Genomic DNA, 115,343 nt, shown 5'->3' with positions numbered 1-115,343 from the left:
CGCGATCGGGAAACAGCCGGGCATAGGTGGTGGCCACCACGCCACCGTAGGAGGTGGCGACGAAGCTCAGCTCGTCCTCGCCGAGGGCCACCCGAATCGCCTCGATGTCCCTGGCGACCGAGCCCGAGTCGAGATTGTCGAAGTATTCGGGGTCGCTTTTGCGGCATTGCTCGGCGGACGCCCTGTTTCGTGCGGCCAGCCGGTCGTATGCGGCGCGGCTGCCGGGCACGGTGATCCAGGGGCCGGTGGACAGGCACTCGAACGGGATGACACCGAGATCGGTGGTGTTGCGCGGGGCGTCGCTGACCACGTCGAACCGCTGGCGGAGCTTGCCGAAGCTGCCGCCCTTCTCCTTCAGATCCTCGATGCCCGAGCCGCCCGGTCCGCCGGGAATGGCGAACACTGTGCCGATCCTGCGGTGGGTTCCCGTGGCCGGCAGCCGGGCGACCTGGAGGGAGACCTTCCGTCCGGACGGTTTCGACCAGTCGACGGGCACCTCGACCGAGGCGCACTCCAGATCTCCGCCACACGACTTCCACGACAGCGTGGACGCCGCCGCGCCTGACGGAACCAGCAGCACCGAGGCCAGCAGTGCGGCCAGCAGCCCTCCCACGACCAACGGCCAGGCCCCGCGGCCTCGCACGGCGATCGCCACCGCTCCCCCGGTGAGCGCCACCACCGGGTAGGCGAGCAACACGGCGCAGGCCGCGAGCGGGGAGAGGAGGCCTGGGGCGGCTCCGGCGACGATCTGGTCCGGCAGGTTCTCCACCATGAAGGAGCCGATCCGCGACCGCCACGGTGACGGCAGCGTCTGCGCCACCACCGGCAGGACGAACAGCATCATGATCAGCGCGACGAGGGAGCCCGCGGTGGACCGGATGACCGCACCCAGGCCGAGCCCGACCAGGGCGACCAGGGGCATGGCCGCACCGGCGACGAGCAGCCCGGGCAGCACGCCCGGATCGGACAGCGACGTGCCGAGGGTCTGCCCGTCGAGCAGGACCTGCGCGGCGCGATCTCCCAGCACGGCCTGCGCGGCGACGTGCATGGCGAACACGAGCACCTGCCCCGCGACCAGAGTGACGACCACCAGCGCCGGGATCTTGGCGAACAGGAAGCGCTGCCGCCTCGGCACCACCACCAGGCTCGTGTGGATATGACCAGTGGTGTATTCGGAAGTGATGGACAGGGCGCCCAGCGCGGCCATCGCGAAGTAGGCGACCGGCAGGCCCATGCCCAACCCCGCGCCCACGCTCTCGAAGCTCAGCAGGTCATCGCCCGTCTGATTGTCGAAGCCCCTGGTGACCATGAACATCACCCCGGCGCAGAGCACCACGGACAGCACCGAGAACGCCAGAAGGTAGAGATTGGATCTCAGCGAACGCAGCTTCAGCCACTCGGAGGCGATCACATCGGTCATCAGGCGGCCCTCCCCGCGCCGAACTCGACGCTTTCCCCGGTCAACTGCATGAACGCCTCCTCGAGAGAGGCACTGCGCGGCGTCAGCTCACGCAGCGCGATCCCGCCCACGAGGGCCAACTCGCCGATCCGTGCGGGGGTGAGACCGCTCACCGACAGCCCGCCCTCCTCCTCGACCACGCTCGCGCCATCCGCCCGCAGCACTCCGGCCAGCGTCCGCTGATCGGCCGCGCGGACCAGCACGCCTCGCGCAAAGCGCTCGACCAGCTCCGGCATGGTGGTGTCGGCGATCAGCCGGCCGCGCCCGATGACCACGACGTGGTCGGCGGTGAGCGCCATCTCACTCATCAGATGGCTGGAGACCAGCACGGTGCGCCCCTCCCCCGCCAGCAGCCGCATCAGCTCGCGGATCCACCGGATGCCCTCGGGATCCAGCCCGTTGACCGGCTCGTCGAACATCAGCACGCCGGGGTCGCCGAGCAGCGCCGCGGCGATGCCGAGCCGCTGGCGCATGCCCAGCGAGAACCCGGCGATCCGCCGGCCGGCGACCTCGGCCAGCCCCACCTGCTCCAGCACCTCGCCGACCCGGCCGCGGCCGATGCCGTTACTACGGGCCAGACACCACAGGTGCGCTGCGGCGGTCCGGCCGCCGTGCACCGCGGCCGCGTCGAGCAAAGCGCCCACCTGGCGCATCGGCTCCTTCAATGAAAGGTAAGGTCGGCCGTTCACGAGGGCGATCCCCCGGTCGGGCGCCTCCAGGCCGAGGATCACGCGCATCGTGGTGGACTTGCCCGCACCGTTGGGGCCGAGGAAGCCGGTCACCAGGCCCGGTTTCACCGCGAAGGTCAGGTCGTCGACCGCCAATGCGTCGCCGTACCGCATCGTCAGGCCGGTCACTTCAATCACAGACATCCCCTCGTTTCGGTATCGGCCTCCAGTTTTGAGGTGCCGCCCCGCTTCCTCCATCGCCCTGCGCCCACCGCGAAGGTAGGATTTCTCCCTCGTCGTGGTGGGGCTGGCTCCCTCGCCCGCGCACCGCCGAACGGGCAGACTGCTGGTGTGCGCAGGATCCGTCTCATCGTCGAACCTCCCGCTGGGCTGCTGCTGAACGCCGCCACCGGCGCGGCGGCATGGATGCTGCTCGCCCTGCTGGGGGTGGCCGCGGCGTTGATCCCGGTCGGCGGGCCGGGGCGGCGCCCGCTGTCCCGTGTGCTCGTCGCGGTCCGCGCCTTGACCGGCGCCCATCGGGCGCGGGCGGCTCAGGTGCTCGGGCGCCGGATTCCGGAGCCGCACCGGCATGATCGCACCGCGCGCGAGGTCGCCTGGCTGGCCGTGCATGCCGTCGTCGGACCGGCCTGTCTGATCGCCGTCGGCGCGACGTTGTCCGCCGCACTCGCGATTCTCAGCCTCCGTACGGCGGAGAACAGCCTGTCGGTGACGCTCAACCTGTCGCTGGCCATCGTGGCCCTCACGGCGATCGGGTTGGCGGCCGTCCCGCTGCTGCACACGCTCCAGGCGCGCTTGGCCGAGCGGCTCCTGGGGCCCGCGTCCTCCCTGGCAGGACGGGTCAGAGAGCTGACCGAGTCAAGGGCGGCGGCGGTCGACGCGCAGGCGGCCGAGGTGCGCCGCATCGAGCGCGATCTGCATGACGGTGCGCAGGCCAGGCTCATCTCCATGCGGATGAACCTCGGGCTGGCCAAGAGTGCGAGCGACCCCGATCAGGTTCGCGAGCTGGTGCGGGAGGCGTGGGAGTCGGCCGGGCAAGCCCTCATCGACCTGCGCGACCTGGTGCGCGGCATCCACCCGCCGGTGCTCGCCGACCGCGGGCTCGCCGGCGCCATCCAGGCCGCCGCGCTGCTCTGCCCGGTGCCGGTACGGATCGACATCGACCTGCCCGCCCGTCCTGAGCCGCCCGTCGAGTCCGCCGTGTACTTCGCGGCCGCCGAAGCCCTCACCAACGTGGCCAAGCACAGCGCCGCCACCCGGGCATGGGTGCGCCTGCACCACTCCGAAGGCGTTTTACGATTGGCGGTGGGCGATGATGGACGCGGCGGCGCCCACCCGCCAGCCAGCACCACGACCGGCACCGAGCCCGGCACCGGCCTCGGCGGAATACGGCGGCGCCTGTCAGCCTTCGACGGGACGCTCATCGTGCGCAGTCCCCCAGGCGGCCCCACCGAACTCACCATGGAGCTCCCGTGCGCGTTGTCATCGCCGAAGATCTCGCACTCCTGAGAGACGGCCTCGTCCGCCTGCTGACGGCGCACGGTTTCGAGGTGGTCGAGGCTGTCGACAACGGGCCGATGCTGCTCGACGCGCTGATCCGGCACCGGCCCGACGTGGCCGTGATCGACGTCCGGCTGCCGCCGACCCTGACGGACGAGGGGCTGCGGATCGCCCTGGAGGCACGGAGAAGGCAGCCGGGGCTGCCCGTGCTGATCCTCTCGCAGTATGTCGAGCAGCTCTACGCCCGCGAGCTGCTGTCCGACCGGTCGGGCGCGGTCGGCTACCTGCTGAAGGACAGGATCGGCGACGTCGAGCAGTTCGTCGAGTCGGTGCGCCGGGTGGCTGAGGGCGGCACCGCGATGGACTCAGAGGTGATCTCCCAGCTCCTCACCCGCAGGGGCAGGGACGAGCCCCTCGGCGAGCTGACGCCGAAAGAGCGTGAGGTGCTCGCGATGATGGCCGAAGGGTTGTCCAATGCCGCGATCGCCACCCGCCTGTTCGTCACCGACAAGGCGATCAGCAAGCACACCAACAACATCTTCACCAAGCTGGGGCTGCCGCCCTCCGATGATCACAACCGCCGGGTGATGGCGGTCCTGGCCTACCTGGAGGCAGACCCGAGCCCCAGCCGATGACCCGAGCTTCAGGAGGGAGATAAGGGGTGACCCGGTTCAGCCTGCCCTTCGTGGGTCCCCGCTTCGGTGGGTCCCCGCTTTGGCGAGTTTCCCGCTTGGCGGGGTCGCGAGTACTGCGGGTGGAGGATAGGACGCTGGCCTGTCGGTCCCCATACCGGGATGGCCCCCGTAGCTGGGCGCCGCTCACAGCAACTGTGCGGCGAGCTGCTCCCATTGGCGCAGTGGCGGCTCGTCTGGTGTGGCCGTAAGCACGTGCAGGCTGACATGGTCCGCGCCGGCGTCGAGATGCTCCTCGACGCGCCGGGCGACGTCCTCAGGCCCGCCGATGGCCACCAGGGCATCGACCAGCCGGTCGTGGAGGGAGTCGGCATCGTCGAATCCCAGATCGCGCAGCAGGGTGAGCCGGTTGGGCAGGGCGGCGGCCGCGTGGGCGCGGGCCAGCTCGGCCGCGACACGGCGGGACGGGTCCAGGACGACGAGCTGGGTGACCGCCAGCATTGCGTGCGGCCCGAGCAGGCTTCTGGCGTGGCGGGTGTGTTCGATCGGCATGCCCAGCGGGTGGGCGCCCCAGGCGTGTTCGGCGGCGAGCTGGAGCATCTTCGGACCCAGCGCGGCCAGGACCCGGGGCGCTGTGGGGATCGCCGGGCCGAAGGGGGCGGTGCCCATCGCCTTCAGGACCTCCGGGCCGAAGGGGGCGTTGTCCATCGCGGTCAGGTAGGCACGCATGGTCGCCACCGGCGGGCCGAACCGATGGCCGCGCACGTCGGTGACCAGGGCGGGGTGGCTGACGCCGAGACCGAGCAGGAACCGCCCGGGGAATGCCTCGGCAAGGGTGCTCTGTGCGGCCGCGGCGGTGATCGCGTCGCGGGCGTAGATGCTCGCGGTACCGGTGGCGATGACCGTCTGCCGGGTGGCCGACAACAGCAGAGCGGCCTGGGCCATGGCTTCGCGGCCGGTCGTCTCGGGAAACCACAGGGCTGGGTAGCCGAGGTCCTCGATGGCGGCGACTGCTCGGCGTACGGCGGGGGCAGGATAGCGATCCATCTCGCCCGCCCAGATGCCGACCCGTCCGAGGTCGAACGCGCTCATCGGTCCTGCTGGGTGGTGCTCTGGGCGGTCAGGAAGCCGGCGATCTGGGCGGCTCCGGTCCGCTGCAGCCAGGTGCGCAGGTCCAGCAGGCCGGGGTGCAGCGAGCGGGTGAAGGCTATGTCGGCGCGATACCCGCGTTCGTTGAGCCAGGTGTAGGCGAAGGCGAAGACCTCGCCGAGTTGCGCGATCGCTTCGATCGGGATCTGGACGTAGGGCAGCGGCCGGCCGATGGCCTCGGAGATGGCCGCGGCGATCTGCACGGGGGTCAGTTCGTCCCCGGCCAGGTCGACCGCGCGCCCGATCCAGTCGCCCGGCTGGGCGAAGGCCAGCGCGGCGAAGACGCCGACGTCGTCGACGGCCATGATCTGCTGCGGCACGTCGGCGGCGAACGCGGTGGCGACGGTGCCGTCGTGCAGGTGGTAGCCGCCGGTGTAGTTCTCCATGAAGGAGACCGGGCGCAGGAACGTCGCGGGCAGGCCCAGCCGGGCGATGTGCTGTTCGATCCGCCACTTGTTGATCGTGTTCTGCGGGAGCTTCTCGGTGTCGTGGCGACCGGCGCCGGCGAGCGAGGCGTAGACCAGGTGCCGCACACCGGCGGCGTGCGCCGCGTCGGCGACGTTGCAGCCCCAGCGGACCTCGTCCTCGGCGGAAAAGCTCGCCGGGGTTCCCGGCGAGCCGACGGTGGGCTGCACGCTGAACAGGCCGTCAGCGTCTTCGGCTGCGGCGATGAGCGAGTCGACGTCGTCCATCTCGGCGCTGACGACTTCGGCGCCGGCCCGAGCCAGCTCCCGGGCCGCCGGGGCGTCCGGATCGCGCGTCACCGCTCGTACCCGCCGGCCGTCGGCGAGCAGATGCGCCGTCACGGCCCGGCCCTGCTGGCCGGTCGCCCCCACCACCACGATGGTCTTCACGATGTGTCTCCAGACGTAGGCATGCGGCGGCCACCCGTATAAATGGGGTGGCCCTCCGGTTCTGGATGAGTACGATATGGAGGGCCGCCCCACTTTGCAAGCCCGCCGGAGATCACATGCCACCAAACAGCCGTACGACCTCACCCACGAGGCCGATGCGCGCGGACGCGCGCCGCAACTACGACCGCATCCTGGCCGCGGCCGCCGAGGCCATCGCCGAGCATGGAGCCGAGGCCTCACTGGAGGAGATCGCCCGGCGCGCAGGTGTCGGCTCGGCCACGCTGCACCGGCACTTCCCTTCCCGACAGCTGCTCCTGGAGGCCGTCTTCCGCGACAAGGTCGAGGCACTGTGCGCCATCGCCGCCGACCTGGCCGCCGACCCCGATCCCGGACGCGCGCTGGCGACCTGGCTGGGAGCCGTCGCCAGGCACGCCGTGTCCAACCGGGGCCTGGCCGCCTCACTGATGCGGGGGGCCCACGACGGCGACCCTGCCTTCGGCGGCACCTGCCACACGATGATCACCAACGCCGGAGCAGACTTGCTGGCCCGCGCCCGCCACGCGAACGCCGTCCGCACCGACGTCTCCATCACGGACCTGCTCAAGCTCGTCAACGCCATCTGCCTGGCTGTCGAGCACGAACCTGACAGCGCAGACCAGGCCGACCGGCTGCTCACCCTCGCCCTGACCGGAGTGCACGCCACAGAAGCAACAACGAGGCGAGAGATGTGACACGAAATGTGCATGTGAGGGCACGCTGGCTGAGGACGGGTCGCTCCCACCAAGCTCGACCCACACCGTCAGGACCCACACCGTCAGTGGTGGACCCTGCACCAGCTGCGGCGCTCGGCGCGGCAGAAACCGGCCCGATCCGGACGGACCCCCCGGAGCTTCAGGCCAAGAGCCGCCACGCCCCTCTGGCGGGCTCGGCCGCCGCCTACGGCTGAGCGACGAGACCTCCGCGCGCAGCATCACCATCGAAAGCGGACGCCGGCCGAATGGCGTCGCGCCGGGTGACTCGGAAGCACGGCATCTCGCCGGGACGGTAGCTCTTCATCGCGGGCAGTCTCAGCGCCAAGCCCGCCCGCCTTTACACTGTAGATCACTAAAGCGGGCGGATTCCGTCCGAGGTCGCGCGCTCGTCGACGGCCTCGGTGGTGTCGTAGGCGGCCCAGCCAGGCGATCCCCCGGCGATGAAGTCGACCCAGACCCTGTACACGTGGTCGGTGAGGCTCACGTTGTCGAAGAATCTCCCCCGCGTGGCAGGCGGTTGGACTCAGTTCGGGGTGATCGGAACTGTACGTCCAGATGACGGCGGTTCCGTGGCCAGGCTCGCGCCTCGGCGACCCAAATGGCGGGGATGCCGAAGAGCAGTTGATCGTCGAGATCCTCTGGTCGCTGATCTCCCAGACCGCCCAGAGTCGGCGATCGACCAGGGAGGGACGGTGGCCGGCCCTCTCTGGTCGTCGCTGAGACGGTGCCCTGCGTCATCATCAACACCGCCATGCAGCGCTTCCTCGAACGCCCACGCGAAGGCGAAGGCGAACGGCCACACCACGCCCACGCGACATCGCGCTGTGCCGGCCCAACCGGGCCGTCGACGAAGGCCACCGGCTTCGAGACCCGTCTGGTCGTGCTCGTCGGCCCGGCTCCTCACCGAGCATCGTGGCGGGGCGGCTGGAGCCCGCCACCCCGCGTGCGATCTGCCTGACGTCCTCGTCCGGGGCATGGAGTCGTACATCCATCTGGGGCTGATCACCGGTGCCTCCCCGAGCCCGGTGGCGCCGCCCGGGTGATCGGCGTGCTCAGGCGGCGGCGTTCTTGTAGGGGGCGAGGAAGCGCGTCAGTGCGTCGAGCAGGATTTCGGGGGCCTCTTCGGGGACGTAGTGGCCGCAGTCGGGGATGACCAGGCCGGTGACGTCCTCCGCGACGCTGCGCATCTCGGCCTCCACGCCGTCGCCACAGGCGGTCGCGCCGCCGATGGCCAGCACCGGGATGGTGATCTTGTGTTGTCTGCGCCGGCGGCTCTGCTCGATCGTCTCGTCGATGGCCCGGTAGTAGTCGAAGCTGGCCCGTAGCGCCTGCGGGTCGCGCAGGGTGTCGACGTAGACCTGCACGGCGTAGTCCGGGATGGAGGTGGGGGTGGCCGCCTTGGTGGCGAACTGGTGGCCGAAGTAGATCTCCTCGCGGCCTTGGACCAGGCGTTCGTTGACCTCGTGGGCGCGGTTGAAGGTGAAGTGCCACAGCAGGTCGCTGAGCCGGCGGCTGCCGAGGAGCGGCGGTGAGGGCGAGATGCCGGGGATGATGGCCTCGGCGACGGCGAGCCGTTCGATCCGGCCGGGATGGTCGGCGGCCATGGCATAGCCGGTCCACATGCCGATGTCGTGGCCGGCCATGGCGAAGCGCGGGTGGCCGAGTTCCTCCATCAGGGCGACGAGGTCGGTGGCGAGGGTCGCGGAGTCGTAGCCGCTGTCGGGCTTGTCGGACAGGCCGACGCCGCGCGGGTCGACGGCGACGACGGAGAAGTCCCTGGCCAGGGCAGGCATGACGAAGCGCCAGGCGTACCAGGTCTGCGGCCAGCCGCCGAGCAGCAGCAACGCGGGCCCCTGCCCGCCGGTGACGGCGTGCAGCCGCAGGCCGTTCGCGGTGACGAACCGGCTCCGGAAGGTGCCGGTGAACCCTTCGGGCAGGTTCGGCACGCCGGTCACCGAGCCGAAACCGATCGGGGTCGCGACGGAGGACGGGGTGGTGTGCGCGGTCATGGCGGGCTCCCAAGCGTCGGTCCATTTCATGTTGTCCATTACAAAACACCTCGGAGGCGGCCATGGGCCACGCGATTACCTTTTTTGTGTCGTACAGCACAAAAGCGGTCGTACGATGGGGAAAGGTGTTCACCGGAGGTGGTCATGGCGGATGGCGGCGGCGCGCGGCGGGGACGGCCGCGGGTCTTCGACGAGGACGAGGTGCTGGACCGGGCCATGCATCTGTTCTGGGAGAAGGGCTACGACGGCACGTCGATGGTCGACCTGGTCCGCGCCATGGGGATCAACTCGCCGAGCATCTACGGCGCCTTCGGCAGCAAGGAACGGCTCTACCTGCGGGCGATGGCCCGCTACACGAAGATCGGGGAGGGCATCACCGGCCGGGCCCTGGCCGAGCAGCCCACCGCCAGGCAGGCGATCGAGGTCATGCTCAAGCAGCATGTGGAGCTGTTCACCGGGTTCGCCTCTCCTCGGGGGTGCCTGGTCGTGCTGGGGGCGGCGAACACCTCCCAGGCCGGCCCCGAGGTGCGTGAGGCGCTGCGCCGCCAGCGCGGCCGGATCCGGGACGCGATCCGCGACCGCCTGGCCCAGGCCGTCGAGGACGGCGAACTGCCGGCGGACAGCGATGTCGACGCGCTGGCCACCGAATATCACACCTTCCTCAACGGCCTCTCCCTCCAGACCTCCGACGGGGTCCCCGCCCAGGTCCTGCTCAACGCCATCGACAACGTGATGACCGGCTGGGGTCGCACCCCGCCACGGTAGATGTCTTTTCAGGCATATAACCATCCTGGTATGTTCAGGGTATGCGCTTCGACGTGCTGGCGGAACCCGCCCGGCGGCAGATCCTCGACCTGCTGCTCGAACGCCCTCACCTGGTCGGCGAGCTCACCGAGCGGCTCGGCCTGACCCAGCCTGGCACCTCGAAACACCTGCGCGTCCTGCGCGAGGCGGGGCTGGTGGCCGTGCGCAAGGACGCCCAACGCCGCTGGTACGAGATCCGCCCGCAACCGCTCGCCGAGATCGACGCCTGGCTCGCCCCCTACCGGCGGCTGTGGACAGGCAGCCTCGACCGGCTCGAACGACACCTCGACACGATGGAGGACCAGTGAACGAGCACCTCACCATCCACCCGGACGGCCGCACCATCCTGCACCTGGAGCGCAGGCTGCCGCACCCGCCGGACAAGGTGTGGCGGGCCATCACCCAGCCGGAGCACCTCAAACACTGGTTCCCCGCCGAGATGACGATCTCCGGCGACCGCGTCTCCTACGAGTTCGGCCCCGACGGGAGAGTGACCGAGCTGGACCCGCCGCGGGTGTTCGCCCACACGTGGGGCGACGACGAGCTGCGCTGGGAGGTACGGCCTGACGGGGACGGCAGCGTGCTGGTGCTCACGCACACGTTCGGGGACCGCTTCGGCGCGGCCAGTTTCGCCGCCGGCTGGCACACCTGCGTCGCCGCCCTGCTGGCCCTGCTCGACGGCCGCCGGCCCACCACCCCCGACACCGCCCAGCTGCACGAGGACTACGTGGCGATCCTCGGCCTCACCTCCGGCGAGACCGCCGACGGCACCGTACACGTGGAGCGCCAGCTCACCCGCCCGGCCGAGGCGGTGTGGCGGGCGCTGGACGGCGACCAGGCTCGCACCGGCGCGGCGCCGCCCGCCCCGTTCACCGTCCCCGGCGTGCCGGCGGGCGCGGTCACCCGCGCCGAGCCCGGCAAGCTCCTCGAGTACGCCGCGGCGAGCGGCACGGCGGGCGGCACGGTCCGTTGGGAACTGGCCGAAGGCACCGGCCACGGCGCGCGCCTCATCCTCACCCACACCGGCGACACCACCGCGCTGCCGGCCTGGCGAGCGCGCGTCGAGAGCCTCGCCGCGTCCCTCCTGTCCGCCTGACCGCACCAGCGGCCGCGTGGTTCAGGCGGTGAGGCCCAGGGCCGCGGCGGTCACGGTCCTGGCGCGGCCCGGTCTCATCAGCAGGTCGACGGAGTCGGAGAGCTGGTCGACGCATCCCACCGGCGGCAACCGCTTGATCAACGGGTCCGACACCCCGGCCATCAGCGCGTCGGCGAACCGGTCGCCGCCGATCACCTGGAACGGCCGGTCGTGGAAGCCGCGCACCCGCTCGTCGAGCCGTCCGGCCAGCCCGATCCGGTTCTGCAGCGCGGCCAGCCGTGAGTACGCCGCCGACAGGCCGTCCTGCCGATCCCACCATGACCGGGCCGCCAGCGCCGCCCCGAGCGACTCCCCCAGCTCGGTGGAGCCGGGCATCCGGGCCAGCGCGCTGCCGAGCCATTTGGCGTACGGCGGGTAGCGCCGGCGCAGCAGCAGCGCCAGGCGCATCACGTCCCGGGCCAGCCGTGCCCCCTCGACGGCCGAGCCGAGCTCGTCCCCCACCTCGCCGCAACGGCCGGGGAACGGCTCCTCCTGGGCGATGCGCCGCCACTGACACGCGAGCACATAACGCCACACGTCCTCCGGATACCAGCGCAACGCCCGCCGGACCGCCTCCAGCCCGCCCGTCGCGGACACCTCGTCCGCCAGCCCGTCGTGGAACACGTCGCCCTGGGTCACCTCGGCCAGCCGCTGCCACGGCACCGACAGCCAGTCCAGCAGCGACATGCCCCGCCGGGGGTCGAATCCGAGCTGCCCCTCCAGCCACTCCCCCAGCTCGGCGACCACGACACCGGGCCGCACCTCCCCGTGATAGTCGAACACGGTCGCGAAGCCGCGGAAACGCGCGGGCAGCCCGGCGGCGACCTCGGCCTCGGCAGCGGTAACCAGTCCACCGGGGACGAAGACGAGCACCCGCGGCCCCCAGTCATGATCGGCGGACCGGCTCGTGTCGAAGGACAGCACTTCGGAGCCCGGCCCGATCAACGCGGCGCTGTGCGGCACTCCGGCCAGCAGCGGCGCCACCGCCTCGGCGTAAAAGGCGCGGGACAGTTCGATACCAGGTACAAAATCGGTCATCACCCGTCCACTGTGCCTGACCACCCTGCCAAGCTCATCCGAATTAAGCGCGGCCAGGTCAGCGGCGAGATGCCACGGGGCTGGACGGTGACACGTCAGGGGGGTCGGCCGGGCCCACTGGCTTCTGGAAGCTGCTCGGTACAGGGGTTGCCCCCGGGGCGTACCCGCGATCAGTTCATCACCGAAGACAGCACGAGGCGGCGGCGGTAGCCGAGGCGTTCGTAAAGGGCGATGGCCGTGGCGTTGTCGTCGTCGACCATCAGGGCCGCCCGCCCGTGCTCGGCCACCAGTTCCCGCGACATCCACCGGCACACCCGCTCGGCCAGTCCCCGTCCCCGCCACCGCGCAGCCGTGGCCACGCCCGCCAGCAGCCCCACCGACGGCGCCGACCAGGCATCGGCCGCGACCGCGGCCGGCCTCCCGCCGATGCGCACCCCGGCCCACCGCCGCACTCCCGCGTCACCCGGGACCGCGTACGACCCGGGTGCGTGCCGGGCGATCAACGCCGCGACCTCGTCCTCTTCGGCCGCGTCCAGCCAGCCGGCCTCCCCGGCGCTGACCTCCTCAGCACCGACCTCCCCGGCACCGGGGTCCGCAGGTGGCGGGGGGACGGTGAGACTCATCCAGGAGAACTCACCCGAGACCTTCAGCCCGGTCAGCTCCGCCATGACCCGCGTCATCAGCTCCCGCTCCCCGAACGGGCGGTAAGTGGGCCCCAGCTCTGCGAACGCGTGACGTACCAGCTCCACCGCGCAGGCCGGACCGCCCCAGACGGCGATCCGGTCGTGGCGGGAGATGTCCGGGGCGGCGGCCACCACGGCGTCGCCGAGCGCCCACGCCCGCGACCGGCGGCCGGTCAGGTCCTGCGCCGCCCACACCAGCAGGTCGTCATCGCAGGCGGCCCGCAGCTCCGCCAGGCTGGTGAACTCGCGTATCAACGCCCCTCCCGGGCCTCCGCACCCGACGCGAACCCGCCGCCGGTCACAGGATCGCGCCCGGCCGATAGGCCGCCGCGCCGGGGTGGGCGGCCACGACCTGGGCCACCTGCTCGGCCACCGCCGCCACCTGGCCGCCAGCCGCGCCGGTGAACGACACCCGGTCGGCCAGCAGCGCGTCCAGCGCCGGCCGGTCCAGGGGGAACCGGTCGTCGGCGGCCAGCCGGTCGAGCAGCTCGTTGGCGGCGCCGCGCGAGCGCATCGCCAGCGCCGAGCCCACCGCGTGCTCCTTGATCAGCTCGTGGGCCTGCTCGCGGCCCATCCCGGAGCGGACGGCCGCCATCAGCATCTTCGTCGTGGCCAGGAAGGGCAGGTAGCGGTCGAGCTCGGCGGAGATGACCGCCGGGAACGCGCCGAACTCGTCCAGGACCGTCAGCATCGTCTCCACCAGCCCGTCGAAGGCGAAGAACGCGTCCGGCAGCGCCACCCGGCGCACCACCGAGCACGACACGTCGCCCTCGTTCCACTGGTCGCCGGCCAGCTCCCCGACCATGGAGGCGTAGCCGCGCAGCACCACGGTCAGGCCGTTGACGCGTTCGCAGGAGCGGGTGTTCATCTTGTGGGGCATCGCCGAGGAGCCGACCTGCCCCTCCTTGAACCCTTCGGTGACCAGCTCGTGCCCGGCCATCAGGCGGATCGTCCGGGCCAGCGAGGAGGGCGCGGCGGCGAGCTGGACCAGGGCGGTCACCACCTCGAAGTCCAGCGAGCGGGGGTAGACCTGGCCGACGCTGGTGAATCGGTGGGTGAAGCCGAGGTGGCCGGCCACCCGGTCCTCCAGCTCGGCGAGCTTGGCCGGGTCGCCGCCCAGCAGGTCGAGCATGTCCTGCGCGGTGCCGACGGGGCCCTTGACGCCGCGCAGCGGGTAGCGGGCGATGAGCTCGTCCAGCCTGCGGTAGGCGACGAGCAGCTCGTCGGCGGCGGAGGCGAAGCGCTTGCCGAGGGTGGTGGCCTGCGCCGCCACGTTGTGCGAGCGGCCGGCCATCACGGTGGCCTCGTGCGAGGTGGCCAGCGCGGCGAGGCGGGCCAGCAGGGCGACCACGCGGTCGCGGGCCAGCAGCAGGCTGTCACGCACCTGCAGCTGCTCGACGTTCTCCGTCAGGTCGCGGGAGGTCATGCCCTTGTGCACCTGCTCGTGCCCGGCCAGCGCGTTGAACTCCTCGATGCGCGCCTTCACGTCGTGGCGCGTCACCCGCTCCCGCGCGGCGATCGAGGCCAGGTCGACCTGGTCGACGACCTTGTCGTAGTCGCCGATCGCCTGCTCGGGGACCGCCACGCCGAGCTCGGCCTGGGCTCGCAGGACCGCCAGCCACAGCCGCCGCTCCGCGACCACCTTGTACTCGGGCGACCACAGGCGGGCCAGGTCCGGTGAGGCGTAGCGGGCGGCCAGAACATCGGGGATAAGCGGCTTCGAAGTCACGTCGGACAAGTGTATTCACACGCGTCCGCCCGTACGACACGCAGGTCGTACGGGCGGGCAACCCTCCTTCAGGGGCTCACGACGTCGGCGTCAGCACCTTGCTCTCGGTCTTGGCCGGGGCGGGGGTGCGGCGCAGCCGCTCCTTGCCCCGCTCGACCATCGTGTAGAGCGTCGGCACCAGAACGAGCGTCAGCAGCGTCGAGGTGACCAGGCCGCCGATCACCACGATCGCCAGCGGCTGGGAGATGAACCCGCCCGAGCCGGTCACTCCGAGCGCCATCGGCGTCAGGGCGAAGATGGTCGCGATGGCGGTCATCAGGATCGGCCGCAGCCTGCGGCGGCCGCCTTCGATCACCGCCTCCACGATCCCCATCCCCTGGTCCCGATACTGGTTGATCAGGTCGATCAGCACGATCGCGTTCGTCACCACGATGCCGATCAGCATGAGCATGCCGATCAGCGCGGGGACGCCCATCGCCGTGTCCGTCGCCACCAGCAGGCCCACCGCGCCGGTCGCCGCGAACGGGATCGACACCAGCAGGATGAGCGGCTGCACGAAGCTCCGGAACGTCGCCACCATGATCATGAACACGATCGCGATGGCGGCCAGCATCGCCATGCCGAGGTCCGCGAAGGCGTCCTCCTGGTCGGCGGACGCGCCACCGATCTCGTACGACGAGCCCGCGGCCAGGCCCAGCCCGTCCAGCTTGGTGGTCAGGGCCTGGGTCACGCTGCCCAGGTCGGCGGCGGACGCCTTGGCCGACACCGTCGCGGAGCGTTCGCCGTCGATCCTGGTGATCTGGGTGGGACCGGCGACCTCCTCGACGTCGGCGACCGTGGACAGCTTCACCATGCCCGCGGCGGTCGCCAGCTCCAGGTCCTCGACCGCCTTGACGTTCTCCGGCGCGTCGTCGCCGCGCAGCACCAGGTCACTGGCCCGGCCGTCCAGGGTGAGCTCGCCCAGCGGCGCGCCGCGGAACGCCTGCGCCACCGCCTGGCCGATCTGCGCCTCCGACAGCCCGCGCTCGGCGGCTTCCTCCCGGTCGACGCGGACCTCGATGCGCGGGGCGCTGTTCTCCAGGTTGGACGCCACGTCACGCAGCCCGGTCACCTGGCCCATCGCCCCGGTGACCGCGTCGGCGGCAGCGCGCAGCGCGTCGGCGTCGGGCGCCCGCACGATCACGTCCACCGTGTCGCTGGAGAACCCGCCGCCGCCGGCGGCTCCGACGGTGACCTCGCCGATCCCGGACAGGGTGGCGAGCTTGTCGCGGAGCTCCTGCTCCACCTGGGGCGTCTCGGCGCCCTCCTTGATCGTCACCGAGTAGGAGGCCCGGTCGGCGCCGCCGCCGCTGCCGCCCATCATGGCGTCGCCGCCGCCCACGTTCACCTGGTAGGACTCCACCGCGTCCAGCTCCGCCAGGGCGTCCTCGACCTTGGCGGCGGCCTTGTCGGTGGTCTCCAGGTCGCTGCCGACGGGCATCCGCTGGCTGAGCGAGATCGTGTTCTGCCCGGAGGAGTCCAGGAAGTTGGTCCGCAGGCCGCCCGCCAGCCCGAGCGTGCCGACCATCACCGCCACGCCGATCAGCACCGTCACCAGCTTGAACCGGGTGGCGAAGCGCAGCACCGGCAGGTAGGCGCGCTGCAGGGGGCTGCGCAGTTCCTTGGCCTCGGCGGCCTCACGCTGGGCGCGGGCCTGCTCCGGCGTCAGGTCGGGCGCCTTGAGGAACCAGTACGCCATCACCGGCACCACGGTCAGCGACACCACCAGCGAGGCGATCAGCGCGACCGCGACGGTGATCGCGAACGGGCTGAACAGCTCGCCCACCATGCCGCCCACGATGGCGATCGGCGCGAACACCGCGACCGTGGTCAGCGTGGACGCCGTCACCGCGCCCGACACCTCGCGCACACCGGCCAGGATGGCGGACTGCTTGGCCTCGCCGTAGCTGAGATGGCGTTTGATGTTCTCCAGCACCACGATGGAGTCGTCCACCACCCGCCCGACCGCGATCGTGAGCGCGCCGAGCGTCAGCATGTTGAGCGAGTGGTCGCCCATCCACAGCACGATCAGCGCGATCACCACCGACAGCGGGATGGACACCGCGGTCACCAGCGTGGAGCGCACTGACAGCAGGAACACCAGGATGACCAGCACCGCGAAGGCCAGGCCGAGCAGTCCTTCGGTGGTGAGGCTCTCGATCGACTCCTCCACGTACGGGGCCTGGTCGAAGACGACCTCCACCGCCTTGTCGGAGCTGTCGCCGAGCGCCCGGCCGAGCTCCGGCAGCTTCTCGGTGACCTCGTGCGAGATCGCCACCGCGTTGCCGTCGGGCGCCATCGTCACCGACACGCCGAGACTCGTCTTGCCGTCGGTGCGGGTGATCGTGCTGGCCTCGGCCAGGCCCCGCTCCACCGTGGCCACGTCGCCCAGTTTGACCGGCTTGAGCGGCTTGGGCTTGACCACCGGCTGCGCCTGCGCCTGCGGCTGGCCGGGGCGGGCCTGCTGCGGCTGCTGTTGAGGCTGGGCCTGCGGCTGGGGCTGAGCGGGTGTCAGGTAGAGGTCGCGCAGGTCGGTGAGCGAGTCGACCCGGGCGCCCACCTGCACCGTCAGGGACTTGCCGTCGTCGACCAGCGCGCCGGCCGGGATGGGCGTGCCGTTGGCCTTCAGCACCTCGGGGATCTGTGCCGGCGACACCCCGGCCCGCGCCATCTTCTTCACGTCGGGGGTGATCGTCACGACCTCGTCGCGGGTGCCGGTGACCTGGACCTCCCGCACCCCCTCGATGGCCTGCAGCTCAGGCACCATGATCGTGCGCAACTCGTCGGCCATGGCGCGCGGATCGCCGCCGTCGCCCACGGCCAGCACCAGCACCGGGATGTCGTCGGTGTTACCCGCGACCACCTGCGGCTCGACGTTGGCCGGCAACTGACCCTGGATCCGGGACACCGCCTGCTGCATCTTGTTCAGCGACGCCTCGATGTCGGTGCCGAAAGCGAAGGCGACCTGGATCTGTGCCAGGCCCTCCTTCGAGGTCGACGTCATCGTCTCCATGCCGTCCAGGCCCTGGAAAGAGTCCTCGATCGGCTTGGTGACCTGCTCTTCCACGATGTCCGGCGAGGCGCCGGGGAACGACGCCACCACAAATGCGCCCGGGAAGGACAGGGAAGGCAGCAACTGCTGCTTGAGCTGCGGAATCGTGAACGCGCCGAAGGCGGTGAGCACGAGCGAGAGCAAGATCACAAGGCTGCGATTAGCGAGGCTTAACCGGGCGAGTGCGGTCATCGGCGTCCCTTCAATATGAGTGCCCCAGAGACTAACACTTAGCCTTGAACGAATTATTAGATAGAAGTGACTTTCCTGATAACCTTCTCAGGAAAGCGAAGAGGTGCAAGTGAACGACGAACGTGAAGAGCTGATCCGGCGGATCATCGACAACCAGCGTGGCCTCGTCCGGGCCTTCGCCCAGCACCAGTCCCCCCTGTTCGCCTCCAACCTGACGATGCGCCAGCTCAAGGTCGTCTTGCTGGTGTCGGTCAACGGCTCGGCCACCGGCCAGGACCTGGCCCACCATCTCGGCGTCGCGCTCGGCACCGTGACCGGCATCGTGGACCGGCTGGTCGCCCACGGCCTCGTCAGCCGGCACGAGGACCCGCAGGACCGCCGGGTGCGCCGGGTCGAGCTCACCGAGGCCGGCACCAAGCTCATCGACCAGATCAACGACGCCGGCCTGCAGCAGTATCAGGCGGTCATGGCCTATCTCGACACCGAGATGCTCCGCTGCCTGAACAAGGTCACCGACCGGCTGCGCGAGGTCGCCATGGATCTGTACGCGGAGTGACCGCCTTTACAAAGTAGATTCAAGGCGGACGAGCGGCGCGGGCAGATCGCCCTCGTGGACCACCGTCAGCCGCCGGGTCGCCCGGGTGATCGCCACGTACAGATCCCGCGTCCCCATCGGCGACTGCGCCACGATCCCCGCCGGATCCACCACCACGACCCCGTCGAACTCCAGCCCCTTGGCCTGCGTCACCGTCAGCACCACCACCCGCGCGTCCAGGTCGCCGTCCGGGAACAGCGCCGCGACCTGCCCGTGCCGGACGTCGGAGGTCACCACGCCGACCCGGCCCTCGCCGATCGCCGCCAGCTCCCCCGCCACGATGCCGGGCAGGCCCGCCACGTCCGAACGGACCGCGCGCGGCGCGGCCTCGCCCTCCCGCACCGACTCCGGCGGCCGCAGCCCCGGATCGATCGCCCGCAGGACGTCCGCCGCCACGCGCATGATCTCGGCCGGGGTCCGGTAGTTCACCTCCAGCCGCTCCTGGCGCCAGCGGCCCTCCAGGTAGGGATCGAGCACCTCGCCCCACGATCGGGCGCCCGCCGCCGAGCCCGTCTGCGCGATGTCGCCCACCACCGTCAGCGACTTGGCCGGCACCCGGCGCATGACCAGCCGCCAGGCCATCGCCGACAGCTCCTGCGCCTCGTCGACGATCACGTGCCCGTACGCCCACGTCCGGTCGCGCGCGGCCCGGTCCGCGGTGCTCAGGTCGTCACCGTCGCCGGCGTGCCGCTCGGCCAGCACGTCCGGCCGCTGGAAGATGCCCTCCTCCGCCAGACCCGTCGAGCGCAGCACCTCCGCGGCGTACAGCTCCTGCTCCTGCCAGTCCTCCTGCCGCCGCCTGCCCGCCTCCCGCTCGGCCGAGTCGTCCTCCCCCAGCAGCTCGGCGGCCTCGTCCAGCAGCGGCACGTCGTCCACGGTCCACGCGGCGCCCGCCGGTCGCACCAGGGCCCGCCAGTCCAGCCCCGGCGGGGACACCGCGCGCAGCGTCTCCGGCGAGGCCAGCAGCCACGAGACCAGCCCCTGCGGCGTCAGCTCCGGCCACAGCTCGTCGAGCGCCCGGCGCACCTCCGGCTCCGCCCACAACCGCCGGCCGTTCAGCCGCAGGTCGACCTCGTCCAGCTCACCCTCCAGATCCAGCGGCCCGGCCAGCTCCGGGTCCTCCAGCTCCATCTCGTCCAGCCGCAGCGAGGCCTCCAGCGCCCGCGCCTCGGCCAGGGCCAGCTCCTTGAGCATCTCCAGGACGTACAGCTTGCGCGCCATGTTGTGCGGCAGGCGCACCGCCTGCGCGCGCGCCCGCAACCTCGCGCACACCTCGTACGGCACCCGCAGCGTGAGCCCGTCGGTCACCACCTCCAGGTCGCCCTCGGGCACCCGCTGCCGCTCCCGCACCGCCGCGGCCACCACGCCGGCCATCCGGGCGTCACCCTTGACCACCGCGACGCGCGGCTCGTCGGCGGCGGTGGCGCGCACCCCCGGGAACAACTCGCCGAGCGTCGCCATCACCACCTGCGTCTCCCCGAGCGCGGGCAGCACCTGGCTGATGTAGCGCAGGAACATCGCGTTCGGGCCCACCACCAGCACGCCGCGGCGTTCCAGGGTGGCGCGGTGGGTGTAGAGCAGGTAGGCGGCGCGGTGCAGGGCCGCCACCGTCTTGCCGGTGCCGGGGCCGCCCTGGACCACCAGGGCTCCCTGCATCGAGGCGCGGATCACCCGGTCCTGCTCGGTCTGGATGGTGGCCACCACGTCGCCCATCCGGCCCGTCCTGCCCCGGCGCAGCGCCGCCAGCAGCGCCGCCTCGCCCACCAGGGTGCGGCGGTCGCCGTCGCTCATCCCCGTCAGGTCGAACACCTCGTCGTCCAGCCCCACCACCCGGCGGTCCCTGGTGTGCAGGTGACGGCGGCGCAGCACCGCGCCGGGGTCGGTGGCCGTGGCGACGTAGAAGGCGCGGGCGGCCGGCGCGCGCCAGTCGATCAGCACCGACTCGTGCTCGTCGTCACGCAGCCCGATCCGGCCGACGTAGATCGTCCGGCCCGAGCTGTCGTCGATCCTGCCGAAGCACAGGCCGCGTTCGACGGCGTGCAGCTGCGCCAGCCTCCTGGCCTGCTCCGACGCCATCACTTCGCGCTCCACCATCGCCTGGCGGGTGCCGATCGCATCGCCCTGACCGTGGACCTGGCGCAGCGTCGCCTGCGCGCGCGTCCTGGCCTGGTCGAGCCGGTCGTACAGCGCTGAGACGACACGCTGCTCGGTGTCAAGGGCTTCAGCAAGAGCATCTTGACGATTAGCCATTCGCTGGTATACTCCTAACAGGAGGACTGTCGAAACTGTCGCCTGGCGACAAGTTGTTCAGTCTACTCGTCCGCGCGCTCCCCGAGCAAGGGTCGAGCGCGAGCCCGTGCTACCTTGACCGGTCGTGGCTGACTATCTTCGCGAGCTGTTCTCCCTCGCCGGCCGCCGCGCCCTCGTGACGGGCGGCAGCTCCGGCATCGGTCACCGCATCGCCGAGGCCCTCGGGCGGGCCGGCGCCGAAGTGGTGATCGTGGCACGCAGGAAGGCCGAGCTCGACCAGGCCGTCGACGGGCTCGGCCGGCACGGCGTGCGAGCCTCCAGCATCAGCGCCGACCTGGGCGACCGGCAGGCGGTCCAGCGGGTCTGCGAGGCGGCCGGCCGGATCGACATCCTGGTCAACGACGCCGCCAACAACATCCGCAAGCCCATGGCGGAGCTCACCACCGACGACTACGAGCAGACCATCGCGGTCAACCTCACCGCCCCCTACCTGCTCGGCCAGCACTTCGGCCCGCGCATGGCCGAGCGCGGCTGGGGCCGCATCATCAACATCGGCTCGCAGCAGACCGTGAGCGCCTTCGGCGACAGCGGTGTGTACGGCGCCGCCAAGGCCGCCCTCGGCGGGCTGACCCGCTCACAGGCCGAGGCCTGGTCGCCGCGCGGCGTGTGCGTCAACACGATCATCCCCGGCTTCGTGCTCACCCCGCTCACCGAGCCCGCCCAGGCCGTGCCCGGCCGCGTCGAGCAGCTCGCCGCCCGCCACATGGTCGGCCGCAACGGGGTGCCGGAGGACTTCGCCGGAGCCGCCGTCTTCCTGGCGAGCCAGGCCAGCGCGTTCGTCACCGGGCAGATGCTGTTCGTGGACGGCGGCTTCTTCGTGCACTGAGAAGGGCACGCCTTTACAAAGTAGATCACCTTGGGTGATTGATAAATGTACGGTCATTTACAAATGGGGCGGCCTCCGGGTAGGTTAGCGAACGTCCGTTCACGAATGGGGGTTCCAGCGTGGCCAGACCGCGCACCACCAGCGACGAGGCGATCCTGGGGGCCGCCGCGCGGGCGATCGGGCGGCACGGCCCGCAGGGTCTCACGCTGGCCGCGGTCGCCCAGGAGGCGGGGCTGGCGCCCGCCACGCTGGTGCAGCGGTTCGGCTCCAAACGGGGGCTGCTGCTCGCGCTCGCCGCGCACGCCGAGCAGACCGCGCACGTCCCGTTCGCACGGGCCCGGCAGGAGCATCCCTCGCCCCTCGCGGCACTGCACGCCGCGCTCGCCGGTCTGTCGGCCGGCGCGTCCACGCCCGAACAGCTCGCCGGCAGCCTCGGCTTCCTGCAGCTGGACGTGACCGATCCGGAGTTCCGGGCACACGCGGCCGGCCACGCCCTGCGCACCCGCGAGGAGATCGCCGCCCTGCTCGCCGACGCGGTCGCGGCGGGCGAGCTGACCCCGGCCACCGGCGTCGCCGCGCTGGCCCGCGCCGTTCAGACCACCTACAACGGCGTGCTCATCCTGTGGGCGCTGACCGGTGAGGACACCCTCGCCGCCACCCTGCGCCACGACCTCGACCAGACGCTGCGCCCCTACCGGGCGGGCGCCGGGAAGTGAGACGACCATGACGGTTACAGCACCGTTCACCGCCTCGGTGTTCATCGGCACCAGCCTCGACGGCTTCATCGCCCGGCTCGACGGCGACCTCGAATGGCTCACCAGCCGGGGCGAGGCCGCCGGCGACGACCTCGGCTACCAGGAGTTCATCAGCGGCATCGACGCCATCGTGATGGGCCGGGGCACCTACGAGGCCGGCCTGACCTTCGACACCTGGCCGTACGAAGGCATGCGGGTGGCCGTGCTCAGCACCCGCCTGGAGCCCGGCGCGGACCCGCGCGTCACCGTCTACCGCGACCTCGACCGGCTCGTCGAAGGGCTGGCCGGGCATGGCGTCAAGCGCGTCTACGCCGACGGCGGCCAGGTGATCCGGTCGTTCCTGCGGGCGGGGCTGATCCACGACCTCACCATCACCACGGTCCCCGTCCTGCTGGGCACCGGCCTGCCGCTGTTCGGCCCGCTCGACGGCGACATCTCGCTCACCCACCGGTTCACCCAGGTGTTCGGCGCCGGCGTCGTCCAGTCCACCTACACCGTCGGCTCCTGACGCGCGAACCCCTGGATTTGGCGGACATTCTGCGGGAAAGTGGCAAGATCCCGGCGTTGAGGAGGCGGCTGTGCGGCTCGGATTCAGCATTGGCACCCTGGGGCCGGTGGCGGCCACCCATGAGGCCCAGTTGAAGCTCGTGCGTGAGGCCGAACGGCTGGGCTACGACTCGGTGTGGGCCTCGGAGGGCTACGGGGTGGATCCGGTCACGACGATGGCGTGGCTGGCGGCCGGCACCGAGCGCATCGGCCTGGGCACGGGGGTGCTGCAGGTGACGGGCCGGACCGCGATCTCCGCGGCGATGGCCGCCGCCACCGTCGACCGGGTGTCGGGCGGCCGGTTCCTGCTCGGGCTCGGCACGTCCGGGCCGCAGGTGGCCGAGGGCTGGCACGGGCACCGCTACGAGCGGCCGCTGGCCCATCTGCGCGACTACGTGAGCGTGGTGCGGACCGCGCTGGACGGGCGGCCGGTCGAGCACGACGGGCCCGAGATCGTGCTGCCGCTGCCCGGCAGCCGCGGCAAGGCGCTGAGCATGACGGTCTCACCGGTGCGCAAGCCCCTGCCCGTCCACCTGGCGGCCATGGGGCCGAAGGCGATCGAGCTGGCCGGGGAGATCGCCGACGGATGGCTGCCCATCCACTTCCCGCCCGAGCACCTGGCCGACACGATGGAGCACCTGCGCGCCGGAGCCGCCCGAGCCGGGCGGGACGTGGCGCGGGTGGAGGTGTCGCCCATGGTGATGGCCATGGTGGACGACGACGCCGACTACGCCCGCGACCTCATCCGGCCGATGCTGGCCCTCTACCTGGGCGGCATGGGCAGCCGGGGGGTGAACTTCTACAACCGGCTGGCCCACCGGCTCGGCTTCGGCCCGGCCGCGACCCGCGTACAGGACGCCTATTTCGACGGCGACCTGGGAGAGGCCGTGGAGGAGCTGCCCGACGACCTGGTCGACGCCCTGTCCCTGTGCGGCACCCCCGAGCGGGTCCGCGAGCGGCTCGCCGCCTACCGCAAGGCGGGCGCGACCAGGCTGATCGTCGGGCTCAACGCGCCCACCGTGGACGACCGCGCCGAGCAGTTGGGCTGGCTGGCCGAGCTCAGCTCGTGACCGGCGCCTGAGGCATCTCGCGCAGCTTCGGGATCGGCGACATCGCGAGCACGATCATCGGCACCACCGCGCCGATCACCGCCGCGACCAGGACCACCGGCCACATCCCCACCGCCTGGCCGAGCAGCCCGGCGACCAGGGCGCCCAGCGGCGCGGGCACCAGCCCCATCGCCCAGATGGTGGCGATCACCCGGCCGACGAGCTCACGCGGCGTCGCCGACTGCAGCACGGTGATGTTGTTGACCACGAAGATCTGCGTGCACAGGCCGACGAGCAGCTGGGACACGGCCAGGACGCCGATCGCCAGCCACAGCGGGCCACCCGCGAGCGGCACCAGGATGAGCGCGCTGTTGCCGATGACCGTCGACCAGAACATGGTGGGGCCCGGCCCCGCCCGCTTCATCAGCCGCACCGACAGCCACGCGCCCGCGATCGCGCCGACGCCGCCGACGGCCAGCACCGCCCCGACCCAGCCGGCCGGCACGCCGGCGCCGTCGATCACGTACGGGATGTAGAGGGTCTGCAGGATGCCGATGTCGAAGAAGGAGTAGACGGCGCTGGCGATGGCCAGCGGGCGGATGATCGGCTGCGACATGACGAAGCCGAACCCCTGCCGGATGGCCGCGATCATGGTGCCGCCGTCGTCGGGCGGCGGCGGGTCCTCCCGCTTGCGGATGGAGATCAGGCACAGCGCCGACAGCACGTAGCTGACCGCGTCCACCAGGATGACCAGCGGCGCCGAGCGGGTGGCGATGAGCACGCCGGCCAGGCTGGGGCCGACCGCCTTGGAGACCGAGTCGCTGAGCTGCAGCTTGCTGTTGCCGTCGCCGAGCTGCTCCGGCGGCACCAGGATCGGCAGGTAGGAGCGGTAGGCGATCTCGAACAGCACCCCGGCCACGCCCATCGCGAACACGACCACGTACAGCCACCACAGCGTCAGCATGTCCATCACGAACAGCACCGGCACGGTGGCGAGCATGAACGCGCGGAAGACGTCGCTCCAGATGAGGACCGGGCGGCGGCGCATCCGGTCCACCCAGACACCCACGACGAAGAACAGCACCATGGGCAGCCTGGCCAGCGCGCCGAGCACGCCCATCTCGGCGACGGAGGCGTTCAGCCACAGGTAGGCCACGATCGGCATGGCCAGCACGGTGACCTGGGAGCCGACCAGGGACAGGCTCTCGCCGGACCACAGTTTGAGGAAGTCGCGGTTCCTCCAGAGGCCGGCGGGTTCAGTCGTGGGGGGTGAGGCCATGGTCGACGCTGCTCCTCAACTCGGCGGCCGCCAGGGCGACCCTCGGTTCGTACATGACGGTGAAACGTTCGCCGTGGATGGGCGAGATGCGCAGCCGTCCGGTGACGACGTCGCGCCAGCCCATGTCGTCGGGTTCGACGCCTTCGGCGGTGGGGGAGAACAGCAGGACGTCGCCGTCGTACGGCGCGTGCCGGTAGTGGCCGACGGCGTGCGCGTTGGCGCGGAAGACCTCGACGAAGCGGCGGGCCTGGCGCAGGTCGGCGGTGTCGGGCTGCAGCTTGTCGGCGCGGGCGGCGGCGTCGATCACGGCGAGCAGCCGCTCGTCGGGGTCCATCTGGTGCAGGTCGTCCAGGTTCACCTGCACCTGGCCGCCGGCCAGCGCGTGCATGAGCAGGACCGCGTCGTCCTCCAGCGAGGCCCGCAGCACCGGCTCGGCGGCGTCGGAGTAGAACAGGACGACGAGCGGCACCTGCTCGCCCATCGCGCGCAGCCGCCGGGCGGTCTCCAGGGCGATGTTGCCGCCGATGCAGTAGCCGCCGAGCACGTACGGGCCGTGCGGGCGGACGCGCAGCAGGTGGGCGGTGTAGTCGTCGACCATCTCGGCCAGGGTCGCGTGCGGCCGCTCGCCGGGGGCCAGGCCGGCCGCCTGGACGGCGTAGACCGGCTGGTCGGGGCCGAGGTGGCGGGTCAGCGGCAGGTAGCGGAAGACCTGGCCGCCGAGCGCGTGGAACAGGAAGATCGGGGTGCGCTCACCGGCGGGACGCAGGGGCACGATGCGCTGGGGGGCGCCGTCGTTGTCCTGCGGGCGGCGCAGCTCGACGGCGAGCCGGGCGACGGTCGGCGCGGTGAGCACGGTGGACAGCGGCACGTCGCGGCCCAGCTCCTTGCGCAGCCGCATGGTCAGGCGCAGCGCGAGCAGGGAGTGGCCGCCGAGGGCGAAGAAGTCGTCGTGGACGCTGACGGCGTCGACGCCGAGCGTCTCCTCCCACAGGGTGGCCAGCTTGGCCTCGAACGGGTCGCGGGGCGGCAGGTAGGGGGCGCGGCCGGCGTCGCCCGGATCGGGGAGCGCGGCGCGGTCGAGCTTGCCGTTGGCGGTCACGGGCAGCGCGTCGAGCCGTACCCAGGTGGCCGGGACCATGGGGTCGGGCAGCTGCCTGCGCAGCGCCGGAGCCAGATCGGGCAGGTCCTCGCCGTCGGGGACGACGTAGCCGACCAGGCGGTCGCCGCGCAGGACGACGACGGCCGCGCGGACGGCGGGGTGGGCGGCGAGCAGCGCCTCGATCTCGCCGAGCTCCACCCGCTGGCCGCGGATCTTCACCTGGAAGTCGGTCCGGCCCAGGTACTGTACCTCGCCGCCGGGCAGCCAGCGGGCCACGTCGCCGGTGCGGTAGAGGCGGGCGCCGGGCGGGCCGTACGGGTCGGGGACGAACCGGTCGGCGGTGAGCGCGGGCCGGTTGACGTAGCCGCGGGCGAGCTGGACGCCGCCGAGGCACAGCTCGCCGGGTGTGCCGACGGGGACCCGGCGGCCGTCGGCGTCGAGAATCTCCAGGCGGGTGTTGGCGACCGGCGCGCCGATCGGCACGAGGCTCTCGCCGGCCGCGCACGCGTGCCAGGTGACGTCGACCGCCGCCTCGGTCGGCCCGTACAGGTTGTGCAGCTCGGTGCCGGGGAGCCGCTCGTGGAAGCGGGCGGCGAGTTCGGCGCTGAGCGCCTCGCCGGAGCACAGGACGCGGGTCGTCGCCGGCAGGGCGGGCTCGTCGAGGAAGAGCTCCAGCATGGACGGCACGAAGTGCATGGTGCTGACGCGCTGCGCGGTGGCCAGGGCGGCCAGGCGGGCGCCGTCGCGGTGCGCTCCAGGCTCGGCGACGACCAGCCCGGCCCCGGTCATCAGCGGCCAGAACAGCTCCCACACCGACACGTCGAACGACAGCGGCGTCTTGTGCATGACGCGTTCGCCGCTGGTCAGCCGGAAGGTGTCCTGCATCCACCGCAGCCGGTTGACGATCGCCCGGTGGGAGACGCCGACGCCCTTGGGTCGCCCGGTGGAGCCCGACGTGAAGATCACGTACGCGAGCGAGTCCGGATGCACGCGCGGCGCCGCGGCGGCCTGCGGCGCGGGGCCCCCAGCAGGCAGCACGACGGGGAGCACGACGGTCAGCGCGACGCCGTCCGGCAGCACCGCCGCCCCGGCCGCGCCGGTGAGGACGACGCGCGCCCGCGCCTCCTCGATCATGTACGCGAGCCGCTCCGGCGGCAGTTCGGGCTCCAGCGGCAGGTAGGCGGCGCCGGCGCCGAGCACGCCGAGCAGGGCGGGCAGCAGGTCGGGGCCGCGTTCCAGGCAGACGCCGACGACGTCGCCGGGGGCGGTGCCCGCGGCCAGCAGCCGGGCGGTGACCGCCCGGGCGCGTGCCGCCAGCTCCCGGTAGCTGAGCCAGGTGCCGTCGTAGCAGACGGCGGGCGCGGTCGGGGTGCGCCCGGCCTGCTCGGCGATCAGCTCGTGCAGGGTGGCGGCCGGATACGGGCGGGCGGTGGCGTTCCAGCCCTCGATCGCCGCGGTGTCACCGGTCAGGTAGGGGGCGGTGTCCCGGGGGTCGGCGCCGGTGTCGGCGGCCAGCCGCAGCGCCGTCGCGTACAGCTCACCGGCGCGGGCGATCTGCTCGGCGCCGAACTGGCCGCGGTCGTAGGTGATGGTCAGGTCGAAGCCGCCGTGCTCGCGCGAGCGGGTGAACCCGGCCGCGAACGGCAGGTCCGTCTGCTCGAAGAAGTCCTGCTCCACGATGTCGATGCCGGGCATGCCCCGGTAGACGTGGAAGTCGCGGAAGTCGAACAGCACGTCGAGCAGCGGCGAGCGGCCGGCGGCCCGCTGGATCTCGAACAGCGGATACTGCCGGTGCGGCAGCAGCGCCACCTCGGCGTCGAACACCCGCCGCACCAGGTCCGCCCAGGTCGGGGCCGCCACGTCGACGCGCAGCGGGACGGTGTTCAGGAACAGGCCGAGCACCTCCTCGCCCGCCTCGCTCTCCGGGCGGCTGTGGGTGACCAGGCCGGTCATCACCTCGCTCTCGCCGGTGAGCAGGGCCAGGACGCGCAGGTGGGCGGCGAGCAGCACGGTGCGCAGCGGCACCTTCAGCTGCCTGGCCGCCTCCTCCACCGGTTCCAGCTCCATCGGCAGGCGCAGCACCTCGACGCCCTCGCCGCCGGCGTGGCCGGGCAGGCGTGGCAGGCGGGTGTCGGGGGCGTCGGCCACCTGGGCGTGCCAGAAGTCACGGGCCTCGGCGGAGGCGACGGCGGCCCGCTCGGTGGCGACCAGTTCCCTGAAGGCGGCGCCGGGCGGCTCGACCGGGAGCGGCTCCCCGGCCAGGTGCCCGTGGTAGCGGCGGAAGAGCTCGGTGACCAGCGCGGCCACGCTCCACCCGTCCAGGATGGCGTGGTGGAAGCTCAGGCTGAAGGCGAACAGGTCTCCCGGCAGCAGGTGCACGTGCGCGCGGGCCAGCGGCGGCGTCCCCCAGTCGAACGGCCGCCGCTTCTCCCCCTCCGCCCACTGCGCCACCTGGTCGCGGGCCGCCGGGTCGGCCGAGAGGTCCGTCACCTCCAGCGGCAGCACCGCCGAACGGTGCACGAACTGCAGCGGCTCGCTGTACCCCGTCAGGTCCATCGACGTGCGCAGCACCGGATGCCGGGCGGTCACCTCCGCCAGCGCCGCCGCGAAGGCCTCCCGCTCGAACCGGCCGCGCAGCGTCATCGTGGTCAGGTCGTGGTAGGTGGTCGCGTCCGGCTCGTAGGCGCTGTGGTAGAGCATGCCTGCCTGCAGCGCGGCCAGAGGATAGGCGTCCTCCAGGTCGCGTGCGGCTCCCGTCGTCACTGTCATCGCTTCTCGCCTTCCAGCATTCGTGCCAGATCCTCGGGGTTGAGCAGGCCGAACGCCGCGGGCGCCGCCTCGGGGCGTTCGGCTGCTTGGGCGGGCAGGAGCTGTCCGGCGAGCTCCCTGACGGTCTGGTGGAGGAAGAGCTGCTCGAGCCGCACGGCGTAACCGGCCTCGCGCAGGCGGGCGACCACCTTGAGGCTGCGGATGGAGTCGCCGCCGACGGCGAAGAAGTTGTCGTGTGCCGAGACCCGGTCCAGCCCGAGGACGCCGCGCCAGGCGGCGGCGACGGCCAGCTCGGCGGCGCCCTCCGGCTCGGCGTGCGCGGCCGCCTTCGGCGCCTGGGGGTCCGGCAGGGCGTTGCGGTCCAGCTTGCCGCTGCGGTTGAGCGGCAGCGCGTCCAGGAGGGTCCACGCTCTGGGGATCATGTGGTCCGGCAGCCTGTCGCGCAGCGGCCCGGCCCAGTCGGGTCCGGCCGAAACTCCCTCAGCCGGCCCCACCTCGGTCAGCGCGCCTTCTTCAGGGACCACGTAACCGGCCAGGCGGAGCCCCGCGCCGTCGTGGACCGCGCGTACGGCGGCGGCGCGCACGCCCGGCAGGGAGGCCAGGGCCGCCTCGATCTCGCCGAGCTCGACCCGCATGCCGCGGATCTTGACCTGGTGGTCGGACCGGCCGAGATACTCGATCTCGCCGTCGGGCCGCCACCGGGCCAGGTCACCGGTGTCGTACAACCGTCCGCCGGGCGGGCCGTGCGGGTCGGGGACGAACCGTTCGGCGGTCAGCCCCGGCCGGCCCGCGTACCCCCGGGCGAGCTGCACACCGCCGATCCACAGATCGCCCGGCACCCCGATCGGCACGCGGTTCAGCCGCTCGTCGAGGACCTCCAGCCGGGTGTTGGCGACCGGCCGCCCGATCGGGACCACGCCTTCGCCGGGCCGGCACGCGTGCCAGGAGACGTCGACCGCCGCCTCCGTCGGACCGTACAGGTTGTGCAGCCCCGCGCGGGGCAGCGCGGCCGCGAACCGTTCCGCCAGGTCGGCGCCGAGCGCCTCACCCGAGCAGATCACGGTACGGAGCCCGCCGGGCCGCTCGCCCAGGCCGGGCTCGGCGAGGAAGGCGTCCAGCATGGACGGCACGAAGTGCGCCGTGGTGACCGCCTCGGCGTCGATGAGGCGGGTCAGATAGGCGGGGTCGGCCTGGCCGCCGGGCCGTGCCACGACCAGGCCGGCGCCCGTCATGAACGGCCAGAACAGCTCCCACACCGACACGTCGAAGGAGAAGGGCGTCTTGTGCAGCACCCGGTCGTCCGTGGTCAGCCGGAAGGCGTCCTGCATCCAGCGCAGCCTGTTGACGATCGCGCGATGGGAGACTCCCACGCCCTTGGGCCTGCCGGTGGAGCCCGAGGTGAAGATCACGTACGCGAGCGAGTCCGGATGGATCGGGACGCCGAGCGGTGCGGGCTCCTCGGCGCTGACGGCCTCGGCGTCGCGGTCGAGCAGCACGGCGGTGACCCCGTCCGGGAGCCGTGCCGCGTGCCGGCCGGTCGAGACGGCCAGCCGGGCGCCCGCGTCGGCCAGCATGCCCGCGAGCCGGTCGGCCGGGTGGTCCGGCTCCAGCGGCAGGTAGGCCGCGCCGGCGGCGACCACGGCGTGCACCGCGACGACCAGCTCCGGTCCCCGCTCCAGGCACACCCCCACCACCTGGTCCGGCCCCGCGCCGAGCGCCCGCAGCCGCCTGGCCAGGCGGTTCACCCTGGCGGTGAACTCCCCGTAGGTGAGCCACTCGCAGGCCCCCCGCGAGGTCTCGAACCCCAGCGCGGGCGCGGACGGGCTCCGCAACGCCTGCTCGGCCACCAGCGCGGGCAGCGTCGCGAGCTCTTGACCGTCGGGGGCCGTCTCGCTCGTCGGGGCGATGCCTTCTGGGCCGGTGACCGGGTGCGCGGAGGCGGTGGTCGTGTCGTTCGCGTGCAGGATGGTGGCCAGCTCGGCGGGGGTGAGGAGGGGGACGTCGGTCACCGGCCGCTCGGGGTCCGCCACCGCCGCGGACAGGAACGCGCGGAAGTGATCGGCGAACCGCTCCATCCGATCGTGCTCGAACAGGTCGGTCGCGTAGTGCAGCACTCCCGCGAGCCGCTCCCCGGCCTCCTCGATCACCAGGTGCAGGTCCGCCTGGGTGACGCCCGGGTCGATGTCCAGCGTGCGCAGCCCGATCCCCGCCACGTCCGGCGGTGACGGCGGCACGTTCTGGTAGGCGAGCATCACCTGGAACAGCGGGTTCCTGGTCAGGTCGCGCTCTTCGGCGAGCTCCTGCACCAGGACCTCGAACGGCAGCTCGGCATGGTCCTGCGCGTCCAGCACCCGGTCACGGGTTCGGCGCAGCAACTCGGCGAAGCTCGGCTCTCCGGACAGGTCGCCGCGAAGGACGAGCGTGTTGAGGAAGAGACCCGCCATCTCCTCCACCTCCGGATGCGCCCGCCCGGACACCGGCGTGCCGACCGGGATGTCATGCCGCCCGGTGTAGCGGGCGAGCACCGCCTGGAACGCCGCCAGCAGCACCATGAACGGCGTCACCTGCAGCTCCAGCGCGCGGGCCCGCACGGCGGCCACGGTCTCCGCATCGATCGTGAACGTCAGCCGCCGCCCCGCCAGGCTCGCCCGCCCCTGCCGGTGCCGGTCGGCGGGCAGGTCCAGCGTCGCTGGCGCGTCGGCGAGCGTGTCCTTCCAGTACGCCAGATCGGCCGCCCGGCCGGACACCCGCTCCCGGTGCCAGACGGCGAAGTCCCGGTACCCGGCCGCCAGCGCGGGCAGCGTGGCCGGGGTGCCGGTGAGCCGGGCCCGGTAGAGCTCCATCAGGTCGCGCAGCAGGATCGACAGGCTCCACCGGTCGGCGATCACATGGTGCAGGGTGAGGAACAGGTCATGCTCGTCCGGCCCCGTGCGCACGAGCAGCGCCCGCACGAGCGGCCCCGCCCCCAGCTCGAACCGGCGGCGCGCCTCCTCCCGCCCGATCGCCGCAGCCGCGGCCGGGCCCCCGGCCGGCGGTGAGCTGGACAGATCGCGTACGGACAGCCGGGCCCGGTGCGGGCTCTCCCGCAGCCGTGGCTCGCCGTCGTGACCCACGATGACCAGGCGCAGGGCTTCGTGCCGGGCCACCAGCGCGTCGAACGCGGCGGCCATCGCGTCCGGGTCCAGGGGCCCGGTCAGGTGCTCGGCCCAGGCCACGTTGTAGGCGGGGTTGCCCGGGTCGAGCTGGTCCAGGAACCACAGGCGGGCCTGCGCGTGTGAGGGCGGCACCTCTCCATCCGTCCCGGCGGCCCCGGCGGGTCCGGCGGACCGGTGGGTCTCGGTCCCGGCGGTCATGCGCTGGGCCAGTCCCGCGATCGTCGGGGTTTCGAAGCACTGGCGCAGTGACACCTCGGCGCCGGCCGTCTCCCTGAGCCTGACCACGAGCCGCATGGCGAGCAGGGAGTGGCCTCCCAGGGTGAAGAAGTCGTCCTCGATGCCGATGTCGTCGCGTTGGAGGAGTTCAGTCCAGATGGCGTGCAGGGCGCGTTCCGCCGGGGTCCGGGGCGGGTGCAGGCGGGGTCCTCCGGTGCCCGGCTTCGGGGGTGGCGGGAGGGCGGCGCGGTTCAGCTTGCCGCTCGGCAGCACCGGGAAGTCGTCCACCAGCACGAACGCGGCCGGGACCATCGCCTCCGGCAACCTCGCCCGTAAGTGAGCGCGCAACACACCGGCCGCATGCTCGTGAGCAGGACCGGCCACCGCGTCGGGGGCGTCGCCCCCCGCCGGCACCACGTAGGCGACCAGACCACGCCCGCCCGGCGCGTCCTCCCGCACCGCCACCACCGCACGCCCCACCAGCGGATGCTCCCCCAGCACCGCCGCCACCTCGTCCAACTCGATCCGCACCCCGCGAACCTTCACCTGATCGTCCAGCCGCCCCAGATACTCCAACGACCCGCCCGCACACCACCGGACCAGATCCCCCGTCCGATACAACCGACCGCCTTCACCACCGAACGGATCCGGCACGAACCGCTCAGCCGTCAACCCCGCCCGACCGTGGTAACCACGCGTCACCCCCGCACCGCCCAGGAGCAACTCCCCCGGCACCCCGACCGGCACCGGACGAAGCTCCCTGTCCACCACGTACGCCGTCGTGTTGGCCACCGGGGTGCCGATGGAGCCGCCGGCGCCGCCGGTGACCTGGAGCCGGGTGGACCAGACGGTGGTCTCCGTCGGGCCGTACAGGTCCCAGAGCTCGCCCGTCACCTTCAGCAGGCGGGCGGCGAGCGGGCCGGGCAGTGCCTCGCCCGTGCTGACCACGCGGGGGACGCTGCCGTGGGCGAGGGCGGGCAGCAGGCTCTCCAGCACCGAGGGGGTGGCCTGGAGGGTGTGCAGGTCGCCGTGCCGGATGAGGTGGTGGAGACGGTCGACGTCGGCCGTGGAGGCGATGACGACGGTCCCGCCGGTGACCAGGGGGCCGTAGATCTCGATCATGGCGATGTCGAAGGACACGGAGGTCAGGAACAGGTAGCGGGCGCCAGGAGCGAGACCCGGGCGGATCCGTACGTCCCAGAGCAGGCTGACCAGACCGCGGTGCGGCACCACCACTCCCTTGGGGCGGCCGGTGGAGCCGGAGGTGTAGATGAGGTACGCCGCCTGGTCGGGGTGGAAGGCCGCCGCTGAGCCGTCTTCCAGCAGGTCAGGGTGCTTGGGGTCGAGGGCGTCGAGGAGGAGTACCGGAGGGTTGCTCGGGAGCCGGTCGGTGAAGGAGGTGACGGTGATCACCAGGCGAGCGGCGGAGTCGGTGAGGATATGGGCCAGGCGCTCGGGCGGGTAGCCGGGGTCCAGGGGGACGTAGCAGCCTCCGGCCTTGAGGACGGCGAGCAGCGCCACCGGCAGGCCGAGGTCGCGGGGCAGGCAGACCCCGACGCGGGTCTCCCTGCCGACGCCGAGCCGCCGGAGCCGGTCCGCCAGGGCGATGGCGCGGGATTCGAGCTCGGCGTAGGTCAGGGTGGAGCCGTCCGGGCCTTCGACCGCCACCGCGGACGGGGTGCGAGCGGCCTGGTCGGCGACGAGTTCGTGGACGCCTCTGCCGGGATGAGCGGCCTTGGTGTCGTTCCAGGTGCGCAGTGTGCGGTGGAGTTCGCCGGCGTCCATGAGCGGCAGGCGGGACAGGGGCAGGGCCGGTTCGGCGACGGCGCCGGCGAGCAGGGTGCGCAGGTGGGCGGCCAGGCGTTCCATGCGGTCGTCGTCGAACAGGTCGGTGGCGTAGTCGAGGACGCACAGCAGTCCGCCGTCGGGGCGTTCTTCGACGATGAGGTCCAGGTCGAACATGGCGGTGCCGGGGCGGACGTCCAGGCGTTCGAGGCGGAGGCCGCGGGAATCGCCCGGCAGGGCCGGGGTGCTCTGGTAGGCGATCATGACCTGGAAGAGCGGGTTGCGGGACAGGTCCCGGCCGGTGGCCAGGTCGTCGACGAGGGTCTCGAACGGCACGCCGGCGTGGTCGAAGGCGGCCAGCACCCGCTCCCTGGTGCGCCGTACCAGCTCGGTGAAGGGAGGGTCGCCCGACAGGTCGCCGCGCAGGACGACGGTGTTGAGGAAGAGGCCGACCGTCCGGTCGAGGGAGGGGTGCGGCCGGGCGGACATCGGGGTGCCGAGGGGGATGTCGGGCTGGCCGGTGTAGCGGGCGAGCAGCGCCTGGAGGCCGGCGACGAGCACCATGAACATGGTGGCGCGCTGGCCGGCGGCGAGCTCGCGCAGGCCGTCGGCGAGCCGCTTGTCCAGGTCGAACAGCAGCCGCCTGCCCTCGTTGGCCCGTGCGGGTGGCCGTGGCCGGTCGGCGGGCAGGTCGAGCACGTCCGGCAGGCCGTGGAGGGCCTGCCGCCAGTGGTCGAGGTCCTCCTGCGAGCTCTGCGGCCGTCCGGCCCGCCAGGCCACGTAGTCGGCGTAGGCGACGGGCACCGCGGCGAGCGGTTCGCCGGCGTGCAGCCGCAGCAGGTCCTCGAACAGGATCGTCACCGACCAGCGGTCGGCCAGGATGTGGTGGACCGTGAGGACCAGCAGGTGCTCCCCCGGGGCCACATGGATCAGGCGGGCTCTGGTCAGGGGGCCCGCGCCCAGGTCGAAGCGGAAGCGCGCCTCGTCCCGGGCCACGGCGTCGGCTTCGGCGGCGGTCAGCGTCTCCACCCGCAGCGTGGGCCTGACGGGGCCGGGGAGCTGGCGTGGCTCACCGTCGCGGGCGTCGATCACGTACCCGAGGATCGGATGCCGCTCCACGAGCCTGTCGAAGGCCGCCGCGAGCGCGGCGCCGTCCAGGTCGCCTTCGATCTTGTACGCCCACGACAGCGTGTAGGCGGGGTTGCCCGGGTCGAGCTGGTCGACGAGCCAGAGGCGTCGCTGGGCGTCGGAGAGCGGCGCGGCGGTCTCCGACCGGCGGGGGACGGCCGGTGGGCCGTCGTCCCGGGGGCGAGGCGGGCGGCCGTTACCCGAGCGGGCGAGGCGGGCCTCCAGTGCGGCGCGCTGTTGCGGGCTGAGCCGGGCCAGCCGCTCGCGTACCCCGTCCACGTCGCTCACTGCTCATCCTCCAGGAATTCCAGCAGGTCGGCCTCAGTGAGGCTCTGTTCGAGCACGGCCAGGGCCTGCTCTTCGACGGTGGTGGCGTCGAAGCAGCGGCGCAGCGGCAGTTCCACGCCGAACTCGTCGGAGATGCGGCCGACGAGGCGGACGACGAGCAGGGAGTGGCCGCCGAGTGCGAAGAAGTCGTCGCTCGCCCCGACGCGTTCCCTGCCGAGGAGGTCGGCCCAGATGGCGGCCAGGGTCTCCTCCATCGGGGTGCGCGGCGGGACGTGTTCGGCCGCGGGGCCCGGCTCGGGTGGCGGGAGGGCGGCGCGGTTCAGCTTGCCGCTCGGCAACACGGGGAAGTCGTCCACCAGCACGAACGCGGCCGGGACCATCGCCTCCGGCAACCTCGCCCGTAAGTGAGCGCGCAACACACCGGCCGCATGCTCATGAGCAGGACCGGCCACCACGTCGGAGGCGTCGCCCCCCGCCGGCACCACGTAGGCGACCAGGCCACGCCCGCCCGGCGCGTCCTCCCGCACCGCCACCACCGCACGCCCCACCAGCGGATGCTCCCCCAGCACCGCCGCCACCTCGTCCAACTCGATCCGCACCCCACGAACCTTCACCTGATCGTCCAGCCGCCCCAGATACTCCAACGACCCGCCCGCACACCACCGGACCAGATCCCCCGTCCGATACAACCGGCCCCCACCACCACCGAACGGATCCGGCACGAACCGCTCAGCCGTCAACCCCGCCCGGCCGTGGTAACCACGCGTCACCCCCGCACCGCCCAGGAGCAACTCCCCCGGCACCCCGACCGGCACCGGACGAAGCTCCCTGTCCACCACGTACGCCGTCGTGTTGGCCACCGGGGTGCCGATGAGCATCGTGGTCACGTCGTCCGGCACCCGGTGCGCGGTGGACCAGATGGTGGTTTCCGTCGGGCCGTAGAAGTTCCAGAGCTCCTTGGTGACCCGCAGCATCCGACGGGCCACGTCGAGAGGCAGGGGTTCGCCGCCGAGGATGGCCCGGGGCAGTCCGGCGGGCAGGTGCTCGGCCGCCAGGCCGGCCACCGAGGGGGTGAGCTGGACGAGGTCGGCGTGCTCGGCGGCACTGCGGATCTCCTTGGGCGTCCGGGCGGCGTCCTCCGGGGCGAGCAGGAGGGTGCCGCCGGACAGCAACGGCGTGAAGATCTCCAAGGCGGCGATGTCGAAGGACAGCGACGTCATCAGCAGCGTGTCACCGCCGCCCAGGCGGCGGATCACGTCGGTGACCAGGTTGACGACGCCCCGATGCGGCACCTGCACGCCTTTCGGGCGGCCGGTGGAGCCGGAGGTGTAGATGAGGTAGGCCAGGTGATCCTGGCCGACGGAGGGCAGCAAGGGCTCCGGCGCAGGCGCGGGCGACGGCCGGTCGGCCAGAGGCTCGGACGACGGCCGACCGGGCGGGCGCTCGAACGGGGGCTGGTCGAGGAGCAGCTCGGGTGGCCGCCGGGCCGGCAGGCGGTCGCGATAGCTGGAGTCGGTGATCAGCAGGGCCGCGCGGGAGTCGTCCAGGATGTACGCCAGCCGCTCCTGCGGGTAGGCCGGATCGAGCGGCAGGTAGCAGGCGCCCGTACGTAGCACGGCGAGCAGCGCCACGATGAGGCCGGTGTCGCGCGGCAGGCACACCGCCACGCAGGACTCCGGGCCCACACCCAGCACCGCCAGCCGCGCGGCCAGGGTCCGCGCCCTGGCGTCGAGTTCGGCGTAGGTCAGCGCCGCGCCCCCCGCGCCGTCCGCGCCCCCCGCGCCGCCCGCGCCGCCCATGCCGTCCGCGCCGTCCGCCGCGCGTACCGCCACCGCGTCCGGGGTGCGTGCCGCCTGCTCGCCGACCAGCTCGTGCAGCGGCAGGTCAGGGTACGGCGCGGCGGTGTCGTTCCAGCCGGCCAGCACCTCCCGCAGCCGCTCCGGGCTCATCAACGGCAGCTCCGACAGCCGTGTCCGGGGCTCGGCGACTGCGGCGCCGAGGACGAGCTCGTAGGCTCCGGCCAGGCGGGCGATGGTGTCCTCGTCGAACAGGTCGGTGCTGTATTCGAGGTAGACGCCGGCTCCCTCGGCGGTCCTGACGACGTCCACGCTCAGGTCGAGCTGGGCGGTGCCGTTGGCGAACTGCCCGCGCGACTCCATCGGCAGCAGGTTGAAGCCCACCTGGTGCAGCGGCGTGCGGCTCGGGTCCCGTTCCGGCTGGAGCGCCTGCACGAGCTGGTCGAAGGGCACCTCCGCGTGGTCCAGGGCGTCGAGCACGGTGCCGCGCACGCGGCCGAGCAGTTCCTCGAACGGCGGGTCGCCGGTCAGGTCGGTGCGCAGCACCAGGGTGTTGACGAACATGCCGATCAGCGGCTCGAACTCGGGCAGGTCGCGCCCGGCCACCGGCGTGCCCACCGCGACGTCGTACTGGCCCGAGTACCGGGCGAGCAGCGCTTTCAGCCCGGCCAGCAGCACCATGAACAGGGTGGCGCCGCGCTGCCTGCCCATGACTTCGAGGCCGTCGACCAGGTCGGCGGGCAGCGCCAGGTGGAATTCGGCGCCGTCGTGGCCGCGCGTGGCGGGCCTGGGGCGGTCGGTGGGCAGCCCGGCGTCGCGGGGCAGTCCGGCGAGCCGTTCGCGCCAGTGGACGAGCTGGTCGGCGAGCACCCCTTGGGCGAGGTGCGCACGCTGCCAGGCGGCGTAGTCGGCGTACTGGACGGGCAGGTCCGGCAGCCGGGGCGGGCGGCCCTCGCCGAGGGCCGTGTGGAGCTCGCGCAGCTCGGTCGCGAAGTTGGTGCCGGAGCGGGCGTCGAACACGGCGTGGTGGACGACGAACACGAGCCGCTGCCCGCCGCCGGGCATCCGCACCAGGTGCGCCCGCCACAGCGGCGGCCGGTCGAGCACGAACGGCCGCCTGGCCTCGGCGAGGGCCAGCGCCCGGTACTCCCGCTCGGCGTCCTCGGGCGGCAGGTGCCGCAGGTCGGTGCTGGGGAGGGTGACCGGCAGGTCGACGTGCACGACCTGGACGAGGGCTCCGTCCTCGATCGTCAGGGCGGTACGCAGCGTCTCGTGCCGCCTGACCAGCTCCCGCAACGCCTGCGCGCACCGGTCGGGATCATCCTGCCCGGGCAGCTCGATCATGGCGTTGACGTGGTGCGCGGGCGCGTCGGGGTCGAGCCGGGCGAGGAACCACAGGCGTTCCTGCGCGAACGACGCCGGTAAGACGTACGTGCCGGTCACGGGCCGCTCCCCCTACTGCCCCATGGCCTCGCGCAGGCTGCGCGGGCGCATATCTGTCCAGACCTGCTCGATGTGGTCGAGGCAGCTCTGCTTGGCCCCTTCGAAACCGGTCTCCCGCCAGCCCTGGGGCAGGGGCCGTTCGGCGAACCAGATGGAGTACTGCTCCTCGTCGTTGACCACGACCTTGTACTGGCCGTCTCGCATGTCAGCGCCTTTCCGTGCGGGGGAGCCGGGTGATCGTCGTTGCCTGCTGGGGTGCGTTCTGCCCGCGCAGCTCTTCCACGAGCGCCGCCATGCCGGCGACCGTCGGCACCTGGAAGAGGCTGCGCATCGGCAGCCGGACGCCGACCTTCTTCCTGATGAGGGCGATGAGCTGGACCGCGACGAGCGAGTTGCCGCCCAGCTCGAAGAAGTCCTGCTCGACGCTGACCTGCCGGGCGCCGAGCACCTCGCCCCACAGCCCGGCGAGGGTGGTCTCCAGGTCGTTGCGCGGTGCGACGTGGTCGGACGGCAGCGCGTCCTGGCCGCCGGCGGCGGAGGCGGCGTCCAGTTCGTCGGCCACGGTGTCCTGGGTCAGCTCGCGGACGCCCGCCACGAACTCCGGGAGCGCGGTGGCGTTGACGACCACCTGCGGGCCCAGGGGGACGGCGAGCAGGCGGCGGAAGGCCTCCGCGCCGTCCGCCGGGGGGATGCCGCGCTTGGCGCCGTCGAGGTCGAGGGCGACCCCGGCGGTGGCGGACTCCTCGTTGACCGCCGCGTCCTCGGCGCCGTGCCGGGCCCCCTCGCCGACGGTCCTGGTGACGGCCTCCTTGTCGATGCGCCTCAGGACGAAGTCGGTGATGGTCACCACCGGCTCGCCCGCGTCGTCGTACAGGGTGAGATCGGCGGCGAGGACCTCGCCGCCGCCGGTGTCGCGGTGCCTGGCGTGGCTCCACAGCCGGGCCGGGAGCGGGGCGTGCACGGTGATGCGGCCGTAGCCGAGCGGGAGGTAGCTGTGCTCGCCGGAGACGGCGATGTACGCGGTCGCCTCGTCCAGCAGGGCCGGGTGGAGGGGCAGGTGGTCCAGCTCGGCGGCGACGTCGGGGCCGGCTTCCAGGCGGGCGATCTGCTCGTTCTGGCCGAGGTGCACGGCGCGCAGGCTGTTCCAGTGCGACCCGAAGGTCACCAGGCCGGACGCCGAGGTGAACGGGGCGGCGTCCGCCGAGCCGTACGAGCAGCGGGCCCGGACGTCGGCGAGGTCGCCGGGGTGCTCCTCGGCGGCCACCCACACCGCCGAGCCTCTGGCGTGCTGGGTGGGCTCGCCTCCTGTCACGCTGACCACGTCGAAGTCCATGCCGTCGCCGCTCGGGGTGAGCAGCACCCGCAGCTCGGCGGTGGACCCGTCGGCGACCGGGAGCGGCGCGACGAAGGCGACGTCGCGCAGCTCGATCACGTGCCCTGGGGCGGGGCTGGGCACGGCGGCCTCGAAGGCGGCGCGGGCGGTCTCCAGGTAGCCGGTGCCGGGCATGACGGGCACCCCGGCGACGCGGTGCTCGTTCAGCACCCAGTGGCTCTCGGCCGAGAGGGTGGCGGCGTACCAGGGGCGACGGCCGCCGCTCTCGTGGCGGTGGCTGAGCACCGGGTGGTCCAGGCGGGTGACCCGGTCGCCGCGCTGCAGCGCGCGGAAGGCCACGGGGGCGGCGACCTCGGCCGCCATGCCGACCTCCAGCCAGGCCCCCCAGTTCACCGACACGACGTGGCCGGGCCAGGTGTGGGCGTAGGCGTCGAGGAAGTTGTTGGCGGCGCAGTAGTCGACCTGGCCGAAGCCGCCCGCGACGGCCGTCACCGAGGAGCACAGCATGACGAAGTCGAGCGGCAGCTCGCCGAACACCTCGCGCAGCGCCAGCGTGCCGGTGATCTTGGGTGCCATGACGTTCTCGGCCGTCTCGCGCTCCTTGACCTCGGCCATGCCACCGCCAGGGACGCCCGCGGCGTGCACGAGGCCGTCGACGCGGCCGAACCGGTCCAGCGCCTCGGTCCTGGCCCGGCGCAGGGAGGCGGGGTCGGTCACGTCGGCGGCCACGACGACCACCTCGGCGCCGGCCGCCTCCATCCGGCGGATCGCGGCGACGGCCCGGCGGGTCCGCTCGGGCGTCTCGTGGAGCTCGTGCAGGGAGTCCCACTCCTCGCGGGGCGGCAGCCCGGACCGGCCGAGCAGCACCAGCCTGGCCTCGGCGCGCCGGGCCAGGTCCTCGGCCAGGGTGAGGCCGAGACCGCCGAGACCGCCGGTGATGACGTACACGCCGTGCCGGCGCAGCGGGTCGTCCTGCGGTGGGAGCGGCACCGGCTCGAAGCCGCGCACCCAGCGGCGGCCGGCGCGCAGCGCGACGGGAGAGGGCGGCACGCCCTCCTCGGGGTCGGCGTGCTCCGCGGCCAGCTCCGCCAGCACGGCGGCGGGGTCGTACGGTCCCTCCTCCAGGTCGAGGTGGCGGACGGCGAGCCAGCGGGCCTCCAGCGGGACCACGCCGGTGATCCCCGCGACGGTGGCGTGCTCGGGTCTGCGGACGTCCTGGCCGACGACGCCCTGGGTGCTCGCGGTCAGCACGTCGAGCCGCACCTCGGCGTCACGCTCGGCCGAGGCCAGGGCCTGGACCAGGGCGAGGAGGCTGAAGAAGCCCACGTCCTGGGCGGCTCGCGTCTGCGGGGCGTCGCGCGCGGGGTCGCCGTCCAGCGCCCAGGCGTGGATGATCCGCTGGGGCACGCCCGTCCGGGCGATGAGCGCCTCGTAGTCGTCCCGCTCGGCCGGGCGGACGGTGATGGTGCCGTCGGGTGCGGTGCCGTACGCACTGCCCGCGACCACCGGGACGACGTCGGCGCCGGCGGCGCGCAGCCCTTCCAGCAGCGGCCGCGCCGCCGGTCCGGCGAACACCAGGCAGCGGACGCCCGCGAGCACGGCCGGCGAGGCGGGAGCGACAGGGGCCTGACGCCAGGCCGGCAGGGAGAACCACTCCTCCAGCGGCTGCGCGCCCGTGCTCGGCGGCCGGGGGAAGACGAGCTCGGGGTCGACCGGCGTGTCCACCCAGTGGTGGGCGCGCTCGTAGGGGTAGGCGGGCAGCGGGACGCGGCGGGCGGGCTCGGCCAGCGCCTCGGCGTCGATCGGGACGCCCGTCGTCCACAGGGCGCCGGCCGTCGCGTAGATGATCTCCAGGTCGGGCCTGGCGTCGGCGGGGCCGGGCAGGCTGGCCAGCGGCGCCGGGGAGGTCCGCCCCAGCTGGGCCCTGGCCAGGCCGGCGAGCTGGCGGCCTGGCCCGCACTCCACCAGCCGCCACTCGCCGTCGGCGGCGAGCGTGCTGACGCAGTCGCCGAACCTGACGGCTTCGCGCAGGTGGCGCGTCCAGTAGGCCGGGTCGGTGGCGTCCTCGGCGGTGATCCAGCCGCCGGTGACGTTCGAGAGGAACGGCAGGGCGGGCGCGTGCCGGGCCGCCTGGGCGACGGCCTCGTGGAAATCGCCGAGGATCGGGTCCATCATCGCGGAGTGGAAGGCGTGCGAGGTGCGCAGCGCGGTGTGCTGGACGTCGGTCGCGTCCAGGTGCGCGGCGTACTGGGCGATGAGCTCGGCGGGGCCGGACACGACGCAGGTGCCGGGGCCGTTGACGGTGGCGATCGACAGGCCCTCCGGGAGGGTGTCGCGCACCTCGTCGTGGTCCTGGCGGACGGCGAGCATCGCGCCGGACGGCATGCTCTGCATGAGCCGGCCGCGGGTGGCGACCAGGCGCAGCGCGTCGCGCAGCGGGAAGACGCCCGCGACGGTGGCGGCCACGTACTCGCCGATGCTGTGGCCGATCATCGCGGCCGGCTCCACTCCCCATGAGCGCCACAGGCAGGCCAGCGCCCATTCCACGGTGAACAGCGCGGGCTGGGTGAGCGCGGTCTGGCGCAGCCGCTCGTTGGCGGCCGCGCGCTCGTGCTCGGCGGGGAAGAGCAGGGTGCGCAGGTCGAGCCCGAGGTCGTCGGTCAGCGCCTCGGCGCACTCGTCCACCGCCTCGGCGAAGACCCGTTCGGTGCGGTAGAGCTCGGCGCCCATGCCCGCGTACTGCGCGCCCTGGCCGGGGAACAGCCACGCCACCCGGGGCGTGCCCGCCTTGCCCTTGACCAGGCGCCGGGAGTCCGACAGCGCCGCGACCGCGTCGGCGGCGTCGGCGGCCACCACGGCGGCGCGGTGCGCGAACTGCCGCCGCCCCACGCGCAGGGTGTAGGCCACGTCGGTGAGGTCGATCTCCCGGTCGGTGAGGTGAGCGGCCAGCCTGGCCACGGCGGCGTCCAGCGCGGCGGGCGTGCGGGCGGACAGGTGCAGCAGGTGGGCGGGGCGCGGCGGCGCGGTCGGCAGCGGGGCGGGCGGCGCCTGCTCGACGACCACGTGCGCGTTGGTGCCGCCGATGCCGAAGGAGCTGACGCCGGCGCGGCGCGGGAAGCCGTCGGTGTCCCACTTGGTCAGCGTGTCGGCGACGTGGAAGGGGTTGCGGCCGAAGTCGATGCGCGGGTTCGGCCGCTCGTAGTTGAGCGACGGCGGGATCAGGCCGTTCTCCAGGGAGAGCACGGTCTTGATGAACCCGGCGATGCCGGCCGCGGGGCCCAGGTGGCCGATGTTGGTCTTGACCGAGCCGATGCCACACCAGCCGGCCTCGTCGGTGCCGGCGCCCAGCACGCTGGACAGGGCGGCGACCTCGATCGGGTCGCCCAGCGAGGTGCCGGTGCCGTGGGCTTCGACGTAGGTGACGGTGCGCGGGTCGATCTGCGCGACGCCCAGCGCCTGGGAGACCGCGGCCGCCTGCCCTTCGGCGCTCGGCGCGGAGAAGCCCACCTTGGAGGCGCCGTCGTTGTTGATGGCGTTGCCGATCACCACGGCGCGGATGTGGTCGCCGTCGGCGACGGCGTCGGACAGCCGCTTGAGCAGGACCATGCCGCCGCCTCCGCCCCAGATCGTGCCGGTGGCCGAGGCGTCGAAGGCGCGGCAGTGCCCGTCCGGGGCGTAGATGCCGTCCTGGTGGTACTGGTAGCCCCATTCGGCGGGCATCTCCAGGGAGGCGCCGCCGGTCAGCGCCATGTCGCACTCGCCCGTCCGCAGCGCCTCGCAGGCGACGTGCAGGGCGACGAGCGAGGAGGAGCAGGCGGTGTGCATGGTCACGCTGGGGCCGCGCAGGTCGAGCTTGTACGACACCAGCGTGGCCAGGTAGTCGGGGTGGTTGCCGGTGTAGATGGCGAGGTTGCCGACGGAGGCGAACACCTTCTTGTTCGGGCGGATGTACATCCATTGGTACTCATCCGAGCCGATCGCGCCGTATACCCCGATCTCCCCCCGGTAGCGCCCGGGATCGTATCCGGCGTCCTCCAGCGCCGTGTTGGCGAGCTCCAGGAACATCCGCTGCTGCGGGTCACGCAGCTCCGCCTCACGGGGCGACATACCGAAGAAGGCCGCGTCGAGCGCCCCGTAGTCGGCCGCGATGGCCGCCGCCGGGACGAACGTCGGGTCGTCGAGCAGGTAGTCGGGGACGCCGATGGCCTCCTGCTCCTGCCTGGTGTAGAACTTGACGGATTCGACGCCGTCCACCAGGTTGCGCCAGAACGTGGGCGCGTCCTCCGCTCCGGGCAGCCGGCAGGCCAGCCCCACGACCGCGATCGGCTCGACCCCAGGCTCCTCTTCGTGGTACGTCATTCGGTGCTCTCCCGTCTGGCCTGGTGAGGCCGCTGAGTTGAGGGTCGTGCCCGGCGCGCCGCGACCCGCCGCGCGGCGCGCTCCGAACCGGCCGGCCGCCGCTCGCCGTCGAGGTGTGCGGCGAGTGTCCGTACGGTCGGGAAGCGGAACAGGTCCACGATCGGCACCTCGCGCCCGAGCGAGGCGGCCAGCCGGGCCTGAACCTGAGCGGTGGCGAGCGAATGCCCGCCGATCTCGAAGAAGTTCGCGTCGGCGGAGATCCTCGGCAGGCCGAGCACCTCCCGCCAGACGCCGGCGACCAGGCGTTCCGTCCCCGTGGCCGGTTCCTGGCCCCGCCCTGCGGCGGGACGGTGAGCGGGAGCGGGCAGGCGGGCCCTGTCCACCTTTCCGTTCGGGGTGAGAGGGAGGGTGGGCAGGAGGACGACTTCGGCGGGGACGGCGTGGTCGGGGAGGCCGGCCGCGAGGTGCCGCCGCAGCTCACCCGGCTGGACGGCGGCGCTCCGCGGCACCGCGTAGGCGTGCAGCACCGCTCCCCCGGGCTGCTCGGCCACCTTGGCGGCGGCGGCCAGGACGCCCGGATGGGCCGCCAGGACGGCCTCGATCTCGCCGAGCTCGACCCGGTAGCCGCGGATCTTCACCTGTCCGTCGGCCCGCCCGGCCGGCACGACGCGGCCCTCGCAGTCGTACCGGCCGAGGTCTCCGGTGCGGTAGCGGGCCGTCTCGCCGTCCGGCTCGCGGGTGAAACGCTGCCGGGTGAGGTCGTCGTCCAGGTACGCCTCCGCGAGGCGGCGGCTCCTGACCACCACCTCCCCCAGCTCGCCGACGGCCGCCGGGGCGCCGCCCGCGTTCAGGACGAGCAGCTCCGCCCCGTCCACGCCCCGGCCGACCGGCACCGGATCGCCGGTGCCCGCCGGCTCGCCGGTGATCTCGTGCACGGACTGGGCCTGGGGTGTCTCGGTGGTGCCGTAGGTGTTGACCAGGCGGGCCGCCGGTGCGACCGCCCTGAAGCGGGTCACGTCCGCGTAGGTGAGGCGGTCGCCGCCGAACAGCACCAGCCGCAGGTCCGGCAGCTCGACCCCGGCGGCGGAGATCAGCGTGGCGAGCTGCGGCGTGAGGTGGACGACGGTGACGCGGTTCTCGCGCAGCCAGGAGGCCAGGCGGGCGGGGTCGCGGACGCGGTCCTGGCCCGGCACGCACAACCGCGCGCCCAGCACCAGCGGGGTGAAGACGTCGCGCAGCAGCGGGTCGTGGGCCAGACCGGCCAGCAGGGCGAACCTGTCCTGCGCGGTCAGGCCGAACTCGGCGGTGTACCAGGACAGGAAGCGGGCCAGCGGGCGCTCGGCGGCGCGCACCGGCTTGGGCTCGCCGGTGGTGCCGGAGGTGAACGACAGATACCCGCGCCCCTCCATCGGCACATCCGGCGCCGCCTGCCCGCCCTCCCGGCCTCCCGTTCCCGCGCCCGCCCCGTCGTGCCCGACGGCACCGTCATGATCGTGGCCGACGGCACCGTCACGCGGATCGGCTTCGCCGGCGCGGGGCAGCCAGGCCAGTTCGGGGGGGCACGGGGACACCGGGGCAGGCGATCAGCGCGCGGGCTCGTACCGAACGGGCCTGGGCCGCCAGGCGGGCCGGTGGGAGGGCGGGGTCGAGCATCGCCCAGCGGGCGCCCGCCGCCAGGACGCCGAACATCAGCGCGGGCAGCTCGCGAGTACGGGCCGCCAGGATCGCCACCGCCTCGCCCGGCCGCACGGTCGCGGCGACGGCGGCGGCGGTCGACGCCGCGAGCTCGGCCAGCTCGGCGTAGGTCAACTCACCGTGGGTCGGCTCGCCGCGGGTCGGCCCGCTGTGGGTCGGCTCGCCGCCCGCGCCGCTGACCGCCACCGCGCCGGGGCCGTCGGCCACCTGCTTGAGCACGCGCTCGACCAGGCCGGGGCCGTCCCAGGCGGCCGGCGCGCCAGTCCCGTCGGGCAGCTTCCCCGAGCCCGCCGCCGAGGTCGCGAGCGGGCGGAGGGAGGCCTGCCGTACCGGCTGCTCCGGGGCCGCGACCAGGTCGGCCAGCAGCCGGAGATAGCCGTCCAGCAGCGCCTCGACCCGCTCGGCCCGGAACAGCCGGGGGTTGTAGACGGCCTGCAGCACGTAACGCCCGTCCCGTTCCCCCACGTACAGGGTGAGGTCGAACAGCGCCCCCGGCAGCCCCGGCGGCAGCGGGCCGGCGGTGACGCCCGGCAGGTCCAGCCGGGGCAGGGCGAAGTCGTACATGTTGAACAGGACCTGGATCAACGGGTTGCGCGACAGGTCCCGGCCCGGCCCGAGCCGGTCGACCAGCCGCTCCAACCGCACGTCGAGATGCGCCAGCGCGCCGGACAGCGCCTCCTGGCAGCGCGTCACGTGCGCGTCGAACGCCGTGCCGTCCTCGACCCGCATGCGCACCGGCAGCACGTGCACCAGGCACCCGGCCAGCGGGTCCAGCACCGGGTCACGGCGGTCGGCGACCGGGGTGCCGACGATCAGGTCGTGCTGCCCGGTGAGCCGCCGCAGCACCTGCGCGTACGCGGCCAGCAGCACCGCGTACGGCGTGCCGCCCAGCCGCGCGGCCAGCTCCCTGACGCCGTCGCTGACCCCGGCGTCCGCCTCGGCGGAGACGGACGCCCCCTCGAAGGTCTGCACGGGCGGGCGCGGATGGTCACGGGGCAGGTCGAGCACGGTGGGCGCGCCGTCCAGCCGCGCGCTCCACCACGCGAGGTCCGCCTCGCTCTCGCGCTCGGCGAGCCAGGCCACATAGCCGCCGTACGACGCCTTCAGCGGGGTGAGGGTCTCGCGGCGGTAGGCGCGGCCGATGTCGTCGTACAGCACCTTCTGCGACCAGCCGTCGAACACCAGATGGTGCGCGGTGACGGCCAGGACGTGCTCGTCGTCGGCGACGCGGAGCAGCCGGGCCCGCCACAGCGGCCCCGTCTCCAGGTCGAAGGGCAGCCGGGCCTCGGCCTGCAGGTGCTCGGCCACCTCATGCTCGGGCACGTCCGTCACGGGCAGCGGCACCGGTCCCGGCTGAGCGACCGCGACGACCGGCACCCCGCCGGACTGCGGCACCCGCCACCGGAGCACCTCGTGCCGCCGCGCCACCTCCGCCAGCGCGTCCCGCAGCGCCGCCACGTCGAGCGGGCCCGACAGGCGCTGCGCCATCGCGATGTTGTGCGCGGGGGTGCCGGGGGCCAGCCGCTCCACGAACCACATCCGCCGCTGGATCGCCGACAGCGCGGCCGGGGCCTCGCCCGGCGGCTCGTCCCGCACGGGCGCGGCGCGCTCCGCGCGGCGGGCGATGCCGGCCACGGTCCGGCCGGTCAGCACGTCCTCGACCGCGAGGTCCTTGCCGAGCCCGGCCCGCAGCAGGGCGGTGAGCCGCATGGCGAGCAGCGAGTGGCCGCCACAGGCGAAGAAGTCGTCACCGGGCCCGGGCACCCCGCTCCCGAACGCGACGGCCCACACCCGCGCGACCTCGCCCTCCAGCCCAGCGCTGGTCCCTGCCCCAGGCCCTGCGTCCTGCTCCGTCTCCGGTCGCAGAGCCGCTGGGGTGCTCGGCTCCGTTTCGGTGAGACGGTGGGCGCGCAGGGCCGCCAGGTCGGTCTTGCCCGCCACCGTCAGCGGGAGCGCCGCCAGTCGCACCACCCTGGTGGGCACCATGTACGCGGGCATGCTCTCCAGGCAGTGGGCGCGCACCTCCTCGACACCGGGCGCGTCCCCGGGGGCCAGGTAGGCGGTGACCTCCTTCAGGCCCGTCGCGCCGGTGTCCACGTCGACCACCGCCTGGCGGATGTCCGGGTGGGCGCGCAGCACCGCCTCGATCTCGCCGATCTCCACGCGCTGCCCCTGGACCTTCACCTGCCGGTCCAGCCGCCCGATGAACCCGATGCGCCCGTCACCGTCCAGCACGACCTGGTCCCCGGTGCGGTACAGCCGCGCGCCGGGCTCGCCGTACGGGTCGGGCGCGAACCGCTCGGCGGTCAGCTCCGGCCGGTGCAGGTAGCCCCGGGCCAGCTGCGGCCCGCCGATGCACAGCTCACCGGGCGTGCCGGGCGGGCAGGGCCGGAGCAGGTCGTCGAGGATGTACGCGGTGCAGCCGGGCAGCGCGTGACCGATGGGCAAGGGCCTGTCCCAGGACCCGTCGAGCTCGGTGCCGACGACGCACACGGTCGTCTCGGTGGGCCCGTACCAGTTGTGGAAGCGCCGGGACCCGGGCTTCGACCAGCGCGCGACCTGCTCGGGCCCCGCCGGTTCCCCCGCCGTCAGCAGGTCGCGCAGCCACGGCAGCCGGTCGGGGTCGAGCAACGGCAGCAGCGCGGGCGGGATGGTCCCCCACGTCACCTGGTGCCGCTCCAGGAAGCGCTGAAGCCGTACGGGATCCACCCGATCGCCGTCGGGGATGAACATGACCGACCCGCCACGGGCGAGCGGCGCGAACACGTCCAGCACCGACACGTCGAACCCCAGCGCGGCGAACCCGATCGACCGGCATCCGGCGTCGAGCCCGAACACCTCCCCCGCCATCGTGACGAAGGACACCGCCGAGGCGTGACTCACCACGACCCCCTTGGGCCGCCCCGTCGAGCCGGAGGTGTAGAGCACGTAGGCCGCCGCCTGCGCCGGGATCACGGACGGCGAGCGATCGGCGGGAGGTGGCCCGTCCTCCGCCAGGGTGACCAGGTCGACGGGCAGCCCGGACAGCAGCTCCACGCCGGTGTCGTCGGCCACGACCGTGGTGATCCGCGCGTCCTCGATGATCCCGCTGAGCCGCCGTCGCGGGTGCGACGGGTCCAGCGGTACGTACGCGCCGCCGGACATGAGCACGCCCAGCACGGAGATCAGCAGCTCGGGGGTACGGCGGCCGCAGACGCCGATCCGCACCTCCGGCCCCGCGCCGCACGCGCGCAGGCGGTGGGCCAGCGCCGAGGCGGCCGAGGTCAGCTCCCGGTAGGTCAGCGTCCGATCCCACTGCCGCACGGCCGGCGCGTCCGGCGTACGCCCGGCCTGGGCCAGGACGAGGTCATGCAGCAGCGGCCCGATGCTCATCCCGGTCACGTCGTCACCCGGCCTGTTCGGCGGGCATGTCGAATCTCAGCCGCACCCTGTCGTACGGCACCGCCACTGCTGCCAACGCTTCCCCCCGTGAGGTGTGCAGAGGTAGGTGTACGACCCGCCACCGGGCGAGCCGGTCCAGCCCCGGGCCGCCCTGGGCACGCCAGGGGCCAGGGTCGGCGAGGTCGGGAAAGTCGGCCAGCGCGGGATCGGCCCCCTGGCCGTCGGCCGCCATCAACGCCCGCTTCGCGGCGACGGCCCGCAGGGCCAGCCACCGCCTGTCCTGCTCGGCCGCGCCCTCGATCTGCTCCCGCTCCCCCGCGCTCAACTCCGCCCCACCTCGACCGGCCCCCTCTCTCGCCGGGGTCACGGGCCCGCCGTACGACCTCCCCGGCCCGGACGCAGGGGAGGACGCCACGGACGGCACCACGGGCGACACCGCGGGCGACGCTGCGGGCGACGCTCCCGAGCCCGGCTCCGACGGTGACGAGGCTGCGGCGGGCGGCGTGGTGGAGTGGCCCGCGCGCATCACGGCGACGCCGATGCCGGGGTCGCAGGCCGCGGCCAGCAGGGTCAGGCCGTCGGCGTGGCTGACGGTGATCGTCGCCTGGCCGTCGTAGTGACGCAGGAGCCGGCCGGGGCTCGCGGGGTCGGGGTGCTGGTCGAGCCAGAGGTGCACCTCGTCGGGCTCGGGCGGGGTGTGCCGGCCCGTCAGGTCGGCGGCGACGAGGGCGGCCAGTTCGGCGGGGCGGTCCTTGACGAAGAGGTGGCCGCCCCGCAGCGTGCGCAGGCGGAACCCGGCCGTGGTGTGCCGGGCCCAGCCGAGCATGTCCTCGGCGCCCACTTCCCCGTCGTCGAGGCCGGTGAAGGCGACGATGGGGCAGTCGAGCGGCGGCTCGGGCGCGTACCGGTAGTTCTTGATCCAGGCGAAGTCGGCCCGGAGCACCGGCAGCAGCAGCTCGCGCAGCTCGGGGACGTGCTTGAGCTCGGGGAGCGCGCCCGATCGGCGGACGAGCTGGTCGATGAAGGCGTCGTCGGGCAGGTCGGCGGAGGCGGCCAGCGGCACCTTGCGATGCGGCGGGTGCGCGCCGCCGACATACAACCTGCGAGGCCCGGGCAGGCCGCGACGGCGCAGCTCGCGGGCGACCTCGAAGGCCAGCCGCGCGCCCATGCTGTGGCCGTACAGCAGGTACGGCGCGTCCGTGGCGGGCGCTATCTCGTCGGCGATCTCCTGGACGGTGAAGGCCGGAGGCTCGGCGATGCGGTTCTCCCGGCCGGGAAGCTGGAGGGGGGTGACCGTGAGGTCGGGGAGATCGGTGAGGTCGGTGAGTTCGCGGAGGAGCCCGGTGAAGGCGCTGGCGCCTCCTCCGGCGTACGGCAGGCAGAACATCGTGCGGGCGGAGCGTGGGTCCGAGGGGTGGGAACCGTGCGGCGCCGCGGTCAGCTGGCCTGTGATCGCCCCGCACCTCCCCAGTAGGAGGTCACTGCCGGCCGCGCGTCCGGCCCGGACACCGGCAGCTCGATTCGTCGCTGAATACAGAGGTCGTCAATCGCCATGTTACGGCGCTCCTCGACAAATGCCTCAAAACAACATCGAAATTGATTTACTACGAACAGTCACTACATTTCGTACGATCTTACGCCGAAGCTCGACAGAGACTCTTATATCTATGTTTGGAGCCTGGAGTCAACGGCGCGATTTCGAGCGGGAACCGCAGCCCGCGAAACACAGTTCAAACCTTGACGGACACTTGATCTGTCAGGCCGACGATGATAGGCGCCACACACCCAATCTGACCGAAACTCCGATTCGGCCCCCCATAATCTCGCCCTCGCCCGATTTATCCCATTTTATGCTCTTTTCATATGCTTTAGCCATTTTCACGGCACATGGGCCGCCGTGGGCAGGCGCCGGCAACACGGGCCGGGCCGACAGATCGCCGCCATTCTCGCCCCACCGCAGCGCGAGCCCGCAGAGAAAGAACTCCCGCCGCACGCGCGAGCGCCCATTCCCGAACAACCAAGATCACCCCACCGCGACCTAAGTCACCTGGACAACGATCATTCGGCACGGCCAAAGCGGCCGCCCTGCCATCGACCGGGCTCCCAACCGCGAAAAATCGTCTTTGTCAAGAACCTATATGGCCCGCATATATCGGCCAGGCCGATCGCACATCCAGCCCCCGCGCACCATAATCCCAGCTCGCGCCGCACCGAAACCCCCGCCGAAGGGCAGCACCCTGACACAACTCGGTCACGCCCCGGACTCCCGGAGTTAACCTGACCTTATTCGCGGCGATTCAATGCTTAAAACTTTTCGCATCCATTTTCACTTCGTACGGACTCCGCAGTGATACGCCTTACCTTTCCGCGGCCCTCGCGAAATGGCCACCACATCAGCCGCGCACCCGAATGCGGCGACACCCCGTTCGAGTTTCTCGATCGGCCCGCCCCACGATCTCGGCGAGCGTCCGCCGCTGCCCGGCGACCCGGCCGACCGCCAAGGCCATGACCGAACCGGCACACGCTCCTGACGCCCTTTCCCGAAGTTTCGGCTGGGCCGTTACGACGGGCGAAAGTGTCCGCGCGAGCGATCGAAAAGCATCAACCTCAGGCCTGACGGACAACGACCGCACAGCCCGGCCGTCCGGAAAGCGGATACAAGCCGGCCCGCACCGGGCGACTGTCAGGGGATCCGGCGCTCAGGCGCTCATCCGGCCCTCCTGCTGACGGCGGCGGTCCTCGCCGCTCATCGACCCGCCGCCGTCGGCCTCGCTCTGGTCGGTGGTGCCGGGGGTGTAGTAGCGGCGCAGCCAGGCCGCCAGCCCGTCCAGCCCGGGGAGGAGCATCCGCTCGGTGACGCCCGCCTGGTCGAGCCGTTCCCTGATCTCCGCCTTGACCCGCGGGGGGATCGTCCATCCCCGCCACAGGCGGGGATGCTCGCCGAGCCACTCCTCCACCTGGAACGTCGGCCTGGACGTCGCCGACAGCACCGATGACTGGTTGACCACCCGCTCGTCCAGCGACGGCGGCTCGAAGAAGGCGAGGAACGGCCGGTCGGCGGTGAGCCGGTCGAAGCTCGCCAGGTCGCGGGCCGCCTCTCCCAGCATCTCGGTGGTGAGCACCAACGCCCCTTCGCGCTCCAGCGGCGCGCGCAGCGCCTCGGGCAGCAACTGATGGGTACGGTCACAGTCGACCGCGAGCAGGATGCCGTCCTCATCGGGCCAGGAGGCGGTGGCGAAGTGCAGGGCCACCAGCGGTGAGAAGGTCCAGTCCAGCAGCCGGGTGGGCAGCCCGTGATGCTGGCCGAGCGCCAGCCAGTCCCACACGGTCGGGCCCGGTACCGCGCGGTGGGCGTACTTGCGGAAGTTACGCACCAGGTGCGGTTCCAGCGCCGCGTAGTCACCCTCCAGCCGCGCCAAGCTGGACACGTGCGAGTAGGTGCTCCTCGCCAGGCCGCGGAAGACCAGGGTCGAGTGCGCATGCCCCTGCCTGCGGGACCCGCTGGCCGCGCAGATGGCGTCGTCGAGCTCCCGCCAGGAGGACACCTCTTCCATCCTCATCCGGCCTCCGCTGCCCCGGGCCCGGGTCCCCACACCTGCGACCGGCCGGCACGGGCGGTCAGGAGCCGGCCGGCAGCCGGGCCGGGGTACGGCCGGGAGCCGGCTAGGAGAGGTTGCCTCTCACCTGGCAGGTGCCCGTGTGCCCGTGCCATTCGGTGAGCAGGACGGTCGCGTCGTCATGCAGCCGGCCGTCATGGTGGTCGAGGACGTCCTTGATGAGCCGGCGCAGCGTCTCGGGGACGGGCAGCCGGGCGGCGCAGTGGCGCAGGATGAACTCGACGAAGCGGACCACCCCGAACTCCTCGCCCTGGTGACTGCCGGCCTCGACGATGCCGTCGGTGTACAGCAGCAGGCGGTCGCCCGGTTCGAGCTGTTCGCGGCAGACGGTGACGGGCTGGTCGAGGCCCAGGCCGAGCGGCGGCGCGGGCGGGCAGTCGAGCACGGTGGTCCACCGGCCGCCCCGGATGAGGATGGGCGGGGGGTGACCGCGGTTGACCCAGGTGAGCATGCCGGTGCGCAGGTCGAAGTCGGCCATGATGGCGGTGACGAAACGGGCGCTCTCCCCGAACTCCCGCAGCAGCAGGCCCTCGATGCCCTCGCCGTTGCTGGCCAGGTCCGCGCCGTGGCGGCGCAGGTTGCGGGAGGTGGCCAGGGCGAGGTTGGCGGCCAGCCCGGCGGCGAGGTCGTGGCCCATGGCGTCGAAGATCGCCAGATGGACGACGTCGTCCGCCAGCGCGTAGTCGAAGGCGTCGCCGCCGATCTCGTAGGCGGGCTCCAGCACGCCGGCGACCGTCACCTCGGCGTTGGAGAACGTCAGCGGCGGCATCAGATGCCAGAGCATCTCCGCCGCCACGTTCATCGGCCGCGAACGCACCAGGCGCGGGTAGGCGTCACTGTAGGCGCGTTTGCTCGCCACGAAGAGCGCCACCATCTCGGCCAGCGCGCGGATGACCTGCTGGTCCAGCTCGCCGAGGCCGTCGGCCGTGACGCGCAGCACGCCGAGGCGTTCGGCGCCGTTCAGCAGCGGCACCCACCAGCAGTCCTGGCCGTCCTCCCCGCTTTTGCGCAGGATCCGGTTCTCCTGGAAGGCGCGGCCGCCGTACGTGGCGTCGATGCGCAGCTCGTCGGGCGGTTTGTCGTCTCCCTCGGGCACCTGGGCGTCCGCGTCGGGGAGCAGGCGCAACCTGGTCTGCTGCAGGTCGGCGAGGTAGATCAGGCACTCCCGGATGCCGGCGTCCGGGAGGTACTGGCCCACCAGGGACGGCAGTTGCTCCAGGGTCGCCTCCCCGCCGAGGTCCAGCAGGCTGACCAGCATCCGAGGTACGCCGTGATGGTCGTTCATGGCATTGTGTGCCCCTATATCGCCTGATTCTTGCTGCCAATTATCGACACCTCAAGCGCCTCAATTGTAAAAGGCCATACCAAAGGACGATAAACGGCCCAGGAAAACAGGGGCGCTTTGCCGTACATAAAGCATAAAAGCTAAAAAAATACCCTATAGGGGTCCTGACCTGGCGCCCACCCCACGGATGGTGACCTTGAGCCGGGCCGCGAGGCACGCGGGCGTGACCTGGACGATCAGCCCGCAGGGGCGTGACCCGGCCGGTCACGCCCCTCAGGAGCCGGTCACACGACGGCGCCGGAGCCCTCGCGTGGCCGTTTGGTTCGCGGCTTGGCCGGCTCGGGTGGCGACTGCTTGTCGAATCTGCCGAGCACGATCGCCATCGGCCCCGCCACGAACGACGACGACAAGGTGCCGACCACGATGCCCGCGACCAGAGCGATGGCGAAGTCGCGCAGGGAATCGCCGCCGAAAACGGCCAGGGCCATCAGGATGAACAGCGCGCCCAGTCCGGTGTTGACCGTGCGCGGCATGGTCTGCAGGATCGCCCCGTTCACCGCCTCGGACAGCGGCGCCTTCCGCCGGGCCGCCCACAGCTCGCGTACCCGGTCGAACACCACCACCTTGTCGTTGACCGAGTAGCCGACGACGGTCAGCATCGCGGCGAGGAAGACGCCGTCGATCGGCTTGCCCAGCCAGGCGAACAGCCCGATCACGATGGAGACGTCCACCAGCAGCGCGATCACCGCCGCCGCGCCGAACGACCACCTGAACCGGAAGGCCAGGTAGGCGAGCTGCGCCGCCACCGCCACGGCCAGCGCGATGAGGGCGTTGCGCCGCAGCTCCTCACCGAGGCTCGGGCCGATGAACTCGTCGCGCCGCTTGGTCACCTCGCCCGCCTGGCCCTCCAGCGCTTCCTGGATCTTGGCCACCTCGGGGATGGTGAGCTCGCCGGCCCGCACGGAGACGCCGTCGCCGGACGCCTGCACCACGGCGTTGGGGAAGCCGGCCTGCGCCACCGCCTGCCTGGCCGCGTCCGCCGTCACCGGCTGGGACGTGCCGAACTCCACGAGCCTGCCGCCGGTGAACTCGACGCCGAAGTTCAGCCCGCGGGCGAACAGCCCGGCGAGCGCCACGACCGCGAGGCCGCCCGCCACGGCCAGCCACAGCTTCCTGGTGGACATGAGCTGCGGGTTCCTGCGCGTCAGCCAGGTCCTGACCGAGCCGATGGAGCCGAGGCCCGACACGCGCGGCCCGATCCGGCCGATGACGGTCTGGGTGAGCACCCGGGTGATCAGCATCGCCGACACCAGCGAGGCCAGCACACCGATGCCGAGCGTCACGCCGAAGCCCTTGACCGGGCCGGAGGCCAGCCAGAACAGCAGGCCGGCGGCGATCAGGGTGGTGATGTTGGAGTCGGCGATGGCGCTCCAGGCGTTCTTGAACCCCCGGTCCAGCGCCGCCTTCAGGCCGCGCTCGGGCGCCTGGTGGTATTCCTCCCTGGCCCGCTCGAAGACCAGCACGTTGGCGTCGACGGCCATGCCGATCGCCAGCACGAACCCGGCCAGCCCCGGCAGCGTGAACGTCGCGCCCATCGCCACCAGCACGGCGTAGGCGATCAGGCCGTAGCAGACCAGCGCGACGGCGGCGAGCAGTCCGACGAGGCGGTAGACGGCGATGATGAACAGCGTGGTCGCGATCAGGCCCACGATGGCGGCCTTGGCGCTGGCCTCGATCGCGTCCGCGCCGAGCGTCGGGCCGACCGTGCGCTGCTCGACCAGGTCCATCGGCACCGGCAGGGCGCCGCCCTTGATCAGCACGGCCAGCTCGTTCGCCTCCTCGTGGGTGAACGAGCCGGTGATGTCGGTGCCGCCGCCGGGGATGCCGACGCGGCACTGCACGGACGGGTCGACCTGCGGCGAGGAGATGATCTCCTTGTCGAGTACGATCGCGACCCGCCGCTCCGTGTCGCCGACGGGCGCGCAGGCGGCCTCGCCGGTCATCTTCTGCCAGGCGCCCGCGTCGCGGAACTGGACGCTGACCCACCAGCCGGGCCCGCGCTGCGGGTCGCTCTCGGCCGCCGCGTCGGTGATGCCGTCGCCGCTGATGACGGGCGGGCTGAGCTTGAGCAGCTGCCCGCTTTCGTCGGGCAGCGCCGTCTTGTCACCCTTCTCGGCCAGGCCCTCCACGGAGTGGAAGGCGAGCTGGGCGGTGCGGCCGATGACCTCGGCCGCCTGCTGGGGGTCGAGCACGCCGGGGAGTTCGACGATGATCCGCTTCTCGCCGGAGCGGACCAGCGTGGGGTCGACGACCCCGAGCGCGTCCGCCCGGCGGCGGAGCACGTCGAGGGCACGGTCGGTGGCGGCCGAGTCCGCCTTGATCGTCGGCGAGTCCTTCGTCTCGAAGACGAGCTGGGTACCGCCGCGCAGGTCCAGGCCCAGGCGCGGCTCAGTGGTGAATGCGAGGAACAACGAGGTCGCGATGACGGCGAACGCCGCCAGCGCGCGCCACAAGGGCGCACGTGACATGGAGACCTCCACAGGGCTCAAAAGAAAGAAAAAGGTGTCTTCAGCGCGCTGTGGAGGGTGGCGCCCGCGCGGGCGTGGCGTTCCGGTGACCCGTCACGGGGGCGCCGGTGGCGGGCCGCCGCACGACGGTGGCCCAGGCGGTCCGCGCGTGCGGGCCGCCCGACGCGAGCACGACGGGCCCGCCGCCGATCATGTCGGGCGAGCCGGTCCGCGAATGCGCCGAGGCCGGCTGGAAGGGTGTCTGCCGGGCGCCGGGATGCTGCTCGGCGTGCCAGGTCGCCTCCTGCACCGCGACGACCCGGGCGGCGGCGTGGGCGTGCCCGGAGGCGGGCAGCATCCAGGACAGCAGCAGGAGCAGCGCGGCGGGCAGTCTGGTCCGCACAACGCCTCCCCTCTGCCACGGTCGATCCGCCCGTTCGGTCACGGGCCCTCTCACCGTAGCCTGCGCCCGGCGTGCCCGCCGGAAACATCGCCGTGAGTGGCGGCCGAGGCAAGTGCCCTTCGCGGGAAAGTGGGCTATGGTCGGCCTCATGGCGACCTGGGGCACTTCCCGTGACTCCGCCGCTTCCCGAGCGGTGGCGGTCCTGCTGCTGCTTGCCCTGGTCATGGCCGCTTCCGCGCCCACCTGGGCGGGCGGCGGCGTCGAGCGCTCCAGCGCCGCCGGCGTGATGACGCCGGGCTCCGAGGTCTCCGCGCTGTCCACCTTGCCGTTGCAGCCGTTCAGGGGCCCTGAGCACCTGCCGCGCCTCGGGCTGCCCCGCCACGACTCCCCGCCCGCCTCCGTGCGGCCCGCCCTGGCCTGGTTCGAGGCCGGTTCGGCGAGCATCCGCGGCCCTCAGCAGCCTGGGCACCGGGCTGCGGGCTCGCGCAGTCCGCCGACCGCCTGAAGGTCCCCGTCCTTCCCCCTTGCCGCCCTCCAGGAGGCTCACGCGGGCGCCGCGACGCGCCCAACGGCACCGGGGCTCATCGGCGTATCCGCCTCGCGGGCAGCGCCGGATTCCTCAGGCTGGGAGCGATGACTCATGGCTTCATTGCAGACATTCATGCAGGACTACGACCACCACCTGGCACGCCTGGAGGAGCTGCGGGAGCTGCTGGAGGAGCGGCTCACCGCGGCCCGTGACGTGCTGGCCGGGATCGCGCTGCCGAGCGCGGCGGAGCCGGCCAGGGAGCAGGTCGCCGCGATCGAGGCGGCGCTGGAGCGGATGGACCGCGGCCTTTACGGCACCTGCCGCCGGTGCAGCGCCTTCATCCCGTACGAGGTCCTGCTGCGCGCTCCGCAGGAGCAGCTCTGCGCCGGCTGCCGCGGCGCGGAGCGAGCAGGAAGTACCGGACGAACAGGTAGTGCGGGACGAGCAGGGGATACCGGACGAACCGGTAGTGCGGAGCGAACGGGGACCGCGGCTTGATCGGTGACGACCGCGCGCCCGGCCTCACCCGCCGGGCCACGGTCGTCCTGCGCATGCCCCGGTCCTTGATGACGGCCCTCGCCACCCACTGACCATCGACCGACCATCGACGAATTCGGACGCCGGACCCCGGCGTCCGCTCAAGCACGCGTCCTGACCGGCGGCTGATGACGGGCGGCTGATGACGGGCAGCTGATGACCGGCAGCTGGTGACGGGCGGCGCCCGTCGAGCGAGACGGCACCCGGCGTCACACCACATGCACCCGCCCGCACGGCTCCGGCGCCCTACGGGCGATCACCTTTGGACGGCCTGTCAGCCGTGCCACGACTTCACGAAGGAAACACCCATGACTCAGCACGACGAGTTCACCATGATCAGCGACACCCAGGTCCAGGTCATCACCGAGCACCTCCGGGCGCAGCTCATCTGGCGCACCTCGCGGCTCGACGAGCTCAGGGCACTGGTGGACAGCGGCGGAACGGACGACGGGTCACGGCAGAGCGTGCTCGCCGACCTGGCCGCCACCGAGCGGATGATCACCGACATCAACAAGAGCCTGGAGCGGCTGGCGGACCGCTCCTACGGCCGATGCGTCGACTGCGACTCGTCGATCCCGTTCGAGCGGCTGAAGATCAGGCCGTTGACCCGCCACTGCATGCCCTGCCGTCAGCGGCATGAGGCTCGCTGACGACATGCCGCGCGCCCGGTGCGGGCGCGCGGCGTCAGCCCTGTCGAGGGGCGACCGCGGCCGGGGCGCGTCATGGTTGAATCTTGCGAAGCGTTGATGTTTCCATGGCTCGTGAGTTCCTGGTCGTGTGGGGGGATAGTGCTGCAAGCGCGGGAGAAGGCGACGCGGGCCGCCTGCGGACGCGTCCGGTGACGTCGCAGGGGGCGCTGCGGTGGCTGCCGTTCGTCGTGCTGTTCGCGGTGGCCGTGATCGACTTACTCGCCGGGCCGTCGCTCGGCTTCCTGCCGCTCCTCACGCTCGGCCCGACGTTCGCGTCGGTGTCCGGCGGCGTCCGGCGGACCGCGATGGTGGGGCTGGTGGCGATCGTCATCTGCGTTCCCCTGGCCTATTACAACGGCCTGCTGTGGAAGCGGCAGAACACCATCACCATCGTCACGATCGTCGGCGTGACCGCCGCGAGCATGCTGGCCGCCCATCTGCGGCTCAAGCGTGAGCGGGAGCTGGCCAACGTCCGGCTCGTCGCGGAGGCGGCCCAGCGCGTCCTGCTGCGCCCGGTCCCCCGGCGGGCCGCCGACCTGCGGGTGGCGCTGTCCTACACCTCCGCCGCCGCCGAGGCGCAGATCGGCGGCGACCTCTACGAGGTCGTCACCACACCGCACGGGGTACGGCTGCTCATCGGTGACGTGCAGGGAAAGGGGCTGGAGGCGGTGGAGACGGCGGCCTGGGTGCTCGGCGCCTTCCGCGAGGCCGCCTACGACGAGGCCGAGCTGTCGGAGGTGGGCGAGCGGCTGGAGGCGAGCCTCGCGCGGCATCTGAGCGGCGAGACGTTCGTCACCGCGATCCTGGCCGAGGTGCACAGGTCGGAGATCTCGCTGTTCAACTGCGGTCATCCGGCGCCGTTGCTGATCAGCTCCGACGGGCGGATCACGCCGATGGACCCCCCGCACGAGGGGCTGCCGCTCGGACTCGGCTCACTGGCCGCCGACCGGCCGAAGGCGCACCGGGTGATGTTCGAGAACGGGGACCAGATCCTGCTGTTCACCGACGGGGTCATCGAGGCGCGGAACACCGCCGGCGAGTTCTATCCCCTGACCGAGCGGGCCGGGCTGCTGATGGGCGGCGACCCGCAGGCGGCGCTGGACTCCCTGCGGGGCGACCTGGTCCGGCACGTCGGCGGGCCGTTGCTCGACGACGCGGCGATGCTCCTGCTCCGCCGCATCCCCGCCTGAGCCTCCCGGCCAGGGTGACCGGGGCCGCCGCATGCCGTACTGTTTGGACAGTTGCCCAAGTCGTTCGTCCAAAGGAGGGGGCATGGCATCTGTTTCCGCCGAACGTGGCCGGACCACCCGGCAGCGGCTGCTCGACGCGGCCGTTCCACTGATCAACGAGGTCGGCTGGGGCGGCGTGAGCACGCGCCTGGTCGCCGAGCGGGCCGGGGTCGCGCCGGGCGTGGTGCACTACCACTTCTCGTCGGTGACCGGCCTGCTCATCGAGGCCGGGATCGGCTTCGCCGGCGTGATGTTCGAGCAGTTCCTGAAGGAGCTGTCGAGCCGGGCCACGATCGGCGAGGGAGTCGACTGGATGCTCGGCGAGCTGTCCCGCTACAGCGGCACCGACCCGGCCTCGCTGCTCATCGTGGAGATGTACCTGGCCTCCACCAGGCAGCCGGAGCTGCGGGCCCGGCTCAACGAGCTGCTCGCCCGCTTTCGCGCCGAGACGGCGTCCTGGCTGCGCGAGCGGGGCCATCCGGGTGACGCCATGGCGGAGGCGACCGTGCTCGCCGCGGCGGTGGACGGCATCATGCTGCACCACGCCCTCGACCCCGGCCTCGACCTCGCCACGCTGGCCGGGCCGCTGCGCGCGCTGTTCGTCCGGGCGGACGCATGAGGGCGCTCATCTGCGGCGCGGGGATCTCGGGGCTGACGCTCGCCTGGCATCTGGAGCGCGCCGGTTGGGAGGTGGAGCTGGTCGAGCGCGCGCCCGCATTCCGCGAGAGCGGCTACCTGATCGACTTCTTCGGCCCCGGCCACCAGGTCGCCGAGCGGATGGGCCTGCTCCCCCGGCTGCTCGACGTCCGCTATCCGGTCAGCGCGGTCGACTACGTCGACGGCGCCGGCCGGACCACGAGCCGGCTGACGATGCCGCCCGACATGTTCCAGGTGATCAGTCTGCTCCGCGGCGATCTGGCCCGGGTGATCCAGGAGCAGGTCCGTTCCCCGATCCGCTACGGCACCAGCGTCGCGTCTGCCGAGCGGTCCGGCACGATGGCCGACGTGCGTCTCACCGACGGCACCCGGCGGACGGTGGACCTGCTCGTCGGCGCGGACGGCGCGCACTCGCGCGTGCGGGAGCTGGTCTTCGGGCCGGAGCACCGCTTCCTGCGCTATCTGGACCACCAGGTGTCGGCGTACATCCTTCGTGACGAGGAGCTCAGCCGGCGGATCGGGGCACGCTATCGGATGCTGACCGTACCCGGGAGGATGGCGGGCGGTTACGCACTGCGGGACGGGCGGCTCGCCCTGCTGTTCCTGCGCCACGAGACCGATCCCGCGATCCCGGCCGACCCCGCCGCCGCGCTCCGGCGGCACTTCGGCGACCTGGGCTGGATCCTGCCCGAGGTGCTGCCCCGCTGCCCGCCTCCGCCGGAGCTCTACCACGACCAGGTGACCCAGATCGAGATGGCGCGCTGGAGCGAGGGGCGGGTGGTGCTGCTCGGCGACGCCTGCCAGGCCGTGTCGCTGTTCGCCGGGCACGGCGCGTCGCTGGGGATGGCCGCGGCCTGGGTGCTGGCCGACGAGCTCGCCCACGGCGAGGTGGCCGGCGCGCTGATCCGCTACGAGGAGCGCATGCGCCCCGCCGTCGAGGAGGTGCAGCGGGCCGGCCGCCGTTTCGTGAAGTGGATGGCGCCCGCGACCCGGCGGCACATCGTGGCCCGCGACCTGATGATCCGCCTGGCCGGGCTGCCCGGACTCGGCCGCTTGTTCGTCAACTCCCTCAGCCCCGGCGGCCACCGGCTGATCACCAGCCGCGCCGACCACCTCGACGACCACCTCGACGATGCCCGCGACAGGGCCTGAGCCGGTACGCCGGGCGCGAACCCACTGAGACCCGAATGACACAATGTCCGGTATGGGAATGTCCGGTACGGAGGTGCGCATCCGGAACAACGTCGTGGTCACCGGGCGGCCCGGCGCGCCGGTGATGATGCTGGCCCACGGGTTCGGCTGCGACCAGAACCTCTGGCGGTTGGTGGCGCCCGCGCTGGGCGAGGAGTTCGAGGTCGTCCTGTTCGACTACGTCGGCTCCGGGCGTTCGGACGTGTCGGCGTGGCGGGAGGAGCGCTACGCGTCGCTGGACGGCTACGCCGACGACGTGCTGGACATCTGCCGCGAGCTGGACCTGCGGGACGTGGTATTCGTCGGCCACTCGGTCAGCGCCATGGTCGGCGTGCTGGCGGCGGCGCGCGAGCCCCGCCGGTTCGGCAAGCTGGTCCTGCTCGTCCCCTCGCCGTGCTACATCGACGAGGGCGATTACCGGGGCGGCTTCAGCGCCGCCGACATCCACGAGTTGCTCGACTCCCTGGAGTCCAACTATCTGGGCTGGTCCGCCACCATGGCGCCGATCATCATGGGCAACCCGGACCGGCCCGAGCTGGGCGAGGAGCTGACCAACAGCTTCTGCCGCACCGACCCGGCGATCGCCCGGGTGTTCGCCCGCACCACGTTCCTGTCCGACAACCGCGAGGATCTCGCGTCGGTGCGGCTGCCGACGCTGATCCTGGAGTGCAGGCAGGACGTGATCGCGCCACCCGAGGTGGGCGCGTACGTGCACACCGCGATCCCCGGCAGCCGGATCGTCACCCTGGACGCGGTCGGCCACTGCCCGCAGCTGAGCGCCCCCGAGATCACCGCCGCGGCCATCGCCTCCTTCGCCCGCGACCGGCGATGAACGACCGGCCCTACCCCGGCGCCGAGCCCGAGCCCGGGCAGGACGGCCTGCTGGAGGACAGCGCCGAGGACCTCTACGAGAACGCCCCCTGCGGCTATCTGTCCACACTCCTGGACGGCACGATCGTCAAGATCAACAAGACGCTGCTGAGCTGGCTCGGCCACAGCCGCGACGAGGTCGTCGGCCGGATGCGCCTGCCCGACCTGCTCACCGTGGGCGGCAAGCTCTACCACGAGACCCACATCGCGCCGCTGCTGCGCATGCAGGGCGAGATCAGCGGGATCGCGCTCGAGGTGCGGACCGCCAACGGCGCCCGGCTGCCCGTGCTGGTCACGTCCGTGGTGAAGACCGCGGGCGACGGCCGACAGCTGATCATCCGCACCACGGTCTTCGACGCCCGTGACCGCCGGGCGTACGAGAGTGAGCTGCTGCGCGCCCGCCACGAGGCGGAGGAGGCGTGGCGGATCGCCGAGCGCGACCGCGAACGGCTCAAGAGCGTGCTGGGCACGCTGCAGCGCAGCCTGCTTCCGCCCTCCCTGCCCGAGGTCCCCGGCCTGGAGGCCGTCGCCGCCTACCACGCGGCCTCTCAGGACGACCTGAGCGGCGACTTCTACGACCTGTTCCCGCTGGGCGGCGGGCGCTGGTGCTTCTTCCTCGGCGACGTGTGCGGCAAGGGGCCGGAGGCCGCGGCGGTGACCTCGCTGACCCGTTCGACGCTGCGGGCCGCCGCCCTGCACGACCCGGAGCCGATCAGCATGCTCGGCACGCTCAACACCGCCCTGCAGGAGCGTTACACCGGCGACAGCTCGCGCTACTGCACGGTCGTCGTCGGCATCCTCGCCGCCGATCGTGACGGCTTCTCCGTCACCCTGGCCAGCGGCGGCCATCCCCCGGCGCTGCTGCTGCGCGCCGGCGGCCGGGCCGGCTACCTGCCCACCACCGGCGGCATGCCCGTCGGGCTGCTGCCGTCGCCGTCGTTCGTGGTCGTCGAGGCCCGGCTGGGGCCCGGCGACACCCTCCTGCTCTACACCGACGGGATCACCGAGGCCCGGACCTACACCGGCGACGGGCGCTACGGCGACGAGGCCCTGCTGGCCTTCGCCGAGCGGGTGGCCCCCGCCTCGGCCGCCGCCACGATCGAGGCCGCCACCCGCCTGATCGAGAGCTTCGGCGCGGGCCTCGACGACGACACCGCCCTGCTGGCGCTCGGCGTCCCACCCGCCTGAGCCCGTTCCCATGAGGCCCCGGCCTCGCCGTCCTGAGGAGTGCGTATGACCACGGCATCCGGCGCCGACGTGGAACCGTCGAGCCACGACCCCAACATGCTGGACTACAACGCCTGGCTGTTCTGGCGGGAGGCGACCGAGGAGAGGCGCGGGGCCCAGCTCGACCGGCAGGCGGCCCTCGCCGAGCTGTCGGGCGGCTCGATCGGCGCGCGGGTCTTCATCTCCGAGCTGGCCATGGTGCAGCCGACCCGCCTGCGGATGGGCGACGACTCCTACATCGCGGCGCACGCCTACGTCACGGGCGACTTCCACGCGGGCGACGACTGCAGCGTGAACGCCTTCGCCGTGGTGCGCGGCTCGGTGACCATGGGCGACGGCGTCCGCGTCGGGGCGCACACGTCGATTCTCGGCTTCAACCATTCGATGGAGCCGGACCGGCCCGTCCACCGCCAGCCGCTCACCGAGCGCGGCATCACCATCGGCGACGACGTCTGGATCGGCTCGAACGTGGTGATCGTGGACGGCGTCACGGTGGGCTCCCACGCGGTGATCGGCGCGGGATCGGTGGTGACCAGGGACGTGCCCGCCTGGGCGGTGGTGGCCGGCAACCCGGCCCGCTTCGTCCGCGACCGCCGCCACGCCTCCCGCCGGGCGGGCGCCGCGCACGCGCTGGCCGGGCTGGCGGCCAGGGCCAGGGAGCAGGCGGCCACAATCATCGAGCGGAGCTGGGAGCCGGACGCGACCGCCGCCGACGGGACGCGTACCGGCCGGTACGTGAACGCCCCCGGCGATCCCGCCACCCTGCGGGCGCACGCCGACGCCGTGGAGCTGTCGTACCTGCTGTCGGACGCTCCCCCGGGACAGCTGCCGAAGTCCGGGCACGTCCGCAGGCTCCGGCAGAACCAGGACCCGGTGACCGGCCTGACCCCGCCGCTGGACGCCTCCGGCTCGCACGGCCCGCCACCCGCCGGGTTCGAGGACGGGACGGCGCATTATCACGTGCTCAGCCTCGGCTATGCCCTCGACCTGCTCGGCTCCCGCTTCGAGCATCCGGTCGGCGCGGTCGGGCGGATGTCGCCGGCCGAGCTCACCGCCGTGCTCGACGGGCTGCCGTGGCGGGGCGGCGGTTGGGCGGCGGGGGCGGCCGTGGACACCCTGGGCACCGCCCTGATGTGGAACCTCCGTCACTTCCCCACCCTCGGCTCGCGCACCGCCCTCGACGCCCTCTTCGGCCGGCTGCTGATGCGCTGCCACCGGGACAGCGGCCTGTGGTCCCCCTCGCGCGCCGCCGACGGGCTGCTGCAGGCGGTCAACGGCTACTACCGGGCGGTACGGGGCTCGTTCGCGCAGTTCGGGCTGCCGGTGCCGTATCCGGAGCGGGTCATCGACACGGTGCTGGCGCACGCCGCCGACGAGCGGCACTTCGGGCCCGGCCGCACCACCGCGTGCAACGTCCTGGACGTGGCGCACCCGCTCTGGCTGGCCCGGCGGCAGAGCGCGCACCGGGCGAAGGAGGTGACCGCCTGGGCTTCGGGGCAGGTGGAGGCGATCACCGAGCAGTGGGTCGACGGTCAGGGATTCCCGTTCGCGCATCCGCCGCTGAGCGGTCCCCGGCATCGCGACCACCGGCCGGGTCTGCAAGGCACCGAGATGTGGCTGGCGACCCTGTGGTACGTCGCCGACCTGCTCGGCGTCGCCGAATCGCTCGGCTACCGGCCGCGTGGCGTCCACCGGCCCGAACCCGCGCTCGACGGGAACGACGAGCCCGCGGTCACTCCTGGCCGGTGAGCCGGGCCCGGACCTCCTTGAGCTCGGCGCGGAGCACACGGAGCTCACTCTCGAGCTCGAGAATGCGGCGGATGGCGACGAGCGTCATGCCCTCGTCCGCCATCCGCGTGACGTGCCGGACGGCCAGGACGTCCTGGCGCGAGTAGCGGCGCTGGCCGCCGGCCGACCGGCTGGGGCTGATGACGTCGTGCTGGTCCAGGCGCCGCAGGAAGGCCTGCCGCACCTGAAGCATCTCGGCCACCTGCCCCAGGGAGTAGAGCGGCGCGCGCTCGTCGTCGAAGGGCAGCTCGGACATCGTGACCTCCTCGGGTCCGGGGGCGGGAACCGGGGCGCCCGCCCTCGGAGCCCGGGTCAGGCCTTGATGGCCTTGCTACTGGTGGTGCCGACGTCGCCGGTGGTGCCGGCGCGCTGGATCTCGACCTTGCGCGGCTTGGCGCGCTCCGTGACGGGGATCCGCACGGTCAGCACGCCGTCGGCGTAGCCCGCGTCGATCCTGTCGCTGTCGAGGTGCTCCGACAGGTAGACGCGCCTGGTGAAGGTGCCCATCGGGCGCTCGCGGACGAACAGCCGCTCGTCCTCGCCGATCTCCTCCTCGCGCGTGGCGCTGACGCTGAGGACGCCGCGGTCGACCGTCACCTCGACGGAGGCGGGGTTCACGCCCGGAAGGTCGAAACGCAGGACCACGTCGTCGTCGCGGCGCAGCCCGTCCATCGGCATGACGGCCGCGGCGGTGTCGAAGGACTGACGGGCCAGCTGGCTGAACTGGCGCTCGAACTCCTGCAGGAACGGGTCGATCGACGTGAGAAGCATGGTTCGTACCCCCTAGCTGAGCTTCTCTGGTGAGAGCTAACCTCTAACTTCATTTGTAGGTTAGCTCTCAGCCGATGTCAAGAGAAGGCGGCGGGTGAAATTTTCGGCGGGCTGCCGACAGCTATCGGAGCGGTATCTGTTAGGTTCACGCCGAGCCTGACGCCGCACGCCGGACCGGAGGACCCCCCATGACCGTTCCAGAACCGACCAGCGCGCACGCGGCCTGGCTGCCCGCCGAGGCGTTCCGGCCGATCGGCGCCCGGCGCACCCTCGTGCTCGGCGACGGCCTCCTCGTCGAGACCGCCCGCGACGAGGTCGCGCACGCCTGCGCGCGTTTCGGCGGCAGCCTCCTGCGGCGGGCCGACGACCGGGCGAGCGGACAGGCGAGCGACCGGGCGAGCGGCCGCACGGGCGACCAGGCGGGCGGACAGGCCGATCTCGTGCTCGCGCTCGCCACCGAGGCGCACCTGCCGGCCGCCGCCCAGGCCGTACGGGAGGAGTCCGGGCAGGACGAGCGGCCGATCGGGGCCGAGGGGTTCCTGCTCGCCCGGCGGGGCGAGGTCACGGTGGTGCTCGCCGGTGGGCCCGCCGGGCTGCTGTACGGGCTCTTCCACGTGGTCCGGCTGGGCGAGGCGGCGTTCGGCGGCCCCCGGCCCGTCGAACGGCACCGGCCAGCGCTCCGGCGGCGCATGCTCGACCACTGGGACAACATCGACACACACCCGGTCATGGGGCAGGTCGAGCGCGGATACGCGGGCGGGTCCGTCTTCTGGCAGGACGGCGGCCCGCGCGGCGACCTGACCCGGGTCCGCGCCTACGCCCGGCTGCTGGCCGCCGCCGGGGTGAACGCGATCACCGTGAACAACGTCAACGTGCACGCCACCGAGGCGCACCTGCTGACCGACCGGCTCGGCGACGTCGCCGCGATCGCCGCCGAGCTGCGCCCGTACGGGATCCGTACCCATCTGTCGGTGAACTTCGCCGCGCCCATCGTGCTCGGCGCGCTGGCATGCGCCGACCCGCTCGACGAGGACGTGCGCGCCTGGTGGGCCGCGGCCACCGCGCGGGTGTACGACGCGATCCCGGACTTCGGCGGTTACGTGGTCAAGGCGGACTCCGAGGGGCAACCAGGGCCGTTCGCGTACGGGCGCAGCCACGCGGAGGGTGCCAACCTGCTGGCCGACGCGCTGGCCCCGTTCGGCGGGGTGGTGCACTGGCGCGCCTTCGTCTACGACCATCGGCAGGACTGGCGCGACCGCTCCACCGACCGGGCCCGCGCCGCCTACGACCACTTCGCCCCGCTGGACGGGCAGTTCAGGGCGAACGCGATCCTGCAGGTCAAGCACGGGCCGATGGACTTCCAGGTGCGCGAGCCGGTGTCGCCGGTGATCGCCGCCATGCCGCGCACCCGCGTGGCGGTGGAGCTGCAGGTGACGCAGGAGTACACCGGCCAGCAGCGGCACGTGTGTTACCTGCCCCCGATGTGGCGCGAGGTGCTCGACTTCGAGCCGCGCGGGCCGGAGGGCCCGGCCGTGGCCGGGCTGGCGGACGAGCTGGTCGCCGTCTCCAACGTGGGCGACGACTTCTACTGGACCGGCCACCCGCTCGCGCAGGCCAACCTGTACGCCTTCGGCCGGCTGGCCTGGGATCCCCGGCTCGACCCGGCCGCCCTGCTCGACGAGTGGATCGACCTCACCTTCACGCCCGCGGCGGCCGGCGATCCGGAGCGGCTGCGCGGCACGCTGCACGCCATGATGGACGGCTCCTGGCTCACCTACGAGCGGTACACCGCGCCGCTGGGCGTCGGGTTCATGGTCCGCCCCGGGCACCACTACGGCCCCGACGTGGACGGCTACGAGTACACGCCGTGGGGCACGTACCACTTCGCCGACCGCGACGGCGTCGGCGTGGACCGGACGCGCGCCACCGGCACCGGCTTCACCGGCCAGTACCCGGAGCCGTGGTCACGGGTGTACGAGTCGGCAGAGGAGTGCCCGGACGAGCTGCTGCTGTTCTTCCACCACGTCCCGTACCAGCACGTGCTGCGCGGCGGGACGAGCGTCATCCAGCACATCTACGACACCCACTTCGCCGGCGCCGACCAGGCGGCCGAGACACGGCTGCTGTGGCAGAAGCTCACCGATCTGGTGGACCCGGAGCTGCACGCCCGGGTCGCGGAGCTGCTGGACGAGCAGCTCCGCTCCGCCGAGGAGTGGCGCGACCAGATCAACACCTACTTCTCGCGCAAGTCGGGGGTGCCCGACGCGCACGGCCGGCGTATCTACTGAGGCACGTATCCACTGCGGCACTACTGTCCGCTGCGGCACTACTGTGGCTCTACTTCGGCTCTACTGCGGTGCGACGAACCGCTCCTTGATCTCGGCGATCATCGGGCGGCTGTTGCGCAGCAGCCCCGCCGCGAACGCGAACGCGACCAGCGCCAGCGCCGCCTCGGTGGCCACCAGCGTGACGCCGCCCGCCACGATCACCAGGCACGCGTTGCCCAGGGTCGCCATGGGGAAGCGGGCCAGCGAGTACGCGGCCAGCCGGGCGACGTCCACCGCCCGGAACCGGAACAGCGACGCGATCACCACCGCGTTGGCGACCCAGAGGAGGGCCACCACCGCGACGGCGACCAGCAACCCCGCCCACCAGCCGGGCACCCCGGCGGCGGACAGGTTCGCGAGGTTGATCCCGACGACGGTCAGCCCGGCCAGCCACGGCGCCCAGATCATCAGCACGTCGCGGACGTTGGCCCGGTAGCCACGCCAGAACGCGGCCGCCGGCGACAGGTCCGCCAGGTCCAGGCGGCGGTGGTGCAGCGCGTACAGCGCGGCCGACAACGCCGGGCCGACCGGCAGCGCGCACACCGCGGCCAGCGGCAGGTTGCCGGCGTCGCGTTCCAGCAGGACGAGCGCCACCAGGCCGGGCACGGCGGTGACCAGGAACAGCAGCTCGACGATCAGCAGCGTGTAGATCAGGGCGGCGGCGCGCGACAGCGGGCCTTCGGTGAACCGCCGCCCGGCGGTCATGTCGCTCATCAGCGGGCTCCCAGCCGCGGACCGGTCAGCCGTGCTCCTTCTTGAACCGCTCGTACGCGCCGTTGACCAGGTTCAGGTAGGAGGCGCTGTTCTTGCTCTCCAGTTCCTTGACGTAGGCGTCCCACTCGCTCAGGTCGCGCTCGCCGAGGATGAACTTGAGCGTGTTCTGGGTGACGTGGTCCTTCAGAGGCGTCTCCCAGAGCGACGACTGCTCGCGCTCGGCGTCCGTGAAGGGGTGCGCCGGCTCCACCGGCCAGGGCTTCCTGGCGTTCATCACGTTCTGGAACTCCAGCTCCTCCTCCGAGAAGGTGGACTGCAGCAGCTTGGTGGCGCCGCCGTAGGCGAACACGCCGTTGGAGAAGCCGAAGTCCTTCTGCAGGTGCTTGGGCGCCCCGGCGTTGAGCCCGAGGAAGTCGATGTCGTCGGCCAGCTTGTAGGCGCCGGAGGAGTCCTTGGTGAACGTCGTGCCCTCGACGCCCCACTTGGCGAACTCCTGGCCCTGATCGGAGTACCACAGCCAGTCGATGAACTGCATCATGGCGACGAAGTTCTCGTTCTCCAGCGCCTTCTTGGAGATCATGACGCCGTTCTCCAGCCTGGTGCCGATCTTGAAGTCGCCGACCGGGCCCATCGGCACCGGGATTTTGACGATCTTCGCGCCTTCGACGGTCTTGGTCAGCGTCGTCCGGTAGTCGTTGATGATCGCCTGCGCGTTGGCGCTGATGACGAAGGACTTGCCGGAGTTGAACTTCTGCTTGGCCTGCTCGTCCTGCTGCGTGAAGCTCTCCGGGTCGAGCAGCTTCTCCTTCACCAGCTTCTGCAGATACTCGATCATCTGCTTGTACTGCGGCATGGCGCCGGTGTAGGCGAACTTGCCGGTGGCCGCGTCCCAGGTCGCGTGCTGATAATCCCAGCCGCCCCTGCTGCCGTAGGCCTGGGCGACGAGCTTGAGCAGGTTGCCGCCGGGGGTGGGGACGCCCCACCGGTCGGTCATCGGGTAGCGGTCGGGATACTCCGCCTTCATCGCCTTGAGCACGGTGTAAAGCTCGTCCCAGGTGGTCGGGACCTCCAGGCCGAGCTTCTCCAGGATGTCGGTCCTGATGGCCAGGGAGTAGTCGACCCAGGCGCTCTCGTGAATGCCGGGCAGCAGGTAGAAGCGGCCGTCGGCCTGCCGGAGCGTGTTCAGCTCCGGCTCCATCCCCCACTTGGCGATCTTGTCCTTGAAGTTCGGCATCAGGTCGAGGTAGTCGCTGACCGGCAGGATGGCGCCGGAGGACACGAACGCCTCCTCCTGCGGGTGGTACGTCTTCGGGATGATGAGCGGGGCCTGACCGGACCCCACCAGCAGGCCGCGCTTCTTCTCGTAGTCGCTGAGCGGCACCGTCACCGGCTTGATCGTCACGTTGGTCCGCTTGGTGAGTTCCTGCCAGAACAGCCAGTCGTCCTTGTGCGGGTAGAACGAGTGGTTGTTGTAGAGCGCGTCGAACGAGACCGGCGCGGTGGCCTTGAACTGCTGGTTGACGCCGTAGTCGGCCATCGCGCCCGCCTTGTTCGCGGACACGTCGGCGGCCTTCTTCGGGGCCTCGTCGCCGCCGCAGCCGGCGAGCACGAAGGTGAACGCGCCGAGTCCGATGATCGCCTGACGCCGTGAGAGTTCACGCATGGGGGGATTCCTTTGCCGTGGTCAGGGGGTTGTTGAGGCGTGGGGCGGGCCTAGCCCTTGACCGCCCCGAGCATGACTCCGGAGACGAAGTACCTCTGGACGAAGGGATAGACCGCCAGGATGGGCAGGACGGTGAGCATGATCGTCACCGACTGGATGTTGGCCGCGGCCTGCGTCACCTCCGAGGTCACGGCGCCGGCGGACTCGGCGCCGGTGGCTCCGGCGATGAGGTTGCGCAGGTAGATGGTCACCGGGAACAGGTCCGTCTCGTGCAGGTAGAGGAACGCGGTGAACCATGAGTTCCAGAACGAGACCGCGTAGAACAGCACCATCGTGGCGATGACCGCCTTCGACAGCGGCAGCACGATGCGCCACAGGATGCCGTAGGTGTTGAGGCCGTCGATGGCGGCGGCCTCCTCCAGATCGGTCGGCAGGTTCTCGAAGAACGCCTTCATGACGAGGAGGTTGAAGACGCTGATCGCGTTGGGCAGGACGATGGCCCAGATGGAGTTCGTCAGCCCCATGCCGTTGATCAGCACATAGTTGGGGATCAGGCCGCCGGTGAAGATCATGGTGAAGACGGCCACCCAGATCAGGAACGTACGGCCCTTCAGGTGCTTCTTGGACAGCACGTACGCGTAACAGGTCGTCAGCAGCATCGCGATGGCCGTGGCGACGACCGTGTACACCACGGTGTTGCGATAGTTGGTCCAGAACATCGGGTCCGAGACCACGATGTTGTAGGTCGTGAGGTTGAACCCGCGCGGGATGAGGTTGACCTGCCCGGTGACGATGTAGCGCTCTTCGCTGAACGAGCGGGCGATGATGTTCACGAAGGGGTAGAGCGTCACGATCACGACGCCGGTGAGGATCACCGCGTTGATTCCCTGGAACACCCGGTAGCCCCGGCTCCGGTTGAGCGTCACCACAGGCTCGTCCCTACTGTGCGGCGGGAGATCAGGTTCGCCGAACCGATCAACACCACCCCGATCAGGGCCTCGAACAGGCCGATCGCGGCGGCGTAGCTCATGTTGCTGGACTCCACGCCCATGCGGTACAGGTACGTCGAGATCACGTCGGCGGTCGGATAGGTCAGCGGGTTGTACAGCAGCAGGACCTTCTCGAAGCCCACGGCCATGAAGGTGCCGATGTTGAGGATCAGCAGCGTGATCGCCGTCGGCCGGATGCCCGGCAGGGTGACGTGCCAGATCTGCCGCCACCGGTTGGCGCCGTCGATCCGGGCCGCCTCGTACAACTGGTCGTCGATCGTGGTCAGCGCGGCGAGGTAGAGGATGGTGCCCCAGCCGACCGTCTGCCACATCTCGGACGAGACGAAGATCGTCCGGAACCACTCGGGCTTCTGCAGGAAGGGGGTCGGCTCCTGGCCGACCAGCTTCAGCATCTGGTTGATCGGGCCGTCGATGGCCGTCATCTGCATGACGATGCCGGCCACGATGACGATGGACAGGAAGTGCGGCAGGTAGGACACCGACTGCAGGAACCGCTTCAGCTTCCGCGTGCGGATCTCGTTGAGCAGCAGCGCCAGCACGATCGGCAGCGGGAAGCAGAACAGCAGCGTCAGCCCGCCGAGGGTGAGCGTGTTGGTGAAGACGGTCCAGAACGTGGGGTCGTCGAGGAACATGCGCACGTAGCGCAGCCCCACCCACTCCTCGCCGAAGATGCTGCCGCCCGGCTCGAACTTCCGGAAGGCGATGACGTTGCCGATCATCGGCAGGTACCGGAAGATCAGGAAGAACAGCAGGGGCAGGAGCGCCAGCGAGTACAGCTGCCAGTCACGGCGCAGCGCCTGCCGCCAGGTGCGGCGGGGAGCCCGCGTGCCGGAGCGCGGGCGGGGGCGGGGAGGGGGCGGTGGTTCCCGGGTGCCCTGACTGATCGTCTCGGTGGTGCTCATGTGTGCTCCCACGTGATGGGGTCGACGCTCACCACCGGCAGGAGTCGCCGCTGGTGACCGATCTCGCGTTCCTCGCCCACCAGGCGGAGCGGCAGGACCGCCACCGGCTCCGCGCTGGAGCGGGCCAAGCGCAGCTCGACGTCGCCGGGCTCGACCACGCGCCTGCCGTGCACGCCGGTGAACGAGGTGAGGTCGGCCGGGACGGTGAACGTCACCCGCGCGGCCGCACCCGCCTCCAGCGGGACGCGGGCGAAGCCGATCAGGCGGACCACCGGCCGCGTGACCTGCGCGACGGGGTCGTGCAGGTAGAGCTGGACGACCTCGACACCGGCCCGCGGGCCGGTGTTGCGCACGGTGACGGCGACGGCCGTCTCGCCGTCCACGGGCCAGTCGGCGCCGCCGAGCGCCTCGGCCCGCTCCCACGCGAAGGTCGTGTAGCTCAGGCCGTGCCCGAACGAGAACGCGGGCGTGGGGTCGACGGTCGACACCTGCGAGCGCCGGCCCAGGATCGGCGACAGGTAGGTGGCGGGTGCGCCGGCAGGGTCGCGCGGCACGCTGACCGGCAGCCGCCCGGACGGGTTGACCACGCCGGTGAGCACCTCGGCCAGCGCCTGGCCGCCCCGCTGGCCGGGGAAGAAGCCGTAGACGACGGCCGCGGCGGCGTCCGTCTCCGGCCCGAGCGCGTACGGCCGGCCGGCGAGCAGCACCAGGACCACCGGGGTGCCGGTGGCGAGCACGGCCCGCACGAGCTCGGCCTGCACGCCGGGCAGGCGCAGGTCGGTGGCGTCGCAGCCCTCGCCGGACGTGCCGCGCCCGAACAGGCCCGCCCGGTCGCCGACGGCGAGCACGCATACGTCGCTCGCCGCGGCCGCGGCCACCGCCGCCTCGATGCCGGAGGTGTCGTCACCGCTGATGTCGCAGCCGGGAACGTAGGCCAGATCGGGGACGAACGTGGCGAGCGCCTCGCGCAGCGACGGGATCTCCACCCCGAGCCCGTGCTCGGGGTGCGGGCCGACGTGCAGGGGGAAGGCGTAGCAGCCGAGCATCGCCATCGGGTCGTCGGCGACCGGGCCGACCAGGGCGATGCGCCTGCCTGGCCGCCGGCCGGGGGCGAGCGGCAGGACGCCGCCGGTGTCGCGGAGCAGGACCACGGCCTGCCGGGCCAGGCGCAGCGCGAGGTCCCGGGCGGTCTCGTCGTCGAGGCGGAGCCGGTCGACGTCGTCCGGCAGGGCCTGCCAGTCCTCGTCGAGCAGGCCGAGCTCGGCCTTCTGGGTCAGCACCCGGTGCAGGGCGCGGTCGATCAGCGCCTCGTCGACCGCGCCGGACTTGACCGCCTCGATGAGCGGCTCGCCGAACACGTCGATCATGGGCAGTTCGACGTCGATCCCGGCTCGCAGCGCGAGCCCCGCCGCGTGTCCCCCGTCGGCGGCCACGCCGTGCTGGGTCTGCAGGAACCGGACCGCGAAGTAGTCGGCGACGAGCGTGCCGGCGAACCCCCACTCCTCGCGCAGCAGCCCGGTGAGCAGACTCTCGCTGGCCGCCGACGGAACACCGTCGATCTCGACGTAGGAGTTCATGACCGAGCGGGCGCCGCCCAGGCGCAGCGCCATTTCGAAGGGCGGCAGGATGACGTCCGCGAGCTCGCGGGGGCCCATCGGCACCGGGGCGAAGTTGCGGCCGCCGGGCGAGGCTGAGTAGCCGGCGAAGTGCTTGAGCGTGGCCACGATGCCGGCCCGCTCGAGGCCGCGCACGTAGGCGGCGCCGACCGTGCCCACCAGGTACGGGTCCTCGCCGATCGTCTCCTCGGTGCGGCCCCAGCGGTAGTCGCGGGTGACGTCGAGGACGGGGGCCAGGCCCTGGTGCACGCCGGCGGCCCGCATCGAGGCGCCGATGTGGCCGGCCATCTCCTCGATCAGTTCGGGGTCGAAGGACGCCCCCCAGCTCAGCGGCGCCGGGTAGACGGTTGCCCCCCAGGCGGCGAATCCGGTCAGGCATTCCTCGTGCACCTGGGCGGGGATGGCGAACCGGCCGGCGGCGACGATCTCCGACTGGGACGTGGCCAGCCGGTGCGCGCCCGCGACGGGATCGATGGGCTTGGTGCCGAACGGGCGGGTCAGCTGGCCCAGCCCGTGCCGGATGACCGCGCGGTGATCCACCCCGGCCATGTCCGCCTGGAGCGGGGCGACGCCGCCCCCCGTGGCGTCGGCGCCGATCCACATCCCGACCAGCTGGTTGACCTTCTCCTCCAGCGTCATGAGCGGCACGAGCAGTTCGGCCCGCTCGGTGGGAGACAACCGGGGGTCCCGCCAGGGCGCGGTCCCGGCGCTTCTCGTGTCGATCGGTGCCTGGTCGCTCATGCCATCCTCTCGCCCCGGAGACGGCGTCACCCCGAAAGCGGACGCTGCCGAAAACTTTCGGTTTATCCGTTAATGTTTCCGAAACCTAAAGGGCACGGTTAGGTGTGTCAAGAGGGAGTCAACAGCGACATCGCCTGAAATGGACACGCTGCGGTAACGCCCTGTATCCGGCTTTGTTGCTGGAAAATTTTCCGACGCGGAGTCAGCCGGGATGGGGAGCGGTGCTGTGCCTGACGTTGAGGGTCGTGGCGAGCTCGATGCGGGTGCCGGCGGCGCGCGGATGGGTGAGGTTCTCGTGGACCAGGCGGATCGCCTCGTTGGCCATCTCGTCGAGCGGCTGGCGCACGGTGGTGAGAGGCGGCGTCATCATCTCGCACTGCGGCAGGTCGTCGAAACCGACGATGGACAGGTCGTCGGGGATGCGGACGCCCCGGTCGGCGGCGGCCTGATAGACGCCGGCGGCCATCAGGTCGGAGCCGGCGAAGATGGCGCTCGGCCGGTCGGCGCTGTCGAGCAGCTCGGCGCCGGCGGACTTGCCGCCGGAGACGCGGAAGTCGCCGTAGCGGGTCAGCCCGGGGTCGGGGGCGATGCCGAAGGTGCGGTGCGCGGCGAGGTATCCCTCGTAGCGGTCGAGCGTGCACTGGGTGTCGAGCGGGCCGCCGATGAAACCGATCCGCCGGTGCCCCAGCTCCAGCAGGTGGGTGGTGGCCATGACGCCGCCGGACCAGTTGGTCGCGCCGACGGCCGACAGCCGCGGGTCGCGCCCGCCGGCCGGGTCCAGGAGCACCAGCGGGACGTGCAGCAGGTTTCGGATCGCCTCGATCTCGTCATGGCCGGCCCTGGACAGCACCAGGACGATCCCGTCGGTGCCGCGCTTGCGCAGGATGCCCGTCCAGCGCCGCAGGTCGAAGTCGGACCGCTCGGACGAGGTCACCACGAGGGAGAATCCCCAGCGCGCCGCCGCCTGCTCCGCGCCCCGGACGAGGACCTGCGCCCAGGACGAGCCGAGGCCGTCGATGAGCAGGTCGACCATCCCGGTCCGGGAGGCGCTCGGCGGGCGGGCCGGCTCGTAGCCGTGGGTCCTGGCCGCCTCCAGCACCTTGTCGCGGGTGGCCGCGGAGACGTGCTTGCGGCCGCTCAGGACCTTCGAGACCGTGGGCACGGAGACGCCGGCCGTCGCCGCGATGTCGGCCAGCGTGGCTCGTTGCAACGGGACCCCCCTGATGCGCTCACGGACTGTTGACAGGCCCGCGAGGCGGAGCCTACCGTAACGCCACAGCAAGGTCACAAACTATTTTCCGATAACCCTGCCGATATTTTCTCGCCTCCTTTTCCGTTTCCAGCACTGCTGTTAGCGCTATCAGCCTTCAGGCTCGGGGAGCGTAAACGTGTCTCGCATGTCCGCATTCAGAAACCGGGTCGGCGGGCTGGCGCTCGGCGGCGACTACAACCCCGAGCAGTGGGACCCCGCCGTGTGGCGCGAGGACATGCGGCTCATGCGCGAGGCCGGGGTGAACGTGGTCTCGCTCGGCGTCTTCGCCTGGGCCTCACTCGAACCCGAGCCCGGCAGGTACGAGTTCGGCTGGCTCGACGAGGTCATGGACCTGCTGCACGACAACGGCATCAGCGTCAACCTGGCCACCCCCACGGCCGCACCGCCCGTCTGGCTGACCCACCTGCACCCCGAGGTCTTCCCGATCATGGCCGACGGAGAGCCGTTCGGCTTCGGCAACCGGTTGCATTACGATCCCTCCTCGCCGGTCTACCGCCGGTACGCGGCCGCCGTCACCACCAAGCTCGCCGAGCGCTACTCCTTCCACCCGGCGCTGGCGATGTGGCACATCAGCAACGAGTACGGCCCGACCGCCTACAACGAGGCCGCCTCGGCGAACTTCCGGCGCTGGCTCCAGCGCCGCTACGGCGACCTGGACACCCTCAACGAGGCCTGGACCACCCGTTTCTGGGGCCAGCTCTACACCGACTGGAACCAGATCGAGGCGCCCGGCATCCCCCGCACCTGGTCGAACCCGGCCCGCCGCCTCGACTTCAAGCGCTTCACCTCCGACGCCCTGCTGGAGTGCTACCTGGCCGAGCGGGACATCGTCCGCTCCTACCGGGACGACATCCCCGTCATGACCAACTTCATGCGCTTCTACCGCAACGCCGACTACTGGTCGTGGGCGCCGGAGCAGGACGCGGTCGCGCTCGACATCTATCCCGACCCGGCCGACCCGGACGCGCACGTCTCGGCGGCCTTCCAGTACGACCTGTTCCGCTCGCTCAAGGGCGGGCAGCCGTGGATGCTCATGGAGCAGGCGGCCAGCGCGGTCAGCCAGTGGAAGCTCAACGTCGTCAAGGAGCCGGGCCGGATGCGGCTGGGCTCGCTGCAGGCGCTGTCCCGCGCGGCCGACTCGGTGATGTTCTTCCAGTGGCGGGCCGGCCGGGGCGGGCACGAGCGCTTCCACTCGGCGATGCTCCCCCACTCCGGCCCCGGCTCCCGCACCTTCCGCGAGATCGTCGACCTGGGCCGGGAGGTGAAGCTCCTCTCCCCCGTGGCGGGCACCGGGATGCGCGCCGACATCGCCGTCCTGTTCGACTGGAACGGGTGGCGGGGGCTGGAGGAGACGTTCGGGCTGCCGCGCAACGACTTCGGCTACGTCGACACGGTCATGCGGCATTACACGCCGCTGTGGCGCGAGCACTACCCGGTCGACGTGGTGTCCTCCGGCAGCGACCTCACCCCGTACACGGTGCTGGTGGTGCCGAACGCGTACCTGATCGACGACGCGGGCGCGGCGGCGATCATCGCGTTCGCCCGGGGCGGCGGGACCGTCGTCATGTCGTTCTTCTCCGGCGTGGTGGACGAATGCAACCGGGTCCGTCCGGACGGCTACCCGGGCGCGTTCCGGCAGCTCATCGGCGCGAGGATCGACGAATACTGGCCGGCCAGGCCGGACGAGCACTTCACCGTCGAGTTCGCCGGCGGGCGCACCGCGCGGGCGAGCTGGTGGCGCGACGACCTCCACCTGGAGACCGGCAAGGCGCTGGCCACCTACACCGACGGCCTGCTGGCGGGCCGGGCCGCCGTCGTCGAGAACTCCTTCGGCGCCGGCCGGGTGGTCTACTTCGCCACGCTCCTGGAGGAGGCGGCCTTCGACGACGTCCTCCTCGACGAGGTACGGGCCGCCGGGGTGGGCAATCCGTTCGCCGGTGTCCCCTCGCACGTGGAGTGCACCGTACGAGGGGACGAGCGGCAGGAGTACGTCTTCCTCCTCAACCACAGCCCCGACCTGCCCGCCACCGTCCCGCTGTCCGGCGGCGGCACGGACCTGCTCACCGGATCCGCCGTCTCCGGGCAGATCACCCTCGCCCCGCTCGGCGCGGCGGTGGTCCGGCGCGGCTGAGCCGCCCTCTCCTACATGGCTCACCTGCGAAAGATGGGTGCTGGGCCCGATGGCGGAACCCACGGCCGGCGGCGAGGGTGGAGGCACGGCCCAGCAAGCAGGAAGGAGTGAAGATGGACGCGATCGCCCTCGGCGCGAGCCTGATCATGATCCTGCTCGCCACCGTCGTCATCAGAGCCGTCATCACGTTCGTACCCAGAGGACGGCGGCTCGTGGTGACCAGGCGCGGTCGCGCGGCCACGGTGAAGGGGCCCGGCCTCGCCGTCGTGCTGCCGGGGGTGGACAGCGCGGTGATGACCCCGCACGAACCCGACTACCTGGACATCCTCTGGCTCGCCGCCACCACGGCCGACGGGGTGGCGGTGAGCGTCAACGGCCTCGCGCTGGCGTCGGTGCGTGACCCGGTCGGCTACGCCCGGCATCACACCTCACCGGTCTCGGCGACCGTCACCGAGGCCGAGGAGGCGATCCGCCGCTACGTCTCCCGCCACGACCTGGCCGAGCTGGCCGACCCGTCGGACGACGACCTGCGTGAGCTGTCGGCCACGATCACCGAGCGCACCGGCGAGTGGGGCGTCGAGGTGGCGCTGATCGAGTTCTCCCGGATCGAGATCCGGCTCAAGGACGACCTGCTGAAGTGGGCGGACGGATTCGCCGTCCGGCGGGCGGCGGCGCTGTCCGCGCGGCCCGACGGGTCCGGCCCGGCCGCCCCGGACGGGGCGACCTCACCCGCCCTCCCGCACACCGACTCGCACACCGTGCCCGGCACCGTCTCGCACACCGTGCCCGGCACCGGGACGCTGCACCACCGCATGACCCGGGGCGGGCAGCGCCTGGCCGTGCTGGCACGCGGGGGCGAGCGCACGCTGTTCGTCTACGGCTCCGGCGCCGGGGACACGCCGCTGCAGACCATCGTGATGGAGCGGGACGAGTCCGACCACCTGGCCGAGCTGCTGCACAGCGGATCCGTCCCCGACCGGCTGGCCGCCCTGGAACGCCGCCTCGCCGACCTCGCCGCCCAGCCCCGCTGACCCTCGCCCCTGAGCAAGTCGGTCACTGAATCGGCCGGACGTCCACCGTCTTGGGGTCGGGGGCCTTGATCGATGTCTTGGCGCCCCATCCGGTGAAGCGGCTGTCGATCGTCATGGTCTTACCCTCGTGATTGCCCACGTCGAACACCGCCGTCGCCGCGTACGAGCTCTTCACCCTGCTCACGAGCCCGGCGGAGGTAAGGGTGAGGGCGTAGGTGACCGTCGCGTCGTCCTGCATGCGCAGCGGGACGGACATGGCGAACCAGGGCGAGATCTTGTCGAGCTCCTTGAAAGTGATCTTCCCCGTGATGGCGCGCTTGGTCAGTTTGCCCTTCTTGATAAGCGCGGCCAGGGTCTTGGACTCGGCGGGGTTGATGACCTGCCCGTTGAAACTGCCACCCCCGGCGACTCCGCGCGAGCGCCTGGCCCAGGTCTTCCCCTCCAGAAGCAGGAGCGACGGGCTCTTGAGGTAGCTGAACTTGCCGACGGAGATGACCCTCTCGAGCCTGTCGGGAGCGAAGGTGGTCACGATGTCGTGGGCCACGATGCCCTTGGCGTTGAACTGGAAGGTGCCCTTGCGGCTCTGCACCTTGGTCTTCTCGCCCGACAGGGTGGTGGTCTCGGTGAAGCGCACGCCGTGCCCGGCGACGAATTCGCTCTTCAGCGCCCGTACGGGATCTTTGGCCTTGGGGGCCGTGGCGTGGGCGGGGAGGGCCACCAGCAGGGGGGCGCAGGCCGCCAGCGCGATGATCGTCTTTCTCATGAAGGTGATCATGCCGAAGGCGGGTCACGGGCAGGCCACGGCCTCGGTCAGGCTGCGCACCAGCAGGGACTCGACGCCGAGCAGCATCTCCTGCGCCGTCTCCCGGGACAGGTAGGCGGTGTCGATGATGAGGCTGAGCTGCCCGGTGTCGGGCGCCGTTCCCACCGTGAAGAACACCTTGAACCGGACTCCGGGCCACGCGTTCGTGACGTACGTGTGGGTCTTCCCGGTGAGGGGGGCCAGGTCCGCCTCCGGTGCGAGCCCGGGCAGGTTCGGCCAGCTGCCGCCCCCTCGCCGGTCGTTGAAGAAGGCGTCCAGGTCCGGCTCACGGCCGCGCCGCCGGCCGACCTCCTCACGCATGGCCTGCATGGCGAACGGGTCGTAGTGCGCGTTGCGGTAGGCCATGAGGGCGCTGCGGTGCGCGGCCCGGCAGGTGTCGGCGAAGTCGGTGCCCGGCAGGTCGAGCACCAGCAGCCCGTCCTGCCCCACGGTGGCGACCATGCTCTCGGTACGGGGATCGCGCCGGTTGCTGTGGACCAGTTGCATGACGGCCCGCCGGCGGCCGTTCACCCGGGCCAGGGCGGTGGCGCAGGCGGCGATCAGGATGCTGGTCGTGCTGATCGTCCACCGTTCGGCCAGCCGGACGGCCGCGGCGGCGAGCGCGACCGACTCCATGCCGACCTCGATGAACCGGGGGTCCTCCGGCTCGCCCGCGGGATGGTCGAACACCTCCAGCGGCACCTCTTCGAGCACCGGGCGCCAGTAGCGGATGGACCTGGCCGAGCGGGCCTGGTACGGCTCGGTGCGCTCCAGCTCCGCCTGGTCCAGGGGCGTCCACGTGTCGGCGGGCGGGTCCTCGCCCCTGAGCAGTCCCCGCCACCGCGCGGAGAGCAGGCTCAGCGCCTGGAAGTCCACCGCCAGGTGGGAGAAGGCGAACGCCAGCGCCTTCGGCCGGCCGTCGGCCGTCACGACGGCGCAGCGCAGCGGCAGGTCCACGCCGTGCGCGAAGACGGTCCTGCTCAGCTCGCCGGCGAGCCGTTCGGCCGCCTCCAACGCCCGCTCCTGGCCTGCCTCCACCAGCTCCACGGTCAGCTCACCGCTGCCGGCCACCCGTTGCACCGGCCCGTCCGGCGTGTCGGCGAAGGTGGTGCGCAGGCTGTCGTGGCGTTCGAGCAGCACGCGCAGCGCCTCCAGCACCGTGCCGAGGTCGCGCCTGCCGTAGACGGGCAGCACCCAGGGGCAGTTGAGGAAGGACTGGCTGTCGCCCATCAGGTGGACGGCCCGCCACATCAGCCGCTGCCCCCACGTGAGCGTCCCCTCGCCGTCCCGCTGCCCGCCGAACGTCACCGTCCGGACGTCCTTCCGGCTCGCGGTCATCGCTGCGGCTGCCCGGCCATCAGGTCGGCGAGGTGGGCGGCCAGGGTGCTCACGTACTCGAAGGACGACAGGTCGCCGCTGAGGTCGACGTCCACGCCGAAGACGTCCTCGATCGCGTCGACGAGCCTGATCAGGGCCAGCGAGCTGAGCCCGAGTGCCGAGAGCGAGTGGCCGCCCGCGAGCACCTCCTCGGCGCTGATCTCGCCGTCGGACAGGCCGGCGATCATGTCGGCCAGCTTCCGCTCGAGCTCCTCCCCGCCCGTCGTCACAGCGCACCCCCCGTGCCGCCCACACCGGCGGGGGCGTTGGGGGCGTCGTCGGCGTCCTGGCGGGCGCGGACGCTGCGCGGCCGCATGTCCGTCCAGACCTCGTCGATGTGCGCCAGGCACTGCTCCCTGCCGCCGGCGAAGCCCTCGGCCCGCCAGCCGTCCGGGAGTGGCCGGTCCGCGGGCCACAGCGAGTACTGCTCCTCGTCGTTGACCACCACCTGGTGGCGTGGGGACTCGGTCATGTCAATGCCTCCGTCTTGTCACGCTTGTCGTTCTTGTCGTTCTTGTCGTTCTTGTCGTTCTTGTCGTTCTTGTCGTTCTTGTCGGGCGCGGTGGAGCCGGTGGACGTGGTGGTGCGGCGCAGGGCCTGTACGCCGACCAGGTCGTCGGCGATGGCGTCGGGCACCTCCTGGTCGAAGCGGGCCAGCGCCGGGATCCGCATGGCGATCAGGGTGATCACCAGGATGGCGGCGCCGAAGAGCAGGTACATGAAGCCGATGCCGCGTCCCGGTCCGGTGCCGATGAGCGCGCCGACGGTCGGGGCCAGCGCGCCGTCGTCCAGGAGCAGCGGATCGAGGACCGAGGCGGCGTACGGGGCGACCAGGCCGAAGCCGACGGGCAGTGTGGACCAGGCGATGAGCGTGTTCATCGCGAACACCCGGCCGTGGAACCGCTGGGGCACCTTGACCTGCACGATCGTGGTGTAGATGCCGTTGAGCAGGGTGAGCCAGGCCGTCATGCCGCACACCCCGATCGCGATCACGGTCAGGTCGGCGCGCATGCCGGTGACCACGCAGAAGACGCCCAGGGCCAGGGTGCACAGCAGCACGCCGCGCAGCCGCAGACGGCGCGGACCACCCCAGACGATCATGATGAGCGCGCCCGCGAAGGTGCCGACGCCGGCCAGGAAGGAGATCCGGCCGACGTCGGCGAGCCCGGCGAAGGAGAGCACCAGCGGCGAGAACATCAGCAGGAGCGGCGACAGGAACACGTTCAGCACGACGAAGAACAGCAGCATGCCGACGAAGCCGCGGTGACCGAGCGAGTAGCGCAGCCCGCCGAGGATCTCCGCCTTGATCGACTCGCGCCGTCGCCAGGGCATGGTGGCGGGGAACTTCACCATCAGCAGGATGACGATCGCGATCGCGTAGCTGGCCACGTCCAGGATGAGGATGCCGCCGAGGCCGATGCCGGCGAGCAGGCCGACCGCGAAGATGGGCACCAGGAGCTGGGTGGTGCCGTTGCTGAGCTGCATGACGCCGACCGCGTGCCCGAGGTAGCGCTTGGGCACGATCTGCGGCACGGCCGAGAAGTACGCGAGCCGCTGGAAGGTGAGCGCGACCGACAGGCAGCCCAGCAACGGGTAGATCATCGGCACGGACAGGTTGCCGGTCCACAGCAGCACGCCGAAGGCGAGCTGGATGGTGAACGCCGCGGCGTCGGCGGTGAGCATCACCCGCCGACGGCTCGTCCGGTCGATGATCGCCCCCGCGATCGGGGCGGTGAGCAGGCCGGGCACCAGGCCGACGACGGCCATCAGGGCGAACTGCGCCACCGACCCCGTCGTGGTGTAGATCCACAGGGGGACGGCGAACTCGGTGAGCGCCGTGCCCATGATGGAGACGAGCTGGCTCAGCACGACGGCGAGGAAGCGCGGGATGCCGGGCTGTGGTCCCGCCGGCCCCGCCGGCCCGGCCGCCCCGGCCGCCGTCGAGGGCGTGTCGGCGTGGGACACGTCGTGCAGCCACCAGGTGGCGTCGGGATCGCGTGCCGGTTTCAGCCGCGCGGGCGGCTTGGACAGCTTGGGGTGGACGGTGGTGACGATCTCGGCCAGCTCTTCGGCCCGATATTTCAGGAAAAAGTGCCCGGCTTCCGCGAGCACCACCACGGCCGACGTCGAGGTAAGGAAGTGCCATTCACGGAAGCGCTCCTGGTAGTAGTCCGTCGCCGGGTCCTCGGAGCCGACCACGCTGATCACCGGGGCGCGCAGCCGGTCGGGCCCGGCCTCGAACAGGCGGGTGTAGTACTCCTCGGCCTCCCGGGAGTCGCGGCGCATGTTCCGCACGATCCGGCGGGCCTGCGCGGGGTCGAGCTCGCTCATGTCCACGCCCTGCGAGATCAGCCAGTTGACGTAGCGCTGGTCGCTGCGCAGCCGCTCCGCCTCGGCGAAGCGGGCGATCCGCGACATCAGGGCGCCCCGTGGCCGGGCGAAGGGGAAGATCCCGCCGATGTGGACGGCGGTGAGATCCCGTCCCGCGGCCTCCAGCCGGAGGGCGATCGCCACGGTCACGGCCGAGCCGACACCGCAGTGACCGTACAGCGCGATCGGGCCGTCGACCTTCTCCAGGATCTCGCTCACGCAGGTGGCGACCAGCTCGTCCAGCGACAGCGGGTCCTCCTCCAGGCCCACGTCGTGACCGGGGATCGCCACCGACCACAGCGCGTGCCCGTCCGGCAGGGCGTCGGCGAGTGGTTGGTAGACGACCGCGCTGCCGCCGCCGTAGGGAACGCACACATGGCTGAGCACCGGCGCCAGGCTGCGGGCGGGGGTCAGGCGGTGCAGCAGCGAGCGGGGGCCGCGCCGCTCGGCGGGGGTGTCGGCGAGCGCCGCCAGCTCGCGGATCGTGGGGTGCTTGAACACGTCCATCACGCTGACCGCGCCGCCGGTCTGCTTGCGCAGCCTGGCCACCACCTGGGTGGCGAGCAGGGAGTGGCCGCCGAGGTCGAAGAAGTCGTCGTCGACGCCGATCGCCTCGACACCGAGCAGCTCGCCCCAGATCGCGGCGAGGGCCAGCTCGGTCGGCGTGCCGGGGGCGATGAGCTCGATCCCGGCGTCCCGGCCCGCGACCGGCGCCGGCAGGGTCCGCCGGTCCAGCTTGCCGCTGGGGCCGAGCGGCAGGGCGGCCAGGGTGACGTAACCGCTCGGCACCATGTAGTCGGGCAGCGTCCTCTTGAGCTCGGCGCGGATGCCGGCGTGGTCGAGCACCCCGTCGAGCACCCCGTCGAGCACCCCGTCGAGGTCCTCCGCCCGGTCGGCGTCGGCCGGCGTGATGTAGGCCACCAGGCGCGGATCGCCGGGCCGGTCCTCACGGACGATCACGGCGGCGTCCCGGACGGCGGGCAGGGCGCGGAGCGCCGCCTCGATCTCGCCGAGTTCGATCCGCAGACCGCGCAGCTTCACCTGGGTGTCCAGCCGGCCGAGGAACTCCAGGGCGCCGTCGGGGCGGTGCCTGGCCAGATCGCCGGTGCGGTAGAGCCGGGAGCCCGGCGGGCCGTACGGGTTGGGCACGAACCGCTCGGCGGTGAGCGCGGGCCTGTTCAGGTAACCCCGGGCCAGGCCCGCGCCGGCGATGAACAGCTCGCCCGGCACGCCGATCGGCACCGGCTCCATGGCCTCGTCGAGGACGTACAGGGCGGTGTTGGCGATCGGGGTGCCGATCGGCACGCGGGCCGCCGTGGTGAGCGTCGCGGGGCGGCAGTGCCAGGCCGACACGTCGACGGCCGCCTCGGTCGGGCCGTACAGGTTGTGCAGCTCGGCGGCGGGCAGCGTGGCGACGCAGCGGCGGGCCAGGTCGGCGGGCAGTTCCTCGCCCGAGCAGATCACCCGGCGGAGCGCGCCGCAGCCGGACGCGCCCTCCTCACCGAGGAAGACGGCGAGCATCGACGGCACGAAGTGGGCGGTGGTCACGCCCTCGGTGACGATCAGCTTGCGCAGGTAGGCCGCGTCCTTGTGGCCGCCGGGGGTGGCCAGCGCGAGCCTGGCGCCGATCCTCAGCGGCCAGAACAGCTCCCACACCGACACGTCGAAGCTCAGCGGCGTCTTCTGCGCCACCACGTCGCCGGCGTCGAGCCCGAACCGCTCCTGCATCCAGTCGAGGCGGTTGGCGATGCCGGCGTGCGTGTTGGGCACGCCCTTGGGCCGTCCGGTGGAGCCGGAGGTGTAGATGACGTAGGCGACGTCGTCCGGTCGCACCTCGGGAAGCGGCCCGGAGGCGCCGGTCCAGACGCCGGGGTCGTCCAGGTCGAGGGTGATCGCGGTGGTGGGCGGTAGCGTCGGCCGGATCCTGGCCTGGGTGAGGAGCGCGGCCGGCGCCGCGTCCGACAGCATGAACGCCACCCGGTCGGCCGGGTAGTCGGGGTCGATCGGCAGGTACGCCGCGCCCGCCTTGAGCACGCCCAGCAGCGCGGGCAGCAGCTCCAGCGAGCGTTCGGCGCAGACGGCGACGACCGACCCGGCGCCCACCCCGAGGCCGCGTAGCGTGTGCGCGACCTGGTCGGCGGCCGTGTCCAGCTGCTCGTAGGTGAGCGAGCGGCCCTCGAAGCGCACGGCGGTCGCCTCGGGTGTGCGGGCGGCCTGCTCCTGGATCGGGCCGTGCAGGGTGGCCGGGCCGGGGAAGTGCCTGGCGGTGTCGTTCCAGTCCTCCACGACCAGGCGCCGCTCGTCGCCGGTGAGCAGGTCGAGCTGCGACAGCCGCAGCCCGGGCCGGGCGGCCACCCGCGCCAGCAGGGTGCTCAGGTGGCCGGCCAGCCGCTCGACGGTGGCCGCGTCGAACAGGTCGGTGTTGTAGACGAAGAGCCCGGACGAGCCGCCGTTCGGGTCGTCGGTGACGTAGAGCTCCAGGTCGTAGCGGGTCGCCCAGGTGTCCAGGGGGAAGTCCGCCACGCTCAGCCCGGCCGGCGGGGTGATGGTGGCGTCGCGGAAGTTCTGCATGGCGAGGATGACGCCGAACAGCGGCGACCTGGACACGTCACGGGGCAGGTCCAGCTCGGAGACGAGCTGCTCGAAGGGCAGGTCCTGGTGGGCGAAGGCGTCCACGGCGACCTCGCGCACCCGCTCCAGCAGCTCGGCGAAGGTGGGGTCGCCCGACAGGTCCACCCGCATCGTGAGCATGTTCACGAAGCAGCCGATCACCCCGTCCAGCTCCGGAGCCTGGCGGCCCGCCACCGGTGATCCGACCGCGACGTCGGAGGCGCCCGCGTAGCGGCCGAGGAGCGCGGCGAACCCGGCCAGCATCGTCATGTACGGCGTGGCGCCGTGCTCACGGCCCAGGCGCGCCAGCTCGGCGGAGACCTCGGGGCTCAGCGGGAAGGCTCGCGCCGCGCCGGTGTAGGTGCGTTCCGGCGGGCGGGGCCGGTCGGTCTGCAGGTCCAGCGGCTCCAGCCCGGCCAGCCGGTCGCGCCAGAAGTCCAGGTCACGCCGCGACGGCGGCAGATCGCGCTGCCAGGCCGCGTAGTCGCCGTACCCGACCTCGGGGGGCGTCGGCGGCTCGCCCTCGTAGCGGCCGAAGACCTCCCGCAGCAGCAGGTCGGCCGACCAGCCGTCGGCGGCGATGTGGTGCACCGCGATGACCAGCACATGATCGTCGACGGCCAGCCGCACCAGCAGCGCCCGCGCCACCGGACCGGCGGCGAGGTCGAACGGCTCGGCCAGGAACTCCTCCACCAGCGCCCTGGCGGCGGCCTCGTCGTGGGCGTCGCGGCGGGTCAGCGGCAGCGTGACGTCGTCCGCGACCTCCACCCGCGGCCGGCCGTCCCAGGTCGCGGGGTAGCGCATGCGCAGCGCGTCATGGGCGGCCACCACGGCGTCGAGCGCGGCGGCGAGCGCCGCCACGTCGAGCGGGCCGCGCAGCCGCAGCCTGATCGGGATGGTGAGCTGCGTGGTGCCGGGCGCGAACTGCTCCAGGAACCACAGCCGCTCCTGGGCGTGCGACAGCGGCGGCGGCTGGTGGCCGGGCCGGGCGGGAATGGTGCGCCGCACCGGCGCCACCGCACCGCGCCGCAGCCGCCGCGCGAGCAGCTCCTGCTTGGCGGCCGACAGTTCGGTGGCGGGCAGTTCGGTGGCGGGCAGTTCGGTGGCGGGCTGGGCGTCCGGGCCGGTCAACGGGGCACCTCCACATCCAGCAGGCGAGCCGCCTCCGCGTCGGAGAGGCCTGACAACTGTTCGATCAGCAGGTTCTCGACCGCGGCCGCCAGCTCGGCGACGCTCGGCCGGTCGAACACGGTGCGGATCGGCACCTCCACCTCGAGCGCGTTCCCGAGCAGGGCCGCGACCCGGGTGGCCAGCAGCGAGTGGCCGCCGAGCGCGAAGAAGTCGTCGAGTGTGCCGACCCGTCCGACGTCCAGGCCGAGCACCTGCTCCCACACCCCGGCCACCAGCGCCTCCGCGTCGGTTCCCGGTGGCACGAACAGCGCCGCCGCCTCCGGCTCGGGGGCCGGCAGGGCGGCGGGGTCGATCTTGCCGGTGATGGTGAGCGGCAGCGCGTCCAGCGGCACCCAGCTCGTGGGCACCAGGTGGGCCGGCAGGCGCGCGGCCAGGTGCCGGCGCAGCTCGTCCGGCTGTGCCGCGCCGACCACGTACGCCACCAGCCGGTCCGCGGCCGCGGTCACCACCGCCTGGCGCACCCCTGGATGGGCCAGCAGCGCGGCCTCCACCTCGCCCGGCTCCACCCGGAAGCCGCGTACCTTCACCTGGCCGTCCAGGCGGCCCAGGAATTCCAGCGTCCCGTCCGGCAGCCTCCGCGCCCGGTCCCCTGTCCGGTAGAGCCTGGATCCTGGTGGTCCGTACGGGTCGGGGATGAACCGTTCGGCGGTCAGCGCCGGACGGCCCAGGTAACCCCGCGCCAGTCCGGCTCCGCCCAGGCACAGCTCGCCGGGGAAGCCTGGCGGCACGGGTTCGCCGTACGGGCCGAGGACGTGCGCGGTCGTGCCGTCGAGCGGCCACCCGATGGGCGGGCGGCGGGTCGCGTCGTCCACGCCGAGGGTGACCGCCGTGGCGATGACGGTCGCCTCGGTGGGCCCGTAGGTGTTGACCAGCCTGATCCGATCGCCGAACCGGTCCCGCCACCGCGCCACGGCCGTGGCCTGGACCTGCTCACCGCCGAGGATGACCAGCCGCAGCCCCTCGGGCCAGGCCACGTCGTCGGGCGACTCGGTGAGCCGGTGCCAGTAGGCGGTGGGCAGGTCCAGCACGGTCACCTCCCGGCCCGCCGGGGTGCGCAGCGCGGCGGGCAGGCTGAGCGCCCCGTCCGGCAGCAGCAGCACGCCCGCGCCGGCGGTCAGCGCCGGGTACAGCTCTTCGACGTGGGCGTCGAAGCTGAGCGAGGCGAACTGGACGACGCGGTCGCCCGGCCGCAGGTCGTACGCCTCCCGCATCCAGCGGACGCGTCCGGCGAGGCTGCCGTGCTCGACCAGCACGCCCTTCGGCACGCCGGTCGAGCCGGAGGTGTAGATGACGTACGCCGGGTCGTCGGGCTCGACCTCGTGCCAGCCGCCGAGCCAGCGGTCGTCGCCGCGCCGGGCCTCGTCGGCGGCGATGAGCGTGACGGTGTCCGGCGGCAGCCGCCGGGCGAGCCGTTCATCGGTCACCACCAGGCGGGCGGCGCTGTCGCCGATCAGGAAGGCTAGCCGTTCGTCGGGATGGTCCGGGTCGAGCGGCAGGTACGCGCCGCCGGCCCGCCAGATGGCCAGCAGCGCCACCACCGCCTCGGCCGAGCGGTCCAGGAACGCGCCGACCACGCACCCGTCGGCGACGCCGCGCCGCCGCAGCGCCGCGGCGAGCCGCGCCACCCTGAGGTCGAGCTCGGCGTAGCTCACCCGCTCCGCGCCGCACAGCAGGGCGGTGGCGTCGGGAGTGGCGGCGACCGCCCGCTGGAAGAGCACCGGCACGGGTTCGCTCTGCCGGTACGGTGCGCCGCCACCCGTCAGGGCGGCCGGGTCGCCGCCGCCTGCCAGGGCGGCCGTGTCGCGGCCGGTCAGCAGCGGCAGCCGCGACAGCGGGGTCTCGGGGGCGTCGGCGATGCCGCGCAGCAGCACGGCGAACCGCTCCGCCAAGCCCTCGACGGTGGCCGCGTGGAACAGGGTGGCGTCGTAGCCGAGCACGGCGAGCAGCCCCTCGTCGTTACGCCAGGTCTCCAGCGCCAGGTCGAACTTGGCCTGCCGGAACCCGCCGTCGAACAGCTCCACGCCCAGGCCGCCGACCCGCTCCGGCGGCGCGCCGTCGCCCGCCTGACTGTGCAGGATGATCATGGTGGCGAGGAGTGGATTGCGCTGCAGGTCGCGGGGCACGCCCAGCTCGCCGATGAGCCGTTCGAACGGCACGGCGCGGTGCGCGTGCGCGTCCAGCACCGTGCCGCGGGTGGCGGCGAGCAGGTCGCGGAAAGGCGGGTCGCCCGTGAGGTCGCCGCGCAGGACCAGGGTGTCGGTGAGGTAGCCGATGACCGGTTCCAGCTCGACCCGGTCGCGGGTCGCCCACGGCGTGCCGACCAGGATGTCGCTCTGCCCGGTGTGCCGGGCCAGCAGCACCTGGTAGGCGGCGACCAGCACCATGAACAGGGACGCGCCGTGCTCCTGGGCCAGTCGTTCCAGGCGGGCGACGACCTCCTGCGGGATCCGGAAGGTGTGGAAGGCGCCCTCGGGCCGTTCCCCGCCGGGCTTGTCCGTGGGCAGCTCCAGCAGGGGCGGCTCGGCCAGGCGGCGGCGCCAGTAGTCCAGCGACTCCTCGGCTGCCTCGCCCCGGTCGCGCTCCCGCTGCCACAGCGCGATGTCGCCGAACTGCACCGGCAGCGGGGCGAGCGGGGGCTCGGCGCCGGCGGCCGCGGCCTGGTAGAAGGCGAACAGGTCGTCGAACAGGACGCTGAACGACGAGCCGTCGGCGATGATGTGGTGCAGCACGAAGCACAGGACGTGGTGGCCGGGGCCGATCGTGAGCAGGGTGATCCGCAGCGGGGGCGCCCCGGCCAGGTCGAACGGCGCGTTGGTGCGCTCGGCGACCAGCCGTCGCGCCCGCTCCTCCGGGTCGGCCTTACAGTCGGCCGTTGAGTCGCGCTCCGGGGCGGCGTCTGAGGCGGCGTCCGGGGTCAGGTCCAGGCGTTCGACCTGGACGGGGCCGGGCGGGTGGATGACGGCGATCGGCTCGCCGTTCACGTCGGGGAAGCGGGTGCGCAGGCTCTCGTGCCGCGCCACCAGCGCCTCCAGCGCGGCATCCAGCGCGCCGACGTCCAGCGCGCCGCGCAGCCGCAGCACGAGGCACATGTTGTACGACGCGTCGCGCGGGTCGAACCGTTGCAGGAACCACAATCGCTCCTGGCCGAACGACAGCGGCGGGCTCACCCCTGGCGGCCGGCGCACGGGCCTGTCATCCCCCTCGTCCGGGTCGTCCGCCGTGGGCTGGTCGGCGCGGAGGCGGGTGATCTCCTCGACGATCCCGGTGATGGTGGGATCGTCGAAGAAGGCGTCCAGCGACACGTCGACGCCGAGCCGTTCCCTGATCCGGGCGGTGATCTGGGTCATGGTGAGCGAATGACCGCCGAGGTCGAACAGGTCGTCGTCAACGCCGATCTCGTCCACGTCGGCTGGATCCAGCACCTCCCGCCAGATCCGCCCAACGGTATCGACCAGATCCCCCCGCACAGAACCCGTCAGGTTCCCTCCGACCGGGCTCGGGGCTACGGCCGGGGCGTCACTGGAGTCGGTCAGCGCTCCTGAGGAGACCGGCAGCGCCGCGCGGTCGAGCTTGCCGACCGGGGTCAGCGGAAGGGCGTCCAGCAGAACGTACGAGCTCGGCAGCATCGCAGGTGGCAGCGTCCTGGCCAGATGGGCGTTCAGCGCGCCGGGCTCAAGGACCGCGCGAGCCTCGACGGCCGCACCAGGGCCAGGAACCGGGCCGGGCCCGAAGGCCGCACCGGGTCCCGAGGCCGGGCTGGGTTCGGAGGCCCCGCCGGGTCCGGGTGCGGGCCTGATGGGCGCGTCAGGTCTGGAGGGGACGTTCGGGGCTGGGACGACGTAGGCGATCAGGCGGGGGTCGTCGGCGTCGGTGTCGCGGACGATCACCGCTGCTTCGGCCACCTCGGGGTGCTCCAGCAGGCGGGTCTCGATCTCGCCGAGTTCGATCCGGTGTCCCAGGAGCTTGACCTGGCCGTCCTGACGGCCGAGGAACTCGATCTCGCCGTCGGCCCGATACCGGGCCAGGTCTCCCGTGCGATACAGCCGCGAACCGGGCGGGCCGTACGGGTCGGGGACGAATCGTTCGGCCGTACGGCCTGGCCTGCCCCGGTAACCGCGGGCCACCCCGGCTCCGCCGACGCAGAGCTCGCCCGCGACGCCCATCGGCACCGGGCGCAGGGCCTCGTCGAGCAGGTAGATCTGGGTGTTGGCGAGCGGGCGGCCGATCGTGACCGTGTCCCCGAGCTCGCCGTACGTGCTCCAGATCGTCGTCTCGGTCGGGCCGTACACGTTGAGCACCCGGTCGCAGCGGGCGCGTAACTCCTCCGCGAGCCCGGGCGGCAGCGCCTCGCCTCCGGTCAGCGCGGTCACGCCGCCGATGCCGCCCGGCAGCAGCAGCCGCCACACCGACGGGGTGGCCTGTACGTGCGTGACGCCCTGCTCGGCGACCAGCCGCGCCAGCGCCTCCGGCCGCCGCACCGCGCCGTGCGGGGCGACGACGATCCGGCCACCGGTGACCAGCGGCAGGTAGAGCTCCAGCGCGGAGATGTCGAACGCGGGCGAGGTGAGGGCGAGCCAGGTGTCGGCGGGACCGGACTTGAGCCGGTCGCGCATCGCGAGCAGCAGGTTGGCCAGGTTCCGATGGTCGACCTCGACCCCCTTGGGCCTCCCCGTGGATCCCGAGGTGTAGATCACGTACGCGATCTCGTCCGGCTCCGGCCCGGTCCCCCCGACGAGCTTCAGCCCGGAATCAGGATCCCCCTCACCGACGACGAGCGCCGGGACGGAAAGGTCCGGGGTGGGCGTTTCGGACAGCAGGAGACGGGGCTTCGCGTCGGCCGTGATCATGGCGAGGCGTTCGGCCGGGTGGTCCGGGTCCAGGGGCAGGTAGGCGGCGCCGCACCGGTGGACGGCGAGCAGGCTGATCAGGAGGTTGTCGGAGCGTCGCAGGTGGACCGCGACCAGGTCCCCGCGCGCGACGCCGGCGGCGCGCAGCCGCAGGGCGAGACGGTCGGCCGCGGCGTCCAGGCCGGCGAAGCTGAGCGAGCGGTCCTGGCACGTCACGGCGGTCGCGTCCGGGCGGGCCCGCACCTGCTCGGCGAACAGGCCGGGCAGGGTGGCGCCGGCGGGGTAGGCGGCGGCGGTGTCGTTCCACTCGGTGAGCAACCGCCGTCGCTCGGCCGCCGGCAGGACGTCCAGGTCGGACAGGTGGGTGTCGGGCTCGGCGGCGGCGTCGCGCAGCAGGGCGCGCAGGCCGTCGGCGAACCGGGTCACGGTGCCGGTGTCGACGGCCGCCGGGTCGAACCGCAGGCACAGGGCCAGCCCGTCGGGTCCGTCGACGAACTGCAGGTGCAGGGCGTTGCGTACGCCCCCGCCGAACATCATGCGGTCGACGGAGAGCTCCAGGCCGGGAAAGACCGGGTCGGCCGCCGCCTTGCGGTAGCTGATCGACACCGGTATCGCGGCGCCGCCCGGCGGCAGGCCGGCCGCCCGAGCCAGGGGCACTTCCCGGAACCGGTACAGCTCGCGCAGTTCGCTCCGGATGTCCTGGACGAACCGGCCGAACGCCTGGTCGGCCGCAGGGCGGGACAGCACGGCCAGTTCGTTGACGAACGGCCCGATGTGCTCGCGGGTGGCGGGCCCGCGCGTGGTCACGTCGATCGCGACCGCCACGTTCTCGGTGCCGTACCGGAACAGCAGCGCGTGCACCCCGGCGAGCAGCACCTCGAAGGTCGTCGCACCGACCGCCGCGGCCACCGCGGCGGCGTCCCTGCCGAGTTCGCGGTCGACGCCGACGTCGATCTGCTCGCCGACGCCGATCTGCCCGGCGACGCCGTGTCGCCCGGTGGTGCGGCGTTGGCCGGGCAGGACGAGGTCGGTGGGCCGCGTCCAGCGGGCGGCCCAGAAGTCGCGGGCGGCGGGCAGGGCTGCCGACACGCGCTGGTGTTCGGCGCGCACGACGTCGTCGATGGGCAGTGGTGGCACGGGACCCGGCGTCCCGGAGCCCATCCGGGACGCGTAGCAGCGTGCCAGGTCGTTGATCAGGATGTCCTTGGACATGCCGTCGAAGACCAGGTGGTGGGCGACGAACAGCAGCAGGTGCCGGTTCGGCCCGGCGGGCGCGAGCGTGAACCGGGCCAGCGGCCCCTTCTCCAGGTCGAAGCCCCGTGCGCTCTCCTGCCGGATGAGGGCGCCGGTGGCCGGACCGACGTCGTCGGTGAGCGTGACGGACGGCTCGGCCCCCGTGACCAGCCGCGGCCCGTCGCCGCTCTCCTCCACGGCGGTGGCCAGCACCGGATGCCGGGCGGCCACGTCCGCGCACGCCGACAGCAGTGCGCCCACGTCGAGGTAGCCGTCGAGCCAGAGGGCGAGCGGCATGTGGTAGGCCGGACCGGCGCCCATGCGCTCGCTGATCCACATGACTTGCTGGGTGAACGTAGCCGGAAGGCTTTCCTGGTGGTGCGTCATGTCCGTTCTCTCTGTCTCATCCACTGGCGCTTGAAGTCGGTTCTCACGTGGACGCGTCCGGGCTGCCGAGCAGGTCGAGGAGCCGCGGCTTCACCACCTTCCCGACATGGTTCTTCGGCAGTTCGGGCAGGAACAGCAGCCGGCTCGGCAACTCGTGCCTGGCGAGCCGGTCCAGCAGGAACGTCCGCAGGTCGGCGGCGGTGACCGGGGAGCGGGTGACGACGGCGGCGGCGGTCACCCGGCCGAGCACCGGGTGCGGGATGCCGATCACCGCGGCCTCGGCGACCGCGGGATGCTCGAACAGCGCGGCCTCCACCTGGAGGGTGGAGACCTTGTGCGCGCCGGACTTGATGACGTCGCTCTCCCGGTCGACGAGGTAGAGGTAGCCGTCCTGGTCGAGGTAGCCGACGTCGCCCATGCGCACCCAGCCGTCCTGGAAGATGTCGTCGGTCAGCCGCTGGTCCCGGTAGTAGGTCCGGGTCCCGGCGGGGGAACGCAGCCAGACGTGCCCCTGTTCGCCCGGTCCGGCGGGGCTGCCGTCCTCGGCGACGATCTTGAGGTCGCTGCCGGACGAGGGCCGCCCCACCGACGCGGGTCGCTCGGGGTCCACGATCATCGTGGTCTGCGCCGGGGCCGCCTCGGTGGAGGTGTAGTAGTTGACGATCGTCGCCTTCGGGAACGCCGTGGCCATGCCCGCCGCCACGGCCGGCGGCAGGCTGGCGGCGGTGGAGCCGAGCAGCCGTACGCTCGACAGGTCGTGCCGCTCCTGCACCCGGGCGTTGAGCAGCTCGATGGCCATGGCGGGCACCACGAAAACCGTTCCGACGCCGTACGACTCGATCAGGCGGGCGAAGCGGGACGGTGTGAAGCGCGGCAGGGTGAGCGCGGCCGGGCTGGCGTCCAGGGCGTTGACGAGCATGCTCTGGCCGGCGTTGCAGCCGATCGGGAACGCGTGCAGGAAGTGCCGGGAGTGGGCGAGTTTGCGGCGGCGGGGGTGGGTGGAGACGCCGTAGCCGAGGTTGGCGTGGGTGGCGCCGACGCCCTTGGCGCGGCCGGTCGTGCCCGAGGTGTAGATGATCTGGGCCAGCCGGTCGGGCCGCAGGCCACGCCGTACCGGGGTCTCGTCACCGCACTCCAGCTCGGCCGGGGTCGCCCGCCACTCGCCCACCTCGGGTGGCGTGACGTCCGGGCCGTGCAGGACGGCGGTCACGGAGCAGTCCAGCAGCGCGTGCCGCAGCTCGGCGGGCGCGAGCCTGCCGGACAGCGGCACGCTGACGCAGCCGGCCCGCATGACGGCGCACCAGGCGACGGCGAAGTCGATCCAGTCCCGCTCGTCGAACAGCAGCCCGACCCGGTGGCCGGGCGGGAGACCGCGGTCGATCAGCGCGTGCGCGACGGCGTTGGCCCGCCGGTCCCATGCGCCGAAGGTGATCGTGCCCACGTCGGCCACGATGAGCGCCGGGCGCTCGGGCTGCTCCTCAGCACGGTGTGCGAGCAGATCCGGTAGCGTGAGCCGCCGATCATCCCTCATCACGACACGTCACCGAAACATTTCGACAGCATGACGCACTCCCTGATCAACACCGCCGGGCCGAGGGACGACCGCGAACGCTCTTGCAGGGCAGAATAGGCAATGCCGATGCCAATGCAATAGAGAAACTTTAAGACGATTTCCGAAAGGTTTCGACACGCGTCGGCCCAGGGTGTCCCAGGAGCGACGATCGCCCCGCTTGACGCCTCAGAGTTTGCTTACCTGAGCTACGATTAGCTCATGCAAGCAAAACAGCCCCGGCCGCACGGCAGGACCTTCACGGAGACCGGGCGGCGGGCACAGATCGTGGCCGCGGCGATCGAGACGATCGCCGAGCTCGGCTTCACCCGCGCCTCCTTCGCGCAGATCGCCAAGCGTGCGGGGCTGTCCAGCACCGGGCTGATCTCCTACCACTTCGCGAGCAAGAACGAGCTGGTCCACCAGGCGGTGATCCAGATCTACGGCGAGATCACCGCGTTCATGACCGAGCGGCTGGAGGGCCAGCCGACGGCGTCGGCGGCGCTGCGCGCCTACATCGAGGGGAACATCGAGTTCTCCGGCGCGCATCAGACCCAGATGAAGGCGCTGCTCGACATCTTCATCAACGGCGGCATCGACTACGGCGAGCCCAAGGAGCGCGCCGCCGTGTCACCGCTGGAGCAGATCCTCCGCTGGGGGCAGGAGACCGGCGAGTTCCGCGACTTCGACGTGCGGGTGATGGCGACGAGCCTTCAGCGTTCCGTCGAGGGGCCGAACTTCCTGCTGGCCGGCGACGCCGCCCTCGATCTGCGCGCCTACGCCCGGGAGCTGGTGACGCTCTTCGAACGCGCCACCCGCGCGGATCCATGACCAGGCCGGCTGCATGAGCACCCGGCGTCCATCGACCGGAAAGAGCCCTTCATGACCATCGTGCACCGCCTACTGGCCGCCGCCACCGCCCTGATCACCCTCGGCGTGGCCACCCCCGCGCAGTCGACGGGCCCGCCCGTGCCGACGCCGGCGACCGGCGCGCCGGTCGTCCGCCTGCAGTCCGGACTGGTGCGCGGCACCGACGCCGGAGCGGTCCGGACGTTCCTCGGGGTCCGTTACGCCGAGCCGCCCGTCGGCCGCCTGCGCTGGGCTCCCCCCAAGGCCGCCCGGCCGTGGCACGGCGTGGCCGACGGCACCCGGCCCGGCACCGCGTGCCCCCAGGCACCCACTCCGGGCCTGCCGCCGACCGCCGAGGACTGCCTCTCCGTCAACGTCACCCTGCCGCGCGACACCGGCGGCAAGCGGCTGCCGGTGATGGTCTGGTTCCACGGTGGCGGGTTCACCAGCGGCGCCGCCGGCCTCTACGACGCCCAGCGCCTCGCCACCCAGGGCGACGTGATCGTGGTGACGGCCAACTACCGGCTCGGTGTGCTCGGCTACTTCGGGCACCAGGGGCTGGCGGGCTCGGGGACGTACGGGCTGGCGGACCAGATCGCCGCGCTGCGCTGGACGCGGCGCAACGCCGCCGCCCTCGGCGGCGACCCGCGCAACGTCACCGTCTTCGGCCAGTCGGCCGGTGGCATGAGCACCTGCGCGCTGCTGACCAGTCCCGCCTCGGCCGGCCTGTTCGACAAGGCGATCGTGTCCTCCGGCTCGTGCCTGCTCGACTGGCCGGACGGAGGGCTCTTCCCCAGCTCCCCCGCCCACGCGCCGTACTCCTCCCTGGCGACGACGCGGAAGGACGGGGCCGCGCTCGCCGCGCGCCTGCGCTGCGGCAAGGGCTCGGCCGAGCGGACGCTCGACTGCCTGCGCGACCTGCCGGTGGCCGAGCTCCTGCCGCACACGGGCGCCTTCAGCGACCATCTCACGTACGGCACTCCGCTGCTGCCCGCGGACCCGGCCCGCGCGCTGCGGGAGGGAAGGTTCCACCGGGTGCCGGTGATCTCCGGTGGCACCCGTGACGAGATGCGCGCCTTCATCGGCGGCGCGGCCATGGCCGGTCAGAAGTTCACCGCCGAGCGCTACCCCGAGCTGCTCCGCAAGTCGTTCGGGGCGAAGGCCGACGCGGTGCGGGCCCGCTATCCGCTGTCCGCGTACGACTCACCGGCGATGGCATGGGCGGCGGTCATCACGGACCGATCCTGGGCCTGCCCCACCCTGACGGCCGACCGGCTGCTGGCCCGCCACACCGACGTGTACGCCTACGAGTTCGGCGATCGTGACGCGCCGAACATCAACGGCATCGACGTCCCCGGGCTGCCCCCGGGCGCTGCCCACGCCAGCGACCTGCCGTCCGTGTTCGACCTGGGCGGCGCGAACCTCCTGGCGACCCCGCCGCAGCAGCGGCTGGGCGCGCGGATGGTCGACTACTGGACCACCTTCGCCCGCACCGGGGACCCGAACAGCCCGGATTCGCCGCGCTGGCCCCGGTTCACCCGGCAGGGGCCCGTCCTCGGCCTGGTGCCGGACGCCGTGCGGCCGGTCGACTACGCCGCCGACCACCAGTGCTCCTTCTGGAACACGCTCGGCTGAAACCCCGGCACGGGGGAGCCGATCCTTCTGATCCTCCCCCATGCCCTCTCAATCGCCCGGGTCGGCACCGTCCTCGCGTAGCTCGCTCAGCCGTGCCTGGGCGAACGAGCGGATCTCCTCTTCCTCGACCCTTGCCGCGTGCTCCAGGAGGCTCGTGTCCTGCTCGTCGGACAGGCTCGCGGCGGCCGCCGCGGCGAACAGCCGGGTCACCGGGTCGCCCGCTTCCAGCCGGATGACGATGCCGGGCAGGTCGGGCTCCTCGCCGTCCTCGAGGATCAGCCACTCGGCCAGCTCCTTCATCTGACCGGGGGGCAGGCATGACACCCCTGCCTGGAGCTGCTCGATCGAGGCCTCGGTCAGGAACTCGAGGACCTTCCAGCGGACGGCGCTCTCCGGGTCCCGGCTCAGATTCATGACCTGGGCGATGATGGGCCCGTGCCGCTCGTCGGCGTTCTCCAGCACCACCGCCGTCGCGTTGTACCGGACGGCGCGGAGCGGGCTGGCGAGCAGGGCCGGGACCTCGTCCATCATCGGGGCGGCGAGCTCGACCAGCTCCGAGAGCAACCAGGCTCCCGTCCCGACGAGCACCTCGTTGTCGCTGTGGAGGAGCTTGCCGAGATTCTCGACGGGATACCCCGCGTACAGCTCGCTCAGGAGGTCGTTGGCCGCCGGGCCCACGATGTCGTCGTCAGCCGGATGCGTGCGGATGCGCTCGATCAGATCGTCACCTGCTTGCGTCTGCATCGGCTGTCACCACCTCCTGTTCTTCTTCTGCTGTTCCCACTCTTCCGCGGTGGGATAGCGGTCGGCGCGCGCCTGGCTGCCGCTGTTGTACGTGCCGCCGCCGCTGGACGGCATGTCCGGCTGTTCGTACTGCTGCCGCCGCATGCTGTCCTCGAGCTCTCTGAGCGCTTTCTCTTCCGGGCGGGCGGAGCCGACGCGGCGGTCCGTGCCACGAAAGGACGGACTGCTCGAAGCGGCCGCCGACGGCCAGGGCGGGTTGACCCGGCTGCACATCGACCCGCGAGCGCTGCGACTCGGCCGGTCGGCGCTCGGCCATGAGGTGGCGGCGGTGCTCAGGGCGGCGCAGGAGGACGCGGCGGGCAAGGCGCAGGAGATCGCGGACGCGGCCGAGAGCGCCGCGGCCTTGCCCGAACCGCTCGACGAGACCTTCGTCCGCCATCGGGTCGAGCAGGTGGCCCGCGATCTTCTTTCCTAGGCTCGGAGGCAAGCGTGCACGGCCAGCAGTTCGACCCCGCCGCCATCTCGGATCAGGGCATCGACGAGGTGGCCCGGCAAGGTGAGCGGGTGCTGGCCTGGCTCGAGACGGCGCAGGATGACCTCGACCAGATCGTCGGAGCGGGCGAGACCGCACCGGACCAGGTAAAGGCGACCGTGGACGTGAACGGCCGCGTCCTCGACATCGTCTATGGCCCACGCTCGACGCGCATGGACAGCCGCGAGCTGGCCGAGGAGACGCTCGCGGCGGTGCACGTGGCGTGCGAGGACGCCCAGCGCCAGGCCCACGACCTCATGCGCGAGGCCCTGCCGGGCTACGACCCCGTGGAGGCGAACGAGCAGTTCCAGCGCCTGCTGACCGACTGGAACTGATCCGCGCATCGACAGGCTGATGCCGGCGATGCGCCGGCCATCGGCGACCGGCCGGTTCCACGTCGTCCGGCCTCGATCTTGCTCAGCGTTTCCGGCGAGATCCGGCCGCGTGCGCGCCTTCCGCCTGGTCGCGGACCCTCCCCCCAGGACAGGAATGGTATTACTATACCGGCGCGTGTTAGAGTTCCGGTATAACTATACCAACACCTGTGATGCGAGGCATTCGTGATCGAACTGAAGACGCCTGCGGAGATCAAGCGCATGCACGTGGCCGGGCGTTTCGTCGCCGAGGTGCTGTCCGAGATCGGCCGGCTCGCCGACGTGGGCGTCAACCTCCTGGACCTGGAGCGCCATGTGCGCGGCATGATCGAACGGCGCGGGGCGGAGTCGTGCTACTGGGACTACTCGCCGTCCTTCGGACGCGGCCCGTTCCGCAACGTCATCTGCCTGTCGGTGAACGACGCCGTCCTGCACGGCCTGCCCCACGACTACACGCTGCGTGACGGCGACGTACTCAGCGCGGACCTCGCGGTCAGCGTCGACGGCTGGGTGGCCGACTCGGCGCGCACGGTCGTCGTCGGGACCGCCGCCGAGGAGGACCTGCGGCTCATCCGTGCCACCGAGGAAGCGTTGGAGGCGGCGATCGAGGCAGCGCGTCCGGGCAATCGCCTGGGTGACATCTCGGCGGCCATCGGAGGGGTGGCCCACGACTACGGCTATCCGGTCAACACCGAGTTCGGCGGCCACGGCATCGGCCGCACCATGCACGAGTCGCCCCACGTCTCGAACAAGGGCCGGGCGGGGCGCGGTCTCACACTCCGGCCGGGCCTGACCCTCGCGCTCGAACCCTGGTTCGCCCGCACGACCGACCGGATCGTCTACGACGCCGACGGCTGGACCATCCGGTCGGCCGACGGCTCACGCACGGCCCACTCCGAGCACACGATCGCCATCACCGAGGACGCCCCCTTGGTGCTCACCCGGCGTGAGCCGGAGACCCCCGTGACGAGGGGTGATCACGCCGGTCGCCTGTCCGCGCAGGGCGCCTAGCACCCCTAGCACCCCTAGCACGCCTAGCACGCCTAGCACGCCGACGGCGGCTGCCCGGTCCGTCGCGGATCACAGGCGCCGACCCTGCTCAGCGGCGTGCTCACGCCGGGTCCGGCAGGTGCATCGACGCGAGCCTGGCCGGGTCAGCGACGATCGCGATGGCGGTGATCCGGCCGCCGGCGACCGTGAAGGAGATGATGGAGAGCGGGGTTCCGTCCTCGCGCCAGGAGACGTACCCGGGAAGGCCGTTGACGAGCACCGCCTGATGGCGTGCGACAGCGCCGGAGACCATCCGCGCACCGGTGGCGACCGCGGTGGCGCCGAGGGTGACGACCACCCCGCCCGGAGTGTCGACCGTCAGCCTCACGTCCGGGTCGAGCACGCGCAGCAGCGCCTCGAAATCGCCGCCCGCCGTGGCCGCGCGGAAGGCTTTGATGACCTGTCGTTGCTCTCGTCGCAGGATCGTCGGCCGCTCGGTTGCCCGCACCTTCCGGCGAGCGCGGCTGGCGATCATCTTGGTGGCGTCGGCGGACTTGCCGAGGATCTGGCCGATCTCGGCGAACGGCACCGCGAACAGGTCGTGCAGCACGAACGTGAGCCGCTCGCTGGGCCCGAGCACGTCCAGGACGACGAGCAGCGCGAGCCCCACCGAGTCGGCGAGCGACACGGTCTCCTCGGGCTCAGCGCTGTCGTCGACCGTGATCACGAGGTCCGACAACCCGTCCCCGTAGGACTCCTCGGGGCGGGTCTGGCGGGACCGCAGGACATCCAGGCTGATCCGGCCGACCACCGTGGTCAGCCAGCCCGCCAGGTTCGCGATGGTCGTCGCGTCCTGGCGGGCGAGCCGCATCCAGGCCTCCTGGACCACGTCCTCGGCGTCGGCGTGCGATCCGAGCACGCGGTAGGCGACCGCGCTCAGCCGGTCGCGCTGGGCCTCGAACGCGTCGGCCAGCAGGTCCGTCCGGCTGGTGTCAGTCATCCTGTGGCCTTCCTCGGATCTGCTCGTTCATGGGTCACGGCGGACCTGGATCGTCGCATGGTCCACGGTCGGTCAGCCATCGGCACGGTTCCGGCGGCGCTGCTGGCGGAGCGAGATCCGGTTGCCGTCCGGATCCACCGCCTCGATGCGAACGCCGAACGGGTAGTCCTCCGGCTCGGGCTGATCGAAGGTCACACCTCGCCGGCGGAACACCTCGAAGTCCTTTCTCAGGTCGTCCGACTCGAGGATGAGCGGGCCGGCGGCGGCACCCGGCCGCTTCTCGTCCGGCTGTCCCCCGGCCGGCGCCTGCGACCAGAGGATGATCTCGACCGGGCCATCGGGGACGCCCACGGTGAGGAAGCGCCCTTCCGGTCCCGGGTGGTCGATGCGCTTCTCCAGGCCGAGCCCTTCGGTGTAGAACTTCAGCGCCCGATCCTGATCGGTCACGTCGACCGTCACATACATGATGTTCGTCAGCACCCTGGTCTCCAATTTCGTCGCCGGTCCACGACCGTGCGCGTACACGGCCGTCGCTCGTATGACGGGCACGAGCGCCGGAAGGTAACGTCGAGGCGGCCGGACACGGCGTTTTCATTCGGCCGTCCCGGCCGCAGAATGTGATCGTGAGTCCCAGAAGCCGGAAGGTGTCGCCCGTCACGCTCGTGCTCATCCCGGTGGCGATCGGTCTTGTCGGCAACCTCTGGACCAGCACCGTGGCGGTGGACGCGTGGTGGTTCGGCCCGCTCACCGCGCTGCTCGTGGCCGTGCTCGTGGTCTGGTCGATCCGGATCGAGCTGGCGCGCTCGCGCCCGGCCTCCGCCGAGGAGGCGGTCGCGTCGCTGCGCCTCGCGGTGACGCGTCAGTGGGTGGCCGAGTCGAAGGTGCTGTCGCTGGCCAATCCGCGGCCGATGCCCGTGCGCTGGAACCTCACCGCTGAGCCGCGTTTCGTCCCCGGCTCCGACGGCGTGACCGTATCCGGAGAGGTGACCTGGTCGGGGTCGGCTGACCGTATCGACGCGCTGGCGGAGGCTTACCGCGCGTTGCCGGGCGGGCGACTGATCATCCTGGGCGAGGCCGGGGCCGGGAAGACGACGCTCGCCATCCAACTCCTGCTCTGCCTGGCCGAGGACACCGAGGGCCCGGTGCCCGTGCTGGTGTCGGCGGCCGGGTGGGATCCGGCCGTCCATCCGGACTTCGCCGGCTGGTTCGCCGCCCGTCTCGATCAGGGGTACGGCTGGCTGCGCGACTTCGGTCCTGACACCGCCGCGAACCTGTTCACCGACGCCCGCGTCATCCCGGTCCTGGACGGGCTGGACGAGGTCCCCGCCGAGGTCCGCCCGCTGATCCTGACAGGCCTGAACGCCGCCCTCGCGCGGCGGAACCGGCTGATCATCACCTGCCGCCGGCGCGAGTACGGCGAGGCGGTGCGGGCGGGGCAGACCATCAGCGACAGCGCGGTGATAGAGGCCGAGCCGATGCCGGGCCACGCGGCGGCCGGTTATCTCTCGGCCGTGATCGGCCGGACGGTCCCCGAACCGGGCTGGCAGGACGTCATCGCCCACCTTGAAGGCGAGGCGCGCGGCCCGCTCGCGGAGACGGCGGCCAACCCGCTGGGTCTGTGGCTGCTGCGCACCACCTACGCCGACGCCCGGGAATCCCCCGGGGTGCTGCTCGACACAGAGCGGTTCCCCACGGCGTCCGCGCTCCGGGCGCATCTGTTCGACCGGTTGATCCCGACCGCGATCGCCGCCCGCCCGTGGACGTCGCGCCCCGAGACCGACCTGTTCCGCCCGCGCCGACCGTACACCCCCGAGCAGGTCACCCGGTGGCTGGGGAACCTCGCCGTGCTGCTCGACCACACGCCGAACCCGGAGCGGGAGGTCGGCCGGGCGAGCCTCGGCAGCCGCGACCTCGCCTGGTGGCGGCTGGGGGCGGGCGTGCTGATCCACCGGCCGCCAGGGCCTTTCGGTTACCTCGGCATGGTGCTGAGCGGCGTCCTGTGGGCGGTGGCGGTCGGGCAGTTCGCCCTCGGCGTCCCGTGGGGGTGGGCTCTGACGGCGGCGGTGATCGTCCTCACCGAATACCACGAGGGGCCCGCGGGCGATCGCTGGTCGTGGGAGCGCGATCTGCCGGGGTCGGCCGACGTCGGGATCCGCGGCCGGCTCGGCCCGCTGGTCCAGCAGATCAGGTCGAAGGCCGTGCTGCCCGTCGTGCTGTTCGCGGTGTTCGGCGGGGTGCTCGCGGGGCTGCACGTCCTGGCGGTGGCGCTCGGCGCGGGCGACTTCCCGTTCACGCTCGCACTTCTCGTCCTGTACGGCCTGACCTTCACCCTCGGCCTGCTCAACGGCGCCGTGTCGGCGTGGATGGACGGCGACGCGGCGGGCGGGCCGATGGACCAGTGGCGGGCCGACCGGCGGCTCACGTTCACCCGCGCCGCGGCCGGGGCGGTGACGGGCGCGATGATCGGCGGCGGCGTCGCGGCGATCGCCCGGCCGGAGTCGGCCGTCGTGGTCACCGCTCTGACTGCGGCGGCGGGCGCTCTCTCCGCCTTCGTCAGCGGCACCAGGCACGCCTGGCCGGTGTACCTCATCGCGTCCGCGCGGCTCGCTCGCCGCGGCGACCTGCCCCGCCGCCTGATGCGGTTCCTGGACGACGCCCACCGGCTCGGCCTGCTCCGCGTGGTCGGACCGGTCTACCAGTTCCGCCACGCCGAGTTCCAAGATCACCTCTCGGCCCGCCTCCGCCCGGCGCCGCCTCCGCGCGCGGCCCGGCCGCCCACGCCCGTGGTGCGGATGCCCCCACGGGGGGACCCGGCCGACCTGCGGCCCGTCCACGTCCAGACGTTCGAGGGCTTCAAGGAAATCCTGGACGTCGCCTTCCACCCCGGCGGCGAGAGCCTGGCGCTGACCACGACGGGCCGGACCCACGTGGTCGATATCCACGGAAAGATCCAGCGGACCTTCCGCTACGGCGGCCTGGCTTCGCGCTTCGAGCGCTACGCGGCCATCCATGCCCAGGCCGTCCACAGCCCCGATGGCCGCTGGATCGCCGTGGCCGGCGGCACCTTCGACCTGCGCGCCACCGATTGGGGCAACGGGAAGGTCTGGATCCTGGACGCGGCGACCGGCGCCCGCCACCGCGAGTTCGTCCACGACGACTGGGTGAACGCGCTCGCCTTCAGCCCCGACGGCGGCCGGATCGCCAGCGGCAGCCGGGCGGGCAGCACCCGGATCTGGGACGTCGCCGACGGGACGGAGCTCCTGACGATCGCCCACGACAGCTGGGTGAACAGCGTGGCCTTCAGCCCTGACGGCACGCGCGTCGCCACCGGGACCGCCGGCATCTACCTCCCTCAGCGCGATCACCGCGCGGCCGAGGTCTGGGACGCCTCCACCGGCGCCGCGCTGCTCCGGCTGGAGGGCGTCGACAGGAGCCTGAGCTCAGAAGGGGTGAACGACGTCGCCTTCAGCCCCGATGGCACGTGGCTGGCCACCGCGGGCGACCGGGTCACCCGGATCTGGGACGTCGCGACCGGCGTCGCCGTGCACACCATCCCGGAGGGCTCGCAGAGCCTCGCCTTCAGCCCCGACGGCCTCTTGCTCGCCATGGCCGCCCGGGCCCCGGCCTCGGTCCTCTGGAACGCCCGGACCTGGGCCGAAGTCCTGCGGATCCCCCAGCCGGACTTCGCGACGAGGGTCGCCTTCGACGCCGGCGCATCGCTGCTCGCGACATGCTGCCGCAGTGGCGCGGTCCAGCTCTGGCGGCTCCGGCCCGACGCCTAGGACTCCGCACGATCTTCGCCGAACGAGCTCGGACCTGCTCCCGACCAGCAGTCGAAGATCAAGTGCCATCGAGTGGATGCCATGACTCCGAGAAGTCATTGCCCGATCGTCAGTCTGGGTCTCACGATCTCGTCCGGTGGCGGCCACGAACCGGGTCCGGGAACCGCGCTCAAGAACGCCCGAGAACCCGACCATGCTGCCGCGTAGTTACAAGCCCTGATGTATCTACTGAACCGGGGCACATTCATAAATCCAGTCCGGCATGCTTTGCTTGTGACGTGGAGAACCTCATCAAGGAGGTCTCATGCCCTCCGTATTCACGAAGATATCGGAAGGCGTTTCATGAGGAAATTACTCTCCGTCGTAACGTTGTCCGCCACAGTCATGCTGATCGCCGCGCCGGTTCCTGCCGGGTCCGCGACGGGCTCACGCACGTCGCCGTCCGCGTGCGACCACATCGGTGACAAGGACGCCGCTATCCGCGATTTCGTGGAAGGCATCAAGAAGGACTGGAAACTCGACGTCAACGCCCGCAACTACGAGATTCAGGCGCACGGCGCCGAATGCGCCATCCAGCCCAAAGGCGCTCGCCCTATCACCAGTGGAACCGAGGCGCGATCCGGTGGTTCAACCACGAGCATGACCACGGTCGAGACAATGCCCACTTCGGCAACGCCCGCGGACGGCGGCGCGACGATTCAGCAAGATGTGGACTGGCAAGAACCCAGTTGCTACGAGTGGGAGGACGCGGAACATATCGGCTGGATGCGGGCTTGCGGGCAGTGGGGCCGCATGGACTACGAGGCGGCGACGCGCAAGAACTACGCCTTCCGCATGTATGCGTCATGCCATGCACTGGCGGGTCACCCCTTCGATCAGGTCAACGGGTGTTACGTGGCCGCGGAGCCCTTCGCGAACGACCGGAACATCGTTTGGAATGACTGGGATCCCAAGGCGACCCTGCAATTCAACCCCTGTGGATCTTTGCCCATCGGTCTCACTGTAGGCCCATTCTCGACGTCCTTTACGATCACCAGCTGCGACAAGATCGTTCCGTCGGATAGCCCCAGGCCGGGGGTTCCTGACTTGCGAGCAACCTGGATCGGCAAGTCGTACTACGAAGAGGACGTTCGACAGACAGCGGCCCTTGTCGCCTTCGGTGTTCCCAAGAGCTACCAGTCGTCACCGAGTATCCTCTTCCAACGAGGATTCACTCATGAGGAATGCGTCTGGCCGCCGACGCCATCTCCCACCTTTCCCTGGTGCGCCATTTGATCGACGCCTTCCGCAGGGAAGATGGCAACAACAGAGACTTCCTCATCGATGAAATCGGTGTCCGAAACTCGTTTCTTTGCCAGGATGAAGGGCGAGGTCGCGCTGGATCACTCGCGTCCGGCGAGGTCGCGCTGGATCACTCGCGTCCGGCGAGGTCGCGCTGAACTGGGCGGGCCACGAAGTCACTGCCCACCCTCATCGCCTGACCTTTGCCACCCGACAGGAGACGCGCCGCCCTCCGGCAAGGCCGGACAGGTGCGGAACCTGATCACATGAGCCTGCGACTCCTCGAAGAGGCCGCTACCCAAGTGGAAAGAAGCCCAATGTCCGCTCTCACACCCCATATGTCATGAAATTTACCTATTGTCATGTATATGCCCATTAGGTAGATAATGCACCATGGCAGAACGCGAGCGACGTACCGGCGACCCCGAACTCGACCGGCTCATGACGGAGTTCCGAGCGAACTCCAAGGAGTTCTCCGACGTCATGGCCGAAATGGGGGACGTCGTCGGCCAGGCGGCCAGTACGGATGACAAGGTCAGGGTGCGGGTGTCGGCCTCGGGGCAGTTGATGGGGCTGCACATCGATCCCCGCGCGATGCGGCTGGGCTCGCAAGAACTGGCGGAGACGATCACGGAGCTGTCGCGGCGGGCGACCGAGGACGCGGCCCGCCGGGTCATGGAGCTGACCCGGCCATATCTGGAGACGAACGGCCGGTAGGGGCACCCCATCAGAAGATCCGGGGTATGAGGCTGCGGGTGCCGTGGATGACGAACTTCTGGTACATCTCCTCCTCGGTCAGCCCGTGCTCGGTGCCGGGGAGCGGGTTGTCGCCGTGCTGCGCGTCCAGGGCCACCGAGTACATGGTCGAGGCGGTCATCCGGGGGATGAAGCCGCCGGTGTTCAGCGTCGTGCCGTTCGGCAGCTTGACGTGGGTGGCGACCGTGCGCAGGCCCGGCACCTTGGACATGAGCGCCACACCGGCGTCGGCCACCCCGTCGAAGACCACGTTGGCCACGAAGTGCTCGCGGAACACCGTCAGGTTGTGGCTCACCGAGCGCACGTCGTTGCCGGACAGGTCGGTCTTGATGCCGCCCGCGAGGTTCAGCCCGAGAGGCAGCAGCACCTCGCCGCTGGCGTACGCGGCGCCGTCGGCGACGTAATAGGCGAACAGGGGCAGCAACATCGCGACGTAGCGGCGCGCGGTGAACCTGAGCAGCAGCGCCTGCCGCTTCATGATCGCCTGCAGCAGCTTCCAGGTGAGCACCTGGTACCCGATGGTGTACATCATGTCCACCGTCATGATCCAGCACAGCACTCGCAGCGCGTGGTTGACCTTCTCGATGACGTCGGCGTAGGCGCGACAGGCATTGGCCGCCCTGCGGTGCTTGAGCGAGACCGCGAGGACGGCCGGGCCGTACCGCTCGGTCCAGAACTTCTCGAACTCGTCGACCGCCGGACCGGAGCTTTTCGTCCAGACGGCCTTGGCGGCCGTGTTCGCCTCGCGGAAGTGGGTGTCGATGGCGTCGGCGATGTCGTCCAGGACGTCGGCCGCCTCGCGGATCTTGTCCGGGTCGCCTTCCAGGTACGAGATGCCGAACAGAAACTCGGGCGCCAGGATCCCGGCCGCGCCGGCACCGGCCATACCGCCCAGGGCGACCTTGGTCGCGACCCCGATGGGCATGTCCGCCTCCTCAGGCCCGCTCGACGGGAGTGGTCGGCACGCCGATGTCGTCGTTCTCGCGCTCGGCGAACGTGAGGAGATCCTGCACGAAGGCGTCCTTGTCGATCATGCTGGCCAGGTCGGCCGCCTTGATGTTCTTGCTCATCGCCACCACGGCGGCGCCGATGACCTGGTACGCCTCGCTCAGGTCGGTCAGGGCCTTGCTCAGGTCCTCGTAGGCGTGGTCGAAGCCGGGGTGGCCGTCCTCGCCCAGGCGGAAGATGCGCGCCGCCTCGTCGCTGGACGGGTTGCCGAAGTAGGGGATGAACCGCTCCAGCTGCGTGCCGAGCCGGTCCTCGCTTCGCCGGAACTCCCCTCCCTCGGTGTGGATCGCCCGGCCGGCTGCCTCCATGCTCGTATGGTCGAGCTCCAAGATGATCACCTCCACGGACTCCGCTGCGTGTCCAGTCTCTGTCCCGCCGATTACCGGAGGATGATCACTTTGTTGCAAGTGTGCGCTCTCGTGGCAGCCCTGATCGCCTGACACATCTCCGGGGGTTGCCACGATGCCGTACGCCAGGGAACGGACTTGACCCCATCCAGCATCTGACGCCACACCGGGGGCCCTGGCCCGCGAGGAGGATCGATCGACCCACGTCACAGCGCGATCGGCCGGTAAGCCAAAATCGCATCGACGATCTCCTCGGCGGATGCCGACTCCAGTTCAGGCGGCGGCCAGAAGATGAGATCGCTCACTGCCGGATGCGATGTGTTGGTCTTCAATACCAGCAGGTACCAGTCCTGGTCCGGAGGCAGGCACGTCTGGATCCTACGGACGATCTCGACAAGCTCATCGCGCGTGAGGTCCGGAACCCGCGGATAACTGGGCCGCGCCGCCCGCAGGGCGGCTTCCTCACGGGACTCGGCCACCCGATGATTTCGGAACTCCGAATAACCGTGGCCCGTCGTCTCCTTGAACATGGCCACCGCCTCATGGGCGACGTCGCCGCTCGGCTCCGCGATCCTGTCGATCTCACAGCCCAGTTCCTCAATGCGCTGGGGATTGACCTGCGGGGGCAGCAGTTCAGGACGCAACTCCATCCGCGCATTCTGCACGTCGCACGGAAACGCGGCATCTCGGGCAGAGATCCACCAGCAGCGTCCTATGCGCGGGACAAACCGCAGCCCAGCCCAGCCCAGTTTCCACCAGACCGACCACACTCCCCCGAAGCCGCTGGCACTTCGGACATGCCCGGCTGCCGAAGAACTGCGCCTAACGCCTCGACTGTCGTCCACGACGGGCATCCGTTCCACAGGGTCACCCGATCCACCCACGACGCGAACGACCCGCCGTACGCCGGTGCCACCACCAATGCCAGTTGCCGGGGCCAGACCACCATCTCCTGAGCCGAACCTCCTGCCATACACGCCCCTAAGCTGGCCCTGCGCACCCTCCCGCAGCGCCTGTCACCGCACCCATCGCCTGGATCCTCGCCGCGCGGACCGGGCCGCTCAACCCCGACGTCCGTGCCACGATCTCCGCGCTGAGCCTGACCGGCGGCCACCTGCTCACGCTCGCGCCCCTGGCCGGCGAGGCGGTCGCGGCGATGGCCGGCGACCTGCCGGCGGCCACGCCCGACCTTGCCATGCTGCGGATGGCGCAACAGGCCGGGGGCCGTCCGCTGCTGCTCACCGAGCTGATCAACGGCGTGCTCGATGAAGGCGGGGTCACCGTCACCGACGGCGTCGCCCGGCTGAGCAGGCAGCGCCTGCCGCTACGCTTCCACGCCTCCGTCCAGCACCGCCTGGAGCAGGTCTCACCGCAGGCCAAGCAGATCGCGCAGATCGCCTCGGTGCTGGGCAGGACCGTCTCCCTCGACCAGCTCGCCGAGCTCATCGGCCCGGGATCAGTTCCCGCGTAGAGCTCACCCGGCTCGTGCTCGAACAGGACCCCGCCGCCGGGCGCTGATCCCGGCCTGCCCGCCGTACCGAGCTGAGGTGGCGCCGGTCGGTATAGCACCTGCCCCAGCGGTCGCCGGGCTCCAGCGAGGCGGTCGCCGCGTGGCCGATGGCGGCCCAGCGCTCGGCAGCGTGGCGGCCGGAGGAGGTGTCACAGCAGCCGACGTGGCCGCAGGTCAGGCGTTCGCGCAGTTCCACCCATCGGCCGCCCATCGCCCGCAGGACTCGTAGCCGTCGGTGTGGTTCGGCGGAATGGGTGGAAGCGTCCTGGCCACATGGCGGCATTTGAGGTTCATACCGACGACTGTCTCCTGCCGCTTCGCCGTACACATCGCACGAAAGCGTGAGCTCGGGTGTCACCGGCGGAACCACCCACTGCTCTGTCCGGTGCAAGCCGCTGACCTGGCCGAACGCCGTCGCGCCTTTCATGACAGATCGTTGCCGACATCCCTTGGACCGGAAGCTTGGCCTGGCGTAGGCCGTGGGAGTATCAGAGTCGTGCAATGGGGACAAAAGGAGGACCGTGGACCAAAGCAGGCGGGGCGCCGGGCACGGTAAGAACGTTGGTCTGCTCGGGCGGGGGTCGGAGTGTGCTCTCCTCAATCAGATGATCGCGGCCGTCCGCAGGGGGGAGAGCCGCGTGCTCGTGATGCACGGCGCGCCGGGAGTCGGAAAGTCGGCGCTCCTGGAGTACGCGGAAAACTCGGCGGCCGGCATGCGGGTGCTGCGTGCGGCCGGTGTCGAGTCCGAGATGGAATTGGCTTTCGCCACATTGCATCAGTTATGCGCGCCGCTGCTGGATCGGCTGAGGAACCTTCCCGCGCCACAGCGCGATGCGCTCGAGACGGTGTTCGGGACGCGAGCGGGAGCCCCGCCGGAACGGTTCCTGGTCGGGCTGGCGGTGCTGAGTCTGCTGTCGGATGCCTCGGAGGGGCATCCGCTGCTGTGTGTGGTGGACGACGCACAGTGGATGGACCGGTCCTCGGCGCAGGTCCTCGGCTTCGTCGCCCGGCGACTGCTGGCGGAGTCGGTCGCCCTCGTCTTCAGCTCTCGCCAGCGGGCTCAGGACTTGCTCGGACTGCCGGAGCTGGAGGTCACCGGGCTGAAGGCCGCCGACGCCCACGCCCTGCTGGACTCGGTGACGCACACCCGGCTCGATCAACACATCCGCAATCGGTTCGTGGCCGAGACCAGAGGCAACCCGCTTGCCTTGCTGGAGCTACCGCGTGAGCTGACCGTGACCCAGCAGGCGGGCGGATTCGGCCTGCTGCGCGCAGACACGCTGCCGAGCCGGATCGAGCAAAGTTTCCTGGCCCGGATCGAAGACCTGCCCGAGCAGACCCGCCTGCTGCTGCTGCTCGCCGCCGCCGAGCCTACCGGCGACCCCGCCCTGGTACGGCGTGCCGCCGAACGGCTCGGGGTCACCCCGGAGACGGCCCAGGGGAACGGGACGGACGGGCTGCTGGTGTTCGGCGCACGGGTGATCTTCCGTCACCCGCTCGTGCGGTCGGCCGTGTACGGGTCGGCGAAGGACGAGGATCGCCGGGCGGTGCATCTGGCGCTGGCGGAGGCCGCCGACGCGACAACCGACCCGGATCGCCGTGCCTGGCACCTGGCGTCCGCGACAGCCGCGCCTGACGAGGCCGTCGCCGCCGAGCTCGAACGGTCCGCCGGCCGGGCGCAGGCGCGCGGTGGGCTGGCCGCCGCGGCGGCGTTCCTGCAGCGATCCGTGGCACTGACCATGGACACCTCGCGGCGCGCCGAACGTGCCTTGACGGCCGCGGACGCCAGCCTACGGGCGGGCGACATCGACGCCGCGCGCCGATTCGTCGACCTCGCCGACCGGGACGCCCAGAGCGAATTCCAACGCGTGCGAGCCCACCTGGTGCGCGGTCACATCGCGTTCTCGGCCGGCTTCAACAACGAGGCGCCACCGATGTTGCTGACGGCCGCGCAGCGACTGGAGCCCTTCGATATGGATCTGGCGCGGGAAACCTATCTCATCGCCTGGGCCAGCGCATCTTATGGGGCCGCGAACCGGGACAGCCTCATGGCGATCTCGCGGGCGATGGGGGAACTTCCCTGTCCCGAAGATGGCCCGCGTGCCCTCGATCTCGTCCTCGAGGGTTACGCGCTGCTCATCACCGACGGCCGGAGAGCCGCGCTGCCCACGTTGCGAAGGGCGATGACCGCGTTCACCGACGCTCCCCTACAGGACATCATGAACTGGAGCTGGGCCGCCGGTGGCTTGACCGCGCTGCTCTGGGATGACCGGATCATGGCCGAGTGGCCGGTCAGGGTGATCGAGGAGGTACGCACGGCCGGCGCCCTGTCCGAGCTTCCCATCTATCTCCACGCGTTGGCCCTGCCGATCGTGCTGAGCGGCGAATTCGCCACCGCGGCCGCGATCGTCGCCCAGTCCGAAGCTGTCGCCGACGCTACGGGTGTGCCCATGACGCAGCACACCAAGCTCCTGCTGACGGCAATGCAGGGTAAGGAGGCCGCGGCCGCGGCGCTGATCGCCGCCACGGTCGAGGAGGCCGGTGCCGGTGGTCAGCTGAATGGCGTCGCCTCCGCCCACTGGGCGGCCTCGGTCCTCTACAACGGCCTCGCACGATATGAGGAGGCGCTGCCGGCGGCCCAGGCCACCGCCCAGAGCGCCAACCTGCTCGTCTCCCAATGGGCGCTGCCCGAACTCGTCGAAGCGGCGACACGCGCCGGAGACGACACGGCGGCCCACGAGGCGCTCGAAGGTCTGGCGGACGCGGCGGAACCCTGCGACACCGACTGGGCCCAGGGAATCCTGGCTCGCTGCCGGGCGCTGCTGAGCGGCGACGCCGCCGCGGACGACCTCTACCGCGAGGCGATCGAGCGGTTGCGCCGGACGCTCCTGCGCCCCGAACTGGCGCGCGCTCACCTGCTGTATGGCGAGTGGCTGCGCCGCAACCGTCAGCGGGCCGAGGCGCGCGACCACCTGCGGACCGCGTACGAGATATTCGTGTCGATCGGGATGGAGGCGTTCGCCGAGCGTGCCCGGCGGGAGCTTCTCGCCACGGGCGAGACCATCCGCCGCGAGCGCAAGAACGCGGCCTCGACGAGTGAGGAGTTGACGCCGCAGGAGCAACAGATCGCCCTGCTGGTGCAGGACGGCCTGTCCAACCCGGAGGTCGCGGCTCGTCTCTTCGTGAGCCCGCGTACCGTCGAGTGGCACCTCCGCAAGATCTTCCTCAAGCTCGGGATCAGCTCCCGAACGCAGCTCCGCCACGCCCTTCCCCGCCGAGCAGCAGAAGGTTAGAGGACGAGCCGGTTGGCCGGCCGTCGACGTCAGGTCGCCCCGATGAGTGCGCGACCAGTTTCATCCTGTCGCTCCCGCTCGCGACGCCCTTCATCGGCGTGGCGGCAGTGGTCGCGGCGATCGCGGCCATCTACGTCCTGCTGGTCACGGTCCCGATCTGGACCGCGGCTATGAGGGCCCGCGCCATCATGGCCCACAAGTCTCCGGTTCTGGGCTGACATAGGGCAGACCAACCCCCCGGACCGAACTGCGGCTCGCGCGGGGACATCCGGCCCGCCAAGAGTGACCGTGCACGCCTGCATGGATGTCACAGATCGCGGCGCTATCCGGTCTTGCTTCGTGGAACTGCTTTCGTGAAGACGCGGGTTGAGGAGCACACCATGCACGCGCCGGAGAACCGGATAGCCACGTCCGTCCTGGTCATCGGCACGGGAGGTGCCGGGCTGCGGGCCGCCATCGAGCTCGCCGAGCATGGCGTCGACGTCCTCGCCGTGGGCAAACGGCCGAAGGCGGATGCGCACACCTCGCTCGCCGCCGGGGGCATCAACGCGGCGCTCGACGTCCCCATCCTCGACAGCGTCTACATCACCCGCCTCCTCGTCCGCGACAACGCGGTCTTCGGCGCGTACGGGTTCGACCTGACCGACG

General features: G+C 72.0%; 79 protein-coding genes (1 of these 79 running past the window's edge). 34 read left to right on the top strand and 45 right to left on the bottom strand.

Going from position 1 to position 115,343, the window contains the following annotated elements; translation table 11 throughout:
- Both ACIBQX_RS42135 and ACIBQX_RS42130 read right to left on the bottom strand, forming a co-directional pair.
- Positions 1-1,420 carry the 5' portion of an alpha/beta fold hydrolase gene (locus tag ACIBQX_RS42135; RefSeq protein ID WP_397014836.1) on the bottom strand. It extends 812 nt beyond the left edge of the window, so 1,420 of the gene's 2,232 nt are visible here — the first part of the coding sequence; it begins with the start codon at positions 1,418-1,420; its stop codon lies off the left edge, out of view.
- A complete protein-coding gene (locus ACIBQX_RS42130; RefSeq protein ID WP_397014834.1) occupies positions 1,420-2,325 on the bottom strand; it encodes an ABC transporter ATP-binding protein in 906 nt (301 codons plus the stop codon). The genes ACIBQX_RS42135 and ACIBQX_RS42130 overlap by 1 nt, the downstream gene beginning before the upstream one ends.
- A 153-nt stretch (positions 2,326-2,478) precedes the next feature.
- On the opposite strand from ACIBQX_RS42130, the gene ACIBQX_RS42125 reads away from it, so the two are divergent.
- Positions 2,479-3,654 carry a histidine kinase gene (locus tag ACIBQX_RS42125; RefSeq protein ID WP_397014832.1) on the top strand — a complete coding sequence of 392 codons (1,176 nt, stop codon included), beginning with the start codon at positions 2,479-2,481 and terminating at the stop codon, positions 3,652-3,654.
- Positions 3,618-4,280 carry a response regulator gene (locus ACIBQX_RS42120; protein ID WP_397014830.1) on the top strand — a complete coding sequence of 221 codons (663 nt, stop codon included), beginning with the start codon at positions 3,618-3,620 and terminating at the stop codon, positions 4,278-4,280. Before ACIBQX_RS42125 ends, ACIBQX_RS42120 begins: the two co-directional genes overlap by 37 nt.
- Before the next feature lie 183 nt (positions 4,281-4,463).
- Here ACIBQX_RS42120 and ACIBQX_RS42115 read toward each other — a convergent pair whose 3' ends face one another.
- On the bottom strand, positions 4,464-5,369 hold the full coding sequence (locus ACIBQX_RS42115) for a TIGR03620 family F420-dependent LLM class oxidoreductase (RefSeq protein WP_397014828.1): 906 nt from the start codon (positions 5,367-5,369) through the stop codon (positions 4,464-4,466).
- On the bottom strand, positions 5,366-6,280 hold the full coding sequence (locus ACIBQX_RS42110) for an NmrA/HSCARG family protein (RefSeq protein ID WP_397014826.1): 915 nt from the start codon (positions 6,278-6,280) through the stop codon (positions 5,366-5,368). The genes ACIBQX_RS42115 and ACIBQX_RS42110 overlap by 4 nt, the downstream gene beginning before the upstream one ends.
- Positions 6,281-6,435: 155 nt before the next feature.
- On the opposite strand from ACIBQX_RS42110, the gene ACIBQX_RS42105 reads away from it, so the two are divergent.
- Positions 6,436-7,011: a TetR/AcrR family transcriptional regulator gene (locus ACIBQX_RS42105; RefSeq protein WP_397014824.1), complete on the top strand. Its 576-nt coding sequence runs from the start codon at positions 6,436-6,438 to the stop codon at positions 7,009-7,011.
- Between the two features lie 1,073 nt (positions 7,012-8,084).
- Here the strand turns inward: ACIBQX_RS42105 and ACIBQX_RS42100 are convergent.
- Positions 8,085-9,080, bottom strand: a complete 996-nt coding sequence (locus ACIBQX_RS42100) for an alpha/beta fold hydrolase (protein ID WP_397014822.1) — start codon at positions 9,078-9,080, stop codon at positions 8,085-8,087.
- A 105-nt stretch (positions 9,081-9,185) separates the two neighbouring features.
- On the opposite strand from ACIBQX_RS42100, the gene ACIBQX_RS42095 reads away from it, so the two are divergent.
- From ACIBQX_RS42095 to ACIBQX_RS42085, 3 genes are read left to right on the top strand one after another with little or no spacing between them, the layout of a single operon-like run.
- The gene (locus ACIBQX_RS42095) at positions 9,186-9,806 is read left to right on the top strand and encodes a TetR/AcrR family transcriptional regulator (RefSeq protein ID WP_397015142.1); all 621 of its coding nucleotides are present in this window, start codon (positions 9,186-9,188) and stop codon (positions 9,804-9,806) included.
- A gap of 41 nt (positions 9,807-9,847) precedes the next feature.
- Positions 9,848-10,153, top strand: coding sequence for an ArsR/SmtB family transcription factor (locus ACIBQX_RS42090; protein WP_397014820.1), 306 nt, complete (start codon positions 9,848-9,850; stop codon positions 10,151-10,153).
- A complete protein-coding gene (locus ACIBQX_RS42085; RefSeq protein ID WP_397014818.1) occupies positions 10,150-10,941 on the top strand; it encodes an SRPBCC family protein in 792 nt (263 codons plus the stop codon). Before ACIBQX_RS42090 ends, ACIBQX_RS42085 begins: the two co-directional genes overlap by 4 nt.
- Positions 10,942-10,962: 21 nt before the next feature.
- Here ACIBQX_RS42085 and ACIBQX_RS42080 read toward each other — a convergent pair whose 3' ends face one another.
- The 4 genes from ACIBQX_RS42080 to ACIBQX_RS42065 form a co-directional block, all read right to left on the bottom strand.
- Positions 10,963-12,018, bottom strand: coding sequence for a DUF4037 domain-containing protein (locus ACIBQX_RS42080; RefSeq protein ID WP_397014816.1), 1,056 nt, complete (start codon positions 12,016-12,018; stop codon positions 10,963-10,965).
- Positions 12,019-12,188: 170 nt separating this feature from the next.
- Positions 12,189-12,956, bottom strand: coding sequence for a GNAT family N-acetyltransferase (locus ACIBQX_RS42075; RefSeq protein ID WP_397014814.1), 768 nt, complete (start codon positions 12,954-12,956; stop codon positions 12,189-12,191).
- A 43-nt stretch (positions 12,957-12,999) separates the two neighbouring features.
- Positions 13,000-14,430 carry an adenylosuccinate lyase gene (purB, locus tag ACIBQX_RS42070; RefSeq protein ID WP_397014812.1) on the bottom strand — a complete coding sequence of 477 codons (1,431 nt, stop codon included), beginning with the start codon at positions 14,428-14,430 and terminating at the stop codon, positions 13,000-13,002.
- Positions 14,431-14,506: 76 nt separating this feature from the next.
- The gene (locus ACIBQX_RS42065) at positions 14,507-17,713 is read right to left on the bottom strand and encodes an efflux RND transporter permease subunit (protein WP_397014810.1); all 3,207 of its coding nucleotides are present in this window, start codon (positions 17,711-17,713) and stop codon (positions 14,507-14,509) included.
- 109 nt (positions 17,714-17,822) lie between these two features.
- Between ACIBQX_RS42065 and ACIBQX_RS42060 the strand changes: the two genes are divergently transcribed.
- Positions 17,823-18,269, top strand: coding sequence for a MarR family winged helix-turn-helix transcriptional regulator (locus ACIBQX_RS42060; protein WP_397014808.1), 447 nt, complete (start codon positions 17,823-17,825; stop codon positions 18,267-18,269).
- A gap of 6 nt (positions 18,270-18,275) precedes the next feature.
- Here the strand turns inward: ACIBQX_RS42060 and ACIBQX_RS42055 are convergent, their stop codons facing one another.
- The gene (locus ACIBQX_RS42055) at positions 18,276-20,558 is read right to left on the bottom strand and encodes a HelD family protein (RefSeq protein WP_397014806.1); all 2,283 of its coding nucleotides are present in this window, start codon (positions 20,556-20,558) and stop codon (positions 18,276-18,278) included.
- A 124-nt stretch (positions 20,559-20,682) separates the two neighbouring features.
- On the opposite strand from ACIBQX_RS42055, the gene ACIBQX_RS42050 reads away from it, so the two are divergent.
- The 4 genes from ACIBQX_RS42050 (at position 20,683) to ACIBQX_RS42035 (ending at position 23,815) form a co-directional block, all read left to right on the top strand.
- A complete protein-coding gene (locus ACIBQX_RS42050) occupies positions 20,683-21,444 on the top strand; it encodes an SDR family NAD(P)-dependent oxidoreductase (RefSeq protein ID WP_397014804.1) in 762 nt (253 codons plus the stop codon).
- Positions 21,445-21,563: 119 nt separating this feature from the next.
- Positions 21,564-22,160, top strand: a complete 597-nt coding sequence (locus ACIBQX_RS42045) for a helix-turn-helix domain-containing protein (RefSeq protein ID WP_397014802.1) — start codon at positions 21,564-21,566, stop codon at positions 22,158-22,160.
- 7 nt (positions 22,161-22,167) lie between these two features.
- Positions 22,168-22,707 (top strand): dihydrofolate reductase family protein, encoded by a 540-nt coding sequence (locus ACIBQX_RS42040; RefSeq protein ID WP_397014800.1) that lies wholly within the window; start codon positions 22,168-22,170, stop codon positions 22,705-22,707.
- Between the two features lie 70 nt (positions 22,708-22,777).
- Positions 22,778-23,815: an LLM class F420-dependent oxidoreductase gene (locus ACIBQX_RS42035; RefSeq protein WP_397014798.1), complete on the top strand. Its 1,038-nt coding sequence runs from the start codon at positions 22,778-22,780 to the stop codon at positions 23,813-23,815.
- Here ACIBQX_RS42035 and ACIBQX_RS42030 read toward each other — a convergent pair.
- From ACIBQX_RS42030 to ACIBQX_RS41970, 13 genes are all read right to left on the bottom strand, one after another.
- On the bottom strand, positions 23,805-25,073 hold the full coding sequence (locus ACIBQX_RS42030; protein WP_397014796.1) for an MFS transporter: 1,269 nt from the start codon (positions 25,071-25,073) through the stop codon (positions 23,805-23,807). The two genes, ACIBQX_RS42035 and ACIBQX_RS42030, sit on opposite strands and share 11 nt — an antisense overlap.
- Positions 25,051-28,941 carry an amino acid adenylation domain-containing protein gene (locus tag ACIBQX_RS42025; protein WP_397014794.1) on the bottom strand — a complete coding sequence of 1,297 codons (3,891 nt, stop codon included), beginning with the start codon at positions 28,939-28,941 and terminating at the stop codon, positions 25,051-25,053. Before ACIBQX_RS42025 ends, ACIBQX_RS42030 begins: the two co-directional genes overlap by 23 nt.
- Positions 28,938-35,513, bottom strand: a complete 6,576-nt coding sequence (locus tag ACIBQX_RS42020; protein WP_397014792.1) for an amino acid adenylation domain-containing protein — start codon at positions 35,511-35,513, stop codon at positions 28,938-28,940. Before ACIBQX_RS42020 ends, ACIBQX_RS42025 begins: the two co-directional genes overlap by 4 nt.
- On the bottom strand, positions 35,510-38,752 hold the full coding sequence (locus tag ACIBQX_RS42015; protein ID WP_397014790.1) for an amino acid adenylation domain-containing protein: 3,243 nt from the start codon (positions 38,750-38,752) through the stop codon (positions 35,510-35,512). Before ACIBQX_RS42015 ends, ACIBQX_RS42020 begins: the two co-directional genes overlap by 4 nt.
- A 12-nt stretch (positions 38,753-38,764) precedes the next feature.
- Entirely contained in the window at positions 38,765-38,956 is a 192-nt protein-coding gene (locus ACIBQX_RS42010; protein WP_397014788.1) for an MbtH family protein, read from the bottom strand.
- 1 nt (position 38,957) lies between these two features.
- Positions 38,958-44,444 carry an SDR family NAD(P)-dependent oxidoreductase gene (locus ACIBQX_RS42005; protein WP_397014786.1) on the bottom strand — a complete coding sequence of 1,829 codons (5,487 nt, stop codon included), beginning with the start codon at positions 44,442-44,444 and terminating at the stop codon, positions 38,958-38,960.
- Positions 44,441-46,015 carry an AMP-binding protein gene (locus ACIBQX_RS42000; RefSeq protein WP_397014784.1) on the bottom strand — a complete coding sequence of 525 codons (1,575 nt, stop codon included), beginning with the start codon at positions 46,013-46,015 and terminating at the stop codon, positions 44,441-44,443. The genes ACIBQX_RS42005 and ACIBQX_RS42000 overlap by 4 nt, the downstream gene beginning before the upstream one ends.
- A complete protein-coding gene (locus tag ACIBQX_RS41995; protein ID WP_397015140.1) occupies positions 45,954-49,511 on the bottom strand; it encodes an amino acid adenylation domain-containing protein in 3,558 nt (1,185 codons plus the stop codon). The genes ACIBQX_RS42000 and ACIBQX_RS41995 overlap by 62 nt, the downstream gene beginning before the upstream one ends.
- Positions 49,512-49,524: 13 nt before the next feature.
- The gene (locus ACIBQX_RS41990) at positions 49,525-50,907 is read right to left on the bottom strand and encodes a thioesterase domain-containing protein (protein WP_397014782.1); all 1,383 of its coding nucleotides are present in this window, start codon (positions 50,905-50,907) and stop codon (positions 49,525-49,527) included.
- Positions 50,908-52,219: 1,312 nt separating this feature from the next.
- Entirely contained in the window at positions 52,220-53,080 is an 861-nt protein-coding gene (locus ACIBQX_RS41985) for an FRG domain-containing protein (protein ID WP_397014780.1), read from the bottom strand.
- A gap of 103 nt (positions 53,081-53,183) precedes the next feature.
- Entirely contained in the window at positions 53,184-54,422 is a 1,239-nt protein-coding gene (locus ACIBQX_RS41980) for a PP2C family protein-serine/threonine phosphatase (RefSeq protein WP_397014778.1), read from the bottom strand.
- Positions 54,423-54,706: 284 nt separating this feature from the next.
- The gene (secD, locus tag ACIBQX_RS41975; RefSeq protein ID WP_397014776.1) at positions 54,707-56,950 is read right to left on the bottom strand and encodes a protein translocase subunit SecD; all 2,244 of its coding nucleotides are present in this window, start codon (positions 56,948-56,950) and stop codon (positions 54,707-54,709) included.
- A gap of 40 nt (positions 56,951-56,990) precedes the next feature.
- A complete protein-coding gene (locus ACIBQX_RS41970) occupies positions 56,991-57,332 on the bottom strand; it encodes a hypothetical protein (protein ID WP_397014774.1) in 342 nt (113 codons plus the stop codon).
- 148 nt (positions 57,333-57,480) lie between these two features.
- On the opposite strand from ACIBQX_RS41970, the gene ACIBQX_RS41965 reads away from it, so the two are divergent.
- From ACIBQX_RS41965 to ACIBQX_RS41925, 9 genes are all read left to right on the top strand, one after another.
- A complete protein-coding gene (locus ACIBQX_RS41965; protein WP_397014772.1) occupies positions 57,481-57,837 on the top strand; it encodes a hypothetical protein in 357 nt (118 codons plus the stop codon).
- A 135-nt stretch (positions 57,838-57,972) separates the two neighbouring features.
- The gene (locus ACIBQX_RS41960; protein ID WP_397014770.1) at positions 57,973-58,359 is read left to right on the top strand and encodes a TraR/DksA family transcriptional regulator; all 387 of its coding nucleotides are present in this window, start codon (positions 57,973-57,975) and stop codon (positions 58,357-58,359) included.
- Positions 58,360-58,706: 347 nt separating this feature from the next.
- Positions 58,707-59,048: a TraR/DksA family transcriptional regulator gene (locus ACIBQX_RS41955; RefSeq protein ID WP_397014768.1), complete on the top strand. Its 342-nt coding sequence runs from the start codon at positions 58,707-58,709 to the stop codon at positions 59,046-59,048.
- Between the two features lie 104 nt (positions 59,049-59,152).
- On the top strand, positions 59,153-60,277 hold the full coding sequence (locus ACIBQX_RS41950; protein WP_397014766.1) for a PP2C family protein-serine/threonine phosphatase: 1,125 nt from the start codon (positions 59,153-59,155) through the stop codon (positions 60,275-60,277).
- An 82-nt stretch (positions 60,278-60,359) separates the two neighbouring features.
- A complete protein-coding gene (locus tag ACIBQX_RS41945; RefSeq protein WP_397014764.1) occupies positions 60,360-60,935 on the top strand; it encodes a TetR/AcrR family transcriptional regulator in 576 nt (191 codons plus the stop codon).
- Positions 60,932-62,125 carry an FAD-dependent oxidoreductase gene (locus tag ACIBQX_RS41940; RefSeq protein WP_397014762.1) on the top strand — a complete coding sequence of 398 codons (1,194 nt, stop codon included), beginning with the start codon at positions 60,932-60,934 and terminating at the stop codon, positions 62,123-62,125. The genes ACIBQX_RS41945 and ACIBQX_RS41940 overlap by 4 nt, the downstream gene beginning before the upstream one ends.
- Positions 62,126-62,177: 52 nt before the next feature.
- Positions 62,178-62,996 (top strand): alpha/beta fold hydrolase, encoded by an 819-nt coding sequence (locus ACIBQX_RS41935; RefSeq protein WP_397014760.1) that lies wholly within the window; start codon positions 62,178-62,180, stop codon positions 62,994-62,996.
- Entirely contained in the window at positions 62,993-64,222 is a 1,230-nt protein-coding gene (locus ACIBQX_RS41930) for a PP2C family protein-serine/threonine phosphatase (RefSeq protein ID WP_397014758.1), read from the top strand. Before ACIBQX_RS41935 ends, ACIBQX_RS41930 begins: the two co-directional genes overlap by 4 nt.
- Before the next feature lie 45 nt (positions 64,223-64,267).
- On the top strand, positions 64,268-66,010 hold the full coding sequence (locus tag ACIBQX_RS41925) for an acyltransferase (protein WP_397014756.1): 1,743 nt from the start codon (positions 64,268-64,270) through the stop codon (positions 66,008-66,010).
- Here ACIBQX_RS41925 and ACIBQX_RS41920 read toward each other — a convergent pair.
- Together ACIBQX_RS41920 and ACIBQX_RS41915 are read right to left on the bottom strand one after the other, a co-directional pair.
- The gene (locus tag ACIBQX_RS41920; protein WP_397014754.1) at positions 65,994-66,305 is read right to left on the bottom strand and encodes a MerR family transcriptional regulator; all 312 of its coding nucleotides are present in this window, start codon (positions 66,303-66,305) and stop codon (positions 65,994-65,996) included. The two genes, ACIBQX_RS41925 and ACIBQX_RS41920, sit on opposite strands and share 17 nt — an antisense overlap.
- A 56-nt stretch (positions 66,306-66,361) precedes the next feature.
- Complete coding sequence (locus tag ACIBQX_RS41915) at positions 66,362-66,820, bottom strand: Hsp20/alpha crystallin family protein (RefSeq protein WP_397014752.1); 459 nt, start codon at positions 66,818-66,820, stop codon at positions 66,362-66,364.
- A gap of 188 nt (positions 66,821-67,008) precedes the next feature.
- On the opposite strand from ACIBQX_RS41915, the gene ACIBQX_RS41910 reads away from it, so the two are divergent.
- Positions 67,009-69,108 (top strand): alpha-glucuronidase, encoded by a 2,100-nt coding sequence (locus ACIBQX_RS41910; protein WP_397014750.1) that lies wholly within the window; start codon positions 67,009-67,011, stop codon positions 69,106-69,108.
- 60 nt (positions 69,109-69,168) lie between these two features.
- Here ACIBQX_RS41910 and ACIBQX_RS41905 read toward each other — a convergent pair whose 3' ends face one another.
- The 6 genes from ACIBQX_RS41905 to ACIBQX_RS41880 all read right to left on the bottom strand — a co-directional run bounded on the left by ACIBQX_RS41905 (position 69,169) and on the right by ACIBQX_RS41880 (position 77,003).
- A complete protein-coding gene (locus ACIBQX_RS41905; RefSeq protein WP_397014748.1) occupies positions 69,169-69,861 on the bottom strand; it encodes a hypothetical protein in 693 nt (230 codons plus the stop codon).
- 25 nt (positions 69,862-69,886) lie between these two features.
- Entirely contained in the window at positions 69,887-71,524 is a 1,638-nt protein-coding gene (locus ACIBQX_RS41900; protein ID WP_397014746.1) for an extracellular solute-binding protein, read from the bottom strand.
- A gap of 50 nt (positions 71,525-71,574) precedes the next feature.
- Complete coding sequence (locus ACIBQX_RS41895) at positions 71,575-72,450, bottom strand: carbohydrate ABC transporter permease (RefSeq protein WP_397014744.1); 876 nt, start codon at positions 72,448-72,450, stop codon at positions 71,575-71,577.
- Positions 72,447-73,436, bottom strand: a complete 990-nt coding sequence (locus ACIBQX_RS41890; RefSeq protein ID WP_397014742.1) for an ABC transporter permease — start codon at positions 73,434-73,436, stop codon at positions 72,447-72,449. Before ACIBQX_RS41890 ends, ACIBQX_RS41895 begins: the two co-directional genes overlap by 4 nt.
- Positions 73,433-75,793 (bottom strand): glycoside hydrolase family 3 N-terminal domain-containing protein, encoded by a 2,361-nt coding sequence (locus tag ACIBQX_RS41885; protein ID WP_397014740.1) that lies wholly within the window; start codon positions 75,791-75,793, stop codon positions 73,433-73,435. Before ACIBQX_RS41885 ends, ACIBQX_RS41890 begins: the two co-directional genes overlap by 4 nt.
- Before the next feature lie 202 nt (positions 75,794-75,995).
- Complete coding sequence (locus ACIBQX_RS41880) at positions 75,996-77,003, bottom strand: LacI family DNA-binding transcriptional regulator (protein ID WP_397014738.1); 1,008 nt, start codon at positions 77,001-77,003, stop codon at positions 75,996-75,998.
- A 187-nt stretch (positions 77,004-77,190) separates the two neighbouring features.
- Here ACIBQX_RS41880 and ACIBQX_RS41875 point away from each other — a divergent pair, with 187 nt between their 5' ends.
- Both ACIBQX_RS41875 and ACIBQX_RS41870 read left to right on the top strand, forming a co-directional pair.
- Positions 77,191-79,197, top strand: a complete 2,007-nt coding sequence (locus ACIBQX_RS41875; RefSeq protein ID WP_397014736.1) for a beta-galactosidase — start codon at positions 77,191-77,193, stop codon at positions 79,195-79,197.
- 113 nt (positions 79,198-79,310) lie between these two features.
- Positions 79,311-80,228: an SPFH domain-containing protein gene (locus tag ACIBQX_RS41870; protein ID WP_397014734.1), complete on the top strand. Its 918-nt coding sequence runs from the start codon at positions 79,311-79,313 to the stop codon at positions 80,226-80,228.
- Between the two features lie 22 nt (positions 80,229-80,250).
- Here the strand turns inward: ACIBQX_RS41870 and ACIBQX_RS41865 are convergent, their stop codons facing one another.
- From ACIBQX_RS41865 to ACIBQX_RS41835, 7 genes are read right to left on the bottom strand one after another with little or no spacing between them, the layout of a single operon-like run.
- A complete protein-coding gene (locus ACIBQX_RS41865) occupies positions 80,251-80,991 on the bottom strand; it encodes a hypothetical protein (RefSeq protein ID WP_397014732.1) in 741 nt (246 codons plus the stop codon).
- Positions 80,992-81,015: 24 nt separating this feature from the next.
- Complete coding sequence (locus ACIBQX_RS41860) at positions 81,016-82,368, bottom strand: condensation domain-containing protein (protein ID WP_397014730.1); 1,353 nt, start codon at positions 82,366-82,368, stop codon at positions 81,016-81,018.
- Positions 82,365-82,637 carry a phosphopantetheine-binding protein gene (locus ACIBQX_RS41855; RefSeq protein WP_397014728.1) on the bottom strand — a complete coding sequence of 91 codons (273 nt, stop codon included), beginning with the start codon at positions 82,635-82,637 and terminating at the stop codon, positions 82,365-82,367. Before ACIBQX_RS41855 ends, ACIBQX_RS41860 begins: the two co-directional genes overlap by 4 nt.
- A complete protein-coding gene (locus ACIBQX_RS41850; protein ID WP_397014726.1) occupies positions 82,634-82,879 on the bottom strand; it encodes an MbtH family protein in 246 nt (81 codons plus the stop codon). The genes ACIBQX_RS41855 and ACIBQX_RS41850 overlap by 4 nt, the downstream gene beginning before the upstream one ends.
- Positions 82,876-88,518, bottom strand: a complete 5,643-nt coding sequence (locus ACIBQX_RS41845) for an amino acid adenylation domain-containing protein (protein ID WP_397014724.1) — start codon at positions 88,516-88,518, stop codon at positions 82,876-82,878. The genes ACIBQX_RS41850 and ACIBQX_RS41845 overlap by 4 nt, the downstream gene beginning before the upstream one ends.
- Positions 88,515-95,045, bottom strand: a complete 6,531-nt coding sequence (locus ACIBQX_RS41840; RefSeq protein WP_397014722.1) for an amino acid adenylation domain-containing protein — start codon at positions 95,043-95,045, stop codon at positions 88,515-88,517. Before ACIBQX_RS41840 ends, ACIBQX_RS41845 begins: the two co-directional genes overlap by 4 nt.
- A gap of 43 nt (positions 95,046-95,088) precedes the next feature.
- Entirely contained in the window at positions 95,089-96,576 is a 1,488-nt protein-coding gene (locus ACIBQX_RS41835) for a class I adenylate-forming enzyme family protein (protein WP_397014720.1), read from the bottom strand.
- 240 nt (positions 96,577-96,816) lie between these two features.
- Between ACIBQX_RS41835 and ACIBQX_RS41830 the strand changes: the two genes are divergently transcribed.
- Together ACIBQX_RS41830 and ACIBQX_RS41825 are read left to right on the top strand one after the other, a co-directional pair.
- Entirely contained in the window at positions 96,817-97,425 is a 609-nt protein-coding gene (locus ACIBQX_RS41830; RefSeq protein ID WP_397014718.1) for a TetR/AcrR family transcriptional regulator, read from the top strand.
- 51 nt (positions 97,426-97,476) lie between these two features.
- Positions 97,477-99,078, top strand: a complete 1,602-nt coding sequence (locus ACIBQX_RS41825; RefSeq protein ID WP_397014716.1) for a carboxylesterase/lipase family protein — start codon at positions 97,477-97,479, stop codon at positions 99,076-99,078.
- Positions 99,079-99,126: 48 nt separating this feature from the next.
- On the opposite strand, the gene ACIBQX_RS41820 is transcribed toward ACIBQX_RS41825, so the two are convergent.
- Positions 99,127-99,822, bottom strand: coding sequence for a hypothetical protein (locus tag ACIBQX_RS41820; RefSeq protein WP_397014714.1), 696 nt, complete (start codon positions 99,820-99,822; stop codon positions 99,127-99,129).
- 6 nt (positions 99,823-99,828) lie between these two features.
- The gene (locus ACIBQX_RS41815; RefSeq protein WP_397014712.1) at positions 99,829-99,966 is read right to left on the bottom strand and encodes a hypothetical protein; all 138 of its coding nucleotides are present in this window, start codon (positions 99,964-99,966) and stop codon (positions 99,829-99,831) included.
- 61 nt (positions 99,967-100,027) lie between these two features.
- Here ACIBQX_RS41815 and ACIBQX_RS41810 point away from each other — a divergent pair, with 61 nt between their 5' ends.
- The 3 genes from ACIBQX_RS41810 to map all read left to right on the top strand — a co-directional run bounded on the left by ACIBQX_RS41810 (position 100,028) and on the right by map (position 101,739).
- Positions 100,028-100,297 (top strand): hypothetical protein, encoded by a 270-nt coding sequence (locus ACIBQX_RS41810; RefSeq protein ID WP_397014711.1) that lies wholly within the window; start codon positions 100,028-100,030, stop codon positions 100,295-100,297.
- 14 nt (positions 100,298-100,311) lie between these two features.
- A complete protein-coding gene (locus ACIBQX_RS41805; protein WP_397014710.1) occupies positions 100,312-100,689 on the top strand; it encodes a YbaB/EbfC family nucleoid-associated protein in 378 nt (125 codons plus the stop codon).
- A 225-nt stretch (positions 100,690-100,914) separates the two neighbouring features.
- Complete coding sequence (map, locus tag ACIBQX_RS41800) at positions 100,915-101,739, top strand: type I methionyl aminopeptidase (protein WP_397014708.1); 825 nt, start codon at positions 100,915-100,917, stop codon at positions 101,737-101,739.
- 100 nt (positions 101,740-101,839) lie between these two features.
- Here the strand turns inward: map and ACIBQX_RS41795 are convergent, their stop codons facing one another.
- A complete protein-coding gene (locus ACIBQX_RS41795; protein ID WP_397014706.1) occupies positions 101,840-102,718 on the bottom strand; it encodes a sigma-70 family RNA polymerase sigma factor in 879 nt (292 codons plus the stop codon).
- Between the two features lie 72 nt (positions 102,719-102,790).
- Positions 102,791-103,198, bottom strand: coding sequence for a VOC family protein (locus ACIBQX_RS41790; RefSeq protein ID WP_397014704.1), 408 nt, complete (start codon positions 103,196-103,198; stop codon positions 102,791-102,793).
- Positions 103,199-103,341: 143 nt separating this feature from the next.
- Here ACIBQX_RS41790 and ACIBQX_RS41785 point away from each other — a divergent pair, with 143 nt between their 5' ends.
- The 3 genes from ACIBQX_RS41785 (at position 103,342) to ACIBQX_RS41775 (ending at position 108,498) form a co-directional block, all read left to right on the top strand.
- Positions 103,342-106,500 (top strand): hypothetical protein, encoded by a 3,159-nt coding sequence (locus ACIBQX_RS41785; RefSeq protein WP_397014702.1) that lies wholly within the window; start codon positions 103,342-103,344, stop codon positions 106,498-106,500.
- 342 nt (positions 106,501-106,842) lie between these two features.
- A complete protein-coding gene (locus ACIBQX_RS41780) occupies positions 106,843-107,775 on the top strand; it encodes a hypothetical protein (protein WP_397014700.1) in 933 nt (310 codons plus the stop codon).
- Positions 107,776-108,174: 399 nt separating this feature from the next.
- Complete coding sequence (locus ACIBQX_RS41775; protein WP_397014698.1) at positions 108,175-108,498, top strand: YbaB/EbfC family nucleoid-associated protein; 324 nt, start codon at positions 108,175-108,177, stop codon at positions 108,496-108,498.
- Positions 108,499-108,508: 10 nt separating this feature from the next.
- On the opposite strand, the gene ACIBQX_RS41770 is transcribed toward ACIBQX_RS41775, so the two are convergent.
- The 3 genes from ACIBQX_RS41770 to ACIBQX_RS41760 all read right to left on the bottom strand — a co-directional run bounded on the left by ACIBQX_RS41770 (position 108,509) and on the right by ACIBQX_RS41760 (position 110,542).
- Positions 108,509-109,462, bottom strand: coding sequence for a hypothetical protein (locus ACIBQX_RS41770; protein ID WP_397014696.1), 954 nt, complete (start codon positions 109,460-109,462; stop codon positions 108,509-108,511).
- Between the two features lie 10 nt (positions 109,463-109,472).
- Entirely contained in the window at positions 109,473-109,874 is a 402-nt protein-coding gene (locus ACIBQX_RS41765) for a hypothetical protein (RefSeq protein WP_397014694.1), read from the bottom strand.
- A gap of 224 nt (positions 109,875-110,098) precedes the next feature.
- Positions 110,099-110,542, bottom strand: coding sequence for a hypothetical protein (locus ACIBQX_RS41760; RefSeq protein WP_397014692.1), 444 nt, complete (start codon positions 110,540-110,542; stop codon positions 110,099-110,101).
- Between the two features lie 506 nt (positions 110,543-111,048).
- Here ACIBQX_RS41760 and ACIBQX_RS41755 point away from each other — a divergent pair.
- The 3 genes from ACIBQX_RS41755 to ACIBQX_RS41745 form a co-directional block, all read left to right on the top strand.
- The gene (locus ACIBQX_RS41755; protein WP_397014690.1) at positions 111,049-111,363 is read left to right on the top strand and encodes a hypothetical protein; all 315 of its coding nucleotides are present in this window, start codon (positions 111,049-111,051) and stop codon (positions 111,361-111,363) included.
- A gap of 644 nt (positions 111,364-112,007) precedes the next feature.
- Positions 112,008-114,695, top strand: a complete 2,688-nt coding sequence (locus tag ACIBQX_RS41750; protein WP_397014688.1) for an AAA family ATPase — start codon at positions 112,008-112,010, stop codon at positions 114,693-114,695.
- Positions 114,696-115,048: 353 nt separating this feature from the next.
- Positions 115,049-115,343, top strand: a 295-nt coding sequence (locus ACIBQX_RS41745; RefSeq protein ID WP_397014686.1) for an FAD-binding protein, incomplete at its 3' end; no start/stop codon positions are given.

Origin of the sequence: Nonomuraea sp. NPDC049714, from assembly GCF_044465295.1 — a bacterium.
Taxonomy (GTDB): domain Bacteria; phylum Actinomycetota; class Actinomycetes; order Streptosporangiales; family Streptosporangiaceae; genus Nonomuraea.
This window is presented reverse-complemented; position numbering and strand designations above follow the sequence as displayed.

What these genes read in the sequence shown, in the direction of transcription:
- ACIBQX_RS42115 (WP_397014828.1), bottom strand. Translation starts at nt 5,369, where the DNA reads ATGAGCGCGTTCGACCTCGGACGGGTCGGCATCTGGGCGGGCGAGATG.
- ACIBQX_RS42105 (WP_397014824.1), top strand. Translation starts at nt 6,436, where the DNA reads ATGCGCGCGGACGCGCGCCGCAACTACGACCGCATCCTGGCCGCGGCC.
- ACIBQX_RS42100 (WP_397014822.1), bottom strand. Translation starts at nt 9,080, where the DNA reads ATGGACAACATGAAATGGACCGACGCTTGGGAGCCCGCCATGACCGCG.
- ACIBQX_RS42095 (WP_397015142.1), top strand. Translation starts at nt 9,186, where the DNA reads ATGGCGGATGGCGGCGGCGCGCGGCGGGGACGGCCGCGGGTCTTCGAC.
- ACIBQX_RS42090 (WP_397014820.1), top strand. Translation starts at nt 9,848, where the DNA reads ATGCGCTTCGACGTGCTGGCGGAACCCGCCCGGCGGCAGATCCTCGAC.
- ACIBQX_RS42080 (WP_397014816.1), bottom strand. Translation starts at nt 12,018, where the DNA reads ATGACCGATTTTGTACCTGGTATCGAACTGTCCCGCGCCTTTTACGCC.
- ACIBQX_RS42065 (WP_397014810.1), bottom strand. Translation starts at nt 17,713, where the DNA reads ATGACCGCACTCGCCCGGTTAAGCCTCGCTAATCGCAGCCTTGTGATC.
- ACIBQX_RS42055 (WP_397014806.1), bottom strand. Translation starts at nt 20,558, where the DNA reads ATGGCTAATCGTCAAGATGCTCTTGCTGAAGCCCTTGACACCGAGCAG.
- ACIBQX_RS42040 (WP_397014800.1), top strand. Translation starts at nt 22,168, where the DNA reads ATGACGGTTACAGCACCGTTCACCGCCTCGGTGTTCATCGGCACCAGC.
- ACIBQX_RS42030 (WP_397014796.1), bottom strand. Translation starts at nt 25,073, where the DNA reads ATGGCCTCACCCCCCACGACTGAACCCGCCGGCCTCTGGAGGAACCGC.
- ACIBQX_RS42025 (WP_397014794.1), bottom strand. Translation starts at nt 28,941, where the DNA reads ATGACAGTGACGACGGGAGCCGCACGCGACCTGGAGGACGCCTATCCT.
- ACIBQX_RS42010 (WP_397014788.1), bottom strand. Translation starts at nt 38,956, where the DNA reads ATGCGAGACGGCCAGTACAAGGTCGTGGTCAACGACGAGGAGCAGTAC.
- ACIBQX_RS42005 (WP_397014786.1), bottom strand. Translation starts at nt 44,444, where the DNA reads ATGACGTACCACGAAGAGGAGCCTGGGGTCGAGCCGATCGCGGTCGTG.
- ACIBQX_RS41995 (WP_397015140.1), bottom strand. Translation starts at nt 49,511, where the DNA reads ATGAGCATCGGGCCGCTGCTGCATGACCTCGTCCTGGCCCAGGCCGGG.
- ACIBQX_RS41990 (WP_397014782.1), bottom strand. Translation starts at nt 50,907, where the DNA reads ATGTTCTGCCTGCCGTACGCCGGAGGAGGCGCCAGCGCCTTCACCGGG.
- ACIBQX_RS41985 (WP_397014780.1), bottom strand. Translation starts at nt 53,080, where the DNA reads ATGAGGATGGAAGAGGTGTCCTCCTGGCGGGAGCTCGACGACGCCATC.
- ACIBQX_RS41980 (WP_397014778.1), bottom strand. Translation starts at nt 54,422, where the DNA reads ATGAACGACCATCACGGCGTACCTCGGATGCTGGTCAGCCTGCTGGAC.
- secD (WP_397014776.1), bottom strand. Translation starts at nt 56,950, where the DNA reads ATGTCACGTGCGCCCTTGTGGCGCGCGCTGGCGGCGTTCGCCGTCATC.
- ACIBQX_RS41965 (WP_397014772.1), top strand. Translation starts at nt 57,481, where the DNA reads ATGGCGACCTGGGGCACTTCCCGTGACTCCGCCGCTTCCCGAGCGGTG.
- ACIBQX_RS41960 (WP_397014770.1), top strand. Translation starts at nt 57,973, where the DNA reads ATGGCTTCATTGCAGACATTCATGCAGGACTACGACCACCACCTGGCA.
- ACIBQX_RS41955 (WP_397014768.1), top strand. Translation starts at nt 58,707, where the DNA reads ATGACTCAGCACGACGAGTTCACCATGATCAGCGACACCCAGGTCCAG.
- ACIBQX_RS41950 (WP_397014766.1), top strand. Translation starts at nt 59,153, where the DNA reads ATGGCTCGTGAGTTCCTGGTCGTGTGGGGGGATAGTGCTGCAAGCGCG.
- ACIBQX_RS41945 (WP_397014764.1), top strand. Translation starts at nt 60,360, where the DNA reads ATGGCATCTGTTTCCGCCGAACGTGGCCGGACCACCCGGCAGCGGCTG.
- ACIBQX_RS41940 (WP_397014762.1), top strand. Translation starts at nt 60,932, where the DNA reads ATGAGGGCGCTCATCTGCGGCGCGGGGATCTCGGGGCTGACGCTCGCC.
- ACIBQX_RS41935 (WP_397014760.1), top strand. Translation starts at nt 62,178, where the DNA reads ATGGGAATGTCCGGTACGGAGGTGCGCATCCGGAACAACGTCGTGGTC.
- ACIBQX_RS41930 (WP_397014758.1), top strand. Translation starts at nt 62,993, where the DNA reads ATGAACGACCGGCCCTACCCCGGCGCCGAGCCCGAGCCCGGGCAGGAC.
- ACIBQX_RS41925 (WP_397014756.1), top strand. Translation starts at nt 64,268, where the DNA reads ATGACCACGGCATCCGGCGCCGACGTGGAACCGTCGAGCCACGACCCC.
- ACIBQX_RS41920 (WP_397014754.1), bottom strand. Translation starts at nt 66,305, where the DNA reads ATGTCCGAGCTGCCCTTCGACGACGAGCGCGCGCCGCTCTACTCCCTG.
- ACIBQX_RS41915 (WP_397014752.1), bottom strand. Translation starts at nt 66,820, where the DNA reads ATGCTTCTCACGTCGATCGACCCGTTCCTGCAGGAGTTCGAGCGCCAG.
- ACIBQX_RS41910 (WP_397014750.1), top strand. Translation starts at nt 67,009, where the DNA reads ATGACCGTTCCAGAACCGACCAGCGCGCACGCGGCCTGGCTGCCCGCC.
- ACIBQX_RS41905 (WP_397014748.1), bottom strand. Translation starts at nt 69,861, where the DNA reads ATGAGCGACATGACCGCCGGGCGGCGGTTCACCGAAGGCCCGCTGTCG.
- ACIBQX_RS41900 (WP_397014746.1), bottom strand. Translation starts at nt 71,524, where the DNA reads ATGCGTGAACTCTCACGGCGTCAGGCGATCATCGGACTCGGCGCGTTC.
- ACIBQX_RS41890 (WP_397014742.1), bottom strand. Translation starts at nt 73,436, where the DNA reads ATGAGCACCACCGAGACGATCAGTCAGGGCACCCGGGAACCACCGCCC.
- ACIBQX_RS41885 (WP_397014740.1), bottom strand. Translation starts at nt 75,793, where the DNA reads ATGAGCGACCAGGCACCGATCGACACGAGAAGCGCCGGGACCGCGCCC.
- ACIBQX_RS41875 (WP_397014736.1), top strand. Translation starts at nt 77,191, where the DNA reads ATGTCCGCATTCAGAAACCGGGTCGGCGGGCTGGCGCTCGGCGGCGAC.
- ACIBQX_RS41870 (WP_397014734.1), top strand. Translation starts at nt 79,311, where the DNA reads ATGGACGCGATCGCCCTCGGCGCGAGCCTGATCATGATCCTGCTCGCC.
- ACIBQX_RS41865 (WP_397014732.1), bottom strand. Translation starts at nt 80,991, where the DNA reads ATGAGAAAGACGATCATCGCGCTGGCGGCCTGCGCCCCCCTGCTGGTG.
- ACIBQX_RS41860 (WP_397014730.1), bottom strand. Translation starts at nt 82,368, where the DNA reads ATGACCGCGAGCCGGAAGGACGTCCGGACGGTGACGTTCGGCGGGCAG.
- ACIBQX_RS41850 (WP_397014726.1), bottom strand. Translation starts at nt 82,879, where the DNA reads ATGACCGAGTCCCCACGCCACCAGGTGGTGGTCAACGACGAGGAGCAG.
- ACIBQX_RS41840 (WP_397014722.1), bottom strand. Translation starts at nt 95,045, where the DNA reads ATGACGCACCACCAGGAAAGCCTTCCGGCTACGTTCACCCAGCAAGTC.
- ACIBQX_RS41835 (WP_397014720.1), bottom strand. Translation starts at nt 96,576, where the DNA reads ATGAGGGATGATCGGCGGCTCACGCTACCGGATCTGCTCGCACACCGT.
- ACIBQX_RS41830 (WP_397014718.1), top strand. Translation starts at nt 96,817, where the DNA reads ATGCAAGCAAAACAGCCCCGGCCGCACGGCAGGACCTTCACGGAGACC.
- ACIBQX_RS41825 (WP_397014716.1), top strand. Translation starts at nt 97,477, where the DNA reads ATGACCATCGTGCACCGCCTACTGGCCGCCGCCACCGCCCTGATCACC.
- ACIBQX_RS41820 (WP_397014714.1), bottom strand. Translation starts at nt 99,822, where the DNA reads ATGCAGACGCAAGCAGGTGACGATCTGATCGAGCGCATCCGCACGCAT.
- ACIBQX_RS41815 (WP_397014712.1), bottom strand. Translation starts at nt 99,966, where the DNA reads ATGCGGCGGCAGCAGTACGAACAGCCGGACATGCCGTCCAGCGGCGGC.
- ACIBQX_RS41795 (WP_397014706.1), bottom strand. Translation starts at nt 102,718, where the DNA reads ATGACTGACACCAGCCGGACGGACCTGCTGGCCGACGCGTTCGAGGCC.
- ACIBQX_RS41780 (WP_397014700.1), top strand. Translation starts at nt 106,843, where the DNA reads ATGAGGAAATTACTCTCCGTCGTAACGTTGTCCGCCACAGTCATGCTG.
- ACIBQX_RS41775 (WP_397014698.1), top strand. Translation starts at nt 108,175, where the DNA reads ATGGCAGAACGCGAGCGACGTACCGGCGACCCCGAACTCGACCGGCTC.
- ACIBQX_RS41770 (WP_397014696.1), bottom strand. Translation starts at nt 109,462, where the DNA reads ATGCCCATCGGGGTCGCGACCAAGGTCGCCCTGGGCGGTATGGCCGGT.
- ACIBQX_RS41760 (WP_397014692.1), bottom strand. Translation starts at nt 110,542, where the DNA reads ATGGAGTTGCGTCCTGAACTGCTGCCCCCGCAGGTCAATCCCCAGCGC.
- ACIBQX_RS41755 (WP_397014690.1), top strand. Translation starts at nt 111,049, where the DNA reads ATGGCCGGCGACCTGCCGGCGGCCACGCCCGACCTTGCCATGCTGCGG.
- ACIBQX_RS41750 (WP_397014688.1), top strand. Translation starts at nt 112,008, where the DNA reads ATGATCGCGGCCGTCCGCAGGGGGGAGAGCCGCGTGCTCGTGATGCAC.